Source organism: Melioribacter sp. Ez-97 (assembly GCF_051488665.1).
Taxonomy (GTDB): Bacteria; Bacteroidota; Ignavibacteria; order Ignavibacteriales; family Melioribacteraceae; genus Melioribacter.
On record NZ_JBPSEG010000002.1, the window covers coordinates 1 to 115,343 of the forward strand.

The following is a 115,343-nucleotide window of genomic DNA, read 5'->3' on the forward strand; positions in this document are numbered from 1 at the left end:
AAGCTAACTTATGAAGTTGTAATTTTAATCTGCTTACTTTTGATAGAATTGTAAAGATAAAAAATAATGCCAGACAAAAAGCTGCAAATGCAGTAGCTATAAAAAATAAATTTAATCTTAGTGAATAATCTTGAATGGCAGTTTTAATGCTATTTATATCATTTTGTTGTACTAATATATTTATCTCTTTTGTGAATGAGTTTACATTTAAGAAAATAAATAGGATAAGAATTCCGATAATTATTGCAGCTATAAAAAACTGCATTTTTAAGCTAATTTTCATAGCATCTCCATATTAAAAGATTCCCGATTAATTATCGGATGTAATAACTATTTTTTAAGTAGCGTTATAAATTAATTAATTCAAAGGCTCCTCAACCTATTTGCTGAATGGAATATTGTATGAGAAATTGTCAAGAACAAAAGGGAAATTGTGCTTTTGGTATTATGACCACTTTAGTAAGCGTACAAAGGAAAGGTCAACTGAGTTAGATGCCATACAAAAATATTCTGTATGCAAGGGAAATGAAAATGTTGTTCGAGCATGTAAACAGAGGTTTAGATGATTTTTCCAAATTAAAGGAAAACTGAGGAATCAATAAAACCGTGAGAATTAATGTGATTAGAATTGCGGGAAGAAAATTATAAAAGAGTGGGATTAAGATATTATATTCTTCAGGAAAGATTAATGAAAACCATTATTTGAAATTTCTTCACAAAACGATTGCTACCAAACGATATCCTAAGATGCCGGGGCATTGTTATTGGATAACGAATTGTAAAAAAGTAACAAAGGAAAGTTACATTGCCAAACAAATGAAATAAAGCGCATTTTATTATACTGCAATCGAACAATTAAGACGTCAAATAGACGAGCGGACAAAATTTAAATGAAAAACTATCCAAAATACTATCCAAACTGATAATAATAAAAAAAGCGGCTTTAATAAAAACCGCTTCTAAATTATTGTATTACAATAAGTTAATGTTGTGGAGCTGAGGGGATTCGAACCCCTGACCTTCTGAATGCCATTCAGACGCTCTCCCAACTGAGCTACAGCCCCGTATTTCAATACGCAAAGATATAAATCTTTTCTTTTTCCACAAAGAGTTTATTTCGATTTGTTAAATTCTTTTTATAAAAATATCTTTATAAACAAAAAACAGAAGATTATGAAGAGCAAATTAATATCGTCATTCCTGTTGATCGTTTCCGCGTCGATAGTTTTTTATTCCTGCGACGATACAATAAATCAAAGCGAACTCGATTCGCGCCCCATTCCCCAGTCGAATATCAGCTATTCAGAACATATACAACCGGTATTCGACGCCAAATGCAGTTATTCGGGATGCCATAACGACGCCGATCTGGCAGGCGGCTTGAGCCTTACGTCGCACGCAAATACAACGGCAAATTTTTTGGTGGTAGCGCCCGGATATCCTGACAACAGCCGGCTCGTTCTTGCCGTGGAAGGCAGAACAGTTAATCCGATGCCGCCTCTGGGATATTGGCCTTTGACAGACGACCAGATACGCGCAATAAGAACCTGGGTTAAAGAAGGTGCCAAAAATAACTGACCAGGTTTCCGATTCCGGTATTTATCTGCTCGAAATTGTTGTCCCGGACGACTTTTATACGGAAATAAAGAAATACGAAGGTCGTAAATTTCCGAAAGGATTTTATTATTATGCGGGCAGCGCGCAGAAGAATATGCGCAAACGACTCGAACGACATCTGAAAAAGAACAAGAACATTTATTGGCATATCGATTATTTAACGAGCCGCTTCAATATCGGAAAAATATTTTATTTCAATAATTGCGGCAAAGAATTCGAATGCGATCTGGTCGCAGATCTGATCGAAAAATTCGGTTTGATTCCGGCCGCGCCCGGTTTTGGAAATTCAGACTGTAACCGATGCGATTCGCACTTGCTCTATTCGGAAGCGCCGCTCGATTATAGCCATTTCATTTCGCGGTACCAATCGATAGCGCGTTTCATTCCCTCTTCCAACGATACTTTTTGACGGAAGCCCAGTTCTTTTACTGCTTTCGACACGTCGCACGTCCAGGCGGGCTGAACAAAATCCCTTGCTTTTTCCAGATTGAACGTAGCAGCTTTATTGCTGAAGAGCGCAAAAAATTCCGCTACCGCCGCAACCGCATAAACGAGAAAATGAGGAATTCTAATTTTCAATGCTCCTCTTCCGAATGCTTTCTTAATTGCCCGGCTTATTTCGTTCCAGTCGTATATTTTTTCGGATGCGATGAAATAAATTTGTCCTCTGGATTTATCGCTTACTGCCGCCAGATAAATGCCTTCGACTGCGTCTGCCACGTGAATCAGATTTAATTTTTTGTTGTCGAATCCAACGAGCGTCATTAATCCCATTTTGTAGGTTTTAAAGACCTGATAAATTTCCGTATCCCTTTCGCCGTAAACCGCAGGCAGTCTTACAATAGTGATCGGAAGTTTGTCCATATAACTTTTGGCGACTCTCTCCTGTTCGAGCTTGCTTCTTCCGTAAGTTGTAATCGGATGCTCGGGAGTTTCTTCATTTACGGGTTTACCGTCGAGAGACGGTCCGCATGCGGTTTGACTGCTTGAGATTACAACTCTCTTAATCGAAGGATTTACTTCAACCAGAACGTCGAGCAAATTTCGTGTGGTTTCAACATTCCCTTTGAAATATCCTTCTTCTGTTTTTGACTTTACGACGCCTGCTATATGGAACAAATAGTCGGCGTCTTTTAAAACTTCCTTCAATCCTTCTTTATCGAATAATCCCGTCGTATAAATTTCAACAGGTTTGTTTTCGAGCCATTTTCTCGAACTCGTTTCCCTTAAAATACATTTAACTTTGTGACCTTTAGCCAATAAATAATCTACGAGGTGGCTCCCCACGAAACCGGAAGCGCCGGTAACCACAGATGTAATTTTCGATTCCATAGTGTTAAATAATTCTTTATATTGTTTAAGTTAATTGAAAAGTTATTACTAAATATAAGCAAGATTAAAATACAAATAAAATTCGGAGGTATTTTGGTAGATCTATTCAAAAAATGTTACGATTTCACCCGGGCGGACGAAGTTAAAGCAATGGGTGTTTATCCCTACTTCAGACCAATCGAAGAAAACGAAGGACCTGTCGTTCAAATCGAAGGCAGAAAAATTGTGATGGCGGGTTCAAATAACTATTTAGGATTAACCGCTCATCCGAAAGTAAAAGAAGCGGCTATTAAAGCAGTTGAAAAGTATGGTACGGGATGTTCCGGTTCAAGATATCTTACCGGAACGCTCGATTTACATGTGGAACTGGAAGAGAGATTGGCAAAGTTTTTTGGAACGGAAGCGGTATTGTTGTACAGCACCGGCTACCAAACGGCTCAGGGGGTGATTGCAACTCTGGTACAGCGCGGCGAATACGTGGTCTCCGATAAAGACAACCACGCATGTATAGTCGCAGGTCAAATTATGGCTCGGGGCGCTACTGCAGAACTGGTGCGCTATAAACACAACGACATGAACGACCTCGAAAGAGTGTTGAAAAAGATACCCGTGGAAGCGGGCAAGTTAATCGTTAGCGACGGCGTTTTCAGCACGGGCGGCGAAATTGTAGACCTGCCTACTCTCGTAGATCTTGCAAAAAAATACAATGCCCGTTTGCTAATCGACGACGCTCATGCAGTCGGTGTAATAGGCAAAGGCGGAAGAGGAACCGCGAGCGAATTCAATCTCGAAGAGGAAGTCGACCTTACAATGGGAACTTTCAGCAAAACATTTGCATCGCTCGGCGGTTTTGTAGCCGGAAAAGAACGGGTTATCAATTACCTTAAGCATCATTCGCCGGCATTAATTTTCAGCGCGTCTCCCACTCCGGCTTCCGTTGCAGCCGCTCTTGCTGCGCTGGATATTCTCGAAGCCGAACCCTGGCGAGTACAGAAATTGATCGACAATGCAAACAAAGTGCGAACCGAATTAATTGAGGCTGGATTCAACGTGCTGGAAGGCAGAACGGCAATAGTGCCCGTTATTGTCGGAGACGACGCGCTGGCATTCCAAATGTGGCGCCGTTTGTTCGACGAAGGCGTTTTCGTCAATGTGTTTATTTCACCGGGCGTGCCTCAGGGCAGACAAATGATGCGAACAAGCTATATGTCGACTCACGAAGAAGAGCATCTCGATTATATTATAAATACATTTAAGAAAGTAGGAAAAGAACTGGGAATAATCTAAAAATTTATCGCGGAGTATCTTCAATGCCGGACATAACAATCAGAACGGTAAAATCCAAAAAGGATTTAATGACATTTCTCAAATTTCCGTGGGAAATTTATAAAGGAGATCCCTACTGGGTTCCGCCTCTTATATACGACAAGAAAAAAATTCTGGACAAGAAAAAAAATCCGTTCTTTGAACACGCCGATATGGAACTTTTCCTGGCAGAAAAAAACGGCAAGACTGTAGGTAGAATTGCGGCAATCAGCAATCAGTTACACAATCAATATCACAATGACAAAGTCGGATTCTGGGGATTTTTCGAATCGATTAACGATCAGGCGGTTGCCAATAAATTATTCGACGCCGCAAAAGAATGGCTCAAAGCAAGAGGATTCGATACGATGAGAGGTCCCGCCAATCCTTCTTCGAACGATGAATGGGGAATGCTGATTGACGGATTCGAAGATACTCCGCGTATTTTAATGACTTACAATCCGCGCTATTATCTGGAGCTCTGCGACAACTACGGTTTCAAAAAAGCAAAAGATCTGTACGCATATAAATTAGAACACGACAAAGTCGTTTCTTCCGATAAATTGAGAAGAGTAGCCGAAATAGCCCGCAAACGCTCTAACATTAAGATAACCCAGTTGAATATGAAGAACTTCAAAACGGAATTGGACAAGGTTAAGTACGTTTACAATAAAGCCTGGGCTCCCAACTGGGGATTTATTCCGATGACGGAAAAAGAAATCGACGCTATGGCAAAAGATTTGAAACCTTTGGTTGAACCGTCATTGGTGCTGTTCGGCGAGATCGACAACAAACTCGTGGGCTTTGCGCTTGTTATGCTCGATTACAATCAGATAATCAAAGATATGAACGGCAAACTGCTCCCGTTCAATTTCATCAAGCTTTTTACTCAGCGGAAAAAAATCAACTGGTGCAGAATTATAACTCTGGGTATAATACCCGAATACCAAAAAAGAGGTCTCGATTCGGTATTCTATTGGGAAATCGTTAACCGCGCTGCGGAACTGGGGATTTATCTCGGAGAAGCCAGCTGGATTCTCGAAGACAATGAAATGATGAACCGCGGCGCTCACGTTATGAACGGCGAGCTTTATAAAAAATACCGTATTTACGATATCCCTATTTAGCTCGGTTTAATCGACTTTCATAGCCTCGTCGTATTTGGAAATGTGAGGCGGGTCGATTTTCTTGAGCGCTTCGAATAAGGGTGTGTTATCAGGATAATTTTTAAGCAGTTCGGCAATCTCGCCAGCTTTGGCGTCGAAAAACACTTTCAAAAGCGGACTTCTCGGATCCAATTGATCTTTAACTCTATCCAGATTTTTTATCAGTTTTACTATGTTTTTGTAGGCAGTTTCCGGTTCAGAATTCAACAAGTCCAGACCGTTATAATGATAATCGTAATAATCCATTCTGAACTGTTGGTATTTGGCGTTCATTAAGTTTTCTACCAGTCCCCTGCGGCTGTAAAGAGTGCTTTTCGATTCCCAGCCTTCCATATAAGCGGTATTAATCCCCCGGATAGCAATATCCAGCGCTTTCGAAAAGTAAGGAGTGCCGGCAAGTTTATCGTACGAATCGCTGTCAAATCCGATTATTACATAAGCATAATAATCGAGGAAGCTGACGAGCGGGTTAAAATCCGACTGATTGAAATAGAGCGCCTGATTTTTTTCGTACGTAAAACTCCATGCATTGTCGAAGATATTCAACATCAACGTATTTCGTTCCGAATTTTCTATCGGTCGTTGGCTTGTAATCACTACCTGAGCTTTATAGGTGGTTTCGTCGTCTGCGGCTTTAAGGAAGAAAATATTGAATCCGCATTTAATTTTATAATCGCCCCAATTTTCTGTGGTAAATTTGGTATTGTTTAAGTAACTTTCCACCTGACTTTGAAAATTTATTAACCTTTCCTTTGCAGCAACGGGCAGCTGTTCATAATTCACCGCAACTGTAGCATCCAATTCCTGTGCTTTTATTGTTGTTATTAATAAGGCGACAATTACGAATATTAGTTTTTTCATTTTTCTTCCTGCAAATTTTATAGCAAGATAAATAATTAAATAATTTTATACAATCACGGATGAACGATGAAGAAAGTCAATTTGATTCTTCTACTCCTGATTGCAGTAAATTGTTTCGCGCAATCCGGCGCAGGCGCCCGCAGAACCGCATTAAATTCATCGGACATAATCAGCTGCCGCGATCCGTTTGCAATTTTTTATAATCCCGCTTCGGCGGCTTTAAGCGATTCAAGACAAATCGGCTTTTTCTACTCGCCTTCCCCTTTCGAAATGAAAGAACTGGCTACTCTTTATGCGGCTTTTGTTCAACCGGCTTCGTTTGCTGCGTTTTCTGCCGGTTTTATGAAATACGGTTTCGAGCTCTACAATGTGAAAATGATACAAACCGGAATTGCTTTCGGCTTTTATGAATATTTTTCCGCGGGTATAAATTTTTCTATGCAGAATATCTCCATTGCCAATTACGGTTCGCGAAATTTCTTTTTTGCGGACATCGGACTGATCGCCCGATTAAACGAAAAAATTAATACCGGCGTATTCGTAAAAAACATAACAAGGACATCAATTGGCGATTTCGAAAATCAATTCCCAACAGTTTTTTGCGCCGGTATTTTCTATAAAATTATCGACGAGGTTAATCTTTACGCAAGCTTATACAAAGAAATCGGATACAAACCGGCTCTGCAATACGGCGTCGAATACAATATGGCGGAATTTCTGAATCTGAGGGCGGGTATTTCGGATTTTCCGGAAACATACAGCGGCGGAATCGGAATTATTTACAATTCTTTCGAACTTGGTTACAGCGTCAATTCGCATTTCGAACTCGGCTTTTCGCATCAATTCGATATCATTATAAGAGCGGATTAAAATGAAGCGCATTACTATAATATTGATATCGCTTTTGCTTATGTCCGAAGCGAACGCTCAAGCGGACACAACTTATGAAGAAATAATGTCGCAATTACTCGAAGATAACTTGGGCGAAGTAGAGGAATCGGATATTATAGACGAAATCGAAGAACTGCTCGACAATCCGATCGATATCAACAATGCATCTCATGAAGACCTTCTAAGAATACCTTTGCTCGACAATCGCAGAGCCGACGCTATTATTCGATACAGAGAATCTCACGGAAGTTTCGATAACAAAAACGAACTCTTTCTTGTGCCGGAATTGAACGATAAGATTGCAAGGTGGATTTCACATTTCATTGCTATCGCGCCTGCAGCGCAATCCGAGAATATTTTTTCTTATTCAAAAATCACTCTCCGCTCGAGAATTCAAAGAGACCTTCAGCTCCGCAGGGCTTACGCCGAAAACAAATTTGCCGGCAACAGACTGAAATCTTACAACCGCATACTTTATTACGGCGATTATATCAGCGCCGGAATATTAACCGAAAAAGACCCCGGCGAAAAGAGCTATACCGATTTTATTTCCGGATTTATGCAGATTAATACAAAAACTTTTTTGAATAAAATTATCATCGGCAATTATATAGTCGAATCGGGATGCGGTTTGATTTTGTGGTCTCCTTATAATTATCGCAAAGGGAGCGAAGTAATAATTCCCATTTCAAATTTCAGGAACAGAATCAGACCTTACAAAAGTTCGGGAGAATACGGTTATTTATCCGGTCTAACGGCGAGTCTTTCTTCCGGTATTATCGAATTTACTCCTTTCGTATCTTTTAGAAAGCTTGACGCTTCCCTCGATTCAAACGGCAACATCAAATCATTCAGGAACGACGGCTACCATCGATCGACGAATGAACTTGACGCCAATTCGAATGCAAAAGAATTTACATACGGCGCGCTTATTAAATTTAATCCTTTGCAAGATTTATCTGTCGGCTTAACTGCGGTTTCATATAATTACGACAAAGATATAGCGCTGCTCGATTCGCGACATGCAAAAAATCTCTCCGTAAATTTTGCTTACGGAAATTCGCTCCTAAATGTAAGCGGCGAAACCGCCTTTTTCAAAAATTATTTATCTTCAATTACTTCCGCCGTTTTAACTCCGGTCGAAAATATAAAATTAGGATTTTCATACCGGAACTATTCTCCCGATTTTTATTCCATAACGGGCAATTCATTCGGCGAGAAAACTAAATCAACAAACGAAAAAGGTTTTTACAGTTCCATTGAACTGAACACTAACTACGGTTTATTCTCGGTTTATTATGACATCTACTACTTCCCGAACGTTAATAATAATTTTCCGTCGAAAGGACAAGATTTTCTGGCAGCTTATAAATTCAGACTTAATAAGACGAGCAGCATAAAATTATTATATAAAAACGAATCAAACGAAAAGCTTTCGAACGACGAAACATATCCTTATTTGGATTTGCAAAATCGTAAACGCTGCAGAATAGAGCTAATCAATTATTTTAAGGACAAAGTCAGGCTTAAAACCCGCTTTGAATATGTAAGATTTTCCAGTTCTTCAAAAAAAGAAAGAGGATTTTTAATATATCAGGATGCGCTCTACAAACCGTTTGATAATTTAGCCGCATACGCCAGGATAGTGTTTTTCGATACCGATTCTTACGATACCAGACTTTACGTTTATGAAAACGATCTGGAGGGTTTATTGACCAACGGATTGATTTACGGGGAAGGAATAAAATGGTACTTCTTAATTAAGTATGCAATCAGACAATTTTCGATATCGTTAAAATATTCGGAATTGTATAAGCCGTTTGAGGAAAAACTGGGAAGCGGATATTCCGAAATTGGCGGCAGCATTGACAACAGAATATCATTTCAAATTGACTATGCAATGAAATAAAAAGCGTCCCGGCTGTTTGGCGCCGGAACGCTCCGGATTCAGATTTCGAATTTAATTCCCTGGGCGAGCGGAAGTTTAGCGCCGTAGTTAATTGTATTGGTTTGTCTGCGCATATAAAATTTCCAGGCGTCCGAGCCCGATTCGCGACCGCCGCCGGTGTGTTTTTCTCCTCCGAAAGCTCCTCCGATTTCCGCTCCAGAAGTGCCGATATTCACATTTGCAATTCCGCAGTCGCTTCCCCAGGGTGAAAGAAATTCTTCGGCTTCTCTCAAATTATTCGTAAATATTGACGAAGATAGTCCCTGCACCACGTCGTTCTGTATATTAATCGCATTTTGAACTTCGCCGGAATACTTAATGAGATACAGAATTGGAGCAAATGTTTCCTCCTGTACAATCTTATAATGATTTTCGGCTTCGACTATTGCCGGAACAACATAGCATCCCGATTCGTACCCGCTGCCCGAAAGGACGTCGCCTCCGTATAAAATCTTTCCGCCTTCTTCTACGACCTGTTTAAGAGCGCTTTTGAAATCTTCAACGGCGGCTTTATCGATAAGAGGTCCGACATGATTTTTCTCGTCCAGGGGATTCCCTATTTTCAAACTTTTATATGCGGTTATCAAAGATTCTTTTACTTTTTCGTAAACGTCCTCGTGCACAATAAGTCTTCGAGTGGTCGTGCATCTCTGTCCTGCGGTTCCAACCGCACCGAAAACAACAGCGGGAATTGCAAGGTTAAGGTCGGCGTTTGGAGTTATAATGATTGCATTGTTGCCGCCCAGTTCGAGTATGGAACGCCCGAATCGTCCGGCAATTATGCCCGCGGCTCTTTTACCGACGGCAATCGACCCCGTAAGCGAAATCAACGGAATCCGTTCGTCGCTCAATAATTTGTTGCCGATAACGGAGCCTTTGCCGATAATCAGATTGAAAATACCTTCGGGCAGGTTGTTCGATTTAATAACGTTCGCCAAAATATTTTGCACCGCAATTGCGGATAACGGCGTTTTGGATGAAGGTTTCCAGAGATTGACATCGCCGCATACGGTTGCAATCATTGCATTCCACGCCCATACTGCAACGGGGAAATTAAACGCCGTAATTATACCCACGATTCCGAGCGGATGATATTGTTCATACATACGGTGTTTTTCTCTTTCCGAGGCAATCGTTAAACCGTAAAGCTGTCTCGACAATCCAACCGCAAAATCGCAAATATCGATCATCTCCTGAACTTCGCCCAGCCCTTCCTGCAGAGATTTTCCCATCTCGTAAGAAACCAATTTACCGAGCGGCTCCTTATATTTTCTCAGTTCAATGCCGATTTGTCTTACGATTTCGCCTCGTTTTGGAGCCGGTACCGTTCGCCAATATTTGAAAGCCTGCGCTGCTTTTTCAATAACCCGGTCGTATTCTTCTTCTTCAGCCTGCGCAACTTTCGAAATCAATTTGCCGTCAACCGGCGAAACCACATCGAGCTCTTCGCCTTTAGTCTTCATCCAATCGATGCCCGTGGAAGCTCCGTTATTTTTTTCGCCAATCAATAATTGATTTAAGAATTCCATAATTTTTCTCCTCCCTTTTTTTATGGGATTTTTTTGACGGTGTTTATGATGATATCAAATTCGTTATTGGAATTTCCTATCCCTGTCGTAAAATCGAATAATATCATTTCTCCTTCGTCAACGAATAAATACTTTTCGTTGATATTGCTTCCCAATTCAATATTAATTTCCGTTGCTTCTTGTCCGTTAATGAAGGAACGATTTACATTGCCTTTAAATCTTGTTTTAAGATAATCCAGATACAATTCCCGGTTCAGGTCGGCGCCGCTTCCTCCGGAAAACAGAATGCGCGAAACGCTCAAAATAGAATTAGTCGAATCGTTATAAAATATTCGGTGCGGAACTATTCTGAATCTGGTATTCTTGAAGCTTTTCGAAATGCTCTTTACTTCGGCGGGCGTTTCTTCTCGCCATCCGGGAGGTATGTTGTAAAGATACCCTGCGACCGAATCGGTCACTGTCGCAAATTTCATATCGTCATCTAATAATTCGTTCTTATCGTCGCCACTGCAATTAATCAGGAACAATACGCCGACTAAAATTCCCCCTCTTAATAAATTCAGATAACTGAAGTAGTTTTTATAAAGATTCATTATTATTCCGATAAATCAAAAAGGGATTACGCGCACCCCTTAATTACATTATCTAATTTAATAAAATTGTGCCGCGCCGCGAAACAAAAAATCTTTTTTGAATACTTGATGAAGAGTTGCTCATTCGATATATTGAGGCGTTAATATTCGACATAAGATGAAGAACTTCAGAAAATTAACTGGCAGAAACACACTCCGAAACTACATGGTTTCCCGCTTCGAGCACGTCTTTTAAATTCATTCTCCCTCCTCGCTTAAACAAATTTAAAACAGGGAGAAAGAAAAATGATTACAAAAGAAAACGCATTGGAATTTTTACGCCGTTACATGTTAATCGACGGTTTTGACATTTTGCTCGATCTTAGCGAAAGCAAAGGAATCCGCATCGTAGACGAAAGGAACGGCAACGAATTTTTAGATTTTTATTCTTTTTTTGCTTCTTCTCCGGTCGGCATGAATCACCCCAAATTGTTCGACAAAGAATTTCTGAAAGAATTACAAAGAGCGGCATTAACCAAGCCGTCGAATTCGGATATTTACACTCTCGAAATGGCAAAATTCGTAGAAGCTTTCTCAAAATACGCATTGCCGCCGGATTTCAAACACCTCTTTTTTATTGACGGAGGAGCTCTTGCCGTTGAAAACGCTCTTAAAGCAGCTTTCGACTGGAAAGTCAAAAAGAATTTCCAAAAAGGTTATAAAGAAGAAAAAGGGAGCCAGGTAATTCATTTCAGAAACGCTTTCCACGGAAGAACGGGTTATACGCTTTCATTGACGAATACCGATCCGAACAAAACAGCTTATTTCCCAAAATTCAATTGGCCGAGGATTCCGAATCCTAAAATCATTTCTCCTATTGAAGAAAATCTGGATAAAATAATCAAAGCGGAAGCGGAAGCAGTCGACCAAATTTATACGGCCATAAAGAATAACCCCGACGATATCGCTGCTCTTATTATCGAACCCGTTCAGGGCGAAGGAGGCGACAATTTCTTCAGAAAAGAATTTTTTGAAAAATTGCGCGAAATTACATTCGAAAATGATATTATGCTTATTTTCGACGAAGTCCAAACCGGTATCGGATTAACCGGCAAAATGTGGGCGTTCGAACATTACGTTCAACCCGACATGATTTCATTCGGTAAGAAAACGCAGGTTTGCGGATTTATGTCGACCGGCAGAATCGACGAAGTTGAAGACAATGTGTTCAGAAAATCGAGTCGTATCAATTCTACGTGGGGAGGCAATTTAGTAGATATGGCGCGTTCGCGAAAATATCTCGAAATAATAGCTCAGGAAAATCTGGTTGAGAACGCAAAAGAAACGGGCAAATATCTTCTCGATAATTTAAAAATGTTGGAAACCAAATTTCCAAATCTTGTGTCGCAAGCCCGCGGTTTGGGACTGATGTGTTCGTTCGATCTGCCCGATCCGGAAATCCGGAAAAAATTCCTGGCAAAACTGTTCGAAAAAAGAATGTTGATGCTCGGATGCGGAGCAAACTCCGTTCGTTTCAGACCGCCGTTGATTGTAACCAAAAACGATATTGACGCAGGAATAAAAATTATCCAAGAGACGCTTGCATCGCTTTAAACAGACTGACTAAAAAGTAATACATCTTGAAGCCGATCGTCCGTGACCCGGTCTATATTGATTACTTTTTAGTCAGTTCCTATTAATTGCTGCCGATTCCCTGGTCGTGCTTTTTACTCATATTTTTTACGAGTTTAAAGCGGATCGGGCCGTTGAGTAAAGTGCTCGAATTCCAGAGTTTATATCCGCCGGCCATACTGAGGTCTTCGCCCAGCCAGGCGTCGATATCGCCGTTCAGATTACCCATATTGGTGTCCTTCAACTGGAAGGTAAATATGGTATGTTTATTTACCATAGTGCCTTCAAAATTGAACGTAATGGCATTCCAGCTTCCGGTTCCGTAAACCTTGTTGCCTTCCTGCGTATACAGAAGAACTACAACAGGCTCTTCGGATGCCGAGTTATAAGGCACCGACTGATATTGTCCGCTGAAGATTTCTGCATCGACGGGTTCGACTATCTTTTCGGCATTGCAGGCAAATAAGAACGGCAGCAATACGAGAGCGATTAGCTTTTTCATAGTATCCTTCCTATGATTTTATTGTTTAGAAAGTATCCTTACTTCTGCCCTATTATCGATTGCCGCCCGTCTTTTGTTTAGTTTTCTTCTTATAAATATTTAAGGGACAAATTTTTCATTAAATTTATTTTTACTGACTGCGATAATCGAATTTATGTCCTGTCAGAAATAATCGTACGGATTTTATTACATTTGATTAAAAGAATGGTAAATTTTATGGCGGAAAAAGAATCGGGCAAAATTTACGTTGTTGCAACACCCATCGGAAATTTAAAGGACATTACGTTCAGAGCCGTCGAAGTGTTGAAAAACGTCGATTTTATCGTATGCGAAGACACACGCGTTTCGGGAATTTTATTGTCGCATTACTGTATCGAAAAAAGACTAAAAGTATTAAATGCGCGAAACGAATCCAGAACAATCGACGATATAATAGAAGAAGTCAAAAGCGGGAAAGATTGCGCTTTGATATCGGACGCAGGCACTCCGCTTATTTCCGATCCGGGAAGCAGATTAATAAACAGAGCCGTCGCTGAAAATATAACCGTAGCTCCCGCGCCAGGTCCAAGCGCTTTAACTGCAGCGCTGAGCATTAGCGGACTTCCTTCGAGCTCTTTTGTTTTCGACGGCTTCCTGCCGCAGAAAAAAGGAAGACAAAAGAAACTCGAGCAACTTTCGCGCGAAAACCGCACAATCGTACTCTATGAATCGACTTACAGAATAGAAAAACTTCTGAAAGAATTGTCGGAATATATGCCCGAAAGGACTGTGGTAGTTTGCAGGGAATTGACAAAGAAATTCGAAGAAGTCTGGCGGGGAAAACCTTCGGAATTGTTGGAAGAACTCCCCTCCAAAAATATTAAAGGGGAGTTTGTAGTTATAATATCGCCTCTGGAATGGAGGGAAGAAGATTATTCGGAATCGTAATCGATAAGCGAATGTATTTCGTAATCGGTTAATTTATCGCGTCCGTTCAAAAACGACAATTCGATTAAAAATGAGATCTGAACTATTTTGCCGCCCAGCTTTTCGACCAGTTTACAAGCCGCTTCCATCGTGCCGCCGGTAGCCAGCAGATCGTCGTGCATCAGAACAACGTCGCCATTTTGAATTGCGTCTTTGTGAATTTCGATCGTATCGGAGCCGTATTCGAGCTCGTAGGTTTCAGCCAATTTTTGCGCGGGCAATTTACCGGGTTTACGAACCGGCACAAATCCGGCATTCAACTTAAGAGCCAAAGCGGCTCCTAAAATAAAACCCCTCGATTCGATTCCCACTACTTTTGTAATCCCTTTATCCTTGCTAATTTCGTACAATTTATCGACGGCATAATTCAAAGCCTTACTGTCTTTTAAAAGCGTCGTCACGTCGCGAAACATAATTCCTTTTTTGGGGAAATCCGGTACGGTTCGGATGTAACTTTTCAGGTCCATTATTTGCGTCCTTATTTATTAATTGGAAAGCTGATCTTCTGTTGCTTTCAATTCTTCGAGATATCTCATCAGTAAATCTTCGATCGGCGCATATTCCGTATACTGCATCATTTCCCGCTTAACGTGTGAAGAATTTTTAAGTCCCTTCAAATATCCCGACCAGAATTTTCTGAACGGAATAATAGCGGTTCTTTCGTCATTTTTTAATTCGATGGAATATTTAAGATGGCGCAGGGCTATTTCGAATCTTTTTTCGGGAGTATCCTCAAATTTAATTTCTCCGTATTCGAGTAGTTCTTTGGCTTCCCGGAAAATCCAGGGACGTTCAATCGCTCCCCGCGCAATCATTACTCCGTCTGCAGAAGTTGTTTCGAAAGCGCGTTTGACGTCTTCTGCTGAAAATATTCCGCCGTTTAGTATAACCGGAATTGAAACGACTTCTTTAACCCTATCGATCCACGACCAGTCGGGTTCGCCGCTGTGACCCTGACTTCTGGTTCTGCAATGGATTGTCAAAGCTGCTGCGCCTGCGTCTTCTATTCTTTTAGCCACTTCCTGAATATTAATCGTAGTTTCGTCCCATCCGATACGGGTTTTTACGGTAACAGGCAATTTAACGTTTCTTACGATTTCTTTTACCATTGCTCCCATATATTCCGGGTCTTTTAAAAGCCCGGCGCCCGCGCCTCTGTTGGCTACTTTTTTAACCCAGCAGCCCGCGTTAATATCGATAATGTCGGGATTCAAAGCTTCGACGATTTTAGCGGATTCGACCATCGGTTCCAGATTGCCTCCGTAAATCTGAATTCCGACAGGGCGCTCCTGTTCGGTAATTTCCATTTTACGATGAGTTTTTTTATTCGAACGCACCAGCCCGTCGGAATTAACAAATTCCGTATAAACTATGTCGGCGCCAAATTCCTTGCATAATTTACGGAATGCAATATCCGTAACATCTTCCATCGGCGCCAGCAGCAAAGGTTTATTCAATTCGATATTACCGACTTTGAACATACTCAATCAGTCCTCAAATAATAGTACGTCAATACGAGAGTAACAAACGTAAAGAAAGCGCCGGTTAGAAAAGGCGCATAGTATCCCAGATAGTCGAACGAAAATCCGCCCCAAAGCGGTCCCAGTACGCGCGCAAGCGACGCCAGCGACTGATTTATTCCGAGTATTGCGCCCTGCTCGTTATCCGGCGAAAATTTTGATACCAAACTTAATATTGTCGGTTGTAAAATACCAGTGCCAATCGACAGAATAACCACTACAATCGAAACGCCTATAAAATTATAACCGTACGGAATCGCTCCCAATCCTAACATCATCAAGACAGTTCCCCACAAGACTAATTTCCTTTCGTTAATTTTGCCGCCCGCCGTTTTAACAAAAAATCCTTGTACCAATACGCCAACAGCTCCCATAATTCCGTAGAGGAATCCGTTTTGCTGATCCGTAAAGTTGAAATGTTTATAGCCTAATAACGCAAAAGTACCGTATAAATTTGCAATCGAAAAAATTATGATGAAAAAGAGAATAATCAACAGTCCGACGCGCGGAATCTTCAAAACTTTTGAAATGTATTTGACGTCGATTAACTTTAAGGATATCCGGGAATCTTTCGACTTGTTTAGATTTGATTCGGGCAGAAAAAAGAACGCAAAGAGAAAAGCCATAAAAGAAAAAGCGGCGCTGCCAAATCCTGCAACGTCGTATCCGAATTTTGAAAGGAAGGCTCCGATTAAAGGACCGAATACAAAACCGAGTCCGAAAGCCACGCCGATCAGCGCCATTCCTTTTGCCCTGTCTTCTTTCGAAGTGACGTCGGCAATATAAGCCTGAGCGACTGCTATATTACTTCCCCCGATGCCTGCAAGCATCCTGGAAATGAGCAGAATCAGAAACGAATCGGCAAAACTGAAAATAATATACGAAGTAGCCGTCATCAAAAGCGTGGTTGTAATGAGCGGTTTTCTGCCGATTCTGTCGGAAAGTTTACCAAGTACGGGATTGAACAAAAACTGCATAAGCGAAAAAATTGCAACAATAATACCGATACCGAAATCGGAAACGGCAAGCTGTTTGCTGGCAAATGTTGGCAATAACGGAATCAGTATTCCGAAACCCATTAAATCGATAAAAATCGTAAAGAATACGATTACAAGAGCGGTTCTATTTTTCATAAATCAGAAATTTCTTGAGAAATAAAACTCAAAGATAGGAATTTTCGGATAAATAAGATGTGAAGTACGTATAAAAAGGAGGGCGACCCGCAGATTAATTTTCCCGGGTCTGCCCGATTTGATATTATTCTTTTGGAGCCTTTCTTTGCGCTTTGACTTCCTGAACTTCGTTGCGGATATCCTGAGCCATTTTTTTCAATTCGCTCAATCCTTTTCTCAGGCGTGTACCTGCTGCAGCCTGTCCTTTTTCGTAAAATTTGACTGCATCGGCTTCCAAACTTTTAACGAATTCCACCAACTGTTGATATTTTTGCATACTTCCTCCTTTTTTAGTTAGTAATTACATTTTCGAGAATAATTTCAGCAATATCTTTAATTTCTATTTCTTCGGATTTATCGAGGCTTTTCATGCCGTCGTTCAGCATAGTCATACAGAAAGGACAAGCCGAAGCGACTTTTCGTGCGCCCGTTTCAACCGCTTCTCTTGAACGGTTGAGATTGATCCTTTCGCCTTCATTCTCTTCAAGGAACATTCTTCCGCCTCCCGCTCCGCAGCAAAATCCTTTGTCTCTGGAACGCTCCATTTCAATCAATTCAAATTTACCCAATTTATTCAAAATATCGCGCGGCGGATTGTAAATATTATTATATCTGCCGAGATAACAAGAATCGTGATACGTTACTTTAATCTTTTCTTTGCCGTCCTCGTCGATTTTTAGTATACCTTCTTCGATTAATTTTGTCAATAATTCAGTATGGTGTACAACCTCGAATTTGCCTCCGAAACGCGGATACTCGTTTTTGATCGTGTTCAGACAATGCGGACACGCAGTAACAATTTTTTTAACGCCGTAGTTGTTCAAAGTTTCTACGTTTTCCCGGATCAGCATTTGCGCCAGATACTCATTGCCCAGTCTGCGGGCCGTATCTCCGTTGCATTTTTCCTCAGTACCCAGAATTCTGAAATTAATATTCGCAATTTGCAGCAATTTTGCAATTGCTTTTGTCACATTTTGATATCGGGCATCGAACGAACCTGCGCAGCCTACCCAGAAGAGAAATTCGCATTCGGGGTCTTCCGCTATCGTTTTAACATCCATTCCTTCAGCCCAATTGGCTCTGTCCTGCCAATTGAATGCCCACGGCGTAAAATTCGTTTCGATGTTTTTAAAGACCGTGTTTAATTCCGGCGGAAAATTCGATTCCATTAAAACAAGATTTCTGCGCATATCGATAATTGCGTCGAGATGCTCAATCGAAACGGGACATTCGTTAACGCAAGCGCCGCAAGTAGTGCATGCCCACAATTCTTCATCGGATACATAATTATGGACGAGAGACTTTTCGAATAATTCGTTTTCTTTGTCGCCTCGTAATATCAGCGGGGCTTTTTCTTCGGTTCTGTGACGAATGCTGACGATTATTTCCCTCGGCGATAATTTTTTCCCCGTATTTGCGGCGGGACACGCGACTGTGCATCGTCCGCATTCAGTACAGGAAAAACCGTCGAGCAATTGCTTCCAGGTTAAATGCTCGATATCCGCCGCGCCGAATTGTTCGGCATCTTCGTCTTCAAGATCAATTGTTTTCGGAACAAATTTATCGTTGCCAATCTTTGAAAAGAATACATTCGGAATCGAAGTGACAACGTGGAAATGTTTTGAATACGGCAAAAAGTTCAGGAACAATAAGATCAAACCGATATGCATCCACCAGAAAAATTCGTAGTACGACCAGTTGATTTGATGCGGGTTGTCGAATAACACGCCGCTTAAAAGCATTGAAACAGGCTTAAACTCGTTTGCTGCATAATGAAAATCGTTATTTACAATATGAATGATATTTTGTCCGAACATTGAAAAGACAATGCCAAATATCATCAGAAGAATAAACGCCGCATCGAGATTGCCTTTCTTCCCCACATTCAGCCGGGGCACTTTAATTACAAATCTTCTGAAGAGCGCCGCCAGCACGGCTATCGTTACGAACAGTCCGAATAAATCCTGGACAAAAGTTATAATTAGATAAATTTTTCCAAGGAAGCTGAAATTAAAGCCTTCAAAAAATCCCTGAATTATCGATTCGACTACAGCCAGTAAGAAAAGCATGAATCCCCAAAAAATCAGAAAATGGATTGCGCCCGCTACCGGTTCTCGCAATAATTTGGACTGACCGAAAGCAATTTTAATTACGTTTTTAATTCTCTCAGGTATATTATCGAATCGGTTTTCAGGCTGCCCTACTCTCAGATACGAAAGGATTCTTCTTAAATTGAATAAGAAGAATCCCATCGCAGTTAAAAATATAATTGTAAAAACTATGGTTTTTGTAGTCATCAGTCTCTTCTTTTAAGTTTGATAAAACAAGAGCGATTTTATTTTTTCCTAATGGTAACTACCAAAAAAGCGGCTGCCGTAATTTTCAAAATATCCCATACCGAGAAGAGAACGGCTCCGCTGAATAAAGCCGCCTTGAGATTACCTCCGAAGAATACTGAAAGATAGAGCGCCCCGGACAATATAATCATAGCGTCGGCAAGGAGGAACGAAACGAAAACTCTCAAAAAGCTACGATTCTTTTCGAGCAGATAGCCTGCAATAAACGCCGCGAAAGGAAAAGCAAGCAGATATCCTCCCGTAGGTCCGAATAACTTCATAAAACCGAATCCGAAGCCTGCAAATACGGGAATTCCGATAGCGCCTGCGGCAATATATATAATTTGACTGTAAGCGCCGTTGCGCGCGCCCAGAAATGCACCCGAGAGCAACACTACCATTGTCTGCAATGTAAAAGGCACGGGTTGAGCCGGTATTATAATTTGAGCGCTCAAAAATGTAAGAGCTGAAAAAAGCAATACGAGAGCCGCGTCTCTGGATTTAGTCGCCGAAAGCGGCAGAATAAAACGCTTTGCATTTTCTTTGGTTGTCATAGTATCCCCTTTATTTGAGATTGTTATTAAAAAATGTCACAGTTTTATCGAGCAATTTATCAAATTTTTCGTTTGAATGCTTAAAAGGATGAACTATTCCGAAAGTATGTCCGGTATTGCGGATAATGTAGAGTTCGGTCTTTTCTTTGTTTGCCCAATTATAAAGTTCTTCTGCCTCCTCGGGTGGAACAGCCAAATCCCGGTCGCCGTGAGCAATCAACAAAGGTCGATCGAAATTAGAGACTGCTTTTTGAATATTGAGCAAATCCTCGCCGTTTTTTTCGATATCTTCCAGGAGAGTGAGGTTTAATTTCATTTTTTGTTTAGTGCGCATATTCATAACCTGGAAATAACCTTTCTTACGCCATTCTTCCTTTTGCCTTTCGGAATAGCGGTCTAATTTCGATACCGAAGCCCACAAAGCAACGGCGGGAATGTCGGTTCTGCGCGAAGCCGTCAGAATCGAAATGGCTCCTCCCCTGCTGTGTCCGATATATCCGATTTTTCCTTTGAAGTTCAGATTCAGACAATCATTGTAGACGGCGTCGGTAATTTCGTTTAATTCTCTTATCTCCCTGGAAAAAGTATTGTCGGCAAATTTGTCGAGCCGGGTAAATTCGTTATTCTCGTCTACACCGTTGTGAGAAAAGTTAAAAGCGACGGTAAGATATCCGTTATCGGCAAAGAATTGCGAGGCATACGGACCAAATCCCCAGTCTTTAAATCCTTTAAAACCGTGGACAAGAACGAGTGCATTTCCCGAAAAGCGAGTTTCATTCAGGTATGCAGTAGCAAAAATCCGCTCGTTATCGGAAGCCGTAAAAGTGAAATTTCTTATCATATTGCACGAAATATCAAGATTCGCCCGTCTAAAGTCAAGTAATTTTCTTTAAAACTAAAGTCTTTTTACTTTTATCCGATTATTAAAGTAGAATAAATAAATACTAGTGCCATGACAATTGAAGAAAAAGCAAAATGGTTTGACGTAGCAATGAGATTTGGATTGGAGGGAAAGATACATCTTGTCATGAAATCGTATAAGGACGGTGTTGCAAAGTGGGCTATAGTCGATACAGCCAGTAACAAGGTGCTCAATTCAAATCTGGAATGGGAGCCGGAACCGCCGTTAAAACAACGGGACGAAAGTTTTTTAATAAGAACGCGCTTCGATTTCGAAAGCGCCGTTGCTCTTTATAAACAGTACAAAATGTTCGCCGTTGAAACGTCCGAAGCGGTTTAATTTTCTTTTAGCTCTCATTTATGTATTTTTGACCTTCAAAAAGGTCGAAAATCATCTATGTATCTGAAATTTACCGAAGAACATCTAATGCTGCGCCAAACCGTGAGGGAATTTGCGAATTCTGAAATTAAACCGCTTGCCCGAAAAATCGACGAGGAAGAATATATTCCGCGCGATTTGATCGAAAAAATTGCCGAAGTCGGACTTTTGGGAACCGCTTTTCCGGAAAAATACGGAGGAGGAGGATTCGGCGAAGTCGGCTATTGTATAGCTCAGGAAGAAGTTGCCCGGGTGTGCGGTTCTACCGCTACTTTTATCGGCGCTCATCAATCGATCGGAACGAATGCCATTTTTATCGGCGGTTCCGAAGAATTAAAAGAAAAATACCTTCCCCTTCTTACGACGGGCAATAAAATTGCGGCATTCTGCCTTACCGAAGCGCAAGCCGGTTCGGATTCTTTCAATATTAGAACATCAGCAGTCAAAAAAGGAAATAAGTGGATAATAAACGGCGAAAAATTATGGATAACTAACGGCGCCATAGCCGATATATTTACGGTATTCGCCCGAACCGAAAAAGGGATTACGGGATTCGTAGTGGAAAAAGAATTTGGCGGCGTAGAGGTCGGACCAAACGAAAAAAAATTGGGTATTCGCGGAAGCGTTACGAATCCGATCCGTTTTAACAACGTAGAAGTTCCGGAAGCAAATTTAATAGGCAAAGAAGGGCGCGGCTTTCCGATTGCAATGAAAGCTTTGGACGCCGGCAGATTGACGGTGGGCGCCTGCTCGCTCGGCGCCGCCAAAGAGATGCTCGAGCTTTCTGTCCAATATGCAAATCAACGGATACAATTCGACCAGCCGATTTCCCGCTTCGAAGCAATTCAGTTTATGATTGCGGATATGACTTCAAAAATATATCTTATGGAGAGTATATTATTCCGAGCCGCGCAAAAATACGACGAAGGTCTCGATGTCAGTCAGGACGCGGCAATTGTAAAATTATATGCTTCCGAAGCCGTCCAGGAAATTGCGGATATAGCTCTTCAGATCCACGGCGGAATGGGTTATTCGCGGGAACTGCCGATAGAACGTTTTTACAGAGACGTCAGGATTTTGAAAATATTCGAAGGCACAAGCGAGATTCAAAAGTTGATTATCAGCAGAAAGACAATTAAAAATAACGGCAAATGGCGCTTCGATGGCTAAGAAGATATTAATTATACCTTCGATTGATATTCAGGACGGCAAAACCGTCAGGGTTGTTCAGGGCATTCCGGAATTAAACTGTCCCTCATACGGCAACGACCCGGTTGAGATGGCTCTTATCTGGCGCGCCGAGAACGCAAAATGCCTTCATGTGGTCGATTTCAATTCCGCATGGTATCATTCGCACGTCAATCACGACGTAATCAGAAGGATATGCGAAAGCGTAATAATTCCCGTAGAGCTCGGCGGCGGTATAAGCAATCTGGAAGACGCAGAAAAAGCATTCGATCTGGGAGCGGCAAGGATTGTTATCGGAACTCTAGCTCACGAAAATAAAAACGAGTACGTAAAAATACTCGAAAAATTTTCGCCCAATAAAGTTGTCGCCGCAATCGATGTTATTGAAGGTCAGGTGGTCACAAGAGGCAGAAGAGTTTTCACGGGTATCGATGCGCTCGATTATGCAAAAATGTTGAAAGAACTGGGAACCGAACGTTATATTGTCACCGACGTAAGGCGCAACGGAATGTTATTGGGTCCGAACATTGAATTATCCAAAAAAATTGCCGAAATTACAGAAAAGAAAGTTACACATTCGGGAGGCATTTCCGGATACCGCGATCTGATACAGTTGCAAAAAGAAGGCGGCAATCATATCGATTCGGTAATAATCGGAAGAGCTTTATACGAAAACCGTTTTTCGTGTCAAAAAATTTGGCGTGTGGCTGAAGCGGGATTATTTAATTGAGCCGAGATAAAATGGAACCCCAAATAAGAATACCGGAAAAAAGCAGTTTCTGGGCAAACCTGTTCAAAAGCCCGACGGACAAGAATGAATTGGAAGAAGTGCTGGCTTCAATACCTCCGTTTAAAAATCTAACTCCGAAATACCTGAAATTACTGATGAAATTAATACACAATCGTTTTTATAAAGCCAACGAATACATCTTTTATCAGAACGATCCCGGAATAGCTCTCTATATAATCGTCAGCGGCGAAGTGTTAATTACACAGGAAAACGAGGACGGCGAACAATTCGATCTTGCTCACCTTACAAGAGGCGACTTCTTCGGCGAGTTGGCTCTGATAGACGAAGAACGGCGAGCCGCCAGCGCCGTCGCTCTGAAAGATTCTTTTATAGCTGCCATTTTCAAACCCGACCTCGACGAATTTATCGAAGCTCATCCCCAGGAAGGCATTAAAATCCTGAAAGGTCTTATCCATATTATTGCAACTCGTCTGCGTAATGTTAACAAAGAATATCTGGAGCTTTATAATCAAATAAGAACAAGGGAGAAGCAGCTATGAATCTGATTAAAAAAATTTTGGTGCCCGTTGATTTTTCCGATTATTCCAAAGACGCCTTGAAATACGCAGTGCAATTTGCAAAACAATTCGACGCCAAACTTTATATTATCTACGTAATCGAACCGGTCATTTATCCTGCGGACTTCAGCATGGGTCAGGTTGCCATTCCGTCGCTCGAAAACGACATAAAGAACAGAGCCGAAGAAGAGATGGATTCACTCATAAAATCTTTCGTCGACCCTTCGCTCGAAGCAGAAAGAATAATTAAAACCGGCAAGCCGTTCGTCGAGATAATCGAAACGGCGCGCGATGTGGACGCAGATATAATTATAATGGCTACTCACGGTCATACCGGCGTTGAACATCTTCTCTTCGGCAGCACGGCTGAAAAAGTCGTTCGCAAAGCTCCCTGTCCAGTTCTGACTTTGCGTAAACCGATCAAAGGATTCCAGTTTAACGCTCAAAACGGACAAGTCTGATTTTACCCGAGTCGATATGAAAAATTTCACGGACGACAATATTTCGGGCAGCAGCGAACTGCTCGAAGAAATGCATAAACATTTAAAATCCCAAAAGAACATACTCCCCCTTTTTCCCGACCTGCTCGATAATTTCGGAAATAAATTCGCAACTTTCGAAAATATCCGACATTATTTGCATGAATTAAGAAAAGCTGTTAAAACTAAAAAAAGCCTCGATGAATTTTTTGAAAAATACGACAAGCTCATATTAAATATCTACGATAATATCTATCAAAATTGCCGTAACCGGCTTATTAGATACTCCTCTTTCATAACCATATCCAACAGCAAAACTGTTTACGAGATATTGAAGCGGCTCTCCGAAGAAAGAGACAATCTAAAGGCGGCGGTAGCCGAATCTCGACCGCAGTTCGAAGGACGCGTACTGGCTCGCCGGTTACATAAAACGGGTATTAATGTTAAACTGATAACCGAAGCGATGATATATAATGAGACCTCGAAATACGAAGCGGGAATTATAGGCGCAGACGCAGTGCTTAAAAGCGGCAATGTGGTTAATAAAACCGGAAGCGGCATTTTGGCTCTGGCGTGTAAACACCGGAAAATCCCTCTCTACGTCGTGTGCGATAGAAAAAAATTTTCAGGCAAAAACAAATTCGAAAATAAAATAATGCCACCCGAAGAAATCTGGAAGACCCGTTCCGGAATAAAGATTGAGAATTACTATTTCGAAGAAGTCGATAAAAATTTAATCAAGGAAATCTTTACCGATTAACGGTTTTAAGACTTTCCAGAATCTCCTTGGCGTTTTGAGCAGCCCGGCTGTTCGGATGTTTTTCAATCAATTTTTCCCAGTATCTGCGCGCCTCTTTTTCGTTGCCTTTCACCTGCTGGATGACGCCCATATTATAGAGTCCCAGCGGATAGTTCCCGTCGATTTTCAAAATTTTTGCCGTATATTCTTCGGCTTTGTCGAGTTCGCCGAGGTTAAAATGAATAAACGTAAGCTGCAGCATTGCGTCGATTCGTTTCGGATCGATTGAATGGAGTTTTTCATAGAGTTTAAGAGCCTCTTCCGGTTTATGCGCCATTGTAAGCATATCGGCATATTCTCTTATTCTAAGCGTGTCGTTCGGATTTTCTTCGTACGCCTTTTTAAGAGCGTTCAGTTTCTGAATTGCTTGTTCCATAACGTTCGAACCGGAGGGCATTTCCCCTTTCTTCTGCGACATCCCTTTATGGATTTCGTCGTTCGGCATATTCGGATGCGGATTGGTAGTATCCGTATTTACCGAAAGAAAAATTACCGTTACGATAAAAGCGGTAAAGAGCAATAAATATATATAAACTGATTTGAATTTCATTTCTGGCTCCGTATTTATAACTTCACAAACTTAGTAAATTTCGTAATAATTTATCTTCATTTTTTACAGAATTGAGACAAATTGAACTAAAAATACCCGCCGTCTGTTAATAAGATTAACTGTCATATTTAAAGGAAGAAAATGGCCAGCACAAACGAAAGCAGACGTAAAGAATTCGACAATGAGATAACGCCGCATATAGCCGCGCTTAAGTCGTTTGCATTAAAATTATCGAGAGACCCCGACGACGCCGAAGATCTGCTCCAGGATACTCTTTTAAAAGCATTCCGCTTTTTTGATCAATACGAAAAAGGGACGAATGTAAAAGCCTGGCTATTTCAGATTATGAAAAATTCCTTTATTAATTCTTACCGCAAAATCAAAAGACAGCCGGGGAAAGTAAATTATGACGATATCGAAAACTTTTATGAAAATATACGCTCTGAAGAAATAGCCTCATCACATGTGCAAAACGACGCCTTCAGCGACGTAATGAGCGACGAGATTGCCGATGCCTTGGCAAAACTTCCCAATGATTTCAGAACAATCATTTTTCTGAGCGACATCGAGGGATATTCTTACGAAGAGATAGCCGATTTTATCGATTGTCCGGTTGGTACGGTACGCTCGCGCCTTCACAGAGCCCGCAAAATGCTCTATACCCTCCTCTATTCGTATGCTAAAGGTAAGTCTTTTGTAGACGGAGAGAGTAAATTAATTTTAAATTAAAAATAAAATTTCTGAATTTTTTCTGGACAATGATATTTATTTTGCGTATTTTTGCCGGATGAGAAATCGAGCAACATATCTACGAGCTACTATCGAAGACCTTTACATTACTATCATTAAACACTTCTCTGTAAGAGGAGAAATTAAATAGCAATACAAAAATAAATCAATTTTCCGACCGGGCAAAATTAGAGCCCCGTGGAACTATTATGTATTGATTGAAGTTAAAAACAGAGTAATTCAATAATATAAGGAGAAATGAAGAGTTGAAGATAACCAAGCAATTTACGAACCGGGAAAGCAAATCTTTAGACCAATATCTTCAAGAAATCGGAAAAGTTGACCTCCTTACCCCGGAAGAAGAAATCGAATTAGCCAAAAGAATCAAAAAGGGAGACAAACAAGCCCTCGATAAATTGACAAAGGCTAATTTGAGATTCGTTGTCAGCGTGGCAAAACAATACCAGAATCAGGGTCTTCCTTTAGGCGACCTGATAAACGAAGGAAACTTAGGCTTGATTAAAGCCGGTCTTCGTTTCGACGAAACGCGCGGATTTAAGTTCATTTCTTACGCCGTCTGGTGGATTCGACAATCGATTATGCAGGCTATTGCCGAACAATCCAGAATGGTGCGCCTCCCGTTAAATCGCGTTGGCGCTTTGAATAAAATGGGCAAGGCTCTCAGCCAGCTCGAGCAGGAATACGAAAGAAAACCGAGCGCCGAGGAAATTGCAGAACAGCTCGACATGGACGTCCAGGACGTCAATTATGCAATGCAGATTGCCGGAAGACACATTTCAATGGACGCTCCTTTTGCACACAGCGACGACAGCAATAATAGTCTGCTCGACGTTATGCCAAACGAGGATCAACCTTCGCCCGACCATACTCTGTTAAAAGAGTCTCTCAAAACCGAAATCGAACGCTCCCTTTCAACACTGACTGAAAGAGAAGCCGAAGTGATTCGTCTCTATTTCGGTTTAGGCAAGGAACATTCATTAACTCTGGAAGAAATCGGAGAAAAATTAAATCTTACACGCGAACGCGTGCGCCAAATTAAAGAAAAAGCTCTTATCAGACTGCGTCATTCTTCCAGAAGCAAAAATTTGAAAGCTTATTTAGGATAATCTTCATTTCTACCCCCCTTTTTTAGTGTAAGCCTCTCATCTATTCTTATGAGAGGCTTTTTTTTTACCCTCAGAATAAAATCTTCTTATATTTGTACTAAAAAATGGATGCATATGAATACTCTCGAAAAGCATTTTGAAAAATTCAGACGAAATATTACGGGTATCGACCAGACATTCGACGGTCCTTACGGCAAAAAAAAGATAGTCTATGCCGACTGGATTGCAAGCGGCAGGTTATACGACCCGATTGAACAAATAATACGAGAGCGTTTCGGACCGTTTGTGGGGAATACGCATTCGGAATCCTCCGTTACGGGCACTTCGATGACAAAAGCTTACCATGAAGCGCGAAATATTATCAAAAAACACGTCAATGCTTCGGATAAGGATGTTTTGCTTTTTGCAGGATACGGTATGACAGCCGCTGTAAACAAATTTCAGCGACTCCTCGGTTTGAGACTGCCCGAACAGCTTCAAAAGCATGTTAAAATTCCGAAAGAAGAAAAGCCCGTAGTATTTCTGACTCATATGGAACATCATTCCAATCAAACGTCATGGCTGGAAACAATTTGCGACGTTGTTCTGATAGAACCCGACGAAAGAGGATTGGTCGACTTAAATCATTTCAAACATTTATTGGATCTTTATAGCCACCGGAAATTTAAAATAGGCTCGTTTACGGCAGCATCGAACGTTACGGGAATAGAACCTCCTTACCATGAAATGGCAGAATTGATACACCAGTACGACGGTTATTGTTTTGTCGATTTTGCGGCGGCGGCGCCGTATGTGAAAATCAATATGCACCCGGAAAATCCCGCATGGAAACTCGACGCTATCTTTTTCTCGCCGCATAAATTTTTAGGCGGACCGGGCACTTCGGGCGTTTTGATATTCGATTCCAAGTTATATAATCGAAGAGTGCCCGATCACCCCGGCGGCGGAACGGTTGACTGGACAAATCCGTGGGGCGAACACAAATACATACAAGACATTGAAACTCGAGAAGACGGCGGCACGCCCGGCTTTCTGCAGGCAATTAAAACCGCGCTCGTCGTCAAATTGAAAGAAAAGATGGGAGTCGACAATATACGTATGCGAGAGAATCAATTGCTCGCTAAAGCGTTCGAACGCTTGAAAAAAATCAAAGGACTCCATATCCTCGCGGCTGAACACGAAGAGAGAATCGGCGTAATCTCTTTCTACGTTGAAAACGTTCACTACAATTTAATGGTTAAATTGCTGAATGACAGATACGGAATACAGATGCGAGGCGGATGTTCCTGCGCTGGCACTTACGGTCATTATCTGCTCCATGTCGATCCGACGCGTTCCAAATATATTACCGAAAAAATTAACAAAGGAGACCTGTCGGAAAAACCCGGCTGGGTGAGACTTTCGCTTCATCCTACTATGACCGACGCGGAACTTGAATTTATTCTCGACGCAATCGAGGAAATAATTCAGAATGTCGATAGTTGGTCGAAAGATTATGTTTACTCGCCAAGGACAAATGAATACACTCATACTTTCTATAACGACGATAGCTGGCAGCATATTGAGGAGTGGTTTGAGATTAGGGATTAGGGACTGGTGATTAGGGATTAGGGATTAGGGGTTAGTGGTTAGTGAGAGACTTCATTCTTTGATTTCAGATATATACTTTGCGCCGCAGCGGTGACAGACTGCGAGCGGTTTTTTTCTTCTGTATTTTCTGAATGCCTCTGCTTCGGGACTATTCCATAGTTCTTTAATGGTGGCCGTTTTCACATTACCGAATTTATAATCCGGAAAATCGACGCAAAAATTTACATCTCCGTTGGGTTGAATGTCTATTAAATTCTCCACATTATTGCAAACCGTAGATCCGACGGGAGTCGATGAATCCTTAAACCATACTTTATAGTCATCCATTTTAAAGGGCATATAGGGAAAGTTTTCGATCCCGTTCAGATCTTCCAGATAGTCCGAATATTCACGCTCGAAGCGGCTAAAATTAACGCCGGATTCATTATGATTAAATCCTTTCCACGAAAACGCTTTTATATTAAAATTTTCCTCCAGTTCTTTTTTATAGAGTTTACCGGTTTCCTCGGAAAAATAATAATAAGGCACGGCATTGATCGAACCGATTCCCATGCTTCTTGCAACTTCGGGCACCTTACTCAAAACGGTATAGTTATATTTACTGATTGTAAAACAAATGCTTTTGCTTATTTTGTTGTTGTGCTTGTTTTCCTGCTCGTTCAATAATTTTATGTTGTTTTTGATTTTCTCAAAGCTGCCTTTAACCTTCCTCACTTTATCGTGAGTCGCTTCATCACCGTCCACCGAAAATGTAATATGCATTTGAGTGATCTTTACCAGCTCGTCCGCATACTGATCGATAAGCGTTCCGTTCGTATCGACGGAGAGAAAAATTCCTTTACCGTTTATATATTTCAATAAATCGATTATACCATTGAAAAGGAAAGGTTCTCCCCCTCTTATCAGTATGAATCTTATTTTATAATTTGCAATCTCGTCGACAAGTCTTTTCCAATCTTCTAACTTTAACGTTCCTTTATTATCGATAACGCGATTCTTGACATAGCCGTTTTCGCTCCATTGACCGCACATTTGGCACCGTAAATTGCATCCGTTTGTAAGCGTAAAAGAAATAAATTCAGGAAAAGAATTCATTTTCACCTGCAGTTTGGTTTCCAGGGAATCAATTTATTCATCTATAAATAACAACGCCACAACTTAATAATAATCTACTTAAAAGTATTTGTATTAATCATGAATCCTACGACAATTCTTCTTCCGATATAATTTCCGTTATCAAAATCCGGAGTCCAGCTTATCCAGTACAGATATTCATTATTATTATTTATAACGACGCTGGGAGTGATAAAGCCCGGAGTCCCGACATTAAACTGCGCAGAGGCAAGAGTCTTCTCCGAAACATTAAACGCAAACACGGGAAACAGAGTAATCATAGGGAAAAGAACTCCTTGCTCGCTTTGAATTACTCCCTCGCTGTTGGCGCTTTTTCTGAATGAATAATAACCTCCTGTTTCCGCGGCAACCCCTGCAGAAAGTCCAAGTCCGATTTTCAGTGAATTAATTTTCATATTCAGTACAAAGTTAAATTCCCCTCCCAATCCTAAAATGGTTTTGGTCCCGTCGTATTTTTCCACTCCCGAGACTCTGTAAATTCCGGAATAACCGTAAAGTCTGGAGTTAACATTATTATGCTCATTTGTATTAACTACGGTATAACTTCCGCGCAGTATATACAAAGATTCGTTTGCATAGTCGCCCCTGGATGCGGTAAAGTCTGCTTCTGCATATTTAGATTCATAACGTTCTTTTGTTTCAACTTCGAAAATCACAGGTTGCGCGCCTGTTTGATAAATCGCCGGATAATATGTACGAAGACATCCGGATAAAATTAACGGACTTATAAGAAGAATAATATTCAATAGCTTTTTCATTTAATCCGGACTCCAATTACAAGGATGCGCCGCAATTAAAAAATACATTTTTCAATTTGAATTTTAGCGCTGAATATTTCAGAATAGACATCAGAATTTGCCGCTTTATAATTAAATTGAAGATCATACGTCCCGGCAGATTTGATTCTGAAGGCAAACATAGTTTCATGCCGGCAAACGCACCTGGAAACTATACTGTTAGTATCCTGTAAAAACACCCCGATTTTATAATTGTCGATATGCACGCTGTCTTTGAATAAAGCCGAGCAATGCGTGTTGAACATCACTTTGAATTTCAAGCTGTCGTTAATAATTGCCCATGCCCAGTACGGCTCGTCGATACTGTCGCGTTCCGCAATGCAACCGTATGCTTCGAACGAAAGATAGTCCATTGTTTTACTTCCCGATATTTCGGGAGAATACGACTCGCATTTTAAAACCGCAATGACTATAAAAACAAGAAAAATCAGATTCTTTTTCATTATATATTGCTATGTTAATTGCCTCCAGATGTAATGAATATTATATGCCAAATACCTAAAATCAAGTCCGTAATATTTTGATATCCGGGGCGAAACGCTTTATGTTATCCAGAATAGATTCTATTCCCGCGAAAGCATTAATCGCATAGAAGCTCTCTCTGCCCGCTTTGATAATAAGAATACCATGTTTAATTTCAATCGCCCAAATCTTAATAAGTTCCAGTGTAATTTCTTTCCCGAATATACTTTTCAGGACTAATTTATTTTCATAAAGGTTTATCTTTTTAGGCGTCTTAAAAAAGTTAATAGATTTCAGAAGCGCTCCAAACAATATTAAAATAAGCGAATAAACGTATCTTAATTTTGACTCTTCATCAAAAGAGAAATATAAAATAATCAGACCGATCAGTCCGGGCAATATTGTAAGAACTATTAAATAAAACGGTTTCAATGATGTTGAATATTTAGGCGCGTTCATATCTCTTCCCTCTTCAGATAAGTATATCTTCCTTATAAAGGACAACAGAATTGAAGCGGAATATCATCTCCCTGCAAGATAGTTTTTAGCATTTTTAATATCAAGAAAATTTAAGAAAGCGAGTTCCCCGATTATTTTATATTTATTACGGTCAGTGAATATTTATACAAAATCTTTATTGAGGTTATTGACTTAATGGTATAATTTTCTCTATCTTTGCAATCAAATGAAAAATTCAAAATCAACATATAACATGACAAACAGGAATCACTGGTGGTGGTGGCGCAGAGTTATACCCGTCATCTCAGTGATAACATAAATTAATTTAAATAATTCAATCCAAGAAACCCTTCTTAGTTATCACTGAGAAGGGTTTTTTGTTTTAAAGGTGTTTTATGGATTACAGTAAATTTTTATCTTTAGCCGAAGAATACAATACGGTTCCGGTATACGACAGACTTGCAGCGGACTTGCAAACTCCCGTCTCGGCATACCTTAAACTTCGCAGACATTCGAACTCTTCCTTTCTGTTGGAATCGGTCGAAGGCATTGGCAGGCTTGCGCGTTATTCTTTTATCGGCATAGATCCCGAAATCATTATTTCCAACCGTTACAAAAAAATTAAGATTGAGAAGCGGGATAAATCGGAAACAATCGAAGCCAATCTTTTCGATTATCTGCAACAGTCGTTAGGAACTCGTTATCCCATTACAGACGAACTTCCCTACTTTACCGGCGGTTGGGTCGGCTATATCGGATTTGACAATATTTCATTGATAGAGGATGTAATTGATTATAAGAGTCTGGGCTCGAATGAATTCCCCGATTCGATACTCGGATTTTTTCGAACCATAATCGTATTCGATCATTTCAAACACCAATTAATAATAATCGACAATGTTGACTGCGCCGACAAAAATAATCTGAAAAACGCGTACGACTTATCGATCCAAAAGCTGAATAAGATAAAAAAAATATTAAATGAAGAATTAAGTTATAAATCCGATTTCAAAGTAGAACCAAAGGAACTCGACAAAAACGAAGCGCACGAGTTTTTAAGTTTAGTCGAAAAAAGCAAAACGAATATCTACAACGGAGACGTATTTCAAATTGTACTTTCGAGGAGATTCGAAGCCGAATATAGCGGGGACCTTTTTAATGTTTACAGGGCTCTGAGAATGATCAATCCTTCGCCGTATATGTATTATATAAGTTTTGGGAATGATATTAAGGTGGCGGGAACATCGCCCGAAGACTTACTCAAAGTAAAGGACCGGAAAGCGGAAATACTTCCGATTGCCGGCACCCGCCGCCGCGGCAAAAACGAGGAGGAAGACAAAAAGCTCGAAGAAAATTTGATTAACGACCCGAAAGAAATAGCCGAACACGTAATGCTCGTAGACCTGGCGCGCAACGACCTGGGAAGAGTTTGCAAAACAGGCACCGTAAAGATAAGCGAGAATATGAAAATAAATCGTTTTTCGCATGTTATGCATATTGTGTCGAGAGTAGAGGGAATATTGAAAGACGGGCTCGATTCAATCGACGCGTTGAAAGCCGCATTCCCTGCGGGCACCGTTTCGGGAGCCCCAAAAATAAGAGCTATACAATTAATTAATCAATACGAAAAGCTCAAACGCGGTCTTTATGCCGGCTCGGTCGGTTATATCGACTTCCGCGGCAATCTCGATATGTGCATCGCAATCCGAACGTTGTGGGCGAATAATCAGTCAGTCTTCTGGCAAGCCGGCGCCGGAATAGTGGCAGACAGCCGCCCCGAACTGGAATTAAAAGAAATTAAAAATAAATCCGCCGTTCTTCTGAGCGCATTAAAATTAGCCGAGGTAATTGATGAAAATATTGATAATAGATAATTACGATTCGTTTACATACAATCTCGTTCAACTCGTCGGCATGTACGCTTCCGACATTACGGTAGAACGAAACGACAAGGTTTCAATTCCCGATATAATCGGGATGAAACCGGATAAAATAGTTATATCACCCGGACCCGGCACACCCGAAGAATCCGGAATTTCGATCGAAGTAATCCAGACTCTCGGAAAGGATATTCCCATTCTCGGAGTTTGTCTCGGTCATCAGGCTATCGGCTACAGTTTCGGAGCCAAAATAATTAACGCCCCTTCTCTGATGCACGGCAAAACTTCGTTGATTCGACACGACGGAAAAACAATCTACTCCGGTATCGAACAGGAATTTCAGGCGGGAAGATACCATTCGCTGGTTGTCGACAGCGCTACGCTTCCCGATGAGCTCGAAATTTCTTCAACTACTCCGGATGGAATAATAATGGGCGTGAGACATAAATTTTATCCGATTGAAGGCATTCAATTTCATCCCGAATCGATATTAACTAAAGTGGGCAATTTAATAATCAAAAACTGGTTGGAAGTATGTTAAAGGAATACATAGAAAAAATAAGCGGCGGCGAAAATTTAACGTTTCACGAAGCTCAAACCGCCATGTCCCGTATAATGAGCGGAGAATGCAACAATTCGCAAATAGCAGGTCTTTTGACAGCCTTGAAAACAAAGGGCGAAACAGCCGAAGAAGTCGCCGGCTTTGCCAGCGCCATGCGTCAATTCAGCGTTAAAATTGAAATTGACGACGAAAATGTAATTGACGTTTGCGGAACGGGAGGAGACAATTCAGGCACGTTCAATATATCTACAGCCGCCGCGTTTGTCGTGTCGGGCGCCGGCGTTAAAGTAGCCAAACACGGCAACAGATCGATTTCCAGCAAATGCGGTAGCGCGGACGTCCTTTCCCTGTTGGGCGTCAACATAAATCTTACGCCCGAACAGTCGAAACTCGCTCTCGAAAAAACGGGCATAGCCTTTTTATTTGCGCCGCTTTATCATCCAGCTATGAAATACGCCGCGCCTGTGCGCAAAGAACTCGGCATGAAAACTATATTTAACATACTGGGTCCCCTGACAAATCCTGCGGGCACAAAAAAACAACTCGTCGGAACATTCAATAATCGAACGTCGGCTTTGATGGCGGAGGCGGCTTCTTATCTGGATATGGAATCGGTAACTTTTGTTTGCACTGCCGACAAATACGATGAAATTACTTTGACCGATAAAAGCAACGTTATCATCTATAAAAAAAACAAACCCGAGGAAAAGCTTACCATTGACAATACGGATTTTGCGTTCGACAAAATTGATATGAAAAATATAACCAGCGCTTCGCCCGAGGAGAATGCGAAATTTATACTAAGCGTAATCAAAGGAAGAAAACAATCCGATGCTTATAACGTTGTGGTTGCAAATTCCGCGTTCGCGTTATTAACAGCCGGAGCCGCCGCGTCGCTCGACGAAGCAAAATCTCTTGCCGTCGAATCGATAGAGTCCTGCAACGCATACAAAAAATTGTCAGCGCTAATTAATTTCGGAAATTGAACTATGAGCTTTCTCGATCAAATAATCAATTCTAAAAGAGAAGAAATAAAAATATTACGTAAGAAATATTCGCTTGGTTATTTCGAAGAGCAGGAATATTTTAACTCATCTCCCTTGAGTTTAATAGATTCATTGTCAGAGTCAAAACGGCTGGGCTTGATTGCGGAAATTAAAAAGGCAAGTCCTTCAAAAGGCATTCTTCGCATGGAATTTAACCATATCGATATTGCCCGGATATATATGGAAAATAGAGTTAACGCTGTTTCCGTCCTGACTGATTCGAAATATTTTCAAGGATCTATCGACTACTTAAAAGAAATTGCAAAATTCAAATCCGTCCCATTACTAAGGAAAGATTTTATCATAGACGAATATCAAATATTCGAAGCGAAGGCTTCGGGAGCGGATGTCGTATTGTTGATTGGCGAAGCTTTGTCGGCGTATCAGTCCGACGCTTTGATCGCCGCCGCAAATGAATGCAATCTCGAAGTTTTGTACGAAATACATTCCCCCGCTCAACTCGACAAAATCAATTTCGATAAAGTTAAACTTGTCGGAATAAACAACCGGAACCTGGAAACATTTGAAGTCGATATTCGGACTACAAAGATGATAGCCGACGCGCTGCCTCAAGGAACAATTGCGATTTCAGAAAGCGGCATTACCTCGCCCGACGACATTAAGATTATTTCTCATCCAAAAGTAAAAGGAATTTTGGTCGGCGAGTATTTTATGAAATCCGAAGACATCGAAGAAACGCTGAAGCGCTTTATAAATACACTTGAAGAAGTTAAAAATGAGAATTAAAATCTGCGGAATAACGAATATCGAAGACGCATTTGCGACATACGGAGAGGGCGTCGATGCGCTCGGTTTTATATTCTATGAAAAGAGCCAAAGATATATTGAGCCCGGAGAAGCTTCAAATATTATCCGTAAACTGCCGCCCTTCATAACAGCTGTCGGTGTTTTTGTAAATACATCCGCAGATGAAATAAACCGAATAGCCGAAGCTGCCGGCATTAACATGATTCAATTGCACGGAGAGGAAACTCCGGATATAATCCCCCGACTAACAAGACCCGTTATTAAAAGTTTTAGGGTGCGCAATGAATTTCGTTTCGAGGAGATTGAACAATACAAAAATTGTTATTATTTGTTGGATACATATTCCGAACTCGGATACGGAGGCACAGGCGAGAAATTCGATTGGAATTTGATACCAGCGAACCTTAAGCACAAAATAATTCTTGCAGGAGGAATTGGAAAAGACGATTTGGAAAAGATACAACGAAACATCAACCCGGCGGCTATCGACGTATCGTCGTCGATAGAATTAAAACCCGGCAAAAAAGACATCAACAAATTAAAAGAATTAATGGATGAGTTGCGCAAAATTAACCCCAGACAGATGCATACACTCCGACCGGGTCTTTGAGTTCGTTTACCCAACGGACAGAAGACCCGGCTTATTTATTAATTATGCAGGAAATAGAAAATGACAAACTATAACGTACCGGATAAATCAGGCAAGTACGGAATTTACGGCGGTAAATTTGTGCCGGAAACTTTAATCGGCGCGCTCGAATCGCTCGAGAAAGTTTATCTTGAATTAAAAGACAACGAGGATTTCGTAAAGCAATTAAATGAACTCCAAAGCGAATATAACGGCAGACCTACGCCTTTAACATTTGCGAATCGTTTAACCGAATATTACGGCAGAGCTCGAATATATTTAAAAAGAGAAGATTTATGCCATACTGGAGCTCATAAACTCAATAACGCTCTGGGACAAATTTTGCTGGCTAAATATTTGGGCAAAGAGAGAATAATAGCGGAAACTGGCGCGGGACAGCACGGCGTTGCAACCGCTACGGTTTGCGCCAAGTTCGGTATGCAATGCGTTGTCTATATGGGCGAAGAAGACATCGAAAGACAAAAACCGAACGTATTCCGTATGAAGTTGCTCGGAGCCGAAGTAAGACCTGTTTCTTCCGGCAGCAAAACTCTTAAAGACGCTACCAACGAAGCCATACGCGACTGGGTTACAAACGTTGAAAATACACATTACATTATCGGTTCGGTTGTAGGACCTCATCCGTATCCGATGATTGTACGAGACTTTCAATCCGTCATCGGGATGGAAACGCGCAATCAAATTTTACATAAAGAAAATCGTTTGCCGGATTATATAATCGCTTGTGTGGGAGGCGGCTCAAATGCTATCGGTATGTTCTATCCTTTCATTGACGATGAGTCCGTGAAATTAATAGGAGTCGAAGCAGCCGGAGAAGGTCTCGATACAAATAAACATTGCGCAACGTTGAGTTTGGGAACACCGGGCGTTTTTCAGGGAATGCATACTTATTTGATTCAATCCGAAGAAGGTCAGATTGCCGAAGTCCACTCGATTTCAGCAGGTCTCGATTATCCCGGAGTAGGTCCCGAACATTCTTATTTAAAAGACAAAAGCCGCGTCGTATACGGAGCCGTTACGGATAACGAAGCGATTAGAGCCGTCAACCTGTTAACGAGGCTGGAGGGCATTCTGCCTGCGCTCGAGTCTGCTCACGCTATTGCTTATCTGGAAAAAATGATCGGGTCTACGAATAAAGACGACATTATTATCATTAACCTGAGCGGGCGCGGCGACAAAGACCTTTCCACTTTAATCAGTCATATCGGGAATGAATTATGAAAATCAGAGATATTATCGACGAAGTAAATAAGAGCAATAAAAAAGCATTGACTGTTTTTTTGACAGCCGGCTTTCCGGATAAAAACAAATTCATCGATTATGCAAAAGCGGCTATTGACGGCGGCGTTGATATTCTGGAAATAGGAATCCCCTTCAGCGATCCTCTTGCCGACGGACCTGTAATTCAGGCGTCTTCTTCCCTGGCGTTAAAACAGAACGTAACGCTCAAAGATATATTTAATTTTATCGAGTCAATCAGAAAATACTCCGATATACCGACTGTACTGATGGGTTACGCAAACCCGATCAATAAATACGGAAAAGAGAAATTCCTGATCGACGCATCTGCCTCCGGCGCGAATGGCTTAATAGTTCCCGACATACCGCTTGAAGAATACGATTTCTTCTTCCCGGCCAATAATCACGGACTTGATATCATTCTTTTAACGACGCCCACTTCGTCCGACGAAAGGATACGGGCAATCGATAAGAAAAGCGAGGGTTTTGTATACTGCGTCAGCGTTACAGGGACTACGGGCGCCGACAAAAATTTCGACGATTCCACCGTCGAACATCTTAAACGAACTTATTCTTTGATAACAAAAAATAAAATGATGATTGGGTTCGGTATAGGAAAGCCAGAAGACATAAAAAAATTTTACGATTATTCCGACGGCTTTATTGTGGGAAGCAGGATAATTAAATCGATACTCGAAGGTACGGAGCCCGCAGTCATAAAGGAAACCGTAGAAATATTTAAGAATGCCTGCGGTTAATGTTTGCGTTTCGGGTAACCGTGTTCAATGGGCAATGAAAAATCGCGCGACCATTCGTTCCACGAAGCCAGGTAATTAAATACTTTTTTAAAGCCTGCCATTTTTAAAGCTACAAAGAGATTCGAGGTGCGCGCGCCTTTGAAACAATAAAGATATAATGCTTTATCTTCCGAAAGACCGAATCCCCTGAACATCTCATTAAGCCGATCGGGGCTCTTAAACCAGGGAATATAATCTTTATATTCCATACTGTTATACCATTCAATCCAGATCGAACCGGGAATTCTGCCTTTCCGGGGCGTAAATTCGGGACCGTACGGCGAAGAACTTATTCCGACCCATTCAGCTCTATCCCGGCAATCGATAATCATAATATCGGAATTGTCGATTGCTTCTAACATCTGCTTTTTATTCAAAATAATCGAGTTGTCCGTTGCGATTTCGAATTTTTTCAATTCTGGTCGAGGCGTCTGTTTTTCTACTTTCATATTTTTATCGAGCCAAGCCTGGTAACCGCCGTGGAGTATTCTGATGTTTTTATGCCCCATATGATTGAAAATAAACCAGCCGCGGCACGAACGTCCGTATCCGTTATCCATTGCGTCTTCGTAAACGACAACTTCTTTCGTAGAATCGATGCCGGCTAACCCGAATAAACCGGCAAAATGATTCCTCATTTGTTCATAGCCGCCGTTCGATTCGGTAGCGAGATAACTGAATATCTCATATATATTAACAGCGCCGGGAATATGATCGATAAGATAATCTTCGGGTTCCCTGGTGTCTACCACTACAAGATTATCATTGTTTAATTTATCGTAAAGCTCTTCAACTTCGATCAGAAATTTATTGTCCATAGAACAGAGTTCAGCCTTTCAAGAATAATTATCTCTATTATACTATCGTATTTTTGCGGGAAATTTTTAGAGTTGGCTTTTGAGACGCTATTTTTTAGTATGCCGCCGGATTAAATTATCGACAATTTCATCGAGCCCGATCTCGAGTTCCGCCATAAGCACAAGCAAATGATAAATCAAATCCGATGATTCGTCAATAAATTCTTTTTTGTTTTTGTTTTTTGCGGCGATAACCGTTTCGATCGATTCTTCCCCCACCTTTTGAATAATTCTGTCGATTCCGCTTCGGAATAATTTTGTCGTATACGAATTCTCGGGTAATTTCTTCTTTCGTTCTTTAATCAATTCGTAGAGATACGAAAGAAATTTTACATTGTCTTTATCGATTCCGAAGCACGAATATCTGTTCAAGTGACAAGTCGGTCCTTCGGGCATTGCCGTAATCAAGAGAGTATCGTTGTCGCAATCGGCGGCAATCGAATCGAGTTTGAGATAGTTGCCGGAGGTTTCCCCTTTAGTCCAGAGCCGGTTTCTGCTTCTGCTGTAAAATGTTACAAGTCCGGTATCGATTGTTTTTGTAAGCGCTTCTTTATTCATAAATCCGAGCATAAGAACCTGTCCGGTAAATTTATCCTGAACAATGGCAGGAACCAATCCGCCTGATTTTTCGAAATCGATATTGTCGATGTTAATCATATTCTGATGTTTACCTTATTTTCAAGTAAATATTGTTTTAAGTCGGAAATAGAAAGTTCGCCGTAATGAAAAAGACCCGCAGCCAGGCAAGCGTCGACATTAGCCTTTTGAAAAGCTTCCAGAAAGTGTTCTTTCTTTCCTGCCCCTCCGCTTGCTATAACTGGGACGTTGACATTTTGAACGACTTTAGATAAGAAGTCTATATCGTATCCGCTTCTCGTGCCGTCGTGGTCCATCGACGTAAGAAGAATTTCGCCGGCGCCCAATTCGCAAACTCTTTTACACCATTGAAAACCTTCGAGACCGGTCTCTTCTTTTCCGCCTTTTATAAAAACTTTTTTAATACCGTTTACAACTTTGACGTCGATAGCCGCTACTATTGCTTGGGAACCGAATCGTTTTGCGGCTTCTGTAATAAGTCCGGGATTACGGACTATCGATGAATTGAGAGATACTTTATCCGCTCCGGCTTTCAGCAATTCTTCTATATTATCCAATTCCGAAATGCCTCCGCCCACAGTAAAAGGGATTCGCACAACCTTCGCAACATCACGGACCAATTCAACCAGAGTTTTTCTCTTTTCTTCGGTTGCAGTGATATCGAGAAACACGAGTTCGTCCGCGCCTTCCTTGTAATATCTTTCGGAAAGCTCCACGGCTGACCCGGCGTCTTTGAGGTTAACGAAATTAGTGCCTTTAACCACTCTACCGTCTTTAACGTCAAGACAAGGTATTATTCTCTTTGCTACCAATTTTTGCCAAATCCTTAATGTTTATTTTGTTTTCATAAATTGCTTTGCCTACGATTACCGCATAAATATTCAATTGGCTTAATACCAATACGTCGTGAATCGATCCGATGCCGCCTGACGCAATCAATTTAATATCGGGACTGTATTCCAAAATTTTTCTGTAAAGTTGAGTATTCGAACCGGTCAATGTTCCGTCCCTGCTGATATCCGTACACAAAAAGGTATCGATGCCGAGTTCTCTGCAGTAATCAATATGTTCGTAAATCGATACTCCGCTGTCCTCCGTCCATCCTTTAACAAGAATTCTTTCATTATACGAATCTAGCGCCACGACAAATTTATCGGCGCCGTATTCTTCAACTATGTCTGCAAACAAAGCTTTATCTTTAATTGAGAGAGAACCGATTACAATTCTGTCGGCGCCCGCATTTAAAACTTCTTTAACTTGAGAAGAACCTCTGATTCCTCCGCCAAATTCAACTTTAATGCGGACGTTATTTTTAATTTCCTTAAGAGTCGGCAGTATATTAATTTTTTTATCGAGTGTGGCGCCGAGGTCCACAATATGAAGCCATTGAAAGCCCGCTTCTTCGTACTTGCGGGCAATTTCAAGCGGCGTAGTATCATAATACTTAGCTTTATTGAAATCGCCCTTTGTCAGCCGGGCAACTTTGTTATTCAATATGTCGATTGCAGGTATAATTAACATTTTTCTATGAAGTTTTTTAGAATTTGAATTCCCCTTTCACCCGATTTTTCGGGATGAAACTGCACGCCGTAAAAGTTATTTTTTGCGACTGCGGCTGAAAATTTCACTCCGTATTCCGATACGGCGATTGTATTTTCATTATAAGGCACATAGAAAGAATGAGCGAAATAGAAATATGAATTGTTCTCAATTCCTTCAAAGAGAGGATTATCTTTAATTATTTCCACTTTGTTCCATCCCATATGAGGAACCTTAACTTTAGACGAATCAAACATTTCCGTAGTAGTATTAAAAACGCTCAAACAGCAAACGTCCCCTTCCTTCGATTTGGCAGTCAATAACTGCATTCCGAGGCAAATGCCGAGAAGAGGTTTTTTCGTAACTCTCAGCATAGTAAAAAGATTGAGCAGGTGCAGTTTTCTTATTGCAAAAGAAGCTTCGCCTACGCCTGGAAAGATTATCTTATCGCATTTTAAAATATCGCTTTCCCTGTTCGTAACCGTATAATCGACATTCAAATCGTCAAGAGCGTTTTTAACCGATTGAATATTCCCTGCGCCGTAATCGATTAGAGCAATCATAATTTACCTTTGGTTGATGGAAGTTGACCTTTGGCGCGCTCGTCTATTCTGAACGCCTCGTTTAAAGACTTGGCAAAAGCTTTGAACATCGACTCTATTTTATGATGGTCGTTTTTGCCTTTGGCTTCAAGATAAATATTAGCCGTCATTCCGAGCGCCACTCCCCTGAAAAATTCCTCCGTCAGTTCGGTCGGGAATTGTCCGACTTTTTCTCGTTCGAATTTACACTTGAAATTGAGATAGCTTCTTCCGCTCAGGTCGACAGCGCATTTTGCAATCGAATCGTCCATCGGCAAAAAATATCCGAATCGTTTAATCCCCTTTTTGTCGCCCAATGCTTTCCTGATTGCTTCGCCGAGAGCGATGCCGGTATCTTCGACCGTATGATGCTCGTCAACGTCGAGATCGCCTTTAACATTGACTTTTAAATTAATATTTGAATGGCGCGCTATCTGGTCGAGCATATGGTCGAAAAACCCGATGCCCGTTTTAATTTTCGATTTCCCTTCGCCGTCGATATCGATTTCAATTTTGACATCCGTCTCTTTTGTTTTACGTTCAACCTTTGCCGTCCTCTTATTTTTCAACAATCGTGCGACAATATCGAGAATATTCTTGTTGCTCTTACCGACTGCATAAACAGAACCCGACGTTTTGCCTTTTAAAAGAATTTTAATTGCGGTATTTTTCTTGTCGTGTTCGGATATTCTTAGACCGTTGTTTAAGAGGAACTCAAGGATTACGGGATTAATCTTTTGTGTATCGCTTTCGATTGAATACGAGTAATCTCGCAAAAGGAACAACGCTTCGAGCAAGCATGCGGATGCTTTTGTCTTCATGTTGAAGAATTCGGGCGATATGTAAATTCTATTCATAAAATTTCATTAAGTTTTTGTAAGAATAACCTGTTCTCCTCCGGAGCGCCTACAGTCACTCTCAGATAACCTTGAAAATTATATTGATTGCTTCGGTCTCTTATAATTATTCCGTTTTCTTCAAGATAGTTGTACACCTCGCGCGGATTTTCGACTTTAAAAGAAATAAAATTGGCGTCCGAAGGCAATACATTAATTATTTTTTTATTTCTTTTTAATTCATTGTAAAGGAGCTCGCGCTGTTCAATTATCTCCTTAACGTACTCGTCTTTTGTTACAGAATTATCGATAGCTTTTGCAACAGCCATTGCAGTCAATTTATTAATATTATACGGCATCTTTACCTTGAAAAGCAAGCTGATAATTTTTTCCGGTGCAACGCAGAAGCCGCATCTTAGTCCCGCCATGCCCCACGCTTTGGAAAACGTTCTGGTCACGACGAGATTATCCGTATGCAAAGCTTCTTTAGCAAATCCTTCGTCGCCTGAGAAATCAATATACGCTTCGTCAATCACAACAATTAAATTCAAATCCGTTATCAATTTCCTGATAATATTTTTGTCGAGTAAATTCGAAGTAGGATTGTTAGGCGAACAAAGGAATAGAATTTTTGTATTTTCATTTACACTGGAAACAATTGCATTATAGTCGATGTCGTAACCGTCGTTCAACGGCGCGTTAATTACTTTTACGTTATTAATATCGCATGCAACTTTATACATACCGTACGTAGGCTCGCATACAATCACATTATCTTTGCCCGGCTCGCAAAAAATCCGAATCAGCAAGTCGATCACTTCATCGGAGCCGACTCCGAAAAAGAGATTGTTTTCCGGTACGCCCAAATAATCGCCCGTTTTTTTTCTCAGCAATTTTTGATACGGGTCAGGATAGCGATTGAATTCGAGATTATTAACGTCTTCTGCGACCGATCCCAAACTGTTTTCATTTGCGTCGAGTAAGATTCCGTCCGTATGAGACTGCCTCGCTGAAGTATACGGTTTTAATTCCAGAATATTTTTTCTGACCAGTTTTTCGATATTCATTTTTTCAACCTTATTTTAACTGCATTTGCGTGCGCCTGAAGATTTTCTTTTTCAGCCATTGCAATAATCGCCGGAGCTAGATTCGACAATCCCTTTTTGGATAATTTCTGAAAAGTAACGGATTTCATAAAAGCTTCGACATTTACGCCGCTGTACGATTTAGCGTATCCGTATGTCGGCAGCGAGTGATTTGTACCTGAGGCATAATCTCCCGCGCTCTCCGGAGAATAAGCGCCGATAAAAACCGAGCCGGCATTTTTAACCAGGCGCTTATATTTCGAAGCATTCTTCAAGTTCAATATCAAATGTTCCGGCGCATAATCGTTCGATATTTCGAATGCCGTTTCAATTTTCCTGACGACAATAATTTTCGAATGTTTTAAGGCTCGAACGGCTGCTTCCCGTCTTGGCAGTTGTTTCAATTGCAATTTTATTTCTGCGTTAACGCTTTCAGCAAGAATTTCGCTCTCGGTAATCAACAAAACCTGCGAATCGTGCCCGTGTTCTGCTTGCGAAAGCAAGTCGGCGGCAATAAAAGAAGCGTCGGCGTCTTTGTCTGCGATAACCAACACTTCGCTGGGTCCTGCGGGCATATCGATGGCGCATCCGTCCGGATCAATACTCACAAGCGATTTAGCGGCTGTAACATATTGATTCCCGGGACCGAATATTTTATCCACTTTCTTAACAAAAGCGAGCATACCGACAGCCTGAGCGCCGCCTACGTTATAAAATTCGTCTATATTCAATTTGCATGCTGCGTAAGCCAAAGCAGGCTCAATATTATCGCCTACAGGCGAAGTAACAATGATTTTATTGCAGCCGGCAATTCGAGCAGGTATGGCAAGCATCAATAAAGTCGAAAATAAAACCGCGCTTCCTCCCGGTATGTACAATCCCACTTTTTCTATAGGAATGTACGATCTGCTGCATTCCACACCGGGCATTGTTTCAATTCTATACCCGGCGGGATATTGTAATTTATGGAAACGTGTGATATTCTTAATAGCCGTATCGATTGCATTTTTCGTTTGGCGGTCGAGCAGCGCGGCAGACTTCTCCAATTCTTTTTTAGAGATCAATAAATTCTTTTTCTTAATGTTATCGAATTTGCGCGCGTATTTAACAACCGCTTTCATCCCGTTTCTCTTAATATCCTTCAAGACGGGAGAAATATATTCATAAATATCGGCGGTTTTGATGGCGGGTCTTTTTAATAATTTATCCCGCTCTTTATCCGTAAGGTTGTTGTAATAAATTATTTTCATACGATCATATTGTCTATTGGTAATAATAAAATGCCCGATGCGCCGGCTTCTTTCAGGTCTTTATAAATTTCCCAGAACTTGTTCGTAGGAATTACCGCATGAACCGCCACCATGTCGGGTTCAGCAAGCGGTAAAATAGTAGGACTCTTAAGCGAAGGAATAATCTTTTCGATTTTTTCCAGCGCGTTTTTGGGAGCGTTCATCATCAAGTATTTCGATTTGCGCGCCGTAAGAGCCGAATCGATTCTAACCAATAAATTATCTAGTTGAGATTTCTTATCGTGGTCATTTTCGATATTCTTATTTGCTATCAAGACAGCCTGTGAAGAAAAGATATCGAACGACTTTTTGAGTTTATTGAATTTAAGAGTATTGCCTGTAGACACCAAATCGCATATATAATCGGCAACGCCGAGTGAAGGAGCAATTTCGACGGATCCGCTTATTTCGACTACAGTAGCGTTAATATTATTTTGAGTAAGAAAACTTTTCAAAATATTAGGAAACGAAGTTGCAATTCTCTTTCCGTTGAGTCCGGACAGATCTTCGAGTGTTTGATTTTCCGGAATCGCCAATGAGAGCCTGCATTTTCCGTATCCCAGTTTCCTCACGACATCCACATTCGCTTTTTTTTCATAGAGAACATCCTCTCCCACAATTCCGATATCCGCCACGCCGTCCATAACATATTCGGGTATGTCGTCGTCTCTCAACAACAAAATATCGAGATCGTAATTTCTGGCGGTGACTATTAATCTTGATGAATATTCTTCTATATCGATATCGCAGCTTTTAAGAAGATTCAACGACTTTTCGGTTAGTCTGCCGTTTTTTTGCAATGCAAGTTTCAAATTTCCGTTAAGCATAATGTCTCCCATAAAAAAAAACCCCGACATGCGCCGGGGTCTATGAACAATTTTTTTATTTTTTATTTAAACCATACCGGCGCTACTGAAGTAGTTATAATGATGATGCCAATTACCGGTATGAATTATTCTTTTCATAATTTTTCTTATTTTGTTACGCAATGTAAAAAACTTCATAAAAAGAAACAAAATAAAAATAGGCTTGGCTTTGATTTGCTTTCACGTATCGGACTTACACGGACGGCGGGAGAGATACGAAAAATTATTTGCAGAAATCATCAAAGAAAAACCCGATGTCGTACTAATGGGCGGAGATCTTCTCCCTCACGGAATTTCCGATAATCAGTTTATATCCGGTTATTTCAAACAGAAGCTTATCGATTTGAAAAAAAATCTCAGAAGCGGGTTTCCGGAATTCTTAGTTATCTTGGGCAACGACGACCCGAAGAAATTCGAAAAAGATTTTGTGGAATTGTCAAATGAAAATCTAATTTACTATTTGAACCTGAAAAAAGTATCCGTTGAAGATTATGATTTCTACGGATATTCTTACGTACCGCCGACGCCATTCAGAATGAAAGACTGGGACAAGTATGATATTTCCAGATATACCGACCCCGGCATCATACCGCCAGAAGAAGGTTATTTTTCAACAGATCGGAGCCAATACGACATCAAATACTCGACAATCAAAGAAGATCTTCAAAGTTATCTCGGCGGCAAAGACATTTCAAAATCCGTAATTCTTTTTCATACTCCACCGTACAATACAAAACTCGATTTAGTGAGACCGGTATTAATAGATTACGTGGAAACGGACAAACATGCGGGAAGCATTGCGGTTCGTAATTTAATAGAATTAAAACAGCCTTTGGTTACGTTGCACGGTCACCTTCACGAATCTTCGCAATTAAGCGGCGCGTGGCGCGATAGAATCGGCAAAACTTATTGCTTTAACGCCGCTTTTCATAAGCCGGAACTCTCGATTATAAAATTTGACCCGTCGTCGCCGCAAGAAGCGAAAAGAATCTTAATTTGATTTTTCAATCACTTTTAGAGGTTTAGCGGCGTCCGTTAATGCGTTAATTTTAACGGCATAACTTGTTTTATTTTTTATATCCTCATCGGTAATAAAATGTATATCGAGAAGACCTTCGGTTTTAATGCCCGTACGCATATAGTTAATTTGGCTAAGGCATAAACTCCAACCTTCGAGCCAGGCTTCCAATTCTTTGCGCGGACACTTATTTTCGTCGATATGAATAATAAGGTCGATATCGCTGCCGGGACCAGAGATCGCATTTTTCACGCTGCCGAACAAATAAATTCCTTTTATTCCCATCTTTTCGGCGTCCAATTCCTTTGCGAGATTTTCAGCCATTTTAAGCCGCCATCTCCAGTGGTCGCTTGGACTGTAATTTTCGACTGTTGTATTTAATTCCGTTTCGCTGACGACTTCATTTGTCGGGTCGGTAAATATCGCGACTGCTTCTTCCAGATCGGCATTCATCAATACCCGTAAAATCATCCCTTCTTTTGAAGCGGGCACGTCAATTACTTTTACTGTATCTTCCAGATAAAAGTACTCCGGCAATATTTCCGATAAAATATTTTTCGATTCATTAAAAAACTTTTCGTTGAAAATAATCCCCGGGTCGTCAGGATAGAGCGGCAGGTATTTAATATTTGCTTCGACAAGATCCTGGAAAAAGTGAGTGCCAAATGAAACGTCCGGAATATAATTCCCTTTTTTACGAGCAATTTCAATCAACATGGCTGTATTATTTATATCCGAATAAGTAACGCTCACGCCAAGTTTAATGTCCCCTCGACTTCCCCATCTGCCAGGCCCGAGTAAAATGAATTTTCGTTTCGGAAGGATTTTGTTCAATTTCCCGATAACTCTGCCTACTTTCAGTAATTTGTTTCTGTCGGACAATTCAGAATATTTCTGGGGATCGACATAAACAACGTGAGTTATTTCCGGCACCTTACCGTTTGAAACAAATTTTTTTGCGTTGAAAAGGATTTTTTCCTGTGGAATATCTTTCGGAATAGGGTCGCCTGCAGTCTCACGGCTACGGCTTTGGGGTCTGCATTGTAACAAATACAAATCGTTGCCGTCGGAAACAAATTCAATATCTACCGGAGTTTTCATTCTCGTCTGCAAAGTTTTTAAAATCGAATCCATTTTCCTGAGAAAATCCGTTTTCGTAAAAAGACCTTCGAACGTAACGACATAATCGCAATTATCGTTGTCCATAATTGATGGCAATCTAATCATGCCTCCGTCGAGTACCGAAAAAACCTGTTCGAAAGCAGGATAATCTTTTTTAATTTCTTTAATTAATTTTTCGAGATCAATCGTTTCAAATTCATTCGTCTTTAAATTGATAACGTCGACTTTCTTTGTCGAATAACGGATTACTTCTTCCGGTGTAACATTTACTCTGATTGAAGGTTGACCGGGCGAGATTAAAATCGGGTAATCGTCGCTCAATCTGTCGACTGCTCTTGTGCCGAGACCCGGCACAATTCTCAAAAGACCGTCTTCCCTTTTAATTCTGGGCGACCACCTGAATTCATTGACGCTGAAAGCCACTCCGGCATATGCCGGTATAAAATAATCTCCGACTCGCTTTCCGATCACTTCCTGAATCATTATCCCCATTTCTTCGTGAAAATCGAGCAGTCCGCGTTCCGCTCTGTATTCAATCGGATCGGGGCTAAAAGTTGACGCGTATACCTCGGCGATGGCATCCATCAATGCCGCGAGCCTCGCTGCCTTGCTCCCCCGGTTTGCCAGGAACAAGCTTTTATATTTACCCGAAAACGAGGCGTCCATTTGATCTTCAAGCAAACTCGAGCTGCGTACCACAAGCGGAACATCACCAAAGTCATCCAGCGCAACCGACAAGCCTTTAACAATATCCGGCGGAAATTCGGAATTCTTAAATAACTGCACTATATGAGGATATTCAATTCTTACCTCCTCAATTTCCTTATATTTTTGTTCAAGTACTTCCTCTAAGTTATTATGCTGCATAAAATTAAGGATTCCGTCTGAAGTAATATACCATGTATTGGGCACCTTAATATTTTTCAATAATTCATTGTTTGACGCTTCTTTTCTCAAGATATGGGAAGCAACAAAAAGACCGGCGCTTTTCCCTCCGAGCTTGCCGTGACTTTGCGGGGGGAATATCATTTTATCAATCAGTTTATAGAAGTCCGTCAGTTTTACATATTCTTTTGCTATCGAAATGAAGCTCAATTGATCCGTAAAAAACCTGCGGAGCAAAGATACCCGTAATCCTTTGATAGTTTGCGGTGGGAGCTCGAATTTCTCGGGAGCAAGATGGTAATATTTTCTGAGCGCTTCCGCTATCTCCGTTAACGAAGTATCCTGATTATCTACTACTTTAATCAGAGCGCTCGATTTATCCTCCTGAATCCATTTCTGGATTTTACTCAAGATAACTTCGTCTGGCAAATTCTCGTCTGCAAGTCGTTGTATCGTATCGACATATTCGTCGTAATTAACGATACGTTCTACTTTGGTAGGTTTATTTTCGTCTTCTTTTTCGACATCGTCGTTCAAACCGATTTTAATTTTGCGCGCAATACTAGTATGTTTCATCAGCAGTTCGGCTTCTTCAACGCCTTTCCAGCACAACAGATGGAGAAGTTTCCGCATTAAACTCATGAAAAGGTTCGGGTCGGTCTTGCGTATCATATCGAGCACCACCTTCCACTCTCCTCGCGCGGTTTTGCCGACCGACTGACGAACGGTTTGAAGTTCGTTAATAACGTTTTTCAATTTGTTATGAAGTATAAAATGTCCCAGCCTGTCGGCAATCGTTCTGATAAGACGAATTTCTTCTTTCAGGAATGGGCTGCCGTCTTTAGCGGGCACGCCTTCAATGTAATAGACTTCGATACGTCCGACAACTTTATCCTGTACTTTTATATCCTCGGATATTTTCCATTTGCTTTCGGTAAATTCCTCGGTTTGATATACAATGTCTCCGTATATAATCCGGGCTTTGCAATAATTCGAGTAGAGAAAAGCCGACGGGATGGCATCGATTACCGTATGGAAAGCCTGTCTCAGAGAAATTTCCGACCGATTCAATGTATCTTCGATTGTATAGAGACAATTTAATTCTTTCGCCCTTTCCTGCAATTCTGTCATTAAATTTTCAATAGGTTTATTTTCCGCAGTCATTTCAGAATTACTCCTTTCCCTTTTTTACCGTCGACCTTAATTACTAAATTATTTTCCGTTTTAATGTGTTTTACAAATTCCAATTCTTCAACCGTTGTTTGCAGATCAATCCATTTCCAATCGATATAATCGGCGTCATAATTTAATGAAAAATAATAAACATCCAAATTCGACATATTATGAAAAAAGTGAGAACCCTGACTGAATTCCACACTGAAATTTTCCAGATTTATTTCCACAATTGCTTTTGCTGCGTTAACGTCCGACCATTCCACGGGAATTCCGAGCCAGGGGTCAGCGCTCCCCCACCTGCCATAACCAATCAACAAATATCTTTTATTTTCATTTATAAATTTTTTGTTCATTTGTGAAATTTCGCTTGCGATGGTAAGTGAGTTCTTAATATCAAAATTATCTTTTTTCACAATTATTATGTCTCTGATTTCATCAAAGCTACCGTGTCCCAAAACTTTTCCCGATTTTAGCAGAATTTTGTCGGTATCCTCGTCAGGCTCATTGAAACTCACGGCATCTGTGTATTTTTTCATCGGACGTACTTGTAAAAACGCGAAATTTAGAATACTCTTTTTGTTATCCTGCCAACAAGCGAACTCTATCTCTACAGGCGCGTTAAATTCTTCTTCGCAGAATCCCAGTAGATTCCTAATGAAATCGTTAAATCCGTACATATTCAATTCTATCAAAGGGGCAAAATTTATAATACGCGGACCATCCTTACCTGCGCCTATTACAATCTTATCGTCGTCCTGTATGTATGTCGATACAATATTTTTAAGCACGTTATCGTATTCAGCCGTCTCCAATTCTTCATGCGATAAAAATTCCGTTTCTTTAAGAGGGTCATATTTTACGCCCGGGCTAATATCAATAGCCCAAAATTTTTTTTGAGTCAGCTTAAGCATATCTTTAACGCTTTTAAACGGTAGCGAACGTCTGGGATATTTCGGGCAGTATGACCAAACTATATCTCCGTCAACTATAGTTTTTCCGAGTCCCAAAGCAAGATGAACAATTCCATCTTCCGGTCGAGCATTGCCAAACGGATAAAAGTTATATGACTTAGCTACTCCTGAAAAATCAGGATAAAATCGATTGTAATGTTTTTCACCTGCGACCCTTTGAATTATTACTCCCATCTTTTCGTTTTCGATCGGATGATCGGTAAGAGAGAAATAATTTTTTGCCGCGTTTGAATAGACCGATGCGTAAACGAATTTTATCGAATCTATAAGTCTTTTAAAACGCAATTCCGGCGCGCCCGGCAGAGGATTAATCATTTTAGTTTTGTAAATGCCCGCAAATGGCTCGTCAGCAGAGTCTTCCAACATTCCGGAAGATCTGACAGCGAGAGGAAATTTGGCTTCGTGTAAAATATTGTAAAGCTCTCCAAGAAATTCATTAGGGAAAACGGAATCAATAAATTTTTTTATAAGATATCTTTCGTCGTCTTCCTTTATTGCGTATTCCAATAAATTATTACGTTCTATAAACTTGTCGAAAACGTCTGATGCAATTATAACCATTCCGGGAACGAACAGATTAATAGCGGGAGGAATATATTTCATTTTGGGAAGTATGGAAGCTGCTGTCAACAATCCCACGGCTTTGCCTCCCGATTTACCCTCGCCTATTTTTACGCAAGAATTATCGGGAAAGTATTTTGACGCCTTCTCCATACAATAAAAAGCCGGGCTCTGCCCGGCTCTATTATAAATTATTAATATTCGATTATACCCAGCCTCTGTCTTTGCAAGCCTGAGCCACTCTGTTAATTGCAATCACATACGCTGCATCGCGCATATATAATTTTTTGTTCCGGGCCAGCTCGCTCACCGCCAAGTAAGCGTTCGTCATTTTAGTGTCGAGCTTTGCCAATACTTCTTCTTTTTCCCAGTAATAATTCATATTCGACTGAACCTGTTCAAAATAGCTGCAAGTAACTCCGCCGGCATTTGCGAGGAAGTCGGGAATTACAAATATATTTCGTTCCTGAATTACCTTATCGGCTTCGATGGTAGTAGGACCGTTAGCGCCTTCGGCAATAATTTTTACTCGTTTACTTATTTTATTTACATTGTCGGCATGAATTTGATTTTCGAGCGCGGCGGGAATTAATATGTCAACGTCCTGTTCGATCCAAGCATCGCCTTCTAAAATTTCATATCCGAGTTCTTTGGCTTTTGTTTTATCGATACCGCCGAATTTATCCGTAATACCGAGCAATTCCTGGCGGTTGATGCCGTCCATTTTTCTGAATGTGTATGAACATTTATCCTGTTCGTCCCAGCTTGCAACCGCAATTACTTTACCGCCGAGTTGAGTATACAATTCGATAGCATATTGAGCAACGTTACCGAATCCTTGCACGGAAGCCAGAGTTTCTTCCGGTTTTATATTCATTTCTTTCAGCGCTTCTCTCAACGTAAAGATAACGCCGTATCCGGTAGCTTCGGTTCTGCCCAAAGAGCCGCCCATACCGACCGGTTTTCCAGTAATGAATCCGGGGTATTTGCCTCCGGTAATAATTTCATATTCGTCGAGCATCCAGAGCATATGCTGGGCGTTTGTCATTACGTCCGGCGCCGGCACGTCGTTAACGGGTCCTACATTCTTGGCCATTTGTCTTACCCATCCTCGGCAGATTTGTTCCTGTTCTTTCATGCTCAGATGATGCGGGTCGCATATAACGCCTCCTTTTCCGCCGCCCAATGGAATATTAACAACGGCGCATTTCCAGGTCATCCACATTGCAAGAGCTCTTACCGTATCGATTGTTTCCTGGGGGTGGAACCTGATTCCGCCTTTGGAAGGTCCGCGTGCGTCGTTATGCTGAACGCGAAAACCTCTGAATATTTTTGTGGTTCCGTCGTCCATTTTAACGGGGATACTGAAATGATATTCCCTGAGAGGATTTCTTAATAATTCTCGAGTGGCTTCGTCCAAATTGAGTAATTCGGCAACTCTGTCGAATTGAGCTTGAGCCATTTCAAAAGGATTAAACTCTTTGGATTTCATAAAAACCTCACTATTTGAATATGTTCATAAAGGGATTATGTTTTCCCATTTTTCTTTATATATCAAAAATAGATACGCTTATATTGTTAAGCAAACAAAATCCGTTCCGCTCAATCTTATTCACACAGTACGTTTTCTTAATAATTATTGACTTCTAATTATATAGGCATATTTAGTTAATATGCTTGTTTGCTCTGCCTGTAATAATTAGTTCTTACAGGTAATTACTATAAAAAAATAAAAAATCGTTTTTTTTACTTTTTTTTTTGAGAAAAGCACATACTTTTAATTCGATTACAACTATTTAAATTTATTCTAAGATTTGGATATTTTAGATTCATCCGGTATTTTAATAAAAGTTATATCCTTAGGGTAACAAATTAGAGCTTCGCCATGAAAACAAAATTATACCTGTTAGTCTTTACGGTTCTCTGCGCCGCGACATACTTTGCTCAAAACGCCAACTATCCGGAATCCAAAAAAATTGATCACAAAGATATTTACCACGGGACAATAGTAGACGATCCTTACCGGTGGCTGGAAGAAATGAATTCGCCCGAAACGAAACAATGGATTGAAGCTCAAAACGAATTCACGAAAAAGTATCTTGAAAAGATTCCATATAGAGAAAAAGTGCGCGCGCGCTTAAAAGAATTGTGGAATTATGAACGTTACACTACGCCCTTTATGGCAGGAGCCGATTTAATTTATTCAAAAAACGACGGACTGCAGGAACAAAACGTATATTATATTAAAAAGCCGGGTGCGGACGAAGAAATTCTTCTGGATCCAAATCAGTTCTCCGAAGACGGTTCGGTTTCCTTGACCGGTCTTTATTTCTCAAAAGATCACAATTATATGAGTTTCGGCATATCGAAAGGCGGTTCGGACTGGCGTGAATTTTATATTATGGAATTAAAATCGAATAAGATCATAAGCGATACAATCAGATGGGCTAAGTTTACAAACAACGCCTGGTATAAATACGGATTTTTTTACTGCAGATACGACGCTCCTGAAAAAGGCAAAGAGCTCAAGAGTTCGAACGAATTTCATAAAATTTATTACCATAAAATTGGAACTCCGCAGTCGCAGGATTTATTTATCCTCAGCGACCCGAATCCGAATCGATTGTTTGGGACTATTGTAACAGACGACGAAAATTACCTTATCATAAACGTATACGAGGGTTCGTCTTCGAATAATTTATTATGGTATAAGAACCTGGGAAGCGACGGAAAATTAATTAAACTGATAGACGATTTTAAAGCTGAATATGAATTTCTCGACGTAATTGAAGATAAATTTTATTTGATTACGAATTCAGATGCGCCAAACAAAAAAATCATTAAGTTAGATCCGAAAGATTTTCATGCGGACAATTATGAAACAATCATCCCCGAAGCTGAGGAACCTATAAAACAAGCATCGATTATAGGAGATAAGATATTCGTAATTTATATGAAAGACGCAAGCGACGTTGTCAAAGTGTACGATGTTCAAGGCAAATTTTTGAAAGAATTTGAGTTGCCGGCAATCGGTTCGGTCTACGGTTTTAACGGTTCGAGAATAGATACGGTTACTTATTTTACATTTACTTCTTTTACTTATCCCCCCACCATTTATAAAGTAAATACTAATTCGCTTAATAAAGAAATTTTTATCCGGTCAAAAATAGATTTTAATCCTGAGGATTATGTAACCGAAAGGATTTTTTACACAAGCAAAGACGGTACAAAAGTTCCGATGTTCGTAGTTCACAAAAAGAATTTGACATTAGATGGTAGCAATCCGGCGTTGCTTTATGCTTACGGAGGTTTTAATATTCCTATGTTGCCATCCTTTTCGGTTCCGCGACTGATATTACTCGAGAACGGATTTGTTTTTGCAATGGCGTGTTTGCGCGGCGGAAGCGAATACGGCGAAGAATGGCACAAAGCGGGAATGTTGGAGAAAAAGCAAAACGTATTTGACGATTTCATTGCGGCGGCAGAATGGCTAATCGAGAATAAATATACTTCCCAAGAAAAGCTTGCAATTCAAGGCGCGTCCAACGGCGGACTGTTAATAGGAGCCGTCATAAATCAACGCCCGGATTTATTCAAAGTTGCAATCCCGATGGTCGGCGTTATGGATATGCTTCGTTTTCACAAGTTTACAATCGGTTGGGCATGGGTTTCCGAATACGGCTCGAGCGACGATCCGGAACAGTTTAAGTATCTGTTAAAATATTCTCCGTTGCACAATATTAAAGAAGGGACTAAATATCCGGCTACGATAATCACAACCGCCGATCACGACGATCGCGTGTTTCCCGCGCATTCTTTTAAATACGCGGCAGCGCTTCAAAACGCCAATTCCGGGAATAATCCCATTTTAATCAGGATAGAGACCAAAGTAGGACACGGAGCGGGAACCAGCGTTTCCAAATCGATCGACCTGTATACGGATTTGTGGTCGTTTGTGTTTTACAATCTGAATCTAACGCCGATTTACAAATAAATTCCGATAGATTATGAAAAAGAAAAAACTAAAAAAAATAATAATTAGCGTGGCAGGCGGAACATTATTGATCATCGGGATTATAATGATCATTGTTCCCGGGCCGGCATATTTAATAATTCCCGCCGGTTTGAGTATATTGGGCACGGAATATTTATGGGCAAGGGAACTAAACAAAAAAATAAAAAAAAGAATAAATAAATTTTTCAATAAGAGAAGGAAATAAATTGGAACTGAGCCTCATAGACAGAAGCAACTATTTGAAAGGAATATTGATACTTATCGGCAAAGATAAAAAACTGAGCGAGGAAGAAAAGTTAATGTTCAAATCTCTGGGCAGAACGCTCGGATTCGGCGAAGAATTTTGCGAAGAAGTAATGGAAGATTTATTGGAGAATGAATATCTAATTGAAGAACCTCCTCGTTTTGAGAAGAAAGAGATAGCCGAACTTTTTTTTAAGGACGGACTAAAACTCGCTTTGTCCGACGGCGACATTCATCTTTACGAATTAAACTGGCTTAATCTTGTCGCCGAAAAAAACGAACTCTCCAAGGAATGGTGTCTGAATACATATAACAGTTTTAAAGAAAATTACAGCGGCTTTGACGGCAATTTTGAAATCGAGAAGATTTTGTCGCATCAGACTTAATGTTCTGTTAGACTGAGAGCGCGCTTTAATACTTTCTTAAGAATATTAAGATTAATATCGGAAAGACGATTTATGTAAAGACACGATTTGCCGTTTTTATATTTTCCCAGTCCCTCAAGATTTTTTTCTTCTTTGCACGGCATTAAGTATATTGCAATATTTTGTTTCCTCGGAGAAAATCCGATTCTGAACCAATCGCCCTCTCTTCCCGACTTATAGACGTAATGATACTTTCCGAAGCCTACGATAGAATCTCCCCACATTACAGGTTTGCCGCCGCTTAATTCTTCCATCAATTTTAGAAGTTCCATACAATCATTCTTCTTGCGCTCATCGTCAATTGAGTCGATAAATTTTTTGACGCTCTTTTTATTAGGTTTAGTCTTTAATTCGCTCATAAGAATCACGTATAATTTGTATAGCTTCTAATATACTAAAATCACATTCAATTTGATAATTACGAGATCGCCTCCATAATTCAGAGTCAATTACTGCTTTTCAATATATTTTTTTACTATCAAGAACAGTTATCTTTTTACAAAATTTCGTACTCACAAATAACAAAATCCCGGATTACAGGAATTAAACAGGGATTTCCTTTCCTAACGCATTAACTATGTTACACAAAAAGCTCGCGTCTGTAGGCTTCGCTTCTGCTATCGAATGTTTCGTAGTAAATAATTTTTAATGGTCTGCGTGATTTCGTGGAACGTACCCTACCGGCATTGTGAGTTTTTAGTCGTTCTTCTAAATTTGAAGTGCTCCCGTAATAGTAACGGTGGTCTTTAAGGCTTTGGAGTATGTATGTAAAATACATACCTTAATTTCCGTTTTTACTTTGCGGAGAGGGAGGGATTCTCCGTAGGATGCTACGCAGAACCCTCGGTGGCGCCATAGTAGGCTTAATTTCTTAAAAACTTTGATTATACTGCAACTTTGGAATTAGTGTATTATCCCCTCTTTCTTGAGCCATTCATATCCTTCTTTGCTCTTAAAGAAAAGCTCGCGTCTGTAGGCTTCGCTTCTGTTATCAAATGTTTCGTAGTAAATAATTTTTAATGGTCTGCGTGATTTCGTGGAGCGTACCTTGCCGGCATTGTGGGTTTTTAGTCGTTCTTCTAAATTTGAAGTGCTCCCGTAATAGTAACGGCGGTCTTTAAGGCTTTGGAGTACGTATGTAAAATACATACCTTAATTTCCGTTTTTTTTTACTTTGCGGAGAGGGAGGGATTCTCCGTAGGATGCTACGCAGAACCCTCGGTGGCGCAGTAACAACTTAGATAATTTCTTAAAAACTTTGATTATACTGCAACTTTGGAATTAGTGTATTATCCCCTCTTTCTTGAGCCATTCATATCCTTCTTTGCTCTTAAAGAAAAGCTCGCGTCTGTAGGCTTCGCTTCTGCGATCGAATGTTTCGTAGTAAATAATTTTTAATGGTCTGCGTGATTTCGTGGAACGTACCTTGCCGGCATTGTGGGTTTTTAGTCGTTCTTCTAAATTTGAAGTGCTCCCGTAATAGTAACGGTGGTCTTTAAGGCTTTGGAGTATGTATGTAAAATACATACCTTAATTTCCGTTTTTACTTTGCGGAGAGGGAGGGATTCGAACCCTCGGTGGCGCAAAGCACCACAACGGTTTTCGAGACCGCCCCGTTCAACCACTCCGGCACCTCTCCACTTTTCCTCAAAAAGATCAACGTGATAAAGAACAACTCAATAATTTAGGCTGTAAAGATAATAAAAAATTTGTAATGATATATAGTGATAATTTGAAAAAATTAATATATTTGTGACTCGATTATACTTGGTATTGAAACGGAAAGGTGCAGGAGTGGTTGAACTGGCACGCCTGGAGAGCGTGTAACCGCGTAAGCGGTTCGTGGGTTCGAATCCCACCCTTTCCGCTCAATTATAAGAATGCTTAGTGCTAATACTTATATATATATTACAAATAATTCTTCCCCTATTACAATCCGACTACGAAAATTGGGTGCCTGTTGAAAATTACAGGGACGGTAAATTATACATAGACGCCTCCTCTCTTAAAAAATACGACGGAGACTATTATGTGTGGGCGCTGGAAGAACACGACCCTCCTATCAAAATCGAATCGATCGACAAAAAAATCTACAAAACCAAGACCTATTTCGTAATTAATAAGCCTTCCAGACGCTACAGTATTATTCAAATTATTTTCTACGATATAAACAATAACGTACTAAAAAGTTATTCTTATAATATATCGGAGCAAGTTAAATATACATCCCCGATATTGGAGGGTTCAAAAATAGAATCGGTGCTGATTCAGTGCATTATGCTGACTGACGTTAGAAAACCGGCGAGCAATTAACATTTCTTTTTATAAATTCCGTTCCGCCGAGTAAATTCATTTGTCTTATTATTTCACCCTGTCTCCTGAGCAAATAAGGAGTTGTTCTGGAAGGATTTCTCTTTTTGGGGCTTGGTAAAGTTGCCGCAAGAAGAGCTGATTGTCTTGCATTAAGCTTTTTGGGGTCTGTATGGAAATATTTTGTAGCTGCCGGTTTGACGCCATATATTCCGTTTCCCAATTCGGCGCTGTTCAAATATACTTCCAGAATTCGTTCCTTACTCCATAGCAATTCGATTAGAATCGTATAGTAGACTTCCATTCCCTTTCTAATCAAACTCTTACTGCGCCATAAAAATAAATTTTTAGCAACTTGCATTGTAATTGTGCTGGCTCCGCGTGTAATTTTCCGCTTTTTATTCTCTTTTAAAGCTTTTTGAATTTGATCAAGATCAAAACCCCAATGGTCGAAAAAGCGTTGATCCTCGGAGGCTATAACGCTCAACTGCATATACCTTGAAATATTACACAATTTTACCGGCGAGTAATTTTCCGAATAATCTGTCTTTAATAACGCGCCTGTTCCCAGTTCGTTATTAATAAAGGCAGTAGACGCAGGATTAATAAACCGGAAGAAAAAAATTATCAACAGATTCAGCGCCGTAAACAATCCGACGAATTTCAATGTGAACTTGATTATTTTCATAAATATTCCACAAAAAATGAACTAAATTTAGTTAAATTTGTTTTTACGATAAAATTTTCTTTTACTAAACAAAAATAAGAGGTAAAATATGATTTCAGAAAAAATGACAAAAGCTCTTAATAATCAAATAAAAGAAGAACTCTATTCGTCCTATCTTTATTTGTCGATGGCAGCGTATTTTGAAGCTCAAAACTGGCAGGGATTTGCCAATTGGATGAAAAAGCAATCGTTTGAAGAATACGGACACGCAATGAAGATATTCGATTACGTGAATGAAGTGGGCAAGAAAGTCGTTCTCGAGCAGCTCGACAAACCGAAAACCGACTGGAACACTCCCCTGGAAGCCTTTGAAGACGCGCTTAAACATGAAATTCACATTACCAACAAAATTAACGAACTGGCAAAATTAGCCGAAGAAGAAAAAGATTTCGCTACCGCAAATTTCCTGCAATGGTTTGTAACGGAACAGGTCGAAGAAGTGGCATCCGCTACTGCAATTGTAGAAAAATTAAAATTTGTCGGAGATCAGAAAAGCGGACTTCTTTTTCTCGATAACGAGCTCGGAAAAAGACAATAGTTTTTTACCGAAATCCTTTTATTAATTGAAATTATTTATTAAATTTGTAGTTCATAATAAATGAATAATGAGGATAAAAATGGCGCGTAGATGTCAAGTTACAGGCGTAGGTCCCGTAAGCGGTCATAACATTTCGCACGCTCACAATAGAACCAAAAGAAGATTTCTGCCTAATTTGCAGAAGAAGAGAATCTGGGTTAAAGAACTCAACAGATTTGTTACCGTTAAATTGACCACAAGCGCACTTAGAACTTTGGCAAAAAACGGCACCGGCGAATTGGCTAAGTTGATTACATCCGGTAAAATCAAAGCCAGATAATCCCGGAGCTTATCCTGTAAGAATTTCAAAAAGAGGCTTTCTTTAGCCTCTTTTTTATTTTAAATATGCTTAATTACGGATTTTTTAGTAATATAGATTTTTGATTTTTCGAGTTGCCATTATATATTTAAATATCCTATAGAATTAATAGGAGGATTAATGAAAATAGCCGTCTGTCTAAATCATGTGCCGGACACGGCATCCAAAATCAGTGTCGGGCAGGATAATAAGTCAATCGACACATCCGGCATTACGTTTGTCGTCAATCCGTATGATGAATTTGCTGTTGAAGAAGCTTTGAAGACCAAAGAAAAATTAGGCGGAGAAACTGTTGTAATCAGTCTAGGCAACGACAATCACAAAGAATCGATTAAGAAAGCTCTTGCAATGGGTATTGACAACGCCGTGCTGATCAAAACAGAAGATACTTACGATTCCCTTTCGATAGCAAAAGCTTTAGCAAATGAAATTAAAGCTCAGAATGCCGAGATTGTGTTTTTTGGAAAGCAATCGGTCGATTACGACAACGGCGTTGTAGGTCAGATGTGCGCCGAACTACTCGGCTATAACTCGGTATCCGTTGTTGTCGGGTTGGAAATTGAGGGTAATAAGGTTAAAGCCGAAAGAGAAATCGAAGGCGGACGCGAAGTAGTAGAGACCGAACTGCCCGTAATTATAACAACTCAGAAAGGCTTGAACGAACCCCGTTACGCTTCGCTAAAAGGGATTATGGCGGCAAAGAAAAAAACAATTGAAGAGAAAATTCCTGAGACCGGATCGAATTATACCGAAGTGGTAAGCATGAAAAAGCCGCCCGCAAAACAACCGGGAAGAATTATCGGCACTGACGCTTCCGCTGTCCCGGAATTAATTCGTCTGCTCAAAGAAGAAGTAAAAGTTATCTAAAGGTGAGATATGGCAAATAAAATTTTAGTATTTCTCGAACAACGACAGGGACAAATAAAAAAATCTTCTTACGAGGCTGTCTCTGCCGCATTCAAGCTATCTCAGAATTTGAACTCGGAAATCGAAGGTGTTGTAATCGGCGGCGAAGTCGAAAATGCCAGACTTGCCGGAAATTACGGACTGAAGAAACTATACCATATTAAAAACGAACAACTCGAAAATTATTCTTCCAGCGCTTATACGGATTTACTTCTGGAACTTATCAATGCAACGGGCGCTCAAATAATCGTCTTTTCATCTACGGCAATGGGAAAGGATCTGGCGCCCCGTATAGCGGCGAAACTGGATTGCGGAATTGTAACCGACGTTACCGAATGGAAAGTTGAAAACGACGAAGTAATTGCAACCAGACCGGTTTACGCCGGGAAAGCTTTGACGGATGTGAAAATTAAATCCGACAGAAAAATTTTCACTTTAAGACCAAACGTATTTAAAGCGGAAAAAATTTCGGAACAAGACGCTGAAATCGAAGTACAAAATGCAGAGAAATTAAATCTCAAGACAAGAGTGGTGGAGATTAAGAAATCAGACACAAAACTCGACGTAGCAGAAGCCGACATAATTGTTTCGGGCGGAAGAGGTATGAAAGCCCCTGAGAATTTCAAACTTATCGAAGAGCTTGCGGATTTATTAGGCGCAGCCACAGGCGCATCACGCGCCGTAGTCGACGCCGGATGGCGCCCTCACAGCGAACAGGTAGGTCAAACAGGGAAAACAGTATCGCCCACGCTTTATATCGCACTCGGCATCTCAGGTGCAATTCAACACCTTGCGGGCATGAGATCGTCTAAGTATATTGTGGCTGTAAATAAAGACAAAGACGCTCCGATATTTCAAGTTGCCGATTACGGCATAGTCGGCGACGTTTTCGAGATTGTTCCAGCTATGATAGAAGAACTGAAGAAAATTAAGAATAATTGAGTATGGACAAAGTTCAAGTTGAAATATTAGGTTTGTCAGCCAGCCCCTCCACGGGAGGGGCTTATGCCCTTTTATTAAAAGAAGTTTACGGATTGCGCCGATTGCCGATTATCATCGGCTCCTTCGAAGCTCAATCGATCGCTCTGGAAATCGAAGGGATAAAAGCGCCTCGTCCGTTAACGCATGATTTAATGAAAATTCTTCTCGACCATTTAGGAGCCACAGTCGCCGAGGTGCTAATCGACGAACTAAGAGACAATACGTTTTATGCCAAGATTAAACTTGAGGTTTCATCGCTTACTCACGAAATCGATTCCCGCCCAAGCGATGCAATTGCGCTGGCAGTAAGAACGGGCTCGCCCATCTATGTATCCGAAGACGTTATGAGATTGGCTTCTTTCGTACCGTCAAGCGAAGATGTTGAGGAAGGCGTTAATCCCGAAGAGGAAGACGAATTCGAAGAGCCAAAACCGATGCACGAAAAAAGACCGATATCGAAAGAAGGAAGAATAGCCGAATTGCAGGACCAATTGCGCGAAGCGATTGAAAAAGAAGATTACGAAAGAGCGGCTAAACTGCGGGATGAAATAAACCGGCTGAAAGGAACAAATTAAATCATTCGAATACTACTTTTCCTATTTCGCATTCGAGACATTTATTTTTCGAACAATAATTCCTGAACAAATCAATCATTCCCTGAGCGTAGACAGTTTTTTTAACCTTATTTTGGACTCCGAGGGCGTCTGCGACATTGTGTATAATCTGGTTTTCGGCGCGCTGCTCATAAACTCCGTACGTCTTAACTATTTTATCGGTCAATTGCTCGTGTCCGTATATTTTAAAATAAACAGCAAAATAAGGCAGAATAACATTGATCATTATTTCGTCGGCTCGCGATGCTCCGACAAAATATTTAATATCTGTTGATGCGCGCTCGCCCAATACATAATGGCTCTTCCAATAACCGTCCGACTTTATTACGAACAAAGATCTTACCGAATTGACAAGCACTCCGAGATTGCGAATTTCTTTAATCTTTTTGGTAATAACTCCAATTAAATCGTTATGCAACAACTGATAAAGAATTCGAGCGCCTCCGGCAATTCTGACCGTCGGGAAATTTTGCGGACGTATTCTGAAAAACTGCCATTGTGCGCTTTCCAAATAATCTCCGTCATAGAAAGGCTTGATTGAATTCCAGTACAGCTCCGACTTTTCAAGATATTCTTTGGTATCTATATCAGGTTCTTTTTGAAGAGAATCGGCCAATCCCGATATATGAAGCAGAGCCGATTCAAATTTTTGGAGAATTACTCCGTCCTTTTCGATTTTTTTAAGGAATTCGATATCGGCTTTTCTTGCAAGCGAAGTCATCGGGTTTTTATTTTTCGAATAACCGAGAGCTTCGAATAATAATTCGTACAAAAGTTGCATCCATACTTCTTTGCTGTGAAAATCCTTATGGTGAAACTCTCTTTTCTGAAATTCCTCAGTAAGGTCATAAGAAACGACCGGTTCTTTAATTCCGGCGTCTTTAAGAAACTGAATTTCTTTCAGGCGTTCGTATATCTTATTGCATTTTTTATTAAAACGCTCAATGCCCAATTTGTATAAATGAGAATTGCGTAATTCCACAGGAGCGTTTTCAGCCACTGCGGAACATTTCAAAATACCGGAGATATCATTTTTTTCTTCGGGATGTGTTTCTTTAATTTTCTTAATTTCGTCGCTGTTGATTAAACTTGCTATTGTAATCGACGGTATTTTTCGCCCGCTTCTCGTATAAACGTATCCGTGATTATTTTTGTTTTCGAAAGTTACGTGTAGGATTACGCTGTTGTATTTATTATCTATATTGTGCCCGTGGAGTTTCCAGTCGGAATAGTCGTAATCGATTTCAATATCGCCCACATAAGTAAGATTGCCTATTCTGATTCTTGCATTCTTGAAGTCAGGTCCGGCAGAGTCGTGATTGAGAGCGCCGCAGTCGAGCACTGCAATTTCTTCTCCGTTAATTGTTTCTAGAATTGTGTTGTGGTCTAATTTCTGCCAGACTTCGTAGAGAAACCCTTCGTGAAATTTTGATTCTGAACCCATTGGTCCGCCAATTTTATATTGAGAATGAACTGAAGATTCGAACGCTTATAAAATTAAGATTTTATTTTAGTAAAATCCACAATTTTATAAATTGACGTAACTCAGAATTCTCTCCCTCAACGTTTCCGGGAATCTATCAGTCGAATCGCAATAGAGCAATCCCCTGCTGACATTTACAATAAAATTACTCTTACCCGCATTCCCGAATATCGAGACTATCTCGTCGTAGCTTCCTCCCTGCGCTCCGACGCCGGGCAATAAAACCGGCATATCCCCGAAAGAATCGATTGCTTTGCGGAGCTCCGAAGAATTAGTGGCTCCAAACACAAGTCCGATGTTATTGCGGGTATTCCATTGGTTTGCTTTTTCAATAACCGCATTATATAAAAGTCTTCCGTCTTTAAGCTCGAGCTTTTCGAAGTCTGCCGAGCCGGGATTAGATGTTAAAGCAAGTATAAAATTCAATTTATTCTCAAATTCGAAAAAAGGCTGAAGCGAATCGAAGCCCATATAAGGATGAAGAGTAACCGCATCGCAATTGAAATAATTAAAAACCGATTCAGCGTACATTCTGGAAGTATTACCGATATCTCCCCTTTTTGCGTCTGCGATAATTAGCAGGTCGTCGGGTATAAGTTTTATTGTTTCGATTAAATTTTTTATTCCCTCTATTCCGTCCTTTTCGTAGAATGCAAAATTAATTTTATATGCAGCGGTGTAATCTTTAGTATTTTCTATTACCGTCTTATTGAAAGCCAGAACTGGATTAGGTTCTTTTTTAAAATACTCCGGTATTTTGGAGATATCCGTATCCAAACCGACGCAGATATGCAAACCCGCTTTTAATTTATTATTTAATTTTTCCAGAGCCGTCATATTATTCTCTATTTTTTTTGAAATTTTTATACATCATCGATTCCACAGGAAACTCAGTACGCTTATTATACTTGGCGGATAATTTTTTATCGTAGGAAATTTCCACGTCTCCGTCCAATTTGAAATAGATAATCTGCCCTATCGGCATTCCCGCATAAATACGGACGGGTTGTTTCACGCTTATTTCGAGCGTCCACGTATTGCAAAAGCCCACGTCTCCTTTGCCCGCCGTGGAATGTATATCAATGCCGAGACGCCCTATGCTCGACTTCCCTTCGAGGAATGGCACATAATTATATGTCTCTGTATATTCTTCCGTCACTCCGAGATAGAGTTTAGAAGGGAGGAGTATGAATCCGTCATCGGGTATTTCGAACAGTTCTATTTCATTGTGCTTTTTTGCGTCGAGGATATCGTCTTTATATACGCCGAGCCATTTACCGAGATGAACGTCGTAACTGTTCGAGCCCAGATTTTCGCGCTTGAACGGCTCAATTACGATATTCCCTTTTTCAATTTCTTCCAGAATTTTTTTATCCGAAAGTATCATAATTTCGCCTCACGTGTGCAGTTTTCTGTTTTTATAAATATTCATAACAATGCCGGCTAAAATCATATTAACCAGCAAAGAACTTCCTCCGTAACTCAAAAACGGCAGCGGAATGCCGATAACAGGAGTAATGCCCAAATTCATTCCGATATTAATAGCAAAATGCGAAAAGTAAAGAGTCAGCGCTCCAATTATAACAAGCGAGCCGAATTTATCTTTTGAAATCGAGGCAAAGTAAAGTAATCTCAAAAATACCATTAAGAAAAGCATAAGAACAATAATGCTTCCGATAAAACCGAATTCCTCGCCTATAACGCAATAAATAAAATCCGTCCACTGCTCCGGGATGAAACGCAATTGCGTTTGATTCCCTTGCATAAAACCTTTGCCGAAGATCCCACCAGATCCGATAGCAAGTTTTGCCTGCAGCGCATTATAGCCCGCTCCCAAAGGATCTGCATACGGATTAATAAAAGTTTCAATTCTCTTTTGCTGGTGAGGCTTCAACAAACGGAAACCGTATTCGAAAAAGAAAGACGCTCCTAAATTCAACATGAATATTGCTATACTGTTGAATAAGTCCCTCTTAAATATAAAGAGCGCTATAATAACCGCAACGAGAGAGGCTATAAAATAGATAGTTCCCAAAAGCGACGCAAAAGTTACAATCAGCGGCGAAAGGACTACAAATAAAGCAAAAAGACTTATACCGCTCCAGAAAACAATCGAAACCGTAAGTATAGTAAAGATTATTGCTGTGCCCGTGTCCGGTTCCAATAAGATCAGCAAAGCCGGTAAAAAACCGACGCCGACTGCTATTGCTATATCTTTGATGTTATTAATATCTCTTTCTTTGTAAGATATCCAATATGATATACCCAGAATAGTTCCGATTTTTGCAAATTCGGAAGGTTGAAAACCGATCGGTCCGAAATCGAGCCAGCTCTTGGCTCCGTATACTGTTTTGCCTGCTGCTAAAACAACTATCAACAAAAACAACGAAAATGCATAAGCAGGGACAGCCATATTTTTAAACGCCTGTTCGGGAAGATTATATATTATAAAAAACGTTAACAGAGAAATAACGGCAAAAAACAATTGTTTGTTAAAATTTTGCGACGCGGTAGGATGATTAGCAGTCGAGCTGTAAATTGCCGCCAATCCGAATAATATCAACAGCAAAACGGATGTAAAGAAGACGATATCAAATCGATCGTTTAATTTATAATCAATTTTCAATTTTACTTGCTCCTGCTGCAACTTCGTTCTTAATTATTTTATTATCGCTGTCAACATGCTTGTTTAAGTAAGCTTTTATAACATCACGGGCAATGGGAGCGGCAACAGTGCTTCCGTAACCCGCATTTTCAACGACTACCGCTACAGCAATTTTAGGATTTTCGTACGGGGCAAATCCAATAAAAATCGAATGGTCGTCTCCGTGCGGATTTTGAGCCGTGCCGGTTTTACCCGCAATCTTGATGTCGGGCAATCTGATGTTAGTTGCCGTGCCGGCGCCGTTGACAACGAGATACATTGCATGCCTTACAATATCGAACGAGCGTCTGCTTATTCCGATATCAAAATACTGTGGTTCAATTCCCTGAAATTTCCCTTTTTTCAAAATACCTTTAACGAGATGGGGTTTTGCGGATTTACCGTAATTGGCAAGCAGAGCGGCATATTGAGCCAATTGCAAAGGCGTAACGCTGAGTTCGCCCTGCCCGATACCCAAACTCAATAATATACCTTTAGGCCAGCGGTCCTTGCCGAAAGCATTTTCATAATATTGTTTCGTCGGCAGCAATCCCGAAGTTTCTTCGCCGATATCAATGCCGGTTTTTCTCCCGAATCCGAATTTTGCAGCGTATTTAGACCAATTGTCGAGACCTATTTTTAAAGCGAGCTGATAATAATATGCATTGCACGATTTTTCAATAGATGTTGTAAGATCAGTATTGGAATGATAATGAAGGCATTTAAAAAACCGGTCGCCGAAGTAATAACCTCCGTTACAAAAGAATCGGGTCTTTTCTGTAATAATTCCTTCCTCAAGTCCCGCTATAGCCGCTACCATCTTAAAAGTAGAACCCGGAGAATAGATCGACATGGTCGCTCTGTTAAAGAGAGGCTTATCCTCGTCTTCGTTCAATTCTTTCCATACTTTTGAAAAATTCATGGAAGAAAAATTTTCCAGATCGTACATTGGCGAACTGACCATTGCCAGAATTTCGCCGGTGGAAGGTTCGATTGCCACCAGCGCTCCGCGTTTATCCGTAAAGAGAGATTCGGCGACTTGCTGCGTATATTTATCCAGAGTAAGCACTAAATCATATCCTTTTGTGGGCGCTATATCGCTTTTACCTGAATTATACCTGCCGATTGTTTTTTGGTGCGAATCGACCAATAAATATTGGATCCCTTTTTCGCCGCGCAGAACCGATTCATAATTTTTTTCTATTCCCGCATACCCTATTTCATCTCCCAGACTGTAACCCGCCATCTTTTCCAACTGGTTTTTGTTTATTTCCCTTAAGTATCCGAAAATATGCGAGCCGCGCACTCCGAACGAATAGTCTCTTCGTGTTTCTATAACATAATCGACGCCGGGTAGTTTTTCGGCATTTTCTTCATACCAGGCAATAACTTTATAATCTACATTCTTTGCAATCCTGACCGGAACGTAAGGCGACATACGTTTGTTCTTTTCCAACAATCCGCTTAAATAACCCCTATCGAATCCGAGTATAGTCTCCAGATAACGGTTGAGCGACGTATCGTATTTATCCGGCGTAATTCTCAATGTAAAAGAAGGCTCGTTTCCTACCAGTATGTTGTTGTTTCTATCGTAAAGTATCCCTCTCGGAGCCGTCTGATAAATCGGCTTTACGCTGTTTTCGTTTGCCTTAACCGTATAGACGCTCCCCTGCAGTACTTGCATGTTAAACAATTGGATAAACGAGACGATAAAGAATGAGATTATTATTACGTATAAGATTCTTCTCCGAACGTCGCGTCCGAAAATTTGCTCTTTCATCTTAATTCCCTTCTAGGCATTGCAATTACTACCGGCAATGCAAAAACAGAAGTATATAAAGCGGGCAATAAGCTTCCTTCAATCAAAAGGATAAACAGATTAAGTTCGGGTCTGGTAGCCGCGATCAACGTGTATAAAAAAGAATAAGCTATAGCCGAAATCAGGCTAATATAGAAAAAATAGACGGTTGCCGTATTAATTTCCACTTTATTTTCATTATAAAAATATCCCGCTATAAAGCCGCTAACTGTCATTGCAAACATATTGACGCCCACGGCTCCTCCTGAAATCAAATCGTACAGAAGTCCCAGAATAAAACCAAGTAGCATTCCGAAAATCTGTCCGTGCTTCAATGCATAAAATGTTATTAAAATTATCAAGAGATTAGGCGCTATTCCCGATATACTTATAAGAGGAACTACCGTTAATTGAACGGCAGCGAGCAGAATAAATATTAAAACAGGTATCGAAATTTGTTTAATCATTTTTTAATAAGATTAAGTTTAATGTCGTCGAGTTTTTTATCGGGTATTATTTGCATTATAAAAACGTTATACAAAGTTCTGATATCCGTATACGGGCGAACCGTAACCGAATGCAGAAATCCGACAGGCACTTCTTCCCTGTCAATAACTTCTCCGATTGGCAAGTTCGGAGGGAATATAGTGCTGAAATCGGAAGTCTCGACTTTGCTTCCGATTTGTATATCATAAGTTGACGGAATATTTTTAATGATCAGTTTGTTGCCGTCCCATGTCATAATACCGTTGAGATTCGGCGGTTTTATTGCCGCTGCAATTTTGAGTTTCGTATTATAAAGATTTCTTACGACGGAATAATCATGAGAAATATCGGTTACTATACCTACCAAGCCGCTTGAACTAATTGCCGGCATCCCGATACGGATACCGTCGTTCAATCCTTTATTTATAATAAAAGAGCCGTCGACGTAGTTTACCGTCTTGGAAATTATATCCGCTGCAATAATGGGATAGTTGAGAGAGTCTCTTAAATTTAAAGCCGCTCTCAATTCTATATTTTCTTCTACCCTGTTTCTGAGTCTGCTCAATTCTAACATCAATTGCGCATTTTCTCGTTTGAGTTCTTCGATCGATTCACGCTGTCTGAAAATCGAAACCGGATAGTTTAATAATTCGCTAACGACCGCAAAATTTCCGAATGCAAATTGCTTTAATCGTATCAACTGAGAGCTGTCATTAAAAGATAGCGCAAGCAGACTAATAGCAGAGAGAATAAAGAGGAGAATATATTCCTTATATCTTCTAAATATCTTAAACAAAAATCTAATCATCAGTATGTTCTTTTACGCAAAAATACTTTCGAATACTTATTAATATTTTCCAAAGCTTTGCCTGTGCCTCTCACTACAGCAGTAAGAGGGTCTTCAGCCACGTGAACCGGTAAATTTGTTTCCATTCTGATTCTCTCGTCCAGACCTTTAAGCAGCGCGCCTCCGCCGGTTAACATTACGCCGCGGTCGAGAATGTCGGCAGATAATTCCGGCGGCGTACGTTCGAGCGTTTGTTTTACCGCGTCGACAATCTGTATAATATTTTCATTAAGAGCTTCTCTTATTTCGACTGAACTGACCTCTGTAGTTTTCGGAATACCGCCCACCAGGTCTCTGCCTTTAACTTGAATAGTCACCTCCTCTTTAAGAGGTACGGCAGAGCCGACTTCGCATTTAATAGCCTCGGCAGTGCGTTCGCCGATCAGTAAGTTATAATTTTTCTTAAAGAATTGCATTATGGCGTTGTTCATCTCGTCGCCTGCAATTCTAATCGATTCTTCGTTTACAATTCCGCCCAGAGCAATTACGGCTATTTCCGTCGTACCGCCGCCGATATCGATAATCATATTGCCTGCCGGAGCTTCAACGTCGATACCGATTCCGATTGCGCCCGCCATCGGCTCGGCAATCAAGTGGACTTCCTTTGCGCCCGCGTGTTCTGCAGCGTCGCGCACCGCGCGTTTTTCAACTTCCGTCACTCCGCTCGGAACGGCTACAACAACCCTTTTGCTTGCAAAACTGCTCGACGTCACTTTTTTGATAAAAGCCCTAATCATTCCTTCGGCTATTTCGAAATCGGCAATAACGCCGTCGCGCATCGGGCGCGTTACTCTAATATCCCGATGCTCCCTGCCCTGCATCTCTTTTGCTTTATTTCCCAGTTCTATAATTCTTTTGGTATTTCTATCGTATGCAACTATCGAAGGCTCGTTTAGCACTATCCCTTTACCCTTAATGTAGATAAGAGTATTTGCAGTTCCGAGGTCGATAGCAAGATCAGTCATAAAAAAGTCGAATAATCCCATATATCCTCCCACCTCGCAGTCGAGGTCAGTGTTTGAAATTTCTTATTCCTGTAAATATCATAGATATATTATTTTCATTAGCCGCTTTGATAACTTCTTCGTCGCGCACAGAGCCTCCGGGCTGAATAACGGAAACTACTCCGTATTTGGCAATTTCAATAAGACCGTCCGCAAAGGGAAAGAAGGCATCCGACGCCGCCACTGCACCCTCGAGATGATGACCGAATTGTTTTGCTTTAATAGCTGCAATTTTAGCCGAATCAACGCGCGACATTTGTCCGGCTCCAACGCCGAGCGCTTTGCCGTCTTTAACGAAGACTATCGCATTCGACTTTGTATGTTTACAAACCACCCATGCAAATTTAAGGTCTTCGATTTCCGATCGAGTCGGCTCTCTTTCAGTTACCACCTTCATCATATTATCGGAAATTTTAGAATTATCTTTATCCTGAACCAACAAACCGCCGGGAACGCTTTTAATAACCGGCTGATTTTCGTCCGGATATTTTTTAATATGTATCAATCTTCTGTTCTTCTTCTTTTTCAATTCATCGAGCGCTTCTTCAGTGAAAGAAGGGGCGCAAACTATTTCCAGAAAAATATCGTTCAGTTTACGAGCCGTTTCTACATCCACTTCTTTATTGAAAGCCACGATACCGCCGAAGGCAGACACGGGATCGCCCGAAAGGGCTTTCTCGTAAGCTTCCGTAACTGAATTGGCTACTGCGGCTCCGCACGGATTTGTATGTTTAATTATTGCGCAACCTGTTTTATCGAACTCAGAAACCAATTCCACGGCTGCTGTCAGGTCGATTATATTATTGTAAGACAATTCTTTCCCGTGCAACACTTCGAAGTAATCGGAGAAATCGCCAAACAACGTTGCTTTTTGGTGCGGGTTTTCGCCGTACCTTAGCCGAAATGCCGTTTTGTAATTTAATCTGACTGCCGTCGGCTCGGGCAGAAATTCTTTCTCGAAAAAGTTGGCAATAATAGTATCGTACATCGAAGTATGAGAAAAAGCTTCGGCAGCCAATTTACTCCGCGTTTCCAAACTGATTTCACCTTCATTCAATTCTTGAAGGAAGCGCTCGTATTGATCGGGATTTGTGAGTACCGATACATATTTGTAATTCTTGGCTGCGGCTCTAATTAAACTCGGTCCGCCTATATCGATATTTTCAATTTTAACTTGGAGCGAAATGTCATCACGGTTAACAACCTGAGGAAAAGGATAGAGATTGACGCAAACTATATCAATCGGAACGATATTATTTTCAGCCGCCTGTCGAATATCCTCTTCCAAATCGCGTCGCATTAAAATACCGCCGAAGATTTTCGGATTCAGCGTTTTAACCCGTCCTGAGAAAATTTCCGGATAAGAAGTAAAATCGCTAATCTCAGTACATTCGACGCCGTTATCCATCAAAGTTTTGGCTGTCTTACCTGTGGCAAGTATGCCGTATTTATGCTTGATAAGTTCCGAAGCAAATTCGACTATATTAGTCTTATCCGATACGCTTATTAAAGCTAACTTTTTCAATTTTTTACTCCGCTATAATTACTCTGTTATTTTGAATACTGATTTTGCCTTCGGCAAATTTTTCTACTGTGTACGGAAGAATTTCATGTTCAATTTTCAAAACTCGTTCTGCAATTTCCTCGGGCGATTTTACATCCGATATATCGACGCACTTTTGCAAAATAATTTTGCCGTTGTCATAAATTTTATCTACGAAATGAATCGTGGCGCCGGATACTTTTGCAGACGAATTAAAAACAGCCTTATGCACATTGAGTCCGTACATTCCTTTTCCGCCGAAAGCCGGCAGTATAGCCGGATGTATATTAATAATCTTATTTTCGAATGCATCGACAAAACTGTCGGGAATTTTCTTCAAAAAACCGGCAAGAACTATTAATTCCACACCGCGGTTCTTGAGTACTCCTATTAAGTCGTCATAGCTAATAAAATCCCCTTTGGTTTCATCTGCAACATAATGAACGGGGATATTATTCATTTTCGCGTATTCAACCGCCGCGCAATCGATACGATTGCTTATTAACGCAACGATTTTAATTTTATCAGCGGATACTTTTTCGTTAATGGCTCTGAAATTTGAGCCCCGTCCCGACACAAACACTGCAATATTAATCATAAATCGTTCAATATTTGCCGACTAATTAATTCTCTTGTTTAGTTTTCTCTTCAAATTTTCTATTGACGCCTGTATATAATCGATAAAATCATATTTATTATTATCTTCGGCTAAAGTCAAGTAGTGCAAAGCTTTTTCATAATTTTTCTGCGAATAATAAGAAGCAGCCGTCAGAAAATAGGATTTGGGAATAATCCAAAAGAATTTGTTTATTTTGATTTTGTGAATATTTTCAGAATAATAAATCGATTCATCATACTTCTTTAAACCGTAAGCAGCTTCGGAAAGATAGAGCAACGCAAAGGCTTTTTTAACTCCCGTCAATGAATCCGCATAAACGCTTAATGTGTCATATACCTGTTTGTACCTCGTTGCGCAGATGTTATTACTCATACGAATTAATAATAAATCTTCATCGTTTATACCCGAGTCTTTAAAATAAGAAGCCAATTTTTTAGCGTAGGCGTCCTCGAATAAGTCAGGGTTGCCTTCGTCTATTCTTTCGAGGCTTACATAAAAAGAATCGTTCAGTCCTAAAAACTTAAAACAGAGAGCCGATTTCAGCGCGGTTTCACTCAGGTAGTCCGGTTCGCGGGCGGTATCATAATAGATTTTATAATTTTCGAGAGCTTTAGCAAAGTTATTTCTACAAAAATAAATATTGGCAATTCTGTAACGAGCCAGAGCCGAAATCTGAGGAAATTCTTCTTTGTTAATCTTAATTACCTTATTGAATAAAGAGAGCGCATTATCGAGCTTGTGTTTCTTAAACCGAACAAGTCCCTGCTGATAAACGAATAAACTGTTGCCGGGATATTTTTCAACAAGTTTATTAATGTATATTTCAGCGCTGTCATACTCGGCAATATAGTCGACATAAATTTTAGATAGATGGAATGCGGCTTCTGTCCTGTCGTATTTTCCTTTTTCGTACGCAAGTTTTATGTATCTGAGCCCCCTTGCTTTATCGGAGGAAAGTCCGGTAAGATTCAAAGTCCATCCCAAAAATTCGGGTATAAAACTCATTGCATAATCGAAAAGACCGAGTCCGAGATAAGCGTCGTAAAACTTAGGATTAATTTCCAGAGTAGTATTGAACAGTTTAACCGCTTTTTTGCTGTACCAGAAAGCGTCTACTGCGGAATTATTAATGGCATAAGCCATCGCTCTTAACGAAGCCAGATTGCCGGACATATAAGTATAATAAGCGTTCTGGGGTTTATTTGATAACAGGAGGTCTAATTTTTCCTCTGTCAATTCGGCAAATTTAAGGAAGACATAATATTGTCCGATATCATGGCTTGCCAGGAACGACCAGAAATAAAGTTGTGCAATACGAAAATAACCGTCGGGTAAATTCGGTTCGGCGTCTAAGACTTTATTGTATAATTCTTCGGCTGCTTTGAATTCGAGATTATAAGCTTTGTTCAATCCCTGATTTAATAAATATTCCCTTCTGCTTTGAGAAAACGAGCTCGTAAAAAAAAGAAAAGAAAGGAAAACAAAAAGTAATTTTCCGTTCACTTTTTCTCCCGGGAATAATTAAACGCCGCTTTGACAAATTCCCTGAACAACGGGTGAGCTTTGGTAGCTCTCGATTTTAATTCCGGATGGAACTGACAACCGACAAACCAGGGATGGTCTTCAATTTCTATCATTTCCACGAGATTTTCGTCGGGCGACAAACCGCTGAAAATCATACCGTGTTTTTCCAACACAGATCTGAATTTGTTATTTACCTCGTAACGGTGTCGATGGCGTTCTGATATTTTTTGTTTTTTATATGCTTCGAAAGCTTTGGTTTTCTTTTTGATTACGCAGGGATATGCTCCGAGACGCATAGTTGCGCCTTTCACTTTCACTTTTGCCTGGTCGGGCATAATGTGAATTACATTGTAAGGGCTTCGGCTGCGGAATTCCTGACTGTTGGCAGATTTAATTCCGCACACATTGCGCGCAAATTCTATAACTGCGCACTGCAATCCGAGGCATATACCGAAGAACGGTATTTTATTTTCTCTGGCGTATTGAATTGCTTTAATTTTGCCTTCAATGCCGCGTTCGCCGAATCCTCCCGGTATTAACAGCCCGTCAAAATCTTTAAGTAAAGGTTCTGCGCCTTTTTCTTCGATTTCTTCCGAAGAAATGAATTCGGTTTCAACTTTCAAATCATTTTCCGCCCCGGCATGAATAAACGCTTCGGATATGCTTTTGTAGGCGTCTTTATTTTCAATATACTTGCCGCAGATGGCAATCTTTACTTTATTTTCCGCGTGCAATACTTTATCTACGAATTCTTTCCATCCGTCGAGTTTGATTGTAATATCGGGCAGTTTTAGTCTGTCGAGTACAATCCTGTCCAATTCCTGTTCGTGCAGCACGAGCGGCACTTCATAAATTGTCGAGCAATCGTAGGCGGAAATAACCGCTTCGGTTTTAACGTTTGTAAAGAGAGCTATTTTCTCGCGTATTTCCCGCGGCAGTTTTTCTTCCGACCTGCAGACGAGTATATTGGGTTGAATTCCGAGTTCGAGCAGATTTTTGACGCTGTGCTGAGTCGGTTTGGTTTTCATTTCGCCGGCGGAAGAGATATACGGCACAAGGGTCACGTGAATACTTATGGCGTTTTTCCTGCCGCTTTCCAGCATAATTTGGCGCATTGCTTCAATAAAAGGAAGACTTTCGATATCGCCTACCGTACCGCCGATTTCGGTAATAACAATATCGTATTTACCCGACTCGCCCAACAATCTCATTCTTCTTTTAATTTCGTCGGTAATGTGCGGAATCACCTGAACTGTAGCGCCTAAAAAATCGCCTCTGCGTTCCTTTGTAATTACTTCATTATAAACCTGCCCTGTGGTCGTATTGTTAGCCCGCGACATGTCGACGTCAAGGAAACGTTCATAATGTCCCAGGTCGAGGTCGGTTTCGGCTCCGTCATCAGTTACATAGACTTCTCCGTGCTGGAACGGATTCATAGTGCCGGGATCGACATTTATATAAGGATCGAATTTTTGAATAGTTACGCTGTATCCTCTTAATTTAAGCAGGAGCCCGAGCGACGAAGCAGTAATGCCTTTTCCCAACGACGAGACTACTCCGCCCGTGACAAATATGTACTTTACCTTCTTCTTATGTGCCATTTTTCTTAATTTTTATTAGAATTTTTTTAAAATGAAAAATAAAAAAAATTGTCCACATCTGTAGTAAAAATTTTATAAAAAGCGGCTATAATGTTACTTATCGGGAATTTTTATGCTGTAGATTTTACCTTTGCGCGACGGTAAGTAATTGTCCCTCAGCCAGGGATTCAATAGTTTAAGTTCTTTGTATGAAGAGCCGTGACGTTTTGCGAAATCGGCAAGATCTTTTATTCCGTGTCTTACATTAACTGTTTTGTATCTGTACGGTTTGTAGAGTTCCTCCCGTTCTACAAAATACCCGTATTTTGCGGGATGAGTCATGATTTCTTTTATAGCCAGTATGCGCGCAACAAATCGGAAAGTTTCTTCATTTAAATAGAGCTCGTAATAGTTATCCTCTTTTTGTCTGTCAATCTGTCGGTCGATTCCGTTTGTTCCGTAATTATATGATGCCGCTGCCATAGTCCAGCTTTTGTATTTTGCGAAAGAATCCTTAATATATTTACAAGCCGCTTCGGTAGCTTTTTCAACGTCGTACCTTTCGTCGACCGCTTTCGATATTTCCAATCCGTACTTAATTGCAGCCGGTTCGGTCAACTGCCAGAAACCCGCGGCTCCCGCAGGCGATACCGCATTTGTTAAATTGCTCTCAATTACCGCCATATATTTGAAATCGTCCGGAACGCCGTGTTTTCTAAGTATAGGTTCAATAACTGGGAACCATCTGTTTGCCCTTTTTAGATTGAGCAGAGTGGATGAATTCCAATGCACATTAATTAATATTTCGCGTTCAACGCGTTCATATACATCCTCAATATTCATCGGAGCAGGCTCGCCGCAAAAATCGATCCGAGTCGGTATTTCGGGCGCGAATACTTTGTATTCAGGATTTTTAAATTCCACCGTAATTTTACGATAATTTTCGTGGCGAAGAATATAAATCAATATCAGTGCAAGTATGATAACCGCAGCAGATAATAAAGTTATCGGTATATAATAAAGGTTTTCTCTTTTCATATAAAAAAAAAGCTGCCCTGTGGGGGCAGCTTCGATTTGCTAAGATTTTTTTCCGAATGCAATTTCTTCGAGCATATCCGTAGTAACAGATTTTGGACGTTCGATCGGATATCCGAGACCGCGCGCCCATATGATGTTTGAGCATACTCCTAAAGCTCTTCCGATACCGAAAAGTACGGTATAGAATTCGTACTCTCTTACTCCGTAATGCCATTGAATAACGCCCGATTGAGCGTCGACGTTAGGCCACGGATTCTTTGCTTTGCCCTGTTCTAACAATATTGGAGGAACAACTTTGAACAAGAGGTCTACATATTTAAATATCGGATCATCCGGCAGGTGTTTCAAACAGAACTCTCTTTGAGCCATGTATCTCGGATCGGTTTTTCTCAAAACGGCATGTCCGAATCCCGGAATAACTTTACCCGATTTAAGAGTATCCCAAACGAACTTTTTCATTTCTTCTTCCGTAGGTATTTTACCGCCCATCGAATCCATAACGCCCTGCAGCCATCTGAGCACTTCCTCGTTGGCAAGACCGTGCAAAGGACCGGCTAGACCGTTTAGCATAGCGCTGATAGCATAATAAATATCGGACAAAGCGCTGGCAACTAGATGCCCCGTATGAGCGCTGACATTGCCGCTTTCGTGGTCGCTGTGAAGTATAAAATAGAGGCGGGCAACGTCGTCGTAAGGCCTGTCGATGCCCATCATGTGAGCAAAATTGCCTCCCATGTCGAGGTCGGGATCGCTCGGGATTATATCGCCGTCTTTATATTTCCATCTGTAAATATGAGCCGCTATTTCGGGTATTTTAGCCAGCAAATTCATTGCGTCTTCGTAGTAAGCCGACCAATAATCTGTCTTTTTAATTCCTTTTCTGTATTCTTTATCGAATACCGAGTCGAGGTGCATCGACATGATCGCCGTTGCAAACATCGTCATCGGGTGGGAATCTTTCGGCATAGCATGAAGAATATCAAAAACATATTGAGGCACTTTTTTGCGGGCGTTAAATTCTTTGTGAACTTCTTCGACTTCCTGCATAGTAGGAATATCGCCCGTCAGCAAGAGATAGAGAAATCCTTCCACATATGGCATTTCGGCGCCCGGTACCTTCGGAAGTTTTTCGAGCACTTCAGGTATTGTGTACCCTCTGAAACGGATTCCTTCAAAGGGGTCGAGATATGAAATATCAGTAACCAGGCATTTAATACCTCTCATCCCTCCTATAACCTGGCTGATTTTCACCTCGTCTACTTTCACGTCTCCGTACTCCTTAACCAAACGTTCGGTTCGGGGTCTGTGCTGTAGAATCTTTTCTTCGAGTTTTTTCTTAAGTGACGACATAATCCCTCCGTAATTTATTTGAGTGTTCTATTCACAATCAGTCGTTTACTCGAGTGCTATTAAAAATTTCAAGTGATACGTTTTCCGCGCTCTGAACCGCGCTTTCTATAGTAGCCGGCAATTCCGGTATAGTCCAGTCGCCTCCAATAAATAAATTTTCTACTTTTGCAGTAATTCCGGTATTATTTAACAACCTTTCGCCAGAAGGAACAAAAGTTGCCCTTTTTTCTTTAATAATTCTGAAACTTCTCACCGATTTTCTGTTAAATATAGGAAAAAATAATTCTAAATTCGAGTATAATTCGGATAATAAATCTGCATTATTCTTTTTTATTAATTTTCCCGCCGAGCTGGAAGTTATCGATAGATATTTCCCATGATTGAAAAGCCAATGGTAATCCGTTCCAAGCAAAGCATAATACTTTTCAGTAAAAGGATTATCTTCCAAAAACAAGTGAATATTGAGTATCGGAGAGTATTCAAGGGAAGGGATACCGGAACTGAGGCTACCGTTAAAATTAATTTTACTTAATGCATGAGCCGGCAACGCTGTAACGACCATGTCAAAATCATCGTAAACGTTGTTTGCGGTAACAATTTTCGTGATTAATCCACCATCAATCCGGAATTCCAGAACGCGATCGGATAGAAAAATGCGCCCGCCTTTAGCTAAAATAAAATCTTTCGATTTTTCAATATACATCGCTCTCAAATTCTTACGAGGCAGAATGAATTTATACCCTTCCTTTCCGGAAAAGAATATTCTCTTAATCACATTTTTGAAAACGGATGCCGAAGCTTTTTCGGGATCGGCATTCAGGGCGCCTACGCACAAAACTTTCCAGAAATTTTCAATTGCTTCGTCAGTTTGATTATTATTTTTCAACCAACGAGAAACGCTGACATTTAATTCCCTGTCATTCTCCCCTATTCTAATTTTCAACATCAGCGCGAGGATACGAAGTCGGCTTTTCCAATTAACGGCGTCAAAGTTAGTAATTGCGTCGATTAAGTTAAGAGGATAAAATTCGTCGATAGCCCGGAGATATGATATTCCTTTATCCGGTTTTATGAACGGGACCCTCAAAGGTAAACGTTCGATTTCGGATTCTGCGCCTATTAATTTCAGGAAACGAAGAGTTGATTTATAGCAACCCATTAACAGATGCTGCCCGTTATCGAATTCCAAACCCGAATCAGGTTCGAATATCGTATAGGCTCTTCCTCCCAATTTTGGAGAAGCTTCGAGCAGCGTAACTTTATATCCTTTTTCGGAAAGAAAAACCGAAGCGGCTAAACCCGACAGTCCCCCTCCGACAACTATGATTTTCATACTCAATAGACGAGATTATACTTAATCCACGTTCCCAGAGAGAGGGCGATTTTTTCCGTGGAAGAAACTTTTATATTGTTATTAAAAACATCGTAATTAGCTTTCCGGATTTTCTTCAACAGTCTTTCGTAAATATGCTGCATTGCGCGCGCGGGAAACATTTTAGGCTTATCTTCGAAGTCTAAAGAATTGTCGGCTTTATCAAAATAAAATTCCGCCCTTTTACTTTCAAAATCCATCAATTGAATAAACTTGTCGTTGTATTTTTTGGTTCTCAGATCTTCGATCGAATAATCAAATTTATCGAGGTCGTACTTGGGCAAATAGATTCTGTCGTTTTCGATGTCTTTGCCTACATCCCGAATAATATTGGTTAATTGCAATGCGATACCGAGATTTACGGCATAATCTTTTGCTGAGCTGTTTTTGTAACCGAATATTTCAATGCACATCAATCCGACTGTGGAAGCCACTCGGTAGCAATACTGAACGAGATCGTCAAAGCTGAGGTAGCTCTTCTTCTGCAGATCCATTTCCATCCCTTCTATTAATTCGAAGAAGGGTTCTATCGGGATGTTGAATCGAGTAATAATCTGGTTGAGTTTGTTGAGCAGAGGATAATCGGAACGACCTCTCAAACCTTTTTCGAATTCGATTCGCCATTTTCTTAATTTCTCATATTTAATTTCATCTGGCTCCGAAGTTTCGTCAACGATGTCGTCCGTAGTTCTGCAAAAAGCATAAACGGCGTTCATGGCTTCCCGCTTTTCGGGTTCGAGCAGCGAGAACGCATAGTAAAAACTGCTTTTGCTGTTTTGCGCTATTTCTTTGGCTTCGTCTTTCATTTGAACATAGCTTTAAAAAATAACTTAACAAAATCGTTTATCTTCAGCGTTGGTCTGTATTCGAGTGTATTGTAATTGTTACGTTCAATATAATCCAAAATTTTATTACCGCCAAGTATCGTAAGTTTTAACTGACAAATCAATCCTCCGGCGGCATTGGGATGATTCATTAGAGCGGGAATAATTTTTTCGCCTCGCTCGTAAAATTTTCTGTTTCTGTCTACCTGCAATTTAATCAGTTTTCTGAATCTTGCTTTTTCTTCGTCGTTGAAGATAAGCAATTTATCGTCGTCAAGTTGATATTCCTTCATTTCATCGAGAGGAATATAGAGTCTGTCTTTCAGGAAGTCAATCGATATATCCTGGTAGAAGTTTGTCAACTGCAGAGCCGTACAAACCGAATCGGAGTAATCGAATATTTTATCAACGCGAATATCGAACAATTCAAGGATTATTCTACCCACCGGATTTGCCGAATTACGGCAATATTCCAGAACATTATCAAAAGTCTCGAATCGGTTTACGGTTATATCCGATTCAAAAGCCTTGAGCAAATTAAAAAAATTCTCTTCGGTCAGATTAAAATTTTTAATTGTTGAGTCGAGAGCCGCCCAGAAATTATCGTAATAGTTTCCATTGAGAGCGTTCGACAGTTTGAGACGGTACAAACTCAGATTCTCGAGACGTTCTTTTATCTCCGCATCGCCTTCGTCGGCAATATCGTCTGCAATTCGCGCAAATTTATAAACTATGGCAACATGTTTGCGTAGTCTTGCAGGTAAAAATAACGATGCTACGGGAAAATTTTCGTAGTGTTTGCGTGCGAATTCGAGCGCGTTATTATACTCGTTATCGATAACTTTATTAATCACACTGAAACTAAATTATGATGAATTAAGATAGTGAATTCCCGCGGAATAATAAATAAAAATGGGAGTAATTAAAGAATTGGTGCCCGGAACAGGACTCGAACCTGCACTGGCGTAAGCCAACTAGCTCCTGAAGCTAGCGTGTCTACCAATTCCACCATCCGGGCAAAAATCACGGCTCTAAATCTAAAAAATTTTATCGAAAAATAGAAACGGAATCTTGAGTTTCCGCAGTATCTTTTATTGCATATTTGGTCGGCAATTTAACGTAATTGTCGCGCATAGCGTCGTATGTATCAGGAATATCCCGCACATTCGAAATGTCCGTATAAATACCGTTACGGCAGTCTCTTGAATAAAGCTTAGGATTGCCGAGTTCGAAAATCGATTCCCTGCAATAATTGACCGTTACAATGTTACCGTTAGCCGGCATCTGGAAATCTTCAAGCGGCAGATCGAGTTGCTGGTAAACGTCGTGCATAAACAGCGCCCAGACCGGCAGAGCCGCTCTCGCGCCCTGTCCGTAATCGCCGGTAAACGAGACTTGCTGATCGTCAAACCCGACCCAAACGCCCGCGGCGAGTTGTGGCGTAAAGCCGATAAACCATGCGTCCGCAAAATCCTGAGTTGTGCCTGTCTTACCTGCGGCGGGTCTCTGAAAATTAAACCGATATCTGATAGAAACGCCGGTTCCTTCGTCTACAGCAGTGCGCATCATATCCGTAACCAGGTAAGCCGTCTCTTCCGGTATAGCTTCTCTGGCTTCCGAAGTAAATTTATCGACAAGAATACCGTCTTTGTCTTCTATCTTCAAAATCGAAATCGGTTCGTTATAAATTCCCCGGTTAGCTAAAGTTGCAAACGCAGACGTCATTTCCAAAGGCGATACGAGAGAAGTTCCAAGGGCAATAGACGGATATAAATCGAGTTTACTCTTAATGCCCATCTTCTCGGCAAACAAACCTATTTTCCAGAGAGGAGCATAATCTTCGATTATCAATCGGGCGGCGACAATATTGATTGAATGAGCCAAGCCCGTTCGGAGCGTCGTAAATCCTCCCGTCGACAAATCAAAATTCTGAGGACTCCAGCCGTTATAATCGAATGGCTGATTCAAAATCGGATACGCGGGATAAAGACCGTTGTCGATAGCTACCGAGTAGACTATCGGTTTGAAAGCCGAGCCGGGCTGTCTTTTAATTTGCGTTACGTGATTCAACCCGTAGAGGAACCGCTGATTGCGCCCTCCCACCATAGCCTTTATTTCGCCCGTTTTAACGTCGAGAACTACAAAACCGACTTCAATACGGGTGGCGGCTTTCTTAACCGAATCTACAAATTCCCTGTCGTATTTGAATCTGTTATAAACTTCTTTTCTTGCTTCCGCATCCTGTGCGGTTTTATATTCAATTCTGTTTCTGATAGCCTTGTCAATCAATTCATTTAAGTCGCCTTTATATTCACTCCATTTCCAGCTTCTGTCGAACTGTTTTTGAAAATCGTTCAGATGAAGTTCTACCGCTTTATTTGCTATTTCCTGCATTCTGCTGTCCAGAGAAGTATAAATATTCAAGCCGTCGCGATACAAATCATAACCGTATTTGGCGGCAATCTTTTCCATTTGTCTGCGTATATGTTCCAGAAAGTGGGGTGCAATTGTGCTTCGGATGCCGTTTTTAATTTTTTCATATGATAATTTTATCGGCATTAATTTATACTTATCGTACTCTTCTTCGCTCAGATATCCCGTTTCCACCATATTTTTCATTACCAGATTACGGCGTTGAAGCGCTCTTTCGTAACGATTATAAGGATCGTAATAAACCCACGATTTCAGAATTGCCACAAGAACGGCGGATTCGGGAACAGTGAGTTCCTGAACGCTTTTGTCGAAATAAACTTTAGAAGCCATTCCGATTCCATAAGCTCCGTGACCGAACCACTGAACGTTGAGGTACATTTCGAGAATTTCGTCTTTAGTGTAATTTTTTTCAATCTGAACCGCCGTAATCCATTCTCTTATTTTTCTAATACCGGTATCGAAGAGAGTTTCGTTTTGAATTTTGAGGTCGTAAAGATTTTTCGCTAGCTGCTGAGTGATTGTGCTTGCTCCTTCTCTGCGTCCGAGAAAAATATTTTTAATCATTGCTTTAACAAACCTTTCGAGGTCGACGCCCCAATGTTCGTAGAATTTTCTGTCCTCCGTTGCAATCAAGGCTTGGATTACATGCGGCGGAACGTCCTTAATACTTATTTCAATTCTGTTTTCCTTAAAAAATTGACCTATCAACACGCCGTCGCTGCTGTATACGTTGCTCGCCAATTGCGGTCTTGGATTCTCTAGCTCTTCAAGCGACGGCAGTCCCTCTATGATATATTGTATAAAAAGCGCCGAAGCTGCAATCAGGAGAAGTCCGGTTAAAATCAGTGAATATCGTAAAACTTTTCTTTTTTTCTTAATAGCTTTTGCCATACCTTACCAATTGATTATTTGAAATGAATCGGTGAATTTGCCGTAACAAGGCTCGTCGAGCCATGACCCCAGATTAATATATTTCCCGTTATTGTATTCATACTCGGAACGAATATGCGTATGTCCGAATACCACATAATCATAACCTTCGTCAATTTTTTGTTTCGCTGTCTCGATAAGTCCGTCTTTTTTGCCATAGTCTTTTCGCGATGTGTACGAGCGGCTTGTTTTACTGGTTCCGCTGGCAAGCTTAATTCCGAGATCGGGATGAATAGTTGAATAGAGCCTTTGTAAAACTTTATTTCTCAGAACCCATTTAAGAATTCTGTATCCGGAATCGTTCGGCACAAGTCCGTCCCCGTGTCCTATAAAAAAATTTTTACCGTTCAACGTAAAAGACGCGGGGTTCTCGTACAATACCGCTCCTATTTCGTCTCGGAAAAAATTTCGGTGCAGGAAGTCGTGGTTCCCTATAAAATAATGAATCTTTTTACCCGACTCGGAAAATTCAATCAACGCCGCCAAGGTTTTATAATATCCTTTTTGTATAACGCGCTTATATTCGAACCAATAGTCGAATAAGTCGCCCAGTATAAAAAGTTCGTCGCAGTTTTCAGCCGCGAAATTAATCAGCTTGACTAATTTTGCTTCCTTTTCTTTTTCTTCGTCTTTTAAGCCGAGCCCGAGATGTACGTCCGATATAAAAAAATAGGTGGAATAATTATTCATCTTCTTTTTCTACCGTAAACTTTGCAAGTAATTTTGATTCCGGGTCCATAACTATTTCAACGGGTTCGAAACCGGTTATGATTTCAAAAGATTTATTTCTTTTGTCAATATAGAGTTTTTCACGCTTAGTCTCAGATTCTTTTTTTCCCGACAATATGATATCCAGCTGAAATATATAATTTTCGTATCCGCTTTGTAACTGCTCAACGTTAATTTTGTTCCTGTACTTGTTTCCTTCTTTGCTGACGCTCCATTTAGCTTCCAATTCGATTATTCCCGTGCCTTCGTAAATCCACTGATTAAAAAAGTAATCGAGGTTCACTCCGGATGTGGCTTCACATATCTCCTGAAAATCCCTCGTGGATGCGTTTTTATATTTATATTTATTCAAATAATTCCGCAGCGACGCAAAGAAGAGACTGTCGCCGATTTCATTTCTCAACATATGTAGCGCCCATGCTCCTTTATCGTAAATCGTTCTGCTGAAGAGTCTGATGCCCGGATTATAGAGAGGCGTGTCCGAAAAATTACTAATTTTCGGTTTCATAGTTGAAATCAGAGCGGATTTGCCCGCTTTCGCTTCCCAGTAGAGAGCCTCCGAATAAGTTGCAAAACCTTCATTCAGCCAGATGTCTTTCCAAGTGGCAGGACTGACGGCATTCCCCCACCAATGATGAGCCAGTTCATGAACAAGCATATCCTGAAAAAATTTTCTGCCCGTAATAAAATCCGAACCCACGCCGGTTAAAGTTTGATGTTCCATTGCGCCGTATTTCCATAAGAATTCGGCAACGGCGTACTTCTCTCTGGTAAATGGGTATGCTCCGAATAAATTCTCGAAAATATTCAAGTAAGCCGGATGATCCTCAAAATCCTTTAATGCCTGCTGAAATTTGTCAGGTAGCGCATAATACTGCAGGCTGAGCGTATCACCGCCCGTAGAAACATAATTAGTATAATAAGATTGATACTCGCCTGAATAAATTGCAATCAAGTAGGTAGAGATCGGATAAAAAGTTTTCCAGTGATAAATTTTTCTGTTTCCCTTTTCTTGAATTCCGGCAAGCTTACCGTTTGATAGGGAAACATAATCAGAGTCATTTTCAATATAGATATCGACTAGCGCTTTATCGTCCGGGCGGTCGTTACAAGGGAACCAGGTTGATGCGAATGTCGGTTCGTTCATCGTATAAACGAAATACGAATCTTCCAGATTTTCGAAATTAAACGACCCGAAACCTTTCTTAAGCGGCGTCCCCGAGTAACGAACTTCGAGCAGAGACGTATCGGGCAATGACTTCGCCGGTTCGATAATAATTTTGTCGTCGTCTCTTTTGTATCCGGTCTCCTTCCCGTTGAGTTTTAGATTATCAATCCGCATGTTGTCATAAAAATCGAATTCAATTTCATTTGCAGATTTCGATTTCGGAACGAAGAAAATTTCCGTTTCTCCGTTGATTAATTTATTCTTCGGGTGCAAGCTTACTTTTATATTGTAACGGATAACGTCGATATCCGAATCGGATTCAACCTCCAGTTCGTCTTGAGAAAATAGCATCGATTTGTAGAAACCGTAAGCCATCGGCGCGTCGGGAGAAAAGACAAAAGCACCGACCAACAGCGTAAGCGCAATGATTGTAAGTATGATTAACGGAACCAGAAACTTTTTCATTATGGAGAAAAAATAAGTTAATATTAACACAAAATTAATTAATTCTGACGTTGCCAATCAATTATTAATTGAATATATTTTAATGCAAATTGTCGAGGAAGCTATGGCATACACCGGCTCTGAAATATTAAGAAAAACCTTAACCATGATTCTTGCGGGCGGTCAGGGAGAAAGATTATTCCCGTTAACAAAAGACCGCACAAAACCTTCGGTTTCCTTCGGGGGGAAATACAGAATCATCGACTTTACATTATCGAATTGCCTTAATTCGGGATTCAGAAAAATTTATGTCCTCACTCAGTATAAATCCGACTCGCTGAACCGGCATTTATACGAAGCCTGGAACATCTTCAATCCCGAACTGGGCGAATTTATCTATTCGATACCGCCACAGTTCAAAACCAGCAGCGACTGGTATCTCGGAACTGCGAATGCAATTTACCAGAACTTCAACTTGATTGAAGATCATCAATACGACTGGGTATTGATACTTTCGGGCGACCATATTTACAAAATGGATTACCTGAAAATGATTCAATACCATATCGAAAAGAAAGCCGATTTAACTTTATCGGCAATTAACATACCCAAAGATCAGGCAAGCAGGTTCGGCGTTATACAGATTTCCGAAGATTACACAATTCAATCGTTTATCGAAAAGCCAAAGGATCCGCCTGCAATACCGAATATCCCGGATCAAAGTTTTGTGAATATGGGTATTTATGTTTTCAGCGTGAAGGCTTTGAAAGAAGCCATGTACAAAATGGAAGAAGAAAAGGTTCCGAGCCTCGATTTCGGAAAACACGTTATTCCTTATATGTTAAAGAATAATTACAACTTGAAAGCTTACCGTTTTATAGACGAAAACAAAAAACCGGAACCGTATTGGGTCGACGTAGGAACAATCGAAAGCTACTACGCAGCGAGTATGGATTTAATAAGCGTCAATCCCCATTTTAATCTTTACGACACGCACTGGCCGTTAAGAACCGAGCAAAGACAGTTCCCCCCTGCCAAAACGGTATCGCACGAAGGCGAACGCGTTGGACGCGCAATCAATTCCTTAATTACAGACGGCACTATTATCTCCGGCGGTCTGGTTGAAAGGTCGATACTCGGCTTTAATGTAAGGGTCAACAGTTATACTTACATAACAGATTCAATAATAATGGACAATTGCAATATCGGAAGATATTCGAGAATACGACGAGCTATTATCGATAAAAACGTACACGTTCCGGAAGGCACCGAAATCGGATTCGACCCCGAAGAAGACAAAAAGCGCTTCAAAGTGTCCGAAACGGGCATAGTTATCATACCAAAGAATTACAAATTCTGAGTAATAAGGCAGGGAATCATCAATTCCTTGCCTTGTTATCCTTTATAGTTTATTTTTCGCCTTATGAATGAAACCCTACAAAATAAACTCGATAATCTGCCCAATTTGCCGGGTATTTATCAATTTCTGGATAAAAACGGTAAAGTTATCTACGTTGGCAAAGCGAAGAATCTTCGAAACAGAGTCAGGAGTTATTTCCATAATAATATCGATTCTCCCAAAACGGCGGCTCTGGTTTCCAAAATCGCAGATATTGAATTAATAATTACTGATAACGAAATAGAAGCCCTTGTACTCGAGAACAATCTCATAAAACAGCTCAAACCGCGGTACAACGTTAATCTTAAAGACGACAAATCTTATCCGTATATCAAAATTTCGAACGAACCTTTTCCTCAGGTTTATCCGACTCGAAATGTAGTAAACGACGGTTCTAAGTATTTCGGACCGTATACGGATGTAAAGAGCATGAAGAAATCCCTCAGGCTGATAAATAAAATATTCAAGATTAGGAGCTGCAAATATCATATTACTCAGGAAACGATAGAGAAGAAAAAATATAAATTATGCCTCGATTATCACATTAAAAAATGCGACGGACCGTGCGAAGGTCTGATATCCGAAGATGAATACGGACAACTCGTAAAGCAAGTCATAAAAGTTTTGAAAGGCAAAACAGATGATTTGATAAGCGAACTGCAGCAGCAAATGCAACAGGCGGTACAAAAATTAGAATTCGAAAGAGCGGCGGAATTACGCGACCGTATCGAGCAATTACAGGTTTATTCTTCAAAGCAAAAAGTGGTAACAACGGAGAAAGAAGACCGCGATATCATTTCCGCCGCTTATGAAGGGAAAGACGTAGCCGCTACTGTATTGAACATCCGAGCGGGCAAATTAGTCGGTAAACGACAATTGACGCTGACAACTTCGGATAGTTTATCAACTACGGAAGATATTTACGATACGAGAGCGCTCTATGCTTCGATAGTTAAATTTTATTATAACGACTACATTGAAATACCCAAAGAAATTATATTGGAAGAAGAACCCGACGACAGCGATACGCTTATAGAATGGCTCAGCGAGAAAGCCGGTTTCAAATGTCGTTTTATCGTGCCGAAAAAAATGAGCGAGGCTAAGTCGTTATTGATGATGTGCAAACAAAATTCGATACTACACCTTAAAGAAATTCAGCTGCAAAAAATGAAAAAAGAAGGCAGCGTACCGTTTGTTATCGCGGCTCTGCAGAAAGAATTGAGACTAAAAAATCTACCGCGAAGAATCGAGTGTTTCGATAATTCCAATTTGCAGGGCAGCGACGCCGTCGCAAGTATGGTAGTGTTTGTCGACGGCAAACCGAAAAAAAGTTTATACAGAAAATTTATAATAAGAAGCGTTGTTGGCCCCGACGACTTTGCCAGTATGAAAGAAATAATCGAAAGAAGGTATTCGAAAATTTTGGACGGCAGCGAGCCGATGCCCGACTTGATTGTGGTAGACGGAGGGAAAGGGCAATTGTCCAGCGCGATGGAAGCTCTTGAAAAGTTGGGCGCAAAAAATTATGATATTATCGGACTGGCAAAAAGACTTGAAGAAATTTTCCTGCCCGGCGAAAAGGAACCGCATATAATCCCTAAAACCTCGCCTGTTTTGAAATTGCTTCAGCATATCAGAGACGAAGCGCACAGGTTCGCCATAACGTATCATCGTCAACGCAGAACAAAGCGGACTATTACAACAGAGTTACTGAATATTAAAGGCGTCGGTAAAAAATTGGCGGAAAAACTCCTAAGCGCGATGTCGATCGAGGAGATAAAACAAGCTGATGTCGAAAAACTGGCGTCAATAGTAGGACAAGCAAAAGCAAAAATTATCCACGATCATTATCATCCCGGAAGCATCTAGAAACAATAACGCTCAGCCGTTCAATACTCTCGTGGATTCTCTTATAATGAGCTCGGTTTCCAATACAACTTTTTCGGGAGGCAATAATACGTTCGATTCGATATTCCGAATTAATATCTCTGCCGCTTTCCTGCCGATTTCATGCTGCGGGGCTCTAATCGTAGTCAATGGTATCGGGTAGATACGGGCATAATAAATGTCGTCGTTGCCAACTATCGAGATATCGTCAGGCACTTTTATTCTTAGCTCCTTCAACGCCATAATAACGCCGAGAGCCTGCTGGTCGTTGAAACAGACGATGGCAGTCGGATAATCTTCTTTCTTACGGTTCTTAAAATACTCGATAGTTTTACCGAAGCTTTCTTCGAATTGCGAACCGATCGAAACAATCATATCGTCTTTTAGAATCAAGGGACTTTCGCTGAAAGCCTGCTTGAATCCTTCGATACGTTCCTGAGTGTGTGAAGATTGAGGCGGACCAGCAAAATGAACTATTTTGGTATGTCCGCAATCGAATAGATATTTCACAGCTTTTTTGATTGCGTTCTGGTTATCGATGGCAACCACATTGGCTTGTATTCCCTTTACGTCTTCCAAAAGAACGAAGGGATAATTTATCATCTTTAATTTAAAGAGATGTTCAATTTCAGAGCTTCCTTCAACGATCGGCGCAATAATAGCTCCTTTAATATCCTTAGACGAAAACATATGAGAAAATCTGATTTCGGATTCGTGGTCGTTTTCCGAACTGGTAACAACCACCGAGTAGCCTTTCGAATTGGCATATTCTTTTACCCCGGAAGCAATCGCGGTGTAAAACGGATAATTCAAATCTTTGATGATAATTCCGATAGCCTTATCCTGATTGCCGTTCTTTAAATTCCTTGCAACGCCCTTAGGTCGGTAATTAAGCTCTTTCATTATCTGGAGGATGTGATCGCGCGTTTCGGGCTTGACCGTATTTTTGGCGTTTATTACTGCAGAGACAGTACCTTTAGACACACCTGCTTTCCTAGCAACATCGACAATAGTAATTTTCTTCATATAATTTTTCCTGCTTTGGAACTCCCCAAATTAAAACGGTTTAATACCATTATAAAACATTCAAAAATACTTTTATATCCGTATAAAATCAAATTATTTTTAACGCTAAAATTCTTCAAAAAGAACGATTCAAACGTTTTCGGAAAAATTTCACGTAGGAACCAATTTTCTGAAATTTCATTTTTTTTATTTTTGCAGGGATAAATTTCAACAAAACTCCGGAGGTGTTGGCATGAACAATTTCGTATATCAAAATCCGACTAAAATTATTTTCGGCAAAGATACTATTGGAAAAATCGGGGAAGAAATTAAGAATCACAATATTAAATCGGTTCTTATTTTGTACGGCAAGGGCTCCATCTTTAAAAACGGCGTTTATGACAAAGTCGTCGAATCATTAAAAGCCAACAATATCCAATTTATCGAAAAAGGCGGAGTAAAACCGAATCCCGTGCTCGGCTTTGTGCGCGAAACAGTTCAACTCGTAAAGGAAAATAAAATCGAAGCTATATTAGCCATAGGCGGCGGCAGCGTTATCGATTCGGCAAAAGCAATTGGCGCCGGAGCGGTCTATGAGGGCGATATCTGGGATGCATTCGAAGGTAATGTTAAGCTTTCTGATTCCCTTCCGATTTTTTCAATACTAACACTTTCCGCTACCGGTTCGGAAATGAACGGCTATGCAGTCATTACCAATGAAACGGAAAATAAAAAATGGGCGTTTACTGCCGGATTGTCGTCTTATCCCAAAGTATCCGTTATAGATCCGACTGTACAATTTACATTACCAAAGGAGCAGACGGTTTACGGCGCCATAGACGCGCTCTCTCATATATTTGAATTGTATTTCGACGGAACTCCCGAAACGGATTTACCCGATGAATTAGCCGAAGGTCTCATCAGAACAATAATAAAAAACGTCAAGGTATTGATTGAAAAACCGGAAGATTACAATGCGCGTGCAAATTTAGCCTGGTCAGCCACTCTGGCATTGAACGGAATAATTGCCGCCGGCAGAAATTACGGCGACTGGGCAACGCATTCAATCGAACATTCGATTTCGGCGTTTTACGACGTCGCTCACGGAGCCGGACTGGCTGTAATTTTCCCCGCCTGGATGTCCTATAACATCAATTTGATTAATGACAAGTTAATTAGGCTCGGTAAGAATGTATTTGGGCAGCACATTAGTAAAGCCGAGGAAACCATAAAACAACTTGTGGAATTTTATAAGTCAATTGGCGCTCCCGTTAAACTGACCGACTTCGGAATTAAAGAAACAGATCTGGACAAACTTGCTGACAACGCGGCATTGCAAGCCCCGTTAGGAGCTCTCAGAAAATTGGAGAGGGACGATATTTATCGTATCTATTCAATTGCGTACAAAGGCGAATATTGAAAATCAAGGCTGCCTCTTTTTGAGGCAGCCCTGTTAACATTATTTCCCGTTTAATAAATTATCCACGGCGTTTACAAGAAAGATATACTCGGCGCAAATATCAATTACGTATTCGTTTTCGCCCCAGAGGAAAGGCCAGTCTTCTTTATTTTCGGGAAAATCCGGTTTAAGAATTAATAAACCAGGCACTACTCCTCCCGCAATAAAGGAATAATCCGCTCTGTTTCCGCCATAAGCCACTTTTTTGGAATGAACGCCTACTCCAGAAACAAACGAAATGTTAGAGGACGGATGAAGACCGTAAATATAGTTCAGTCCTTTAAAGGTATATTCCGGACTCATAATATCCGGGAATGCTTTATGAACATGATAATTCGTAATTGCCCAGCTTATTAATTCGTGATTGCCGGCCCACGGACGTCTTCCGATTAATACTCCGTACGGATTTTCTTTTAAAAATTCGTCGCACTCTTTTTTATATTCTTCTACGTACGGAACCAGTTTCTCTTTGAACTGACTGTCGAAGTACGGAATCGCCTTAACCGCTCTTTCGATAAAAAGTATGCGCGACAAATCGAGAGCGTTCCATATCAGATTTTCAAATCGTTCTTTATAACTTTCCTTGCCTGTAGAAATTAACAATTGTAAAGCCGCATCGATTTCACCTCTCATTCTGTATAGCGCAAATCTGCCCGTATCCTGCAGTTCCCAACCCGATTCATTGTGTTCTTTAACCCATGCATTTTCAGCAATCGACAAAGCCTCGGCTGCAAGAGAATCGTTAAATCCTTTCAAGGCTCTGTAAGCAGCCGCCATTGCGGCAATCGAAGAATAATTTAACGCCGGATCTTTACCGGTAAACGCCCATCTGTCGTCATTAACTCCGCTGTATTTCCCGTCGTTTTCATTTACGTCCATATCGGGATTATATATCATATTGTCTGTCATAGCCGACGGATCGCCTAGATGGTGATATTGATGAAGATTCGGAACAACTATTCCCCTGAAGGCATGTCCCACAGATTTATGCTGCGCAACCAATTGCAATGTTCCGTGTTCGATTTGCTGAAGCAGGTCTGGTTTGCCGTCGGGATGATGAATGTCGGTATATCTGATTTTTTGATCGATGAAAGTTTGGTCGCGGTCGATCTTAAAATGCTCCCAGCTATCTACAAAACTCATTATCGTCGTACAATGATGACCTGTCTGAATATCGAAGTCGCCGGCGTCGAACCAACCGCCGACGTCGAGTCCCGGTATATGCTCGCCGGGCTTGTATTTTGTCTCCGTGCTCTGTCCCATGCTGTAGCCGTCGAAATGGATATGATTTACCGGAGCCTGACGCGCGTCGTCCCGGCTGGGTAATCCGTGCCATACTCTGTAAGCTTCGTTGACGAACATATGATCCATCTGCACGGGAAACCATACGTCGAGCGTTGCGTGCCATGCAGATTTATATACATCTTTACTGACGGGAAAAGGCTTGGTTCGAATATCTCCGTATTGTATAGAGTATAAACCGCTTTCTGTTATTTCGGTGAAATCGAACGTAACGTACTTATACCTCAGAAAATCGCCCCAACGTTCTACTTTTTTTTCAAGAACTTTGCTCGTCTTTCCGTCGTCTTCAATCTTAAATAAAGCCGCGGTTTCAAACGGTTCGTCATTCTTATCCAGTTCGATTACGGCAATTTTATTTTGATCGGGATGATATCCTACCTGGGAATACGTGATTACCGGCTGCCGGATCCAATCTTTGATTGAATTTGCTTTAAGGAACCATTTTAACACTACCCCTTTCTTTCCTGCGGGCAATAACGACCTGACAACATACCAACCGTTTTGAGCCAGATTTCTGCCGTCATACAACATCAAGGTTCCTGTTAACGATTTAATGGTTACCAGTCTTTCAGGATCTTCGGGCGCCAGAGTTAATATTTTCCCTTTTGCAATGGGAAGCGGTTCGACAAACTCCCCTCTGCCCTTATCGTCGAAAGTCGAATGTCCTGCAAACTGAGGAATCTTTTCTTCCGCAGGTTTGACAATTACAGGACCTGTTGGATATAAAGGGAATATGCCGGGCTTACCGTCAATCAAATATGTTTTTTCGAAATAAGCCGAAGGCAAAAATTCCATATTAAAGCCGGCATGCCCAACCAATTTACCGGGCAGCGGTTCATCGAGAATTACTTCTATAATCGCGCCGTCTTCATATGCCGAAACTTTTACCCTCGAATTAAAATCGAATTCGTTGTACCGCAGCAATACTTCTATAGAATTATTCTCCCTGTCCACTTTTCTTTCAACTACCATGGGGATCTGATCCCACTGTTCCGGAGTCGGCTGAAGACGAACTCCTCCGCCTGTTGCCGTTCTCACTCCATGATGAATCAATTCGATACCGGCGGTTTTTTCGTCAAAGAAATAACCGGTATACTGATTGCTGAACACAAGCAAATTAACTCCGCGAGTTTCAAAATATTCCTTTTCGTTGATTTTTAATTCCTGCGCCGGTGACGAATATTGACTTAATATAAGAATCATAAAAAGAAAACATAATTTCTTCATGTTGCCTCCCCAATTATTGATTTATTAACGACGAACAGCTTTCCAGGAGCTTACCGTTATTACGGAATAAAAAAGCAATCCGATTAAAAAAGAAACAGTAAAACCGAATGTTATGGATATAATTACCGCCAGCACTGAACCTGCAACCGACATAATACCGTTTAAGCCGTATAGCCACGGAATATATTTTTCAAAATTATTCTCCTTTAAAAAATGTATGCCTGCAGGAAACGGAATACCGAGCATAAAAGCCAGCGGCAATAATAGCATAAAAATTATGCCAGCCCGGGACGCAAGGTTAAGTCCTACCGCCCTATCCAGTATCAACGGATAAAATATGAATACTGCAATTCCATAGATTAAGATGAAAAGAGTGACGATTATTAAACGATAATAAAATTTACTCTTGATTATTTTTGGGCTATAAAAGCTGCCCAAGCCCATTCCAATCAACAATGACGAAAGGAGCACTGAAAGCGAAATAGTGGGAATTCCCAGATAAAGAATTAATTTCTGGAAAAGAGAAATTTCCAGCATCATAAAACCCGTCCCGATACAAACGAATAACAGAATCGAATAAAAGAGTTTTTTCCCGTCAATTCTTTCTTTTCCGGTTCGCTTTATATTATGCAGCGGAATAATAACAACAAACAACCCGGATAAAACAATCGCAATAAATAATTTCAGTAAATCTTGCGGCGCCCCCCGATTTACCTTATAAAAGAAAGGACTGTCGTCCCTCACGGGTGATATATCGTATTTATCCTTATCAATTAATTCCTCTATTGAATGGATACCTTCGTAAACCGCCGATAAAAATCGATTTTCCGGCGACTGCTCCAGTTGATTCCAGTTGTACGGCAAATAAGTTACCTGCGGCAAACTGTTTGGAATTTTTTTCAATGTATTTTTGATTTTGTTTATCTCTTCCCCAGAGAAAGCCGTTTTCTTAATTACAATAGTCGGAGCATAATCCTGCCCGATAATAATGAAGCGATTAAAAACATCGCGTTCGTTTATACCCGTTTCTTCAAAAGCATAGATAGCAGTTACTATGAGCCTGATTAATTCCCACCTGTTATGCACGGTAAAAATCAATTTGCCGTTTTGCGACAGTCTGCTGAGGTAATCTTTAATAGCCTCTACTGTCAGCAAATAATTTTCGTTTGACGCAATGTTGTCAATATTTTGAAGTTGTTCAGTCGAAGGCAATGCCATTACAATCAGATCAAACTTTTTATCGGTGCGTTTAATGTAGTTGCGCCCTTCATCCACTTCAATCCTGACATTCTTAAAATCCGTATAAATGCCGCCGTTAAATTCTTTTTGTTCTTTTACGATTTGTACAAAATCGGAATTAACTTCCACACCGTAAATTTCTTTTACTCCTTCAATCAAACCCACCAGTATTTCTTTGCCGCCGCCGGGTCCTATAACAAGCATACTCTTTTTTTCGTCCTCATCAAGAAACAAAAAAGGGATCGAAGTAGAGTGCTGAACTAAAAGTCTGCCGAGCGCGCTGCCCGGACTTTTAACGTCTCCGCCGAAACGATACATTTGCGAACCGGCAGAACCGTCAATAAATAATTGCTTAACGAGATCCTGATTCTTATACTTTACCAAATCAGAACGTCCGTTTATACTCCACCTGCTTTCCTCAATCTCGGATATATTCGCTGCGTCCGGATAAACGTAATAGAAATCTTTTTCCGGATAATAACCGATCGGGATTTTTCCGAGCAGCTCGTCATCCCCTTTTATAACTAAAAAGGCTATAAATAAAAACATGAAGGAATTAACGATATATTTAATCGAGCTACTGAAATTATTCGGAAAGGAATAAGATGCGATAATTAATAACAGCAGCGAAATAAATAAGACCCCGTTTGACGCGCCGAGTCGATTGAGTATCAATATTGAAGTTGCGGCGCCCAAAGCCGCTCCGGAAAGATCGGAAGCATAAAGCCTGAATCCGACGGACGCGTACATTTTATATATCTGAGAATAGACAATACCCGCAATAAAAAACGGCGCGGTTTGCAGCAAGAAATATAAGAATGGATTAGTTATTTTGAATAGGATAATCAACATGATAAATGCAATCAAAGAGAAACTCAAGGCTGTAATATATTTTTTCAGAAGTTTAATAATTTCATCTGCTTCCGAAGCCTTGATTTTATAATGCGCGTAAATGCTCCCCAGCCCGATTCCCAATATTGCGAGCGACAGAATCAAGAATGCATAGTTACTGACGAAAATTACCGACGATATGCGCGTCGATATTATTTCAAAACTAATTATCGAAAGAGAAAGCGTTAATAATATCAGGTAAATTTTTTTATTGTTCATATACTCTTTTATAACGAAAGCCTATTGGTTTTTTAATTGCCTGTGTATCACGGCTCTTAATTTCATTGCATCTTTAAAGCCTGGCGTAAGAGCCAAACTCTTGTTAAGATAAACTAAAGAGGAATCGAGTTCGTTATTTTTATAATATGCATACGCCAAATTATATGATAAATTAGCATCGCCCGGATTCGATTTATAAGCCTGTTTAAGATATTTAATTGCATTCCTATAATTGCCGATATACAACGCCATCAATCCGTTCCTGCTAGGGGTGTAATCATTCAGATTAATTTTATTTTGAGCATAGAAAAATCTCAAAGCTCCGTCGAGGTCTTTAAGAACGGGATACTGATAGATAATTACTTCCATATACTTCAGATAATCTTTAATTTCGTCTCTTCTAAGATGATAAGTAGCCGCTATCAGATGCGCGTCGACCCAGGATACTTTGTTTTCAATTCTGGCTGCGGCAAGAGAATCGATAAAATTTTTCGGATTCAGAATTCTCATAAAATCCTGCCGGCTGAATTTATGGTTTCTCTTCTCGGTAAAAGGCCAATCCGACTTGAGCAGTTTTGCATAGTAAACGCCAAGAACCGAATCCAAGCGTGTAAAAACAAAATTCGCCGCTGTTACGCTGTCCTGCTTTTCATACGGTATTTTACTTTCTCCAATCGAAGGCAGATAACTGAATTTAGACATCAAATCATAATACGATTTACCCATTAATTGATAGCCTTTAAGGTTGGGATGCAGATGATCGACTATCAGATTGTCCCCGACTATTCCGTACGGACTGGCGCCGTTAAATATCGAATCCAACGGAACTACCGGAACTTTATACTTAGTTCCCAGCCCGTCAATTATATCATTCATTATCCGGGGCGCTCGGAATCTGAGAGCGTCCAGATCCTTAGCAAGTACAAAAAGCGAATCGGCTTTTTTCAAATTACCTTTCTCCAATTCCCGGCGCGCAAAATCATAAACCTCAATTGCCGTATTATTACCCGGAGTTTCGACCGAGGCGAAAGGTTTTTGATCTTTCAGATTGCAAACAAGCCTGCCTAAAATAACCGGAATTCCTCTTTCTTTAGAACGTCGCAAAATTTCATCCATGTTTTCTCTGAATTGTCGTACGCCTTCTTCGAACTCCTCCGAATTAATTGGGATCAATTTGTCCCGGGCGATTTCCGACATAAGCGTGCCGTGCGGCTTAACTTTATCCGAAATAAACAAAGACGCTACCGTATTGATTGCGTCTCTTGTCAATTGCGTGATTTTGTACTTATTCAAATGCAACATCAACTTTATCAGAGCGCGCGACGATCCGTACGATTCCACCGAACCTACGCCCAGAGCGCCGTAATATTCGTTGTGCCCCGCATAAATTAAAATCAGATCCGGTTCCTTTTCCAATACACCGGGCAGCAAATCCAAAATCGTATATGAATTAACCGCCGTCATGGCGATATTAACCACCTCTATGTTTGCTTCGGGATATACAAGTTCCAATCTTTTGCGTATATATCTTGAAAAAGCGCCCATCGGATTAAACGGATAGCCTTGCGCGCTGCTGCCGCCTAAAACAAACACTCTGAATGTATTCGGTTTCTTATGAAGATCAAACACATCTTCAATTGTATTCGGCATAAAATTACCGCTTTGGAAATACCTTCTTCCGATTTCTGGATTGATAATTAGTTTGCCGCTGCCGGCTTCCACCCATTGTTCCGTATTGTAACCGTAATTAGTAATTCTTAGCAATATTTCCAGAAGGGCAATAAAAATAACTGGCGCCAACGCTAAAACTGCATAAAACCATTTTGGATAATTACGAGGAGAGCTTCTCAATATTTCTTTTATTTCTTTTACGGAAAGATTATATTTTTCAGACAGCTCTTCGGGTGTGTGCTTTTCAGCGTCGGCGAGTATTTTTTTTCTGATGTTTCTATATCTTTTCAAATTAATCTCAGATTAGATTAATACCATAATTTGTGAATACAAACTCCAACAATAAATTAGAAATTAAAAATCGTCATTGCCAATGATGAAATTAAAAAATGCTATTCCTAAGTTCCGTCAATCAATTTCCGTAACGCTTCTTCATAAATAACCGGTTTATACTTATTCATCAAATATTCTTCGATTTCCTTTTCTATCCGTTCCCGGTGGTAATTCTTAAAATCTTCGACGACTTTATCTTTAGCTTCTTCAAAACTCAATTGTTTTTCCGGTCTTATCTTGTAACATTTAATTAACGCATAACTTTTTTTATTGTTTTCTTCGAATTCGACGGGCTTTGCAACTTGGGATTCATTCAGAGCAAACGCTACTTTTCCGAAGACCGGCTTTTCGTCTTTGCGTAATGACTTTATTTCACCGCTGCGGTCTTTTATGTATGTCTTTACCAGATATCTACTTTTCACTTTTTCAAAAGGGACTCCGTTTTCAATCTTACGGTAAGCCGAGTCGGCTTCCTCTTTTGTGGGGAAAACCATTACAAAAATATTTCTTTTTTCGAGTTGATAGTATAAATCGTTTTTGTGCTTAAGATAAAAATCATACAGATCTTCTTCCGCAGCAGAAGGTATTTTCGACTCTATAACTGCCGTATTGTAGGTGCGAACCAAATGATTTTTTAATACTATATCGTCCGTGAACGGGTTGAAAATATTTTTCTTAAGATTCAGCGCTTCTGCTTTTTCTACAATCATCTCCGTTCTCAAAGCCTCCAGCAGGAATTCTTTCAATGTTTCCACAGAAATATTTTCACTATCTTTCAGTATTAATATGTTATCCAGCAGACTTAATAGTTTTTTGTAGTCGACATTGCCCCCGTTATAAGTCAAAATAATTTTGTTATTCCCCTTATTAATTTCTTCAGATATAATTTGCGAATATTTGCCTTTATAGAAATCCGGCATTTTCGACCACGTTAACAATTGTTCCAATGCCGCATCGTCCCACGACAATTTAGTTTCATCTATTAATTTTTTCTTATCGTTTTCAAATTCTTCGTAAGCGGGAGTATAGAAAATATTTTTAAGGTATGTAACAATTTCATGTCTTACCGAGTCGAAAGGCGGAACATCGACAGGCAGTATATCCGTAACTTCGATGATTTTAATTGAACTTGGCGTGTTTAATATTCTCAGATCGCCTTTATTCAATTTAAATACGACATTCGCAACAGGATCCAAAAGCGCCTGTTTCCAGTCGACAGGCGGCATAATACCGTTATTATTCGATGAATATTTTATTATCAGTTCATCAATATCTCGTCCTTTTTCAATTTCCGATTTTATTTCCAACGCTCTTTGTTCGAGTGAATCGAGCTGTTCGTTTGTTATGTTTTGATTCTTCGTTAACTCAATCTGTTTGTAGACGATTTTTCTGTCCATCATGCCGTAAACATTTTTCACAGTTTCTTCCGTTGTGTATTTATCCAGATAGAGAGACTTAAAATATTCCACAATCAGTTCTTCATTAATAATACGACTAACGCTTTTGATTAATTCGTTATTCTTATCCAATTCTCTGTCAAAAAAGTCCATTCTTTTAAACTGATTAACAAGCATATCGTGAAGGGCATTGCGATAAATATCCTCTCTGTTTCGATATTTCTTATTATATAACCAGTCAACGACGTATTTATTCAGATCATCAACCGTAACCGAATATTTATCCGCATACATTGCAACAATCGAGGCTTCTTTTTGCGGCGTCTGAGCAAAAAAATATGAGCTAAGCGTAAACAACGAGGCGGCAATTAGAAATAATAATCGGAAGCGCTTCATAAAATTTTCTCCGGTTCAGGATTTATTGTGATTTATTGTGAACGTCTGAAATAAATTCAGCATAATGTTATGGCATTATGCCATTTCACTTTTAATAAAAACAAAACCCCGATAACGGATTATCGGGGTTTTAAGTTAATAACAAATTTATTATTTGATTAGCATCATTTTTTTGGAGACTTTAAAATTATCGCTTTGCAATGTATAGATGTAAACTCCGCTTGCAAGATTAGATGCGTCAAATGTGACTTGATATTTTTGAGCCGATTTGAAACCATCTACCAAAGTCGCTACTTCCTGACCCAATGTGTTATATACTTTTAACGTAACGTTGCCCGGCTCCGGCAGCGTAAATGTAATAACAGTCGTCGGGTTAAACGGATTCGGGTAATTTTGTGACAATTCAAATTGAGTCGGGACTCCGCCAAGTTCTTTTACATCCGTAACGGTATGTCCGTTTTCAAGTGCTTCGACTAAGTCGCCATAAAACTTATCATGATTTGCGAGGAAGGTAGCTTTTGCATCGGGGAACCAGTTCAAATCGCCTACCGGCAATCCGTCCGTACCGCCTACTTTCAAGTCTTCATCGCTGTACGACAGGTCGATCGGGATCGGCCAATCCGAGTAAATGAAGTTTTCGCTGCCGAGGCTGTTTACTCTCCAATACGGCATTACCGCGGTGCTGGTGGTGTCGATAGTGGCAAGACTGAATTCTTTAAGAACATCTACCTGGTCCGTTAAGAGATCCGCCGTATTTGCAAAGTTAGGCAATTTCTCGTACCAGATACCTTCCGTCAGATAAGGATAGTTTGTATCGTCGTCGAAGAGGGATTTTGTACGGTCGTTCATTTTCATTGCCTGATTCATCCAGGTTGTAAACCCGTTTACAGCCATGCTGTTTGCTTCGGCGGCGAGATCGGTCAATCTGGAATCCCAATAAACCAGATTGGCTTCTACCAGCCATTTTCTGTCGACTTGCTCCATGCTTTCAGGCAGAACGGCAACGTCGATGATACCCTGCGGTTGACCGTCAATTGCCTGTTCGGAAATATCTTCCGTCATATTGGGTCGGAACGGCTGTACGTTGCTGTTTACGAAAATATTATTTGTTATTATGCTGTTGCTTTGAACGCCCTGAGTTTCGAATATTACATTCGAGCAGTTTACGAAAGTATTGTGATTTACATAGATGAATTTGATCGGGTAATTTCTGAATTTGTAGATGTACCCCTGAGCCATAACGTGAGTATTGTTTTCAACGTAGATAGTATCCGTATTATTATCTACGTTGTCGTATACGCCGCCGTTACGACGGCAAGCGCGGCCGCTCATGTTGACAAAATAATTGTCTTTAAAAAACAGTCTGTTGCCGGAATGCGCATTCGATTGTACGAATACCCACCAGTTGTGCTCCATCATATTATTTTGAAATACAATTTTACGGTCTGCGGCGCCTGAATTGAAGAATGCCCAGCCGTAAGTTCCGTCGGGAGCTCCGCAAATAATACTTGTATTCTTAACAGTCAAGTCGTGGCTCCATGTAATGCCGCCCGGGCTGGAACCGCCTTCGTCGGAGTAACCGGATATAATCGGCGGAGCAGCCTGTCTTTGAACGAGTATATCGTCGTCTGCGCCGACAATCACAGTAGGTCTGTCAGCGGGGGTAGTAAGAGTGGCTGACAAAGGATACCAGCCGGCCGTTTTCAATTCGTATACCCTGCCGGCAGGGGCGTCGGTATCGGCAGCGATGGCGTTACTCAATGAGTTAGCTTCGCCGCTCATGTCATAATAGTCTTTAATTACAAGAGTGTCGCCTCTGATCTCTTCGACGTAATCCATAAGCCCCTGAGCAAATGACGAAGAGAAAGAGAGCAGCAACAGTGTTAAGAAATAGGAAAATAATTTCTTCATAGCGTGCCTCCTAAATAATTAATTAAATGAATTAAATAACACATCCCCATGGTATTCAGTTTTTATTTTTAACTGAACAGCATTTAGATACATCAGAGCGTGTATCTCAAGTTAAGTTCGAATACCCTTGGCGAATACAATGTGGACGCTTCGTTGTCAATAATCGGACCGTCCACTGTCCTGCGGAACTTCCTGTAATTTTTAACGGGATCATGGAAAATGTTAATGCCGCTCAACGATACGCTTAAGCCTTCAATGGGCAACTGCTGTTTTATTGTAAAATCCCATTTGTAGATATTACCCGTGAATGTATCTTCTTCGGGTCGCTGTCCAACCGACGTAATAACGTTACCCTGCATATTGAAAGAAAGACGCGCCGAAAATCCTTTATAGTCGATACCCAAAGCAATGTTCAATATATCGTCGCCCTGATTAATCAAACGCGCTGTTCTTATAGTGTCGGTTGTGATATAATTTTCCCTGAATTTCCTTCTTCCCGTTACCGGGTCAATATATTCTTCACGCTGGACCTGATTGATTATTTGTTGATAGTCCATTTCGGACCATACTCTGGTGTAGTTTATATTCAACACAAGCGCATTTAACGGCTCGGGCAGATACCAGAAATTCGTTTGCCAATCGAATTCAAGTCCTTTTATTTTAGCCGGGGATGGATTGTTTACATATGTGTCGATTTTATCTGAACGTGCAGGCGGAGTTATTCCCTGAGATACCCAAAATGCGGAATCGGGGAAACTGACGCCGTAGTGAGAAAGATTTTGATAAAAGATCGTTGTCTGGAAAAATACATTTTCAATTTCTTTATAGAAGCCTCCGACCGTAAACAAACCGATTTCATTGTTATAGAACGAAAGATAAAGGTCGTAATTTGTGGATACTGCAGGCTTCAAATACGGATTGCCCGCGCGGTTAGTTAGACCCGGCGAGAAGTAGACGTTCGGAAGAATCGCTCTGAAATCAGGACGTGCGATTGTTTTGGAATAAGCAAGACGCACGTCTGCCCAGTCGGTAAATTTGTAACGCAGTTGAGCGTTCGGAAAAAAGTTGTTGTCGTCTCTGTCAACAGTGTTTAACGTATCAAGAATTCTTCCGTTACCGTCGACCGGGTGTGTAACATAAAAATTAGTTGCGCTGTATTTCATGTTGTAGTATTCATAACGTCCGCCCAATATCATCGATAGTCTTGTACCGAGATTAAAAGTGCCCATCAAATAGCCTGCGGTAAAAATCTCCGCGCCGCTGAAGTCTTCCGATACAGTTCCGTCTTTATGAACAGCTTGCCCCCATCCGGAACGGGCTCGCGTATAAAAGTCGTCCAGCATATCGATATTAAAAGCGTAATTATATGGATGCTCTCCGTTCAGGAAATATTTGCCTCTCGTATAATCTTTATTTTGTACGTCGGTAAAGAGAAGCTGATTTTGATTGCTGAGCGTTTTGCCCGGAATGAAATCCCGAACATTAGAATAGAAATCTTCGTCGCCGGTTCTTTTATACCAGCGATTTAAATCGTTGGAACGCGTGGTTCTTTTGAATTTACCTCCGACTTTGAAAGTTGAAGAGAAGTCCGAAGTGAATGAAACAGGTATAGTAAAATCGAGCTGTGAATTATAGATATGCTGTTTGAACGCCACTTCTCGAATTACAGCCCAATCCGAGATATCCGCGCCCTGATAGTCGGCGGGATCAATTTCTATATTCAATATTTCCGCCGGCGTGATTGTATTTCTCAAATTTGAATAAGAAATCCTGTTGCCGTTGGCGTCATATCCGAAAGGAGCTCCTGCCGCATTTGCAAAATTAGTATTATCTCCGGGATCGCCGTACCGGATATCGGTATTGCGGTCGCTGTACGAATGAGACAGAGTCAATTCCCCTTTTATATCTCCAAAGTTATATTCCATTTGAAAAGCGTTTGCCAGCAACGTTCTCTTGTATTTATCGCGGTTCAGAGAATAGATAACCCTGCTGTTCTGCAAGTCCAATTGCGTGTTATGTGTCGCATTGTCGTTTATTCCCTGCGATATCGTATTTTGAAGCAATAATTTGCCATCGGGCAATTTATAATCTAATATTATACTTCCCCCATATGTAGAAGTAATATTCTGTTGATCCTGGTATGTAAACGTATTAAGACGATATGGGGATTCTCCGTAAGGCAAAAATTCGTATCTCTCATAAGATGCCGAAATTTGATCTAAACCGTCGTCAAATCTGTCGGCGTTACCTTGAATAAAAACTCCAAGTTTATCGTCGAAATACCTGTTGCTTACGCTTGCCCAGAATCTGTAATTGTCGTAAGTTCTGTCCTGATGGTTCAAACTTCCCTGAGAAAGCATGTCGAAGTGAAAGCCGGAAGGAGCTTCGCGAAGTCTTAAATTAACAACGCCGCCGATTGCGTTCGCGTCCATATCCGGAGTTACAACTTTAACGACTTCAATACCGGAGAGCATATTGGCGGAAATAAATCCGAGATTTGTAGCTCGCGTATTAACGTCGGTCGAAGGAAGTTGAATGCCGTTAATGAGTATCAGATTCTGCTTTGCCTGTACGCCTCTGATAACCACCTGATCGCCGTTCATCAAAGAAAGACCAGGCAGCCTGCTCAAAGCGGTAGCCGCATCTGCGTCGGGTAATTCGTGTATTTTTTCCGCAGATACGACATTCTTAATCGTATTGGCGGTTAACTGCTGATTGATTGCGGTTTTCTGACCTTGAGCCTGAGCGGTAATAACAATTTCCTGCCCTTCAATTATCTGCGTAGCCAGCGCCACGTCGAGCTGTACGGTTCTGTTTGCTTGTACGTCAACCGTAAATTCTTTAGTAACATACCCGATATATCGCACTGCAACTTTATACGTGCCGGGTTCAATCTGGGCTATAACGTACTTGCCTTCTAAATCCGTTGCCGCCCCCAAACTTGTTCCTGCCAATAGAACATTTGCGCCCACTAAAGGTTCGCCTGTGGTGGAGTCGATTACAGTCCCGGCAATACGCCCTTTGCCCTGGGCTTGTATGATTGTTACGGAAATAACTAACAGAAGGATGGTTAATAGAAATTTAGAAATGATCTTCATAACACTCCCCGCTTTTATTTAATTATTTATGGGATAGAATCCCATTTATTAAAAATTTCAATCGGTGTTACTCAGAGTAATTAATCGCCCTTTAATGCCCTATCAAGTAGAATCTAAGTCAATTTTAACCAATATTTAATTGTTACAATATTTATTGTACCGTTTCAATATTATGGAAATTAGTTCAAGATGTCAAGCAATTTTTATCAAAATAAGAAAAGAAATTACTTAACTGTTTAAGTGAGATTACGCCCTCTCTTAAAATAATTCTGGTTCGTTTTAATGAAAAACCGGCTGTAAAATTACGAGCTTACGCCGAATCTGTAGATCGTAGTAGATTTGAAAATAGCTCCCGCCTGCAATATTGCCTGCGGAAAATTCTTTTTGTTGGGAGAGTCGGGAAAGAATTGCGTTTCGAGACATAATCCGGTTCTGAAATTCATGGGTATTCCATTTTTGCCTTTGACTTCGGGATTAAGATGATTGCCAGAATAAAACTGCAAACCCGGCATATCGGTTAATACTTCCATCTTTCTGCCGCTTCCCGGATCTATTAAAGTTGCAGCCGATTTCAAACTTCCGTCGTAGCCGTTCAACGCCCAATTGTGATCGTACCCTTTACCAATCTTTAATTGAGGATGCTCCGCATTAATATCCTTGCCGATTTCCTTAAACTGTCTGAAATCAAACGGGGTATTTACGACGGGCGCAATTTCGCCAGTCGTGATTGATTCTTCATCAACGGGCGTGTAATTGTCGGCATTAATCATTAACAAATGATTTTCAATTTTTTTGTTGAAGTCGCCGCTCAAATTAAAATACGAATGATGCGTCGGATTGAAGAGCGTTGTTTTATCTGAAATTCCTTCGTAATCAATTATAAGTTCGTCGTTTTCCGTAAGTGTATAAGTAACGGAAACTTTCAAATTACCCGGGTAGCCGGCTTCGCCGTCTTTGCTTAGGTATGTAAGCTTTATGCTTTTGCCTTTGTTAGATTCAACCGGTTCTGCATTCCATACTTTTTTGAAGAACCCCTCGCTTCCGCCGTGGAGGTGATTCTTCCCTTCGTTTTGCTCCAATTGATATACAATTCCGTCGAGTTCAAATTTTCCGTCCTTAATTCTGTTTGCATACCTTCCCGCTACCGCGCCTTGAAAAGTTTTATCATTTAAATACCCTTCCAAATTATCATAACCCAGTACTATATCACCGAACCGATTATTTCTGTCCTTCACAATAATATTTTTTACAATCGCGCCGTAATTAATTATGTTTATCTGCGCGCCGCTGCCGTTTGATAATTTATATTCTTTTATCTCGCTGCCGTCGTTCAGAATACCAAATAATTTTTCGCCGTCCATTATATTCCTTAATTGATATTTAATAAAAAACAAAGTTATTAATTTGTTCTGATTTTGTCTAATTGAAACGGTTTAATTATATTTGAAACTCGTTATTTATTCTAAAATTTTGCGCAATATTCACAAATAAAATCGGACAGTAAATCATGAATTACATAAATTCACTTTTTGGCGTTGAGGAAAAGGTAATTGTAATTACAGGGGGAAGCGGAATAATTGCGACCGCCATGGCGGAAGCCTTCCTTAAATGCGGGGCTAGCGTAGTACTTCTGAGCAGAAACGAAGAAAAACTGAAACAAATTTGTGATTCATTCAAAGAATTTGGAAATATCGACTACATTAAATGCGACGTGTTGAAGGAAGACGAAGTTGAAAACGCCAAAGTAAAAGTATTGGAAAATCACGGGAGGATTGACGTTCTAATTAACGGAGCAGGCGGCAACCTTCCCGAATCAACTTTAAAACCCGAACAAAATATTTTCGATCTCAGTTTTGAAGGTTTTAAAAGAGCGGTCGACTTAAATTTGCACGGCACAGTATTGCCCACTTTGAAATTCGGAGAGCCGATGGCAAAAAACGGCAGCGGCTCTATAATCAATATTTCCTCGATGGCAAGTCTGAGAGCAATTACTCGAGTCGTCGGATATTCAGCCGCAAAAGCCGCAGTCGATAATTTTACGCGCTGGATGGCAATGGAACTGGCATTAAAGTTCGGCGACGGTTTGAGAGTTAACGCCATAGCGCCCGGATTTTTATTGACAAACCAAAACCGCAATTTGTTAACAAACGTAGACGGTTCGCTCAGCGACAGAGGAAAATCAATCATTAAAATGACGCCTTTCAAAAGATTCGGACTGCCAGAAGAATTAGTCGGGACGGCAATCTGGCTGGCTTCCGACGCGTCCAAATTTGTAACGGGAGCAGTTATTCCGGTAGACGGCGGATTCAGTATTTTCAGCGGAGTTTAAATGGACTTCAAAGATAAAATCGGATTTATTTATACTTGGCGGCACTTCGGTCATAACGATCCGTTGACGTTCGAGGATATCAAAGCCGCAGGCGCCTCCGGTATTGTTACGGCTTTGCATCATATTCCCACAGGAGATGTCTGGCAGGAAGATGAAATATTAAAAAGAAAAAACGAAATCGAAAAAGCGGGCTTGACGTGGGAAGTAGTTGAAAGCCTGCCCGTTCATGAAAACATCAAAAAGAAAAAAAATAATTACAAACAATTAATTGAGAATTATAAAATCTCTCTTATCAATCTTGCCAAATGCGGCGTCAAAAGAGTCTGTTATAATTTTATGCCCGTACTCGATTGGTCGCGCACGAATCTGGAAATCCGAGCGGAAGACGGTTCCATTATATCGGGATTCGAAACGCACGTTTTTGCCGCGTTCGATCTCTTCATATTGAAAAGAAAAGGCGCCGAATCCGATTATTCCGAAGAAACTCTGAAAAAAGCCGAAGAGTATTTTTCGAAGATTGACGACGCTGAAAAGAAACGCCTTCTGGACACTATACTTCTCGGTTTGCCCGGTTCTCTCGAAGCCTATACGCTCGACGAATTCCGTAAAGCTCTCGATGAATATAAAGAGATCAACGAAGCTGCTCTCCTCGATAATCTGAAAGAATTTTTGAAAGAGACAGTTCCAGTTGCCGAGGAAAACGGAATTTTACTGGCTGTTCACCCCGACGATCCTCCGCGTCCGTTGCTCGGACTGCCCCGGGTAGTAAGTTCGTGCGATAATCTTCTCGAAATTGTAAACAGCGTGGATTCCCCCTCAAACGGGATTACTTTATGCACGGGTTCGTTGGGCTCTGGCGTTCATAATAACGTTACCGAAATCGCCTCACGACTGGCTCGTCGTGTGAATTTTGTTCACCTTCGAAATGTTATTGTCGACAAAGAAGGCAACTTCCTCGAGAATCATCACCTCGAAGGTTCGGTAGATATGTACAACGTGGTGAAAATTCTTTTGCTCGAACAAAAGCGAAGGCTCGAAGAAGGGCTTGAAAATTACCGCATGCCGATGAGACCCGACCACGGTAAAATGACGCATTTCGACAAAGAAATTGAAAAACTGCGTAATAAAAGATTTTATCCGGGTTATTCGTACATCGGAAGGTTAAAAGGTTTGTCAGAATTACAGGGTCTGGAAGTCGGTATCAAATATTCATTATAAAAGCAGCTGTCCCTTCTGTTTCGAAGGGACAGCATCAATAATCAATCAGCCATCAGACAAGCAATGGCGGCGGTATTAACTATATCTTCTACTTTGCATCCTCTCGACAAATCAAAGAAAGGTCTTTTAACCCCCTGATTAACCGGACCAACGGCTTCGGCGCCGCCCAAACGCTGCGCAATTTTATAACCGATATTGCCGGCGTTCAGATCTGGAAATACAAGCACGTTGGCTCTGCCTGCCACTTCGCTACCGGGAGCTTTTTTCTTACCGACCGATTCAACAATTGCCGCGTCGAACTGAAGTTCGCCGTCGACTTTCAAATCGGGTCTTTTTTCTTTTACCAATTGAGTTGCGTTTCTCACTTTGTCGACTAACGGATGCTCGGCGCTTCCTTTCGTCGAGAACGAAAGCATTGCGATATACGGTTCTTCTCCCGTTAATTTTCTATGATTATCCGCAGTGGATATTGCAATATCCGCCAATTGATTTGGATCCGGGTCAGGATTAACGGCGCAATCGGCAAAACTGTAGACCTTGTCGGGATATGCCATTAAGAAGAAACTCGATAAAATCGATATGCCTTCTTTCAAACCGACGCAAAAGATTGCAGCACGCGTAACGTCTGCCGTAGTTGCAACCGAGCCTGATACGCTTCCGTGAGCCATTCCTTCTCTTACCATCATACCCGCAAAGAAGATGTCTCTTTTTACGGTTTCGCGCGCTTGTTCGATAGTAATTCCTTTATGCTTTCTGAGATTATAAAAAATATTTGTAAAATCGCTCAGTTTATCGGACTTTTCCGGGTCGATAATTCTAATGCCGGTTAAATCGATTTTCAGTTCCGAAGCTTGCGCCCTGATTTTTTCTTCGTTACCGAGCGTTATTATCGAGGCAATCCCTTCTTTGGTAAGTATTTCGGCAGCTCTCAATACTCTTTCGTCATGAGATTCCGGTAAAACTATTGTTTTTTTCTTTTGAGAAGCTTTCTCTCTCAAGTTTTTCAATAAAGCAATTTCCGACATTTTTTCTCCTAATTTTTTAATTTTTATTCGTAAATATAATTAAAATGGACAATTTAGTTTGAATAATTCCTCTTTTTGACGATATTTTGGGAAAGATAAATCGACGACCTAATCAAAATGGAAGCCAGACAGACATATTCAGTCAAAACTTTTTTTACGTGGCTGACAACCATATCGGTTGCAATCTACATTCTCTATGCTTTTTCTGAAATCTGGGCTATGCTGATTATAGCTCTTATGCTCTCCATGATATTCAAACCGATTGTCGACTTTATCGAAGGACGCGGAATTAAAAGAACATATTCGGTTTTGATTGTTTTTGTATCGACGGGCTTGGTAAGCATTTTCGGTATTTCGATAATCTTGCCGAAGATTATCCGTCAGATGAAGCAGATAATCAATTTAATGACGCCGGAAAATCTTGACAATACATTCGGACAAATCGAAGGTGTAATACACAGCGCTCTCCCCTTTTTGAGTCCAATCAACCTGTCAGAAAAAATAAGCGTTTATTTGCAGAGTATGTTCAACGTCTGGATAAACGACCTTACCAACATTGTGGAAAGTCTCTTTGCAATTATAGCAATTTTAATCATAGTGCCGTTTGTTACGTATTTCCTTTTGAAAGACAGCACGTTATTATTAAAAGGCATAATCAATATAATGCCGAACAAATATTTCGAGGTATCGTATTGGGTAATACGCAAAATATCGATTCAACTCAGCAGATACGTCCGAAGTTGGATATTAGACGCGATGATAGTGGGTATTCTCAGCGGTCTGGGTCTTGCAATACTCGGCATTAATAATTCTGCTTCCATCGGATTTGTGGCGGGCGTAGGTCATTTGATACCGTATTTCGGTCCGATCATCGGCGGATTGCCCGCGATATTGATATCGGTAGTACAGTTCGGCGATTTTTCGATGCTGCCGAAAATAATTTTAATGTTCCTGGCTGTTTATGCGCTCGACAACGGATTCATTCAACCAAATTTATTTTCGAAGAGTACGGATATTCATCCTTTGGGAATTATAATATTGATTTTGATAGGCAGCAAACTGCTCGGTATAATCGGAATGCTGCTAGCGGTTCCCGCCGCAACGGTAATAAAAACCGCCGCCAAAGAATTTTATTACGGTTATAAGAACTACAAAATTATCAGAATGTAACTTCTCACATCTTCAAAGAAAAGGGATATCATGAAAATTCAATTTATAGGCGCCGCTCAAACCGTAACCGGCTCGATGCATTATATAGAAGCATGCGGAAAAAAATTTTTGATCGATTGCGGTTTGTATCAAGGCAAAAGGAAAATAGCGTTCGAACTCAACCGCACGTTCGATTATTTCAATCCGGAAGAAATCGATTTTGTAATTCTCTCGCACGCTCACATCGATCATTCGGGCAATTTACCGACGCTTGTAAAAAAAGGCTTTAACGGAAAAATATTTTCCACGTTTGCCACTCGCGATTTGGCGTCGATTATGCTGTTGGACAGCGCTCACATTCAGGAAAAAGACGTAGAATACGTCAATAAAAAAAGAAAGAAACGGGGACAAAATTTATTCGAGCCGTTGTACACGCAAGCCGACGCCAGACAGACGCTCGAACTCTTCGTCGGAATAAATTACCATCGTGAATTCGAAATTGCGCCCGGCATAAAATTGACCTTTTTCGACGCGGGACATATTCTCGGATCGGCTTCGCTGTTTCTTACAATAAATGAAAACGGCGCATTAAAACATCTCGGTTTTTCGGGCGATCTGGGACGACCTAACTTGCCGATTTTAAGAGACCCCGAAAAAATTCCCGACGTGGATTTCTACATTTGCGAATCGACTTACGGAAACAAAACTCACGACAATCCGAAAGATACCGAAGTTAAATTAGCCGAGGTTATCAATCTGGCGTGGGAAAGAAAATCCAAGATTATCGTTCCCGCCTTCAGCGTAGGCAGAACTCAGGAACTTGTTTATGCTATACACAGAATATTCGAAAATAAAATGGCGCCCGAAATAAGAATTTATGTCGACAGTCCCCTTTCGGTCAATGCGACCGAAATTTTCAGACTTCATCCGGAATGCTTTGATTTCGAGATCAGTCAATTCCTGGTAAATCACAAAGACCCCTTCGGTTTCGATAAATTGACTTACATCAAAGACGTGGAAGACTCAAAAAAATTAAACACTACGCCGGGTCCCTGCATGATTATTTCAAGTTCCGGCATGTGCGAATCGGGCAGAATCTTGCATCACCTTGCAAATAATATCGAAAATCCCGACAATATCATTTTGATGGTCGGGTATACAGCCGAAAATACGCTCGGCAGAAAAATAACCGAAAAGCAATCGCCGGTTAAAATCTTTGGCGACGAATATCAACTCAACGCAGAAGTAAGAGTTATGGATTCGTTAAGCGCCCACGCCGACGCGAGGGAATTGTTCGATTACGTTTCGCGCTTTGACAAAAGCAGACTGCAACAAATATTCCTTGTTCACGGCGAACCCGAACAACAAATACCATTTAAAACGAAACTGCAAAATGCAGGATTCAAATCGGTAGAAATTCCCGAACGGGGATACAGTGTGGAGTTGTAAGTACATATTAATTATTTTAATATTACTGATAATTTCATGCAGGGAAAATGAACCGACCGGACCTGCCGACGATGCCGTTCCTCCGCTTCCCCCGATAAAATTCGAAGTCTATTCGGCTTTCGACGGACAGGTAGGTTTATCGTGGAGCAAAAACAAAGAGCCGGATATCGAAGGCTATCTGGTTTACCGCAGCATAAACGATACATCAGATTTTACTTATACGGCTTTTACGATTAACAATTATTATATCGACAGAAACCTTGAATACGATTCGACATATTATTACCGGATTGCCGCAAAAGATATCTACGGCAATATAAGCGGATTCAGCAGGATCGTGTCCGCTAAACCGATAAATATTTACCCGCCTTATAATCCCGTTTATCTTTACGTTTTTGGACGCAATAATTCCGGCAATCCGGAGATTGAAGTTTCGTGGTCCCCTGCTTACGACAACGACATCAGCCATTACGAAATTTACAGGGATACAGTCAACAATTTCACATTTAAAGACCGCGCTCCTCTTTCTAAATCGGTTGACAATTATTTTCTGGATACAAGCGGAATAAAGCTTTTACAAAAATATTATTACAGAATTGTCAGCGTCGATAAAGGAGGTCTCAAAAGCAGCGGCACGGAACCCGTATCGGATTATGTTCTCAATGCGCCGCAACTACTATTTCCCGAAAACAATTCGACGCTCGATTCGATAGATAAATTTATTTTCAGAGCAGCCTCGGCTCCAGCTTCATACGAATTGATAATACAAACCGGCGAAAACGGAGGTATAATAAATTATATTCCCATTCCCGGCATAAAGCCGGATTCTGTTTATACTCTTAAAGCTGATAATTTATATCTCAATCCTTATATTAAGTATTACTGGAAAATAATAGCGTACACTAAAGATAACAGACCTAATTCGATAAGCAAAACTTTTTCATTTTTTTATAATCCCGGACAGAATTGATTTGTCAGATAAAAATAAAATATTAACCGTACTCGTTTATTTAGTTTTAATATTGCCGCCGATTAATAATTTATCCGAAGCTCAAGTTTTAATGGACAGTTCATTGTATTCCGTCGATTCCTTTTCCGACAAGATTCTCAGAAATACGGTCGACAAGCAACTCAGCACGCACATATTTAATACCAGACTGAATTACAATTACAGGTTATCCGGCTTGTTCGCCGGTCTCGACGAAAACTTCAGTTCAACAGTAATCAAGTCTACCGAAAAGAATATTAAAGACGAACAGTATTTGAGATTTTTAATCCAATACAAATTCAATAATTATATTAAAACGGGAATACTTTTTTACAATAATTTATACAGGGACAGCCGCCCGCTTTCCATTAACAAAACAAATGTAACGCATACTTCATTTTACGTCGGGAGCCGGCTTTGGGAGAAGCTTGATATTACAGCATTCGGCGGCAAATCGACAAACAGTCAAATAGACGAAACGGACGAAGGAATTATTTACGGAGGAGAAATTAATCTGGCTCCTACGAACATTAATGAATTCATCCTTTCTTCGTTTATGAAATATCAGAACGAAGATATATCGCCGAGGAAGAACGCAATCAGATACGTTAAATTCGATTTGAATAATGAACTCGATAATTTGATAAATCAAATATCATTTAACTACTCCGAACAGAGACGGGATTTTTA

107 protein-coding genes and 4 tRNA genes (1 of these 111 running past the window's edge) are annotated in these 115,343 nt (G+C 40.6%); 44 read left to right on the forward strand and 67 right to left on the reverse strand.

The features are described 5' to 3' along the window. On the reverse strand, positions 1–283 hold a 283-nt coding region (locus tag ACSSWA_RS02285), incomplete at its 3' end, for a hypothetical protein (protein ID WP_437354977.1). A 708-nt stretch (positions 284–991) separates the two neighbouring features. Next, positions 992–1,064: transfer RNA gene (locus ACSSWA_RS02290), tRNA-Ala, on the reverse strand. 109 nt (positions 1,065–1,173) lie between these two features. On the opposite strand from ACSSWA_RS02290, the gene ACSSWA_RS02295 reads away from it, so the two are divergent. Continuing rightward, entirely contained in the window at positions 1,174–1,578 is a 405-nt protein-coding gene (locus ACSSWA_RS02295) for a c-type cytochrome (protein ID WP_437354978.1), read from the forward strand. Then, positions 1,562–2,026 (forward strand): GIY-YIG nuclease family protein, encoded by a 465-nt coding sequence (locus ACSSWA_RS02300; protein WP_437354979.1) that lies wholly within the window; start codon positions 1,562–1,564, stop codon positions 2,024–2,026. Before ACSSWA_RS02295 ends, ACSSWA_RS02300 begins: the two co-directional genes overlap by 17 nt. Here the strand turns inward: ACSSWA_RS02300 and ACSSWA_RS02305 are convergent. Then, positions 1,957–2,949: an NAD-dependent epimerase/dehydratase family protein gene (locus ACSSWA_RS02305; RefSeq protein ID WP_437354980.1), complete on the reverse strand. Its 993-nt coding sequence runs from the start codon at positions 2,947–2,949 to the stop codon at positions 1,957–1,959. The two genes, ACSSWA_RS02300 and ACSSWA_RS02305, sit on opposite strands and share 70 nt — an antisense overlap. Positions 2,950–3,099: 150 nt before the next feature. On the opposite strand from ACSSWA_RS02305, the gene ACSSWA_RS02310 reads away from it, so the two are divergent. Then, positions 3,100–4,236 carry an aminotransferase class I/II-fold pyridoxal phosphate-dependent enzyme gene (locus tag ACSSWA_RS02310; protein WP_437355398.1) on the forward strand — a complete coding sequence of 379 codons (1,137 nt, stop codon included), beginning with the start codon at positions 3,100–3,102 and terminating at the stop codon, positions 4,234–4,236. 23 nt (positions 4,237–4,259) lie between these two features. Then, entirely contained in the window at positions 4,260–5,381 is a 1,122-nt protein-coding gene (locus tag ACSSWA_RS02315) for a hypothetical protein (RefSeq protein WP_437354981.1), read from the forward strand. A 6-nt stretch (positions 5,382–5,387) separates the two neighbouring features. Here ACSSWA_RS02315 and ACSSWA_RS02320 read toward each other — a convergent pair whose 3' ends face one another. Beyond that, positions 5,388–6,281, reverse strand: coding sequence for a DUF4835 family protein (locus tag ACSSWA_RS02320; RefSeq protein WP_437354982.1), 894 nt, complete (start codon positions 6,279–6,281; stop codon positions 5,388–5,390). Positions 6,282–6,347: 66 nt separating this feature from the next. On the opposite strand from ACSSWA_RS02320, the gene ACSSWA_RS02325 reads away from it, so the two are divergent. Together ACSSWA_RS02325 and ACSSWA_RS02330 are read left to right on the forward strand one after the other, a co-directional pair. After that, positions 6,348–7,151: a hypothetical protein gene (locus ACSSWA_RS02325; RefSeq protein WP_437354983.1), complete on the forward strand. Its 804-nt coding sequence runs from the start codon at positions 6,348–6,350 to the stop codon at positions 7,149–7,151. A gap of 1 nt (position 7,152) precedes the next feature. Beyond that, positions 7,153–9,081, forward strand: coding sequence for a ComEA family DNA-binding protein (locus tag ACSSWA_RS02330; RefSeq protein WP_437354984.1), 1,929 nt, complete (start codon positions 7,153–7,155; stop codon positions 9,079–9,081). Between the two features lie 38 nt (positions 9,082–9,119). On the opposite strand, the gene amaB is transcribed toward ACSSWA_RS02330, so the two are convergent. Both amaB and ACSSWA_RS02340 read right to left on the reverse strand, forming a co-directional pair. Further along, a complete protein-coding gene (gene amaB / locus ACSSWA_RS02335; protein WP_437354985.1) occupies positions 9,120–10,649 on the reverse strand; it encodes an L-piperidine-6-carboxylate dehydrogenase in 1,530 nt (509 codons plus the stop codon). Positions 10,650–10,669: 20 nt separating this feature from the next. Continuing rightward, entirely contained in the window at positions 10,670–11,242 is a 573-nt protein-coding gene (locus ACSSWA_RS02340) for a hypothetical protein (RefSeq protein WP_437354986.1), read from the reverse strand. Between the two features lie 285 nt (positions 11,243–11,527). On the opposite strand from ACSSWA_RS02340, the gene lat reads away from it, so the two are divergent. Beyond that, positions 11,528–12,835, forward strand: a complete 1,308-nt coding sequence (lat, locus tag ACSSWA_RS02345; protein WP_437354987.1) for an L-lysine 6-transaminase — start codon at positions 11,528–11,530, stop codon at positions 12,833–12,835. A gap of 82 nt (positions 12,836–12,917) precedes the next feature. On the opposite strand, the gene ACSSWA_RS02350 is transcribed toward lat, so the two are convergent. Further along, positions 12,918–13,355 (reverse strand): hypothetical protein, encoded by a 438-nt coding sequence (locus tag ACSSWA_RS02350; protein ID WP_437354988.1) that lies wholly within the window; start codon positions 13,353–13,355, stop codon positions 12,918–12,920. A 216-nt stretch (positions 13,356–13,571) separates the two neighbouring features. Here ACSSWA_RS02350 and rsmI point away from each other — a divergent pair, with 216 nt between their 5' ends. After that, positions 13,572–14,282 carry a 16S rRNA (cytidine(1402)-2'-O)-methyltransferase gene (gene rsmI, locus ACSSWA_RS02355; protein WP_437354989.1) on the forward strand — a complete coding sequence of 237 codons (711 nt, stop codon included), beginning with the start codon at positions 13,572–13,574 and terminating at the stop codon, positions 14,280–14,282. Here rsmI and ACSSWA_RS02360 read toward each other — a convergent pair. The 7 genes from ACSSWA_RS02360 to ACSSWA_RS02390 form a co-directional block, all read right to left on the reverse strand. After that, positions 14,267–14,788, reverse strand: coding sequence for an adenine phosphoribosyltransferase (locus ACSSWA_RS02360; RefSeq protein WP_437354990.1), 522 nt, complete (start codon positions 14,786–14,788; stop codon positions 14,267–14,269). The genes rsmI and ACSSWA_RS02360 overlap by 16 nt on opposite strands. Before the next feature lie 18 nt (positions 14,789–14,806). After that, positions 14,807–15,802: a tRNA dihydrouridine synthase DusB gene (dusB, locus tag ACSSWA_RS02365; protein WP_437354991.1), complete on the reverse strand. Its 996-nt coding sequence runs from the start codon at positions 15,800–15,802 to the stop codon at positions 14,807–14,809. Between the two features lie 2 nt (positions 15,803–15,804). Continuing rightward, on the reverse strand, positions 15,805–16,974 hold the full coding sequence (locus ACSSWA_RS02370; RefSeq protein ID WP_437354992.1) for an MFS transporter: 1,170 nt from the start codon (positions 16,972–16,974) through the stop codon (positions 15,805–15,807). A 124-nt stretch (positions 16,975–17,098) separates the two neighbouring features. Next, complete coding sequence (locus tag ACSSWA_RS02375; protein WP_014857422.1) at positions 17,099–17,290, reverse strand: hypothetical protein; 192 nt, start codon at positions 17,288–17,290, stop codon at positions 17,099–17,101. Positions 17,291–17,303: 13 nt separating this feature from the next. After that, positions 17,304–19,310: a heterodisulfide reductase-related iron-sulfur binding cluster gene (locus ACSSWA_RS02380; protein WP_437354993.1), complete on the reverse strand. Its 2,007-nt coding sequence runs from the start codon at positions 19,308–19,310 to the stop codon at positions 17,304–17,306. A 38-nt stretch (positions 19,311–19,348) separates the two neighbouring features. Beyond that, a complete protein-coding gene (locus tag ACSSWA_RS02385) occupies positions 19,349–19,903 on the reverse strand; it encodes a biotin transporter BioY (protein WP_422881925.1) in 555 nt (184 codons plus the stop codon). 10 nt (positions 19,904–19,913) lie between these two features. Continuing rightward, on the reverse strand, positions 19,914–20,744 hold the full coding sequence (locus ACSSWA_RS02390; protein WP_422881927.1) for an alpha/beta hydrolase family protein: 831 nt from the start codon (positions 20,742–20,744) through the stop codon (positions 19,914–19,916). Between the two features lie 186 nt (positions 20,745–20,930). On the opposite strand from ACSSWA_RS02390, the gene ACSSWA_RS02395 reads away from it, so the two are divergent. From ACSSWA_RS02395 to ACSSWA_RS02420, 6 genes are read left to right on the forward strand one after another with little or no spacing between them, the layout of a single operon-like run. After that, on the forward strand, positions 20,931–21,143 hold the full coding sequence (locus ACSSWA_RS02395) for a hypothetical protein (protein ID WP_014857426.1): 213 nt from the start codon (positions 20,931–20,933) through the stop codon (positions 21,141–21,143). 57 nt (positions 21,144–21,200) lie between these two features. Beyond that, on the forward strand, positions 21,201–22,352 hold the full coding sequence (locus ACSSWA_RS02400; protein ID WP_437354994.1) for an acyl-CoA dehydrogenase family protein: 1,152 nt from the start codon (positions 21,201–21,203) through the stop codon (positions 22,350–22,352). Beyond that, a complete protein-coding gene (locus tag ACSSWA_RS02405) occupies positions 22,345–23,100 on the forward strand; it encodes a HisA/HisF-related TIM barrel protein (protein ID WP_422881929.1) in 756 nt (251 codons plus the stop codon). The genes ACSSWA_RS02400 and ACSSWA_RS02405 overlap by 8 nt, the downstream gene beginning before the upstream one ends. A gap of 11 nt (positions 23,101–23,111) precedes the next feature. Beyond that, positions 23,112–23,660: a cyclic nucleotide-binding domain-containing protein gene (locus tag ACSSWA_RS02410; RefSeq protein WP_422881931.1), complete on the forward strand. Its 549-nt coding sequence runs from the start codon at positions 23,112–23,114 to the stop codon at positions 23,658–23,660. Further along, positions 23,657–24,139, forward strand: a complete 483-nt coding sequence (locus ACSSWA_RS02415; RefSeq protein ID WP_437354995.1) for a universal stress protein — start codon at positions 23,657–23,659, stop codon at positions 24,137–24,139. The genes ACSSWA_RS02410 and ACSSWA_RS02415 overlap by 4 nt, the downstream gene beginning before the upstream one ends. Positions 24,140–24,155: 16 nt before the next feature. Further along, positions 24,156–24,917, forward strand: a complete 762-nt coding sequence (locus ACSSWA_RS02420) for a hypothetical protein (protein ID WP_422881934.1) — start codon at positions 24,156–24,158, stop codon at positions 24,915–24,917. Here the strand turns inward: ACSSWA_RS02420 and ACSSWA_RS02425 are convergent. Further along, positions 24,907–25,506: a tetratricopeptide repeat protein gene (locus ACSSWA_RS02425; protein WP_422881936.1), complete on the reverse strand. Its 600-nt coding sequence runs from the start codon at positions 25,504–25,506 to the stop codon at positions 24,907–24,909. The two genes, ACSSWA_RS02420 and ACSSWA_RS02425, sit on opposite strands and share 11 nt — an antisense overlap. A 141-nt stretch (positions 25,507–25,647) precedes the next feature. On the opposite strand from ACSSWA_RS02425, the gene ACSSWA_RS02430 reads away from it, so the two are divergent. The 3 genes from ACSSWA_RS02430 to ACSSWA_RS02440 all read left to right on the forward strand — a co-directional run bounded on the left by ACSSWA_RS02430 (position 25,648) and on the right by ACSSWA_RS02440 (position 28,952). Further along, complete coding sequence (locus ACSSWA_RS02430) at positions 25,648–26,235, forward strand: sigma-70 family RNA polymerase sigma factor (protein WP_437354996.1); 588 nt, start codon at positions 25,648–25,650, stop codon at positions 26,233–26,235. Between the two features lie 266 nt (positions 26,236–26,501). Further along, positions 26,502–27,362, forward strand: a complete 861-nt coding sequence (locus ACSSWA_RS02435) for a sigma-70 family RNA polymerase sigma factor (protein WP_014857434.1) — start codon at positions 26,502–26,504, stop codon at positions 27,360–27,362. A 114-nt stretch (positions 27,363–27,476) separates the two neighbouring features. After that, positions 27,477–28,952 (forward strand): aminotransferase class V-fold PLP-dependent enzyme, encoded by a 1,476-nt coding sequence (locus tag ACSSWA_RS02440; RefSeq protein WP_437354997.1) that lies wholly within the window; start codon positions 27,477–27,479, stop codon positions 28,950–28,952. 51 nt (positions 28,953–29,003) lie between these two features. On the opposite strand, the gene ACSSWA_RS02445 is transcribed toward ACSSWA_RS02440, so the two are convergent. The 4 genes from ACSSWA_RS02445 to ACSSWA_RS02460 form a co-directional block, all read right to left on the reverse strand. Continuing rightward, complete coding sequence (locus ACSSWA_RS02445) at positions 29,004–30,047, reverse strand: radical SAM protein (protein ID WP_437354998.1); 1,044 nt, start codon at positions 30,045–30,047, stop codon at positions 29,004–29,006. A gap of 74 nt (positions 30,048–30,121) precedes the next feature. Continuing rightward, on the reverse strand, positions 30,122–30,844 hold the full coding sequence (locus ACSSWA_RS02450; protein ID WP_437354999.1) for a hypothetical protein: 723 nt from the start codon (positions 30,842–30,844) through the stop codon (positions 30,122–30,124). Between the two features lie 35 nt (positions 30,845–30,879). Further along, positions 30,880–31,326, reverse strand: a complete 447-nt coding sequence (locus tag ACSSWA_RS02455; protein ID WP_437355000.1) for a hypothetical protein — start codon at positions 31,324–31,326, stop codon at positions 30,880–30,882. A gap of 61 nt (positions 31,327–31,387) precedes the next feature. Beyond that, positions 31,388–31,804, reverse strand: coding sequence for a hypothetical protein (locus ACSSWA_RS02460; protein WP_437355001.1), 417 nt, complete (start codon positions 31,802–31,804; stop codon positions 31,388–31,390). A gap of 395 nt (positions 31,805–32,199) precedes the next feature. Between ACSSWA_RS02460 and trpE the strand changes: the two genes are divergently transcribed. Genes trpE through trpA form a run of 7 tightly spaced genes read left to right on the forward strand, consistent with a single transcriptional unit; the run spans position 32,200 to position 38,706 of the window. Continuing rightward, complete coding sequence (trpE, locus tag ACSSWA_RS02465) at positions 32,200–33,678, forward strand: anthranilate synthase component I (RefSeq protein WP_437355002.1); 1,479 nt, start codon at positions 32,200–32,202, stop codon at positions 33,676–33,678. After that, positions 33,656–34,225: an anthranilate synthase component II gene (locus ACSSWA_RS02470; RefSeq protein WP_437355003.1), complete on the forward strand. Its 570-nt coding sequence runs from the start codon at positions 33,656–33,658 to the stop codon at positions 34,223–34,225. Before trpE ends, ACSSWA_RS02470 begins: the two co-directional genes overlap by 23 nt. Next, entirely contained in the window at positions 34,219–35,232 is a 1,014-nt protein-coding gene (trpD, locus tag ACSSWA_RS02475) for an anthranilate phosphoribosyltransferase (RefSeq protein ID WP_437355004.1), read from the forward strand. Before ACSSWA_RS02470 ends, trpD begins: the two co-directional genes overlap by 7 nt. A 3-nt stretch (positions 35,233–35,235) precedes the next feature. Continuing rightward, on the forward strand, positions 35,236–36,039 hold the full coding sequence (gene trpC / locus ACSSWA_RS02480; protein WP_437355005.1) for an indole-3-glycerol phosphate synthase TrpC: 804 nt from the start codon (positions 35,236–35,238) through the stop codon (positions 36,037–36,039). Then, positions 36,029–36,670, forward strand: a complete 642-nt coding sequence (locus tag ACSSWA_RS02485) for a phosphoribosylanthranilate isomerase (protein ID WP_437355006.1) — start codon at positions 36,029–36,031, stop codon at positions 36,668–36,670. The genes trpC and ACSSWA_RS02485 overlap by 11 nt, the downstream gene beginning before the upstream one ends. A 60-nt stretch (positions 36,671–36,730) precedes the next feature. Next, a complete protein-coding gene (gene trpB, locus ACSSWA_RS02490) occupies positions 36,731–37,930 on the forward strand; it encodes a tryptophan synthase subunit beta (protein WP_437355007.1) in 1,200 nt (399 codons plus the stop codon). Next, positions 37,927–38,706 (forward strand): tryptophan synthase subunit alpha, encoded by a 780-nt coding sequence (gene trpA / locus ACSSWA_RS02495; protein ID WP_437355008.1) that lies wholly within the window; start codon positions 37,927–37,929, stop codon positions 38,704–38,706. Before trpB ends, trpA begins: the two co-directional genes overlap by 4 nt. Here trpA and ACSSWA_RS02500 read toward each other — a convergent pair. From ACSSWA_RS02500 to hisG, 9 genes are all read right to left on the reverse strand, one after another. Beyond that, entirely contained in the window at positions 38,703–39,563 is an 861-nt protein-coding gene (locus tag ACSSWA_RS02500) for a sulfurtransferase (protein WP_437355009.1), read from the reverse strand. The genes trpA and ACSSWA_RS02500 overlap by 4 nt on opposite strands. Before the next feature lie 87 nt (positions 39,564–39,650). Next, entirely contained in the window at positions 39,651–40,259 is a 609-nt protein-coding gene (hisIE, locus tag ACSSWA_RS02505) for a bifunctional phosphoribosyl-AMP cyclohydrolase/phosphoribosyl-ATP diphosphatase HisIE (RefSeq protein WP_437355010.1), read from the reverse strand. Then, the gene (hisF, locus tag ACSSWA_RS02510; RefSeq protein ID WP_437355011.1) at positions 40,256–41,011 is read right to left on the reverse strand and encodes an imidazole glycerol phosphate synthase subunit HisF; all 756 of its coding nucleotides are present in this window, start codon (positions 41,009–41,011) and stop codon (positions 40,256–40,258) included. Before hisF ends, hisIE begins: the two co-directional genes overlap by 4 nt. Next, the gene (hisA, locus tag ACSSWA_RS02515; protein WP_437355012.1) at positions 40,980–41,720 is read right to left on the reverse strand and encodes a 1-(5-phosphoribosyl)-5-[(5-phosphoribosylamino)methylideneamino]imidazole-4-carboxamide isomerase; all 741 of its coding nucleotides are present in this window, start codon (positions 41,718–41,720) and stop codon (positions 40,980–40,982) included. Before hisA ends, hisF begins: the two co-directional genes overlap by 32 nt. After that, positions 41,714–42,301, reverse strand: a complete 588-nt coding sequence (gene hisH, locus ACSSWA_RS02520) for an imidazole glycerol phosphate synthase subunit HisH (protein ID WP_437355013.1) — start codon at positions 42,299–42,301, stop codon at positions 41,714–41,716. Before hisH ends, hisA begins: the two co-directional genes overlap by 7 nt. Then, complete coding sequence (gene hisB / locus ACSSWA_RS02525) at positions 42,298–43,176, reverse strand: imidazoleglycerol-phosphate dehydratase HisB (RefSeq protein ID WP_437355014.1); 879 nt, start codon at positions 43,174–43,176, stop codon at positions 42,298–42,300. Before hisB ends, hisH begins: the two co-directional genes overlap by 4 nt. Beyond that, on the reverse strand, positions 43,173–44,222 hold the full coding sequence (gene hisC, locus ACSSWA_RS02530) for a histidinol-phosphate transaminase (RefSeq protein ID WP_437355015.1): 1,050 nt from the start codon (positions 44,220–44,222) through the stop codon (positions 43,173–43,175). Before hisC ends, hisB begins: the two co-directional genes overlap by 4 nt. Next, positions 44,219–45,490, reverse strand: a complete 1,272-nt coding sequence (hisD, locus tag ACSSWA_RS02535) for a histidinol dehydrogenase (RefSeq protein WP_437355016.1) — start codon at positions 45,488–45,490, stop codon at positions 44,219–44,221. The genes hisC and hisD overlap by 4 nt, the downstream gene beginning before the upstream one ends. Beyond that, positions 45,487–46,368: an ATP phosphoribosyltransferase gene (gene hisG / locus ACSSWA_RS02540; RefSeq protein ID WP_437355017.1), complete on the reverse strand. Its 882-nt coding sequence runs from the start codon at positions 46,366–46,368 to the stop codon at positions 45,487–45,489. The genes hisD and hisG overlap by 4 nt, the downstream gene beginning before the upstream one ends. 196 nt (positions 46,369–46,564) lie before the next feature. Between hisG and ACSSWA_RS02545 the strand changes: the two genes are divergently transcribed. Further along, positions 46,565–47,395 carry a metallophosphoesterase family protein gene (locus ACSSWA_RS02545; protein ID WP_437355018.1) on the forward strand — a complete coding sequence of 277 codons (831 nt, stop codon included), beginning with the start codon at positions 46,565–46,567 and terminating at the stop codon, positions 47,393–47,395. On the opposite strand, the gene ACSSWA_RS02550 is transcribed toward ACSSWA_RS02545, so the two are convergent. From ACSSWA_RS02550 to ACSSWA_RS02560, 3 genes are read right to left on the reverse strand one after another with little or no spacing between them, the layout of a single operon-like run. Then, positions 47,387–50,584: a PEP/pyruvate-binding domain-containing protein gene (locus ACSSWA_RS02550; protein ID WP_437355019.1), complete on the reverse strand. Its 3,198-nt coding sequence runs from the start codon at positions 50,582–50,584 to the stop codon at positions 47,387–47,389. The two genes, ACSSWA_RS02545 and ACSSWA_RS02550, sit on opposite strands and share 9 nt — an antisense overlap. After that, positions 50,581–52,281, reverse strand: a complete 1,701-nt coding sequence (locus ACSSWA_RS02555; protein ID WP_437355020.1) for a PEP/pyruvate-binding domain-containing protein — start codon at positions 52,279–52,281, stop codon at positions 50,581–50,583. Before ACSSWA_RS02555 ends, ACSSWA_RS02550 begins: the two co-directional genes overlap by 4 nt. 52 nt (positions 52,282–52,333) lie before the next feature. Continuing rightward, positions 52,334–53,620: a Glu/Leu/Phe/Val family dehydrogenase gene (locus ACSSWA_RS02560; protein ID WP_437355021.1), complete on the reverse strand. Its 1,287-nt coding sequence runs from the start codon at positions 53,618–53,620 to the stop codon at positions 52,334–52,336. A gap of 393 nt (positions 53,621–54,013) precedes the next feature. On the opposite strand from ACSSWA_RS02560, the gene ACSSWA_RS02565 reads away from it, so the two are divergent. From ACSSWA_RS02565 to ACSSWA_RS02575, 3 genes are read left to right on the forward strand one after another with little or no spacing between them, the layout of a single operon-like run. After that, a complete protein-coding gene (locus ACSSWA_RS02565; protein WP_437355022.1) occupies positions 54,014–56,122 on the forward strand; it encodes a prolyl oligopeptidase family serine peptidase in 2,109 nt (702 codons plus the stop codon). Positions 56,123–56,135: 13 nt separating this feature from the next. Beyond that, positions 56,136–56,348: a PGPGW domain-containing protein gene (locus ACSSWA_RS02570; RefSeq protein ID WP_437355023.1), complete on the forward strand. Its 213-nt coding sequence runs from the start codon at positions 56,136–56,138 to the stop codon at positions 56,346–56,348. Position 56,349: 1 nt separating this feature from the next. Further along, positions 56,350–56,772, forward strand: a complete 423-nt coding sequence (locus ACSSWA_RS02575) for a hypothetical protein (protein WP_437355024.1) — start codon at positions 56,350–56,352, stop codon at positions 56,770–56,772. On the opposite strand, the gene ACSSWA_RS02580 is transcribed toward ACSSWA_RS02575, so the two are convergent. The 5 genes from ACSSWA_RS02580 to ACSSWA_RS02600 form a co-directional block, all read right to left on the reverse strand. Next, entirely contained in the window at positions 56,769–57,170 is a 402-nt protein-coding gene (locus ACSSWA_RS02580; RefSeq protein WP_437355025.1) for a DUF1801 domain-containing protein, read from the reverse strand. The genes ACSSWA_RS02575 and ACSSWA_RS02580 overlap by 4 nt on opposite strands. A gap of 221 nt (positions 57,171–57,391) precedes the next feature. Continuing rightward, positions 57,392–57,589, reverse strand: a complete 198-nt coding sequence (locus ACSSWA_RS02585; RefSeq protein WP_437355026.1) for a GIY-YIG nuclease family protein — start codon at positions 57,587–57,589, stop codon at positions 57,392–57,394. 125 nt (positions 57,590–57,714) lie between these two features. Then, the gene (locus ACSSWA_RS02590) at positions 57,715–57,960 is read right to left on the reverse strand and encodes a GIY-YIG nuclease family protein (protein WP_437355027.1); all 246 of its coding nucleotides are present in this window, start codon (positions 57,958–57,960) and stop codon (positions 57,715–57,717) included. Positions 57,961–58,092: 132 nt separating this feature from the next. After that, positions 58,093–58,338 (reverse strand): GIY-YIG nuclease family protein, encoded by a 246-nt coding sequence (locus ACSSWA_RS02595; RefSeq protein ID WP_437355028.1) that lies wholly within the window; start codon positions 58,336–58,338, stop codon positions 58,093–58,095. Between the two features lie 24 nt (positions 58,339–58,362). After that, positions 58,363–58,450 (reverse strand) — tRNA-Ser (locus tag ACSSWA_RS02600). Positions 58,451–58,591: 141 nt separating this feature from the next. On the opposite strand from ACSSWA_RS02600, the gene ACSSWA_RS02605 reads away from it, so the two are divergent. Further along, positions 58,592–58,678 (forward strand) — tRNA-Ser (locus tag ACSSWA_RS02605). Positions 58,679–58,764: 86 nt separating this feature from the next. Then, a complete protein-coding gene (locus ACSSWA_RS02610) occupies positions 58,765–59,124 on the forward strand; it encodes a hypothetical protein (RefSeq protein ID WP_437355029.1) in 360 nt (119 codons plus the stop codon). Here the strand turns inward: ACSSWA_RS02610 and mtgA are convergent. Continuing rightward, the gene (gene mtgA / locus ACSSWA_RS02615; RefSeq protein WP_437355030.1) at positions 59,102–59,809 is read right to left on the reverse strand and encodes a monofunctional biosynthetic peptidoglycan transglycosylase; all 708 of its coding nucleotides are present in this window, start codon (positions 59,807–59,809) and stop codon (positions 59,102–59,104) included. The genes ACSSWA_RS02610 and mtgA overlap by 23 nt on opposite strands. Positions 59,810–59,897: 88 nt before the next feature. Here mtgA and ACSSWA_RS02620 point away from each other — a divergent pair, with 88 nt between their 5' ends. From ACSSWA_RS02620 to ACSSWA_RS02640, 5 genes are all read left to right on the forward strand, one after another. Continuing rightward, a complete protein-coding gene (locus ACSSWA_RS02620) occupies positions 59,898–60,386 on the forward strand; it encodes a ferritin (RefSeq protein WP_437355031.1) in 489 nt (162 codons plus the stop codon). A 79-nt stretch (positions 60,387–60,465) separates the two neighbouring features. Further along, a complete protein-coding gene (gene rpmB / locus ACSSWA_RS02625) occupies positions 60,466–60,705 on the forward strand; it encodes a 50S ribosomal protein L28 (protein ID WP_437355032.1) in 240 nt (79 codons plus the stop codon). A 159-nt stretch (positions 60,706–60,864) separates the two neighbouring features. Then, positions 60,865–61,611, forward strand: coding sequence for an electron transfer flavoprotein subunit beta/FixA family protein (locus ACSSWA_RS02630; protein ID WP_437355033.1), 747 nt, complete (start codon positions 60,865–60,867; stop codon positions 61,609–61,611). 9 nt (positions 61,612–61,620) lie between these two features. After that, the gene (locus tag ACSSWA_RS02635) at positions 61,621–62,592 is read left to right on the forward strand and encodes an electron transfer flavoprotein subunit alpha/FixB family protein (protein ID WP_437355034.1); all 972 of its coding nucleotides are present in this window, start codon (positions 61,621–61,623) and stop codon (positions 62,590–62,592) included. Between the two features lie 2 nt (positions 62,593–62,594). Further along, entirely contained in the window at positions 62,595–63,206 is a 612-nt protein-coding gene (locus ACSSWA_RS02640) for a bifunctional nuclease domain-containing protein (protein WP_437355035.1), read from the forward strand. 1 nt (position 63,207) lies between these two features. Here the strand turns inward: ACSSWA_RS02640 and ACSSWA_RS02645 are convergent, their stop codons facing one another. The 21 genes from ACSSWA_RS02645 to ACSSWA_RS02745 all read right to left on the reverse strand — a co-directional run bounded on the left by ACSSWA_RS02645 (position 63,208) and on the right by ACSSWA_RS02745 (position 87,082). Then, positions 63,208–64,689 (reverse strand): DUF2851 family protein, encoded by a 1,482-nt coding sequence (locus ACSSWA_RS02645; RefSeq protein WP_437355036.1) that lies wholly within the window; start codon positions 64,687–64,689, stop codon positions 63,208–63,210. Positions 64,690–64,773: 84 nt separating this feature from the next. Continuing rightward, on the reverse strand, positions 64,774–65,565 hold the full coding sequence (pyrF, locus tag ACSSWA_RS02650; protein WP_437355037.1) for an orotidine-5'-phosphate decarboxylase: 792 nt from the start codon (positions 65,563–65,565) through the stop codon (positions 64,774–64,776). A gap of 1 nt (position 65,566) precedes the next feature. Beyond that, entirely contained in the window at positions 65,567–66,115 is a 549-nt protein-coding gene (gene dcd, locus ACSSWA_RS02655; protein ID WP_437355038.1) for a dCTP deaminase, read from the reverse strand. 9 nt (positions 66,116–66,124) lie between these two features. Continuing rightward, positions 66,125–67,354: a rod shape-determining protein RodA gene (gene rodA, locus ACSSWA_RS02660; protein WP_437355039.1), complete on the reverse strand. Its 1,230-nt coding sequence runs from the start codon at positions 67,352–67,354 to the stop codon at positions 66,125–66,127. Then, positions 67,344–69,152 carry a penicillin-binding protein 2 gene (mrdA, locus tag ACSSWA_RS02665; protein WP_437355040.1) on the reverse strand — a complete coding sequence of 603 codons (1,809 nt, stop codon included), beginning with the start codon at positions 69,150–69,152 and terminating at the stop codon, positions 67,344–67,346. Before mrdA ends, rodA begins: the two co-directional genes overlap by 11 nt. Continuing rightward, on the reverse strand, positions 69,149–69,637 hold the full coding sequence (mreD, locus tag ACSSWA_RS02670) for a rod shape-determining protein MreD (protein ID WP_437355041.1): 489 nt from the start codon (positions 69,635–69,637) through the stop codon (positions 69,149–69,151). The genes mrdA and mreD overlap by 4 nt, the downstream gene beginning before the upstream one ends. Further along, positions 69,634–70,464 carry a rod shape-determining protein MreC gene (mreC, locus tag ACSSWA_RS02675; RefSeq protein ID WP_437355042.1) on the reverse strand — a complete coding sequence of 277 codons (831 nt, stop codon included), beginning with the start codon at positions 70,462–70,464 and terminating at the stop codon, positions 69,634–69,636. The genes mreD and mreC overlap by 4 nt, the downstream gene beginning before the upstream one ends. Further along, positions 70,464–71,489, reverse strand: a complete 1,026-nt coding sequence (locus tag ACSSWA_RS02680; protein ID WP_014857480.1) for a rod shape-determining protein — start codon at positions 71,487–71,489, stop codon at positions 70,464–70,466. Before ACSSWA_RS02680 ends, mreC begins: the two co-directional genes overlap by 1 nt. Before the next feature lie 25 nt (positions 71,490–71,514). Continuing rightward, positions 71,515–73,032, reverse strand: coding sequence for a bifunctional phosphoribosylaminoimidazolecarboxamide formyltransferase/IMP cyclohydrolase (purH, locus tag ACSSWA_RS02685; RefSeq protein WP_437355043.1), 1,518 nt, complete (start codon positions 73,030–73,032; stop codon positions 71,515–71,517). A 4-nt stretch (positions 73,033–73,036) separates the two neighbouring features. Beyond that, complete coding sequence (gene purN, locus ACSSWA_RS02690; protein WP_437355044.1) at positions 73,037–73,648, reverse strand: phosphoribosylglycinamide formyltransferase; 612 nt, start codon at positions 73,646–73,648, stop codon at positions 73,037–73,039. 21 nt (positions 73,649–73,669) lie between these two features. Beyond that, complete coding sequence (locus ACSSWA_RS02695) at positions 73,670–75,172, reverse strand: tetratricopeptide repeat protein (RefSeq protein ID WP_437355045.1); 1,503 nt, start codon at positions 75,170–75,172, stop codon at positions 73,670–73,672. Then, positions 75,169–76,794 carry a CTP synthase gene (locus ACSSWA_RS02700; protein WP_437355046.1) on the reverse strand — a complete coding sequence of 542 codons (1,626 nt, stop codon included), beginning with the start codon at positions 76,792–76,794 and terminating at the stop codon, positions 75,169–75,171. The genes ACSSWA_RS02695 and ACSSWA_RS02700 overlap by 4 nt, the downstream gene beginning before the upstream one ends. Positions 76,795–76,887: 93 nt before the next feature. Next, positions 76,888–77,811 carry a lytic transglycosylase domain-containing protein gene (locus ACSSWA_RS02705; RefSeq protein ID WP_437355047.1) on the reverse strand — a complete coding sequence of 308 codons (924 nt, stop codon included), beginning with the start codon at positions 77,809–77,811 and terminating at the stop codon, positions 76,888–76,890. A gap of 39 nt (positions 77,812–77,850) precedes the next feature. After that, on the reverse strand, positions 77,851–79,161 hold the full coding sequence (locus ACSSWA_RS02710; protein ID WP_437355048.1) for a citrate (Si)-synthase: 1,311 nt from the start codon (positions 79,159–79,161) through the stop codon (positions 77,851–77,853). Positions 79,162–79,198: 37 nt separating this feature from the next. Beyond that, positions 79,199–80,494: a hydroxysqualene dehydroxylase HpnE gene (gene hpnE, locus ACSSWA_RS02715; protein WP_437355049.1), complete on the reverse strand. Its 1,296-nt coding sequence runs from the start codon at positions 80,492–80,494 to the stop codon at positions 79,199–79,201. 2 nt (positions 80,495–80,496) lie between these two features. After that, the gene (gene hpnD / locus ACSSWA_RS02720; RefSeq protein WP_437355050.1) at positions 80,497–81,339 is read right to left on the reverse strand and encodes a presqualene diphosphate synthase HpnD; all 843 of its coding nucleotides are present in this window, start codon (positions 81,337–81,339) and stop codon (positions 80,497–80,499) included. Further along, on the reverse strand, positions 81,336–82,211 hold the full coding sequence (gene hpnC / locus ACSSWA_RS02725; RefSeq protein WP_437355051.1) for a squalene synthase HpnC: 876 nt from the start codon (positions 82,209–82,211) through the stop codon (positions 81,336–81,338). The genes hpnD and hpnC overlap by 4 nt, the downstream gene beginning before the upstream one ends. 77 nt (positions 82,212–82,288) lie before the next feature. Next, positions 82,289–82,375 (reverse strand) — tRNA-Leu (locus ACSSWA_RS02730). 29 nt (positions 82,376–82,404) lie between these two features. Continuing rightward, positions 82,405–84,681, reverse strand: a complete 2,277-nt coding sequence (locus tag ACSSWA_RS02735; RefSeq protein ID WP_437355052.1) for a penicillin-binding protein 1A — start codon at positions 84,679–84,681, stop codon at positions 82,405–82,407. A 3-nt stretch (positions 84,682–84,684) separates the two neighbouring features. Next, on the reverse strand, positions 84,685–85,410 hold the full coding sequence (locus tag ACSSWA_RS02740) for a UDP-2,3-diacylglucosamine diphosphatase (protein ID WP_437355053.1): 726 nt from the start codon (positions 85,408–85,410) through the stop codon (positions 84,685–84,687). Further along, positions 85,403–87,082, reverse strand: a complete 1,680-nt coding sequence (locus tag ACSSWA_RS02745; protein WP_437355054.1) for a M1 family metallopeptidase — start codon at positions 87,080–87,082, stop codon at positions 85,403–85,405. Before ACSSWA_RS02745 ends, ACSSWA_RS02740 begins: the two co-directional genes overlap by 8 nt. A 103-nt stretch (positions 87,083–87,185) precedes the next feature. Here ACSSWA_RS02745 and glgC point away from each other — a divergent pair, with 103 nt between their 5' ends. Further along, positions 87,186–88,421: a glucose-1-phosphate adenylyltransferase gene (gene glgC / locus ACSSWA_RS02750; RefSeq protein ID WP_437355055.1), complete on the forward strand. Its 1,236-nt coding sequence runs from the start codon at positions 87,186–87,188 to the stop codon at positions 88,419–88,421. Positions 88,422–88,484: 63 nt separating this feature from the next. Beyond that, the gene (gene uvrC, locus ACSSWA_RS02755; RefSeq protein WP_437355056.1) at positions 88,485–90,329 is read left to right on the forward strand and encodes an excinuclease ABC subunit UvrC; all 1,845 of its coding nucleotides are present in this window, start codon (positions 88,485–88,487) and stop codon (positions 90,327–90,329) included. 12 nt (positions 90,330–90,341) lie between these two features. Here uvrC and ACSSWA_RS02760 read toward each other — a convergent pair whose 3' ends face one another. Next, positions 90,342–91,373, reverse strand: coding sequence for a LacI family DNA-binding transcriptional regulator (locus tag ACSSWA_RS02760; RefSeq protein ID WP_437355057.1), 1,032 nt, complete (start codon positions 91,371–91,373; stop codon positions 90,342–90,344). A 232-nt stretch (positions 91,374–91,605) separates the two neighbouring features. Between ACSSWA_RS02760 and ACSSWA_RS02765 the strand changes: the two genes are divergently transcribed. Next, the gene (locus ACSSWA_RS02765) at positions 91,606–92,772 is read left to right on the forward strand and encodes an iron-containing alcohol dehydrogenase (protein ID WP_437355058.1); all 1,167 of its coding nucleotides are present in this window, start codon (positions 91,606–91,608) and stop codon (positions 92,770–92,772) included. A 39-nt stretch (positions 92,773–92,811) separates the two neighbouring features. On the opposite strand, the gene ACSSWA_RS02770 is transcribed toward ACSSWA_RS02765, so the two are convergent. The 7 genes from ACSSWA_RS02770 to ACSSWA_RS02800 form a co-directional block, all read right to left on the reverse strand. Then, positions 92,812–95,340 carry a glycoside hydrolase family 9 protein gene (locus ACSSWA_RS02770; RefSeq protein ID WP_437355059.1) on the reverse strand — a complete coding sequence of 843 codons (2,529 nt, stop codon included), beginning with the start codon at positions 95,338–95,340 and terminating at the stop codon, positions 92,812–92,814. Positions 95,341–95,364: 24 nt separating this feature from the next. After that, complete coding sequence (locus ACSSWA_RS02775; RefSeq protein WP_437355060.1) at positions 95,365–97,689, reverse strand: hypothetical protein; 2,325 nt, start codon at positions 97,687–97,689, stop codon at positions 95,365–95,367. Positions 97,690–97,710: 21 nt separating this feature from the next. Beyond that, on the reverse strand, positions 97,711–99,651 hold the full coding sequence (locus ACSSWA_RS02780) for a GDSL-type esterase/lipase family protein (protein ID WP_437355061.1): 1,941 nt from the start codon (positions 99,649–99,651) through the stop codon (positions 97,711–97,713). Between the two features lie 107 nt (positions 99,652–99,758). Further along, a complete protein-coding gene (locus tag ACSSWA_RS02785) occupies positions 99,759–101,486 on the reverse strand; it encodes a peptidylprolyl isomerase (RefSeq protein ID WP_437355062.1) in 1,728 nt (575 codons plus the stop codon). A 150-nt stretch (positions 101,487–101,636) separates the two neighbouring features. Then, positions 101,637–103,397, reverse strand: coding sequence for a T9SS type A sorting domain-containing protein (locus ACSSWA_RS02790; protein WP_437355063.1), 1,761 nt, complete (start codon positions 103,395–103,397; stop codon positions 101,637–101,639). A gap of 92 nt (positions 103,398–103,489) precedes the next feature. Next, complete coding sequence (locus ACSSWA_RS02795; protein WP_437355064.1) at positions 103,490–106,495, reverse strand: TonB-dependent receptor; 3,006 nt, start codon at positions 106,493–106,495, stop codon at positions 103,490–103,492. Between the two features lie 302 nt (positions 106,496–106,797). Further along, positions 106,798–107,856, reverse strand: a complete 1,059-nt coding sequence (locus ACSSWA_RS02800) for an aldose epimerase family protein (RefSeq protein ID WP_437355065.1) — start codon at positions 107,854–107,856, stop codon at positions 106,798–106,800. A gap of 155 nt (positions 107,857–108,011) precedes the next feature. Between ACSSWA_RS02800 and ACSSWA_RS02805 the strand changes: the two genes are divergently transcribed. Further along, entirely contained in the window at positions 108,012–108,824 is an 813-nt protein-coding gene (locus tag ACSSWA_RS02805; RefSeq protein ID WP_437355399.1) for an SDR family oxidoreductase, read from the forward strand. Next, positions 108,825–110,042, forward strand: coding sequence for a mannonate dehydratase (gene uxuA, locus ACSSWA_RS02810; protein WP_437355066.1), 1,218 nt, complete (start codon positions 108,825–108,827; stop codon positions 110,040–110,042). It begins immediately after the preceding gene. 41 nt (positions 110,043–110,083) lie between these two features. Here uxuA and pta read toward each other — a convergent pair whose 3' ends face one another. Continuing rightward, positions 110,084–111,067, reverse strand: coding sequence for a phosphate acetyltransferase (pta, locus tag ACSSWA_RS02815; RefSeq protein ID WP_437355067.1), 984 nt, complete (start codon positions 111,065–111,067; stop codon positions 110,084–110,086). Positions 111,068–111,184: 117 nt separating this feature from the next. On the opposite strand from pta, the gene ACSSWA_RS02820 reads away from it, so the two are divergent. The 4 genes in view from ACSSWA_RS02820 to ACSSWA_RS02835 are tightly spaced (at most 30 nt apart) and all read left to right on the forward strand, a layout consistent with a single transcriptional unit that may run on beyond the window. After that, complete coding sequence (locus tag ACSSWA_RS02820) at positions 111,185–112,237, forward strand: AI-2E family transporter (RefSeq protein WP_437355068.1); 1,053 nt, start codon at positions 111,185–111,187, stop codon at positions 112,235–112,237. A gap of 30 nt (positions 112,238–112,267) precedes the next feature. Then, positions 112,268–113,665, forward strand: a complete 1,398-nt coding sequence (locus ACSSWA_RS02825; RefSeq protein WP_437355069.1) for an MBL fold metallo-hydrolase RNA specificity domain-containing protein — start codon at positions 112,268–112,270, stop codon at positions 113,663–113,665. Beyond that, on the forward strand, positions 113,652–114,635 hold the full coding sequence (locus ACSSWA_RS02830; RefSeq protein WP_437355070.1) for a fibronectin type III domain-containing protein: 984 nt from the start codon (positions 113,652–113,654) through the stop codon (positions 114,633–114,635). The genes ACSSWA_RS02825 and ACSSWA_RS02830 overlap by 14 nt, the downstream gene beginning before the upstream one ends. A 1-nt stretch (position 114,636) precedes the next feature. After that, positions 114,637–115,343, forward strand: partial view of a hypothetical protein gene (locus ACSSWA_RS02835; protein WP_437355071.1) — the 5' portion only. It continues 1,216 nt past the right edge of the window; the window shows 707 of its 1,923 coding nt (coding positions 1–707); it begins with the start codon at positions 114,637–114,639; the stop codon falls past the right edge of the window.

Excerpts from the sequence above, each read along its gene's own strand:
- ACSSWA_RS02295 (WP_437354978.1), top strand. The coding sequence starts at position 1,174 with ATGAAGAGCAAATTAATATCGTCATTCCTGTTGATCGTTTCCGCGTCG.
- ACSSWA_RS02305 (WP_437354980.1), bottom strand. The coding sequence starts at position 2,949 with ATGGAATCGAAAATTACATCTGTGGTTACCGGCGCTTCCGGTTTCGTG.
- ACSSWA_RS02310 (WP_437355398.1), top strand. The coding sequence starts at position 3,100 with ATGGGTGTTTATCCCTACTTCAGACCAATCGAAGAAAACGAAGGACCT.
- ACSSWA_RS02315 (WP_437354981.1), top strand. The coding sequence starts at position 4,260 with ATGCCGGACATAACAATCAGAACGGTAAAATCCAAAAAGGATTTAATG.
- ACSSWA_RS02320 (WP_437354982.1), bottom strand. The coding sequence starts at position 6,281 with ATGAAAAAACTAATATTCGTAATTGTCGCCTTATTAATAACAACAATA.
- ACSSWA_RS02325 (WP_437354983.1), top strand. The coding sequence starts at position 6,348 with ATGAAGAAAGTCAATTTGATTCTTCTACTCCTGATTGCAGTAAATTGT.
- ACSSWA_RS02330 (WP_437354984.1), top strand. The coding sequence starts at position 7,153 with ATGAAGCGCATTACTATAATATTGATATCGCTTTTGCTTATGTCCGAA.
- amaB (WP_437354985.1), bottom strand. The coding sequence starts at position 10,649 with ATGGAATTCTTAAATCAATTATTGATTGGCGAAAAAAATAACGGAGCT.
- ACSSWA_RS02340 (WP_437354986.1), bottom strand. The coding sequence starts at position 11,242 with ATGAATCTTTATAAAAACTACTTCAGTTATCTGAATTTATTAAGAGGG.
- lat (WP_437354987.1), top strand. The coding sequence starts at position 11,528 with ATGATTACAAAAGAAAACGCATTGGAATTTTTACGCCGTTACATGTTA.
- ACSSWA_RS02350 (WP_437354988.1), bottom strand. The coding sequence starts at position 13,355 with ATGAAAAAGCTAATCGCTCTCGTATTGCTGCCGTTCTTATTTGCCTGC.
- rsmI (WP_437354989.1), top strand. The coding sequence starts at position 13,572 with ATGGCGGAAAAAGAATCGGGCAAAATTTACGTTGTTGCAACACCCATC.
- ACSSWA_RS02360 (WP_437354990.1), bottom strand. The coding sequence starts at position 14,788 with ATGGACCTGAAAAGTTACATCCGAACCGTACCGGATTTCCCCAAAAAA.
- dusB (WP_437354991.1), bottom strand. The coding sequence starts at position 15,802 with ATGTTCAAAGTCGGTAATATCGAATTGAATAAACCTTTGCTGCTGGCG.
- ACSSWA_RS02370 (WP_437354992.1), bottom strand. The coding sequence starts at position 16,974 with ATGAAAAATAGAACCGCTCTTGTAATCGTATTCTTTACGATTTTTATC.
- ACSSWA_RS02375 (WP_014857422.1), bottom strand. The coding sequence starts at position 17,290 with ATGCAAAAATATCAACAGTTGGTGGAATTCGTTAAAAGTTTGGAAGCC.
- ACSSWA_RS02380 (WP_437354993.1), bottom strand. The coding sequence starts at position 19,310 with ATGACTACAAAAACCATAGTTTTTACAATTATATTTTTAACTGCGATG.
- ACSSWA_RS02385 (WP_422881925.1), bottom strand. The coding sequence starts at position 19,903 with ATGACAACCAAAGAAAATGCAAAGCGTTTTATTCTGCCGCTTTCGGCG.
- ACSSWA_RS02390 (WP_422881927.1), bottom strand. The coding sequence starts at position 20,744 with ATGATAAGAAATTTCACTTTTACGGCTTCCGATAACGAGCGGATTTTT.
- ACSSWA_RS02395 (WP_014857426.1), top strand. The coding sequence starts at position 20,931 with ATGAAATCGTATAAGGACGGTGTTGCAAAGTGGGCTATAGTCGATACA.
- ACSSWA_RS02400 (WP_437354994.1), top strand. The coding sequence starts at position 21,201 with ATGTATCTGAAATTTACCGAAGAACATCTAATGCTGCGCCAAACCGTG.
- ACSSWA_RS02405 (WP_422881929.1), top strand. The coding sequence starts at position 22,345 with ATGGCTAAGAAGATATTAATTATACCTTCGATTGATATTCAGGACGGC.
- ACSSWA_RS02410 (WP_422881931.1), top strand. The coding sequence starts at position 23,112 with ATGGAACCCCAAATAAGAATACCGGAAAAAAGCAGTTTCTGGGCAAAC.
- ACSSWA_RS02415 (WP_437354995.1), top strand. The coding sequence starts at position 23,657 with ATGAATCTGATTAAAAAAATTTTGGTGCCCGTTGATTTTTCCGATTAT.
- ACSSWA_RS02420 (WP_422881934.1), top strand. The coding sequence starts at position 24,156 with ATGAAAAATTTCACGGACGACAATATTTCGGGCAGCAGCGAACTGCTC.
- ACSSWA_RS02425 (WP_422881936.1), bottom strand. The coding sequence starts at position 25,506 with ATGAAATTCAAATCAGTTTATATATATTTATTGCTCTTTACCGCTTTT.
- ACSSWA_RS02430 (WP_437354996.1), top strand. The coding sequence starts at position 25,648 with ATGGCCAGCACAAACGAAAGCAGACGTAAAGAATTCGACAATGAGATA.
- ACSSWA_RS02440 (WP_437354997.1), top strand. The coding sequence starts at position 27,477 with ATGAATACTCTCGAAAAGCATTTTGAAAAATTCAGACGAAATATTACG.
- ACSSWA_RS02445 (WP_437354998.1), bottom strand. The coding sequence starts at position 30,047 with ATGAATTCTTTTCCTGAATTTATTTCTTTTACGCTTACAAACGGATGC.
- ACSSWA_RS02450 (WP_437354999.1), bottom strand. The coding sequence starts at position 30,844 with ATGAAAAAGCTATTGAATATTATTCTTCTTATAAGTCCGTTAATTTTA.
- ACSSWA_RS02455 (WP_437355000.1), bottom strand. The coding sequence starts at position 31,326 with ATGAAAAAGAATCTGATTTTTCTTGTTTTTATAGTCATTGCGGTTTTA.
- ACSSWA_RS02460 (WP_437355001.1), bottom strand. The coding sequence starts at position 31,804 with ATGAACGCGCCTAAATATTCAACATCATTGAAACCGTTTTATTTAATA.
- trpE (WP_437355002.1), top strand. The coding sequence starts at position 32,200 with ATGGATTACAGTAAATTTTTATCTTTAGCCGAAGAATACAATACGGTT.
- ACSSWA_RS02470 (WP_437355003.1), top strand. The coding sequence starts at position 33,656 with ATGAAAATATTGATAATAGATAATTACGATTCGTTTACATACAATCTC.
- trpD (WP_437355004.1), top strand. The coding sequence starts at position 34,219 with ATGTTAAAGGAATACATAGAAAAAATAAGCGGCGGCGAAAATTTAACG.
- trpC (WP_437355005.1), top strand. The coding sequence starts at position 35,236 with ATGAGCTTTCTCGATCAAATAATCAATTCTAAAAGAGAAGAAATAAAA.
- ACSSWA_RS02485 (WP_437355006.1), top strand. The coding sequence starts at position 36,029 with ATGAGAATTAAAATCTGCGGAATAACGAATATCGAAGACGCATTTGCG.
- trpB (WP_437355007.1), top strand. The coding sequence starts at position 36,731 with ATGACAAACTATAACGTACCGGATAAATCAGGCAAGTACGGAATTTAC.
- trpA (WP_437355008.1), top strand. The coding sequence starts at position 37,927 with ATGAAAATCAGAGATATTATCGACGAAGTAAATAAGAGCAATAAAAAA.
- ACSSWA_RS02500 (WP_437355009.1), bottom strand. The coding sequence starts at position 39,563 with ATGGACAATAAATTTCTGATCGAAGTTGAAGAGCTTTACGATAAATTA.
- hisIE (WP_437355010.1), bottom strand. The coding sequence starts at position 40,259 with ATGATTAACATCGACAATATCGATTTCGAAAAATCAGGCGGATTGGTT.
- hisA (WP_437355012.1), bottom strand. The coding sequence starts at position 41,720 with ATGTTAATTATACCTGCAATCGACATATTGAATAACAAAGTTGCCCGG.
- hisH (WP_437355013.1), bottom strand. The coding sequence starts at position 42,301 with ATGATTGCTCTAATCGATTACGGCGCAGGGAATATTCAATCGGTTAAA.
- hisB (WP_437355014.1), bottom strand. The coding sequence starts at position 43,176 with ATGAATAGAATTTACATATCGCCCGAATTCTTCAACATGAAGACAAAA.
- hisC (WP_437355015.1), bottom strand. The coding sequence starts at position 44,222 with ATGAATATCGAAAAACTGGTCAGAAAAAATATTCTGGAATTAAAACCG.
- hisD (WP_437355016.1), bottom strand. The coding sequence starts at position 45,490 with ATGAAAATAATTTATTACAACAACCTTACGGATAAAGAGCGGGATAAA.
- hisG (WP_437355017.1), bottom strand. The coding sequence starts at position 46,368 with ATGGGAGACATTATGCTTAACGGAAATTTGAAACTTGCATTGCAAAAA.
- ACSSWA_RS02550 (WP_437355019.1), bottom strand. The coding sequence starts at position 50,584 with ATGACTGCGGAAAATAAACCTATTGAAAATTTAATGACAGAATTGCAG.
- ACSSWA_RS02555 (WP_437355020.1), bottom strand. The coding sequence starts at position 52,281 with ATGGAGAAGGCGTCAAAATACTTTCCCGATAATTCTTGCGTAAAAATA.
- ACSSWA_RS02560 (WP_437355021.1), bottom strand. The coding sequence starts at position 53,620 with ATGAAATCCAAAGAGTTTAATCCTTTTGAAATGGCTCAAGCTCAATTC.
- ACSSWA_RS02565 (WP_437355022.1), top strand. The coding sequence starts at position 54,014 with ATGAAAACAAAATTATACCTGTTAGTCTTTACGGTTCTCTGCGCCGCG.
- ACSSWA_RS02570 (WP_437355023.1), top strand. The coding sequence starts at position 56,136 with ATGAAAAAGAAAAAACTAAAAAAAATAATAATTAGCGTGGCAGGCGGA.
- ACSSWA_RS02580 (WP_437355025.1), bottom strand. The coding sequence starts at position 57,170 with ATGAGCGAATTAAAGACTAAACCTAATAAAAAGAGCGTCAAAAAATTT.
- ACSSWA_RS02585 (WP_437355026.1), bottom strand. The coding sequence starts at position 57,589 with ATGTATTTTACATACATACTCCAAAGCCTTAAAGACCACCGTTACTAT.
- ACSSWA_RS02590 (WP_437355027.1), bottom strand. The coding sequence starts at position 57,960 with ATGTATTTTACATACGTACTCCAAAGCCTTAAAGACCGCCGTTACTAT.
- ACSSWA_RS02595 (WP_437355028.1), bottom strand. The coding sequence starts at position 58,338 with ATGTATTTTACATACATACTCCAAAGCCTTAAAGACCACCGTTACTAT.
- mtgA (WP_437355030.1), bottom strand. The coding sequence starts at position 59,809 with ATGAAAATAATCAAGTTCACATTGAAATTCGTCGGATTGTTTACGGCG.
- ACSSWA_RS02620 (WP_437355031.1), top strand. The coding sequence starts at position 59,898 with ATGATTTCAGAAAAAATGACAAAAGCTCTTAATAATCAAATAAAAGAA.
- rpmB (WP_437355032.1), top strand. The coding sequence starts at position 60,466 with ATGGCGCGTAGATGTCAAGTTACAGGCGTAGGTCCCGTAAGCGGTCAT.
- ACSSWA_RS02630 (WP_437355033.1), top strand. The coding sequence starts at position 60,865 with ATGAAAATAGCCGTCTGTCTAAATCATGTGCCGGACACGGCATCCAAA.
- ACSSWA_RS02635 (WP_437355034.1), top strand. The coding sequence starts at position 61,621 with ATGGCAAATAAAATTTTAGTATTTCTCGAACAACGACAGGGACAAATA.
- ACSSWA_RS02640 (WP_437355035.1), top strand. The coding sequence starts at position 62,595 with ATGGACAAAGTTCAAGTTGAAATATTAGGTTTGTCAGCCAGCCCCTCC.
- ACSSWA_RS02645 (WP_437355036.1), bottom strand. The coding sequence starts at position 64,689 with ATGGGTTCAGAATCAAAATTTCACGAAGGGTTTCTCTACGAAGTCTGG.
- pyrF (WP_437355037.1), bottom strand. The coding sequence starts at position 65,565 with ATGACGGCTCTGGAAAAATTAAATAATAAATTAAAAGCGGGTTTGCAT.
- dcd (WP_437355038.1), bottom strand. The coding sequence starts at position 66,115 with ATGATACTTTCGGATAAAAAAATTCTGGAAGAAATTGAAAAAGGGAAT.
- mrdA (WP_437355040.1), bottom strand. The coding sequence starts at position 69,152 with ATGAAAGAGCAAATTTTCGGACGCGACGTTCGGAGAAGAATCTTATAC.
- mreD (WP_437355041.1), bottom strand. The coding sequence starts at position 69,637 with ATGATTAAACAAATTTCGATACCTGTTTTAATATTTATTCTGCTCGCT.
- mreC (WP_437355042.1), bottom strand. The coding sequence starts at position 70,464 with ATGATTAGATTTTTGTTTAAGATATTTAGAAGATATAAGGAATATATT.
- ACSSWA_RS02680 (WP_014857480.1), bottom strand. The coding sequence starts at position 71,489 with ATGGGATTATTCGACTTTTTTATGACTGATCTTGCTATCGACCTCGGA.
- purN (WP_437355044.1), bottom strand. The coding sequence starts at position 73,648 with ATGATTAATATTGCAGTGTTTGTGTCGGGACGGGGCTCAAATTTCAGA.
- ACSSWA_RS02700 (WP_437355046.1), bottom strand. The coding sequence starts at position 76,794 with ATGGCACATAAGAAGAAGGTAAAGTACATATTTGTCACGGGCGGAGTA.
- ACSSWA_RS02705 (WP_437355047.1), bottom strand. The coding sequence starts at position 77,811 with ATGAAAAGAGAAAACCTTTATTATATACCGATAACTTTATTATCTGCT.
- ACSSWA_RS02710 (WP_437355048.1), bottom strand. The coding sequence starts at position 79,161 with ATGTCGTCACTTAAGAAAAAACTCGAAGAAAAGATTCTACAGCACAGA.
- hpnE (WP_437355049.1), bottom strand. The coding sequence starts at position 80,494 with ATGAAAATCATAGTTGTCGGAGGGGGACTGTCGGGTTTAGCCGCTTCG.
- hpnD (WP_437355050.1), bottom strand. The coding sequence starts at position 81,339 with ATGAAAGACGAAGCCAAAGAAATAGCGCAAAACAGCAAAAGCAGTTTT.
- ACSSWA_RS02735 (WP_437355052.1), bottom strand. The coding sequence starts at position 84,681 with ATGGCAAAAGCTATTAAGAAAAAAAGAAAAGTTTTACGATATTCACTG.
- ACSSWA_RS02740 (WP_437355053.1), bottom strand. The coding sequence starts at position 85,410 with ATGAATAATTATTCCACCTATTTTTTTATATCGGACGTACATCTCGGG.
- ACSSWA_RS02745 (WP_437355054.1), bottom strand. The coding sequence starts at position 87,082 with ATGAAAAAGTTTCTGGTTCCGTTAATCATACTTACAATCATTGCGCTT.
- glgC (WP_437355055.1), top strand. The coding sequence starts at position 87,186 with ATGGCATACACCGGCTCTGAAATATTAAGAAAAACCTTAACCATGATT.
- uvrC (WP_437355056.1), top strand. The coding sequence starts at position 88,485 with ATGAATGAAACCCTACAAAATAAACTCGATAATCTGCCCAATTTGCCG.
- ACSSWA_RS02760 (WP_437355057.1), bottom strand. The coding sequence starts at position 91,373 with ATGAAGAAAATTACTATTGTCGATGTTGCTAGGAAAGCAGGTGTGTCT.
- ACSSWA_RS02765 (WP_437355058.1), top strand. The coding sequence starts at position 91,606 with ATGAACAATTTCGTATATCAAAATCCGACTAAAATTATTTTCGGCAAA.
- ACSSWA_RS02770 (WP_437355059.1), bottom strand. The coding sequence starts at position 95,340 with ATGAAGAAATTATGTTTTCTTTTTATGATTCTTATATTAAGTCAATAT.
- ACSSWA_RS02775 (WP_437355060.1), bottom strand. The coding sequence starts at position 97,689 with ATGAACAATAAAAAAATTTACCTGATATTATTAACGCTTTCTCTTTCG.
- ACSSWA_RS02785 (WP_437355062.1), bottom strand. The coding sequence starts at position 101,486 with ATGAAGCGCTTCCGATTATTATTTCTAATTGCCGCCTCGTTGTTTACG.
- ACSSWA_RS02790 (WP_437355063.1), bottom strand. The coding sequence starts at position 103,397 with ATGAAGAAATTATTTTCCTATTTCTTAACACTGTTGCTGCTCTCTTTC.
- ACSSWA_RS02795 (WP_437355064.1), bottom strand. The coding sequence starts at position 106,495 with ATGAAGATCATTTCTAAATTTCTATTAACCATCCTTCTGTTAGTTATT.
- ACSSWA_RS02800 (WP_437355065.1), bottom strand. The coding sequence starts at position 107,856 with ATGGACGGCGAAAAATTATTTGGTATTCTGAACGACGGCAGCGAGATA.
- uxuA (WP_437355066.1), top strand. The coding sequence starts at position 108,825 with ATGGACTTCAAAGATAAAATCGGATTTATTTATACTTGGCGGCACTTC.
- pta (WP_437355067.1), bottom strand. The coding sequence starts at position 111,067 with ATGTCGGAAATTGCTTTATTGAAAAACTTGAGAGAGAAAGCTTCTCAA.
- ACSSWA_RS02820 (WP_437355068.1), top strand. The coding sequence starts at position 111,185 with ATGGAAGCCAGACAGACATATTCAGTCAAAACTTTTTTTACGTGGCTG.
- ACSSWA_RS02825 (WP_437355069.1), top strand. The coding sequence starts at position 112,268 with ATGAAAATTCAATTTATAGGCGCCGCTCAAACCGTAACCGGCTCGATG.